Source organism: Mycoplasma sp. 10961 (assembly GCF_055523525.1).
The window spans coordinates 230,687-346,029 of sequence record NZ_JBVFVD010000001.1 but is presented as its reverse complement, the minus strand read 5'-3'; the positions used below and the strand labels follow the sequence as shown (position 1 = coordinate 346,029).

The following is a 115,343-nucleotide window of genomic DNA, read 5'->3' as shown; positions in this document are numbered from 1 at the left end:
TCACGGGCAAAAATCATAGATTAAATTAAACAAAAAGTCGACATTTAGATGTCGGATTTTTCATATCTATAATATCATGTTCAACTATGAACTAAATTAATTTATTTGTTCAATATTAAAAAAGATAGATTTTTAAAATCTATCTTTTTTACTACTTAATTAATAATGAATCCTGGTCCATTTCATTTGGTTTTCTAATACCCATATAATCTAGAACTGTCGGTGCAATATTAGCCAAAATACCATTTTTTAGTTTGATGCTTTTATCACTACAAATTAACATAACGGGGCTGCTGGTATGTTTCGTAGCTGGATTGCCCTGTTCATCTTCTGTAATTTCAGCATTACCATGATCAGCTGTAATAAAAACAGTTACATTGTTTTTATTTGCTCATTCTATGATACGAGCAAATTGAGTATCTAAAAATTCAATAGCTTTAATAGTAGCCTGTAGATCGCCAGTATGACCAACCATATCAGGGTTTGCATAGTTCATAATCGTTAAATCATAATTTAAAGCATTTTCAAGCAGTTTATCAGTAATTCCTTCTGCTGACATATGGGGAGCTTTTGCATAAGATTCAACTTTTAAAGAATCGACCATAATACGCTTTGAGTTTTTAAACTCAATATCTTTTCCCCCATCCATAAAGAAAGTTACATGTGCATATTTTTGGGTTTCTGCAATTCTTAGCTGACTTTTATTTTCTAATTCTAAAACTTTTCCAATTGGCATTGGAATATCCATTTCACTAAAAGCAATTAATGTATCTAAGCCTTCATACTTCATCATTGAAGTAAATTTATTAATTTTTACTTGCTTTGGCGCTTTAACATCATATAAGTTTGAATTAATAAATAAATGGGTTAGTTGACGTGCCCTGTCTGGTCTAAAGTTAAAGAAAATAATTGAGTCATAATCTTTAACAAAATAATCTTGGTTTAAAGTTTGGTTAATAGCTGGAATAAAGAATTCATCAGAGATCTCTTGTTTATATTGATCCTGAACATAAGTTACAGGATCAATATAACTTACTTTTGCATTTCCCAAAATAGCATCATAAGCTTGAAATACTCTATCAAACATTTTATCTCGATCCATAGCATAAAATCTACCAGAAATTGATGCTATTTTATAACCGTATTTATCACAAATTAATTGTAATTTACTTAATGATTCTTTAATTGAGCGAGGTGCTACATCCCTACCATCACCAAAGACATGAACTGAGACTTTTTTAAGTCCATAATTATATGCAGCATGTAATAACTCAAATAAATGATCTTCTAATGAGTGAACACCGCCAGGTGATAATAATCCCATTAAATGTAATGTGGTATTATTTTTCAAAACATCTTGAAAAACATCAACAAAAGCTTTAGTGTCTTTGTAAGTTCCATCAGCTAAAGCTTTTTTAATTAATGATAATCCGGTATAAACAATAGTTCCAGCACCAATATTTAAATGACCTACTTCTGAATTACCCATTTGACCTTCAGGTAACCCCACGGCATCTCCTGAAGCTTGAATAATAGAATTAGGGTAAGTTGTAAAGAGATGGTCAAATGTTGGAGTCTTAGCTAGCGCAAAGCCGTTGCCTTGGGTTTGTTTTCTAAGACCTAAACCATCAATAACAATTAAAACAATTTTTTTCAAATTTCTCCTTGATAATATAAATTTTAAATAATTTACATTATACTAAAAAAATAAAAATATGATTAAAAATAACGGACTAAATCCGTTATTTTAGAAAATTTATTAGCATATCTTATGCAGCAGCAGCAGCAGCAGCAGCTCCTTGTTGGTCTGATTTAGTTTCTGGATTATGAGTTATAACTTCGTATAGATACTCTTTGTCATCTTGGTCTTTAAAGTAAATAGTTGCAGTGAACTGAGCATTAGTAGCATTAGTAGATTGATTTCTATCTGTACCATTTTTACTTTCTAAAGGTTGACTATTAGTCTCAGTTTTTTGATTTTTATCCTCTTTTCATTTACCAAGGTCTACTTTAGTTCCAGATCTAATCTTAAGTCTTTCTACTAAATCACCGCTTTCTAACTTCGGATTTTTAATTGACCGTGTAGTCTCTTGAACGAATTCTTCATTATTTTGATTTATAACCACTTTTACTTTAACAAATTTATTTGCAAATTCTTGGATCTTTGATCCATCAGTTCCGTAATTTAAATAAAATAGAATTTCATTTTTTTCTTGATCAATTGTTGGTTTTTTAAGCATAACATCTTGAATTAGTTTATGCTCTTGACTATTTTGTTTTTCCTTAGCTTTCTCCACCTCTTTTTCAAGATCTTTCATTTCCTGATCATTTCAAGATGGTTTTTTATTAATTTCTTCAGCTTTAGTTAATAATTCTTTAGCTTCGGGTGTATCTCCTAGCTCACTAGTTATTTTTTGTTTGGTAGTTTCATAAATTGATGTTAAGTAAGGTTCAATTGAATCTTTAAGCTCATTATATTGAACCAAGGTTTTATCGTCATTAACATTTGTTTCAAACTCTTGTTTTTTCTCTTGGATTAAAATTCTAGTTTGGTAAGCACTAGTTACTTCTGCTTTTAAGGTTTCAAGTTTAGTAACTTGGGAACTTAATTTTTCTAATAATAGTTTTTCACTAGTAAGCTTTGTTTTATTATCGGCATTTAATGCTTCATAATCGCTAAGGGCTGAAGATACTAGGTCTTTGAGTTTTAAAATTAAACCTTCTTCAGTTTCTTTTAAAATAACACTATGATCTTCGCGATATTTAGATTCTTGTTCTAAAGTTGCAATTTGGGTTTTTAATTCTTGCAATCTGGTATGTTCGTTTGTTAACATACTTTTAATTGATGCTGCGAAACCATCATATCAATTAATTGCAAAATCCACTTCGTTTTTATCGCTAATTGCAATGTTTGCTTTTGTTTTAGCAAGTATTTTAGCATTAACTCTTTTGAATTCATCAGCTTCATTAGTATATGCTTGGCTCTTATTTTGTTCGGTTTCTAATTCTCTAATTTTTGCTGATAAATCATCTAACTTAGTTTTTTCAGCAGCTAATTTAGTTGTAGCATCAGAAACTTCGCCTAAGATAGAATAATAAGCTGTATATCCAGCTTCAACAAGGCTACGATCAGCAACAGTAACATTAGATTTAGTTTTAGCTAAAATTGTTTTATGAGTTGCTCTAAATGATTCTAATTTCTTTAAATCAGCCATTTGGTATTTTAATTGATCTAACTTAACTTTTTCACTAACCAAGTTAGCTTGGTTCTCTGGTGATAAAGATGCAAATGCTGATAAGGCTGCATTAAGAGCTGATTCATCATTTGTTGTTAAAGAACTTACAGTTTTACTTAAAATTAAATTGTTATTTACTGTAAATTGTTGTTCAGGTTGTGGGTTTGTTTGGGTATTAGTTTTATTTGTGCTAGTAACCGCAATAATAGTTGCAGTAGTTACTACTGCTGCACCTAAAGCAAGCCCACCACCTAATAATATTCATTGTTTTTTTGTCATTTGTACTCCTGTTTACTTTTAAATTATTTAAATTTATTAAGATTTTTCAAACTAACATATAAATTATATTAAATTTTTTTAAAACAAAAAAAAAAAAAAATAAAGCCAAAAAGCAAAAAATAGAAAAATAAACATCAAATTTAGTTATGATGTTTATTTTTTATATTATTTAGCTAATGGTTCATGGGAAGCTTGAACTATTTCATCAAAACCTGCACCAGAATTAGCTAAAACATATGCTCCAAAGGTATTTTCCACAAATGCTCCTTTAGCAACATGAATCTTTTTATCTGGTAAAAGCATTGCTATTGACTCAGCTCCCAAAGTAGCTGAACCAAGGTCAGAAAAAATAAAAATTTCCTCAAATTCTGGATTAACTTGAATTAATTCATAAATTTGCATTGGTTCTGTACCTAATTCTTGGCCATTATTTACACCACCCAATGCTTCAATTCTAACAAACTCGCTGTTAAGAGGCAACATCTTAGTTAAATATTCAGCTAGTGTTAATGCTAATTTTTGATAATGACTAATTAAAATAAATAATCTAGCTTTAACCATAGTTTAAAATTCCCTTACAAAGTTTTTTAAAATAATTGCTGTGGTGTATGCACCAGGATCAATAGATCCTGTTGAATGACCTTTTAAATAAGCAGCTCTTCCCCGCGAAGCAACCATATCTTTAGTTGCTTCAACAAGGTTTTCTAAGTATGCTAATAAATCAGTTTTTAGCTTTGAATCAAAATCATTATATTCAAATACTTTTATGCTAAAAGGTCTTCAAATATCATACATTGTTTTATCATTTAATTTTACTTTTCCTAAAGTTTCTAAAGTATTTGCAAAGCTTTTTGTAAAGTTTTTAAATGCATCTCATGAAATAAATTCTAAGTTAGCAAAAGCTTTCGAAGCATTTAAAAATGACATTCCATATAAAGGACCACTTGCGCCGCCCACCTTTGTCATTAACATTTTACCAAGGCTAGCAAAGTAGCTTTCTAAAGTTTGATTGCTTGCATCAAGTTCGATGCAAGCATCAAAACCTCTTAAAATATTAGATCCATGGTCCCCATCGCCTGTTACTAGATCTAATTGTGTAATATAATCTAATTGATCAGTCAATTCTTGATGAATTGACTTAATGATCATTTTTGCTTTAGATAAATTTATCTTCAAAATTTAACCTCTGTTCTATCATATAAGTAATAACTTTCACGTATAGACTTTATGTCTTAAAATTTAAATTTTTATAAATAAAAGACATTGATTTTTCCTCTAAACATGAATAAATTTGTGCAGGGTAAAATGCACAAATTTAATTTTATCTTATTTTTGTTAAACTGCAAGCGCAATTGCACCAATTAATATTCCACCAAGCATTGGTGCTGCAACTGGTACTCATGAGTATGATCAGTTAGCTCCAACATGTTCTTTTTTACGTGGTGCTAAGACTGTTTTTTCCATTAATAAATAAACAATTCTAGGTCCTAAGTCCCTGGCTGGGTTAATTGCATAACCTGTTGATGATCCAAGTGACATTCCAATTACCATAACTAATAATGCAACAGGTAATGGACCTTGAGCTCATCCAAAAGTAATAAGGTTCTTGCTTCCTAAAGCTAAAATAACACCAACTAATAAAAGTGTTCCAACTAATTCATATGCAAAGTTAAAGATAGCCGCTTTTTCTTTGAAATTATCGTAAGCTGGACCAGTGCAGTGAGCTCCCCGTACTGAACCAAGGTCAGTTTCTTGAATATGTTTTCAATTAATAAAGTTAAGAATGATTTGTCCAACCATTGCACCTAAAATTTGCAATGGAATATAAGCTAGTTCTTTGGCATTTTTAAAACTATTTGAAACTAGCGAAAAGATTGTCACCGCTGGGTTTAAATGAGCAGGTCCTCCCATTGCAACACCAACAGTAGCCGCAACAAGCACAGCTAAACCTCATGCAAGTGCAATAACGATTCATTTTCCTGGCTGATTAGCAAACATACGTTTTCCTGAAACGCTGTACACTACACCATTACCAAGAATAATAAGAAGCATCGTTCCAATAAATTCTGATAAATATAACATACATTTTCCTATTCTAAATCTTTAGTTCAATTTAAAGTTTTCTTAACAGATAATTCTCATCCTTTAAGGAGCTTATCTGTTTCTTGTTTAGTTAAATTAGGTTCAAAAACCCTATCTGGTTGGTTAAGTTTTTTAACTTCTTCAATACTCTTTCAATACCCCACAGCTAAACCAGCAAGGTATGAAGCACCTAGTCCTGTAGTTTCAGTATTTGAAGGTCTTTCTACTTTTACATTCGAAATAGATGCTTGGAATTGCATTAAGTAATTTGATTTTGATGCTCCACCATCTACTTTTAATTGAATGATTGGTTTACCTAAATCTTTTTGCATTGCTTGAATTAAATCATTTGATTGGTAAGCAATTGAATCAAGCGTTGCTTTAACTAAATGTTCACGTTTAGTTCCACGTTCTAAACCAAAAATAGCTCCACGTGAATTTGAATCTCAATATGGTGCACCAAGCCCTGTAAATGAAGGCACTACATAAACTCTTTGATCATCATTTACTAATGAGGCAAAGAAATCTGATTCAGCTGAATTATAAATTATTCTAATTGAATCTCTTAATCATTGAATTGCTGCTCCAGCAATAAAAACTGAACCTTCTAATGCATAAACTGTTGGCTGATTACCAAGTTTTCAAGCAATAGTTGTTAATAATTTATTTTGTGATTTAATAGCAGTAGTACCGGTATTTACTAATGTAAAACATCCTGTTCCATAAGTATTTTTTACCATTCCTACTTCCGTGCACATTTGACCAAATAAAGCTGATTGTTGATCGCCAGCTACACCGGTAATTGGTACTTCACCAAGCGCTTTATTTGACCATAAAGTTGGGGTTACAATTCCATAGTGTTCTGATGAAGATTTTACTTCTGGTAAGATTGATTTAGGAATTTCAAAAAGATCTAAAATTTCTTGATCTCAATCTAGAGTATGAATATTGTATAACATAGTTCTTGAGGCATTTGAAACATCTGTGGCATGTACTTTTCCATCAGTTAATTTTCAGATTAATCAAGTATCTATGGTACCTGCTAATAGTTTTCCTTCAGCTAATTTTTCCTTAGCTTCAGGAACATTTTGTAAAATTCATCTAATTTTTGTACCACTAAAGTAAGGGTTAATAATTAGTCCTGTTTTATCTGTGATTTTTTGAGCTCACTCAGTGTCTAATAATGTCTCACAATAATCACTTGTACGACGGTCTTGCCATACAATTGCATTGTATACTGGTAAACCTGTTTCTTTATCTCATAAAACTACAGTTTCACGTTGGTTGGTGATGCCAAGGGCAACGATGTCATGAGATTTAATTTTTGCTTTATGCTTTGCAGATTGCATAGTTGAAAGTTGCACATTCCAAATTTGAATGGGGTCATGTTCTACTCACCCAGATTTTGGAAAATGTTGATCAAATTCAACTTGGCTACTTGCCACAATTTGCCCTTGGTGATTAATTACAAGTGTACGACATGATGTCGTTCCTGAATCAAGTGTAATAACGTATTTATTGTTCATTTAAACTCCTTAAAATTGAATTTTAAATTTTGGATTATAGTTTGGGTTTTTTTCTAAGATAATTCCTGCTTCTTGAACTAATTTCACTATTTCGAGTGCAATGGCAGGAGCAGAGGCAATAGCTGGTGATTGCATTCCAGCAGCATTAATAAACTTTTTATTATCTTTCGCTGACCTAATTACAAAATCATTAGTTTCAATGTCAATTGGCCTTGAACCAGCTAATGTAAGCTCAGTTTTGTCAATTCGTAAACTTGGAATTATTTCAGTACCAATTTGACCAATATAATCAAATTTTTCTTTTGTTACAAGTCTCGTTTCATCTTTTGGTACATTTTCTTGTGCAGTAGGACCTACTAAGATTCTTCCATCTAACATAGGAGCAACAATTACACCTTTTCCATGGATAGTTGGCACTTTAAAGCAAATTGATTTAACAATACCTGCTTCACTTCGGCTTAAAATCCGGTATTCCCCGCGGCGGGTTTTTTGTTTAAAATCTCCATATCCTGCTTTTTCAGCCAATACATCAGCATAATGTCCTGCTGCATTAATCACAACATCAGATCTTAAAATTGTTCCATTTTTTAATGTTATAGTAAATTCATCATTTTGATATTGAATATTAACTACTTCAGAATTTTTGCTTAAAGTTGTTCCATTTTGCTCACTAGCTCCTAAAAAAGCATAACTAGCTCTAACTGGATCAATTGCCCAAGAACTAGTACAAAGTAAGGCTCCAACTACTTTAGGATTAACATTTGGTTCACGTCTTAATACTTCATCTCTATCAATTATTTTTAAGTATTCTTGTGGAACTTTATTAGTTAAACCTCTTTCATACAGCATATGAACGTGTTGCATTTCTTCTTCGTTAAAGGCTAAAATTAATGAATCAGCTTGTACTCTTGGAAATTCTAAGTCCTTAAAGATTTTTTCACGTCAAAGCTGGTTTCCTAAAACATTTAAACGAGCTTCAAGTTTGTGTGGTTCAGGGTCAAAGCCACCATGAATTGCTCCAGAATTACCTTTTGATGTTTCGTCCGCAAAAAGCGGATTTCTTTCTAGTAAAATGGTTTTGAGTTTATATTGTGATAGTTCATAAGCAATCACTGATCCAATAATTCCTCCACCAATAATAACTATGTCATATTTTTGTTGCATATATCTCCATATAATTTAAAATATTTAAAATAGGTGTATGTATGTTAGTTATGATTAATTGAAATTCGAATACATACAATTAAATTATATTAGGTTTATGAGAAAATTGAGCATTTTAATATATTTCCTTGATATTGTGTCCAATGACAACTATTTAGGTCCATATATAAATCCCTTGGAAAATGAACTAATTTAATTAAAATATGGTATAAATTATTTATGAGAATCAAACATAACATAGATAAGTACAAAAACTTAACAAACTACGAACTAAAAAAACAGCAATCTCTCATATTAATTGCTGCTAATATTGAAAAATCTTTATCTCAACTTAGTTTAATTACAAACCTTAGTGTATCAACTGTAAAAAGATATAAAAAAATAATAAAAAGTAATCAAGAAATTGACATCAGTCATAAAAATAAAAATCAACAAAGAAGTTGCAAAGTTACCGATTCAGAAATTGAATTAGTGTTTAAAGATTATTTAAAAACATGTGAAATTATTTTAAACAGTGTTCTAACAAATAACCAACTTTCGTTTAAAAGTTATTATTATTCAGAATATGGTTATTTTATAAGGCAAAAAATTTCTTACAAAACTTTAGTAAGAAGATTCAACCAATTAGGATTATTTAATATACATACAACCAAAAGAGGAAGAAAAATAGCAAAATTATCAAAGAAGAAAACTTCACAAGAGACAACATTGCTATTAAAAAAATATTATAAACAAATTAAACAAAATGAAAAACAAAGACAAATTTTGGGTCTAAAGAAAAATTTAGAATTTGGTGAAATTGTTGAAATCGATGCTCAGCTTGAACCATATTTAAAAAATAATAAACCATTCTATCTTTATCATGCAATTGATGTTGCCACTGGAACATTATTAGCAGCATGATTTGAAGAACAAGAAACAACATTAGGATATCAAAGACTGTTAGAAATAGTATTTAAGAAATATGGATTTCCAAAGAAAATTTATACTGATAAAAGAAGAACTTTTTGGGGAAACGAAAACACACAAACAATTTTTGAAAAAGATTTAAATAAAAAAGGAATAGAAGTACTCAGTTCATCTAATCCCAAACATAAACCTCACGTTGAGAGATCTTTTAGAACATCATTAGATCAATACCCATTATTAATTCATGAAAACGGATATAAAGATATTAATGATTTAAAGCAAAATAACGAAGTATTTCAAAATTATTACAACACGAGGAATAAAAAAATAATTTCTAAACATAATGTCTTTCAAAAAGAAGGAAAGAAAAACGGCAATTGAGCCGTTGATTTAGAGATTAATAGAAAAGTTTTAAATGGTGTTGTTAGATACCAAGGTAAAAACCTTGCAGCTTTCGATATGCATGACAAAAGGATTATATTTCCTTATAATTCTGATGTTGTGTTAGTACATTGTTCTGATGATAATTTGTATTTTAAATATAATGGAAAAAAATACTTTGCCAAAGAACCTAATGGAAAATATCTAAGCTTTACAGAAATGTGAGCTCTTGAGAAAGGTTTAGATTATTCTATCCCTGCCGTTGGAAAACTAGCATTTATCCATAAGAAAACAAACTCATTTTTTAAAACTCTTGAATTATACATCTCAAAGTTTAATAGTGTCTCTGTGAATGCACAAGGAAATAACCTTGAAGCCAATAAGATTATGGCTGAGTATTTAGAGATACTTCGAACATTACACAGAAGCATCAATGATGAAATAAAAATTGATGCATATTAATTTTAATATTTTTTAATAAAAAAGAGAATAATAAAAATAGAAAACACGGGCACGTGTTTTCTGGAAGTTTTGCTTACTTTTTCAAAAGTAAGGCTCCCTTGATTGCAATCAAGGGCGGGGGGTTTAAAAATCTTTTTGTTTCATTTTGAAATTTTATAGTTAATTTAATAATATACATAATTATATCTTAATTTTTTAGACAGTAAAAACATCAAAAAATATATAAATTTTCCAATTTAGTTGCCAAAGAAGAAAAAAATTTTTTTCTTTGTTTTTTCGTTATCTTTTTTTTGCAACAAAGGAATCCATAATATAAATCAAAAAATAAAAAAATGATTAACCCCAACAGAATGGGCAAAAAATTAAAAAAAGTAGTGCAAAAAAGTAGTTATTCTACAGAGAAAATTGAGCATTTTAATATATTTCCTTGATATTGTAAATAAAACTATTTGTATTTTAATTACAAACATTAAAATAAAAAACTAGCTTATGCTAGTTTATATTATTTAGACATTTTTTGTAAACGTCTGTTAAATTTATCAATTCTTCCGGTAGCTTTTACTTGGGTTCTATTTCCAGTAAAGACAGCATGACATCCTGAACAAACATCAACTGAAAAGTTTTTTCTAACTGATTTAAAAGTAAATTTAGTAGCACATGTTGAACAAGCAATTTGAACTTCGTGATATTCTGGGTGAAGATTTTTTTTCATTAGATTCCTTACTTAGTTATTATTTAGAATAGAACTCAACAATCAAGGCATCTTTAATTTCTTGATGAATTTCAGTTCTTTCTGGTAATCTATCTAATTTAAACACAAAGTCTTTTCTTGTTAATCAAGCAGCTGCTTGATTAGTTGCCAATGATTCTGTAATTTGCTTGTTGTTACGTGATTTTTCTTTTAACTCAATTGAATCACCAAGTGAAACTAAAATTGATGGAATGTTAGCCTTTTTTCCATTTAAAGTAAAGTGTCCATGGTTAACTAATTGACGAGCTTGTCTTCTAGTTGAAGCAAATCCTGCTCTATAAACTAAGTTATCTAAACGAACTTCTAAAAGTTGAAGTAAGTTAGTACCTGTAACACCTTTTAATTTAATAGCCTTTTGGAAGGTTTTACGTAATTGTTTTTCGCTTACACCAAATAGATGTTTAACTTTTTGTTTTTCATATAAGTGTAATCCGTAATCTGATAATTTAACTCTTTTATTCCCGTGTTGTCCAGGAGCATATGTTCTTTTCTTACCTTTAGCAAATTCTTTGCCACTTTCAAGGATAGAAAAACCTAAACGACGAGATTTTTTAAATACAGGTCCTGTATATCTTGACATATTTATTCCTCTTTTCTTATTGTGCACTATTTTAAGAGGGCTTATTTCTATCTTAAATTAATTTTAACTTAATGTGTTCAATTAAATTCAGCTTCTTTACTAACAAAATAAAAACGTTAAAATTAGGTTTACCCTTAAGCTATAATAAGCTGCTGTTATAATGCTTTGCTATTATAACATAATTTATAGTTTATATAAATATTTCTAATATGTTTTTTAGTGTGTTTTTGTACAAAAGTTATATTTCAAAATATAGTATTTAAAGCCATGATGAATATTACAATATTTTAGTCATATTAAAGCATTGCCACAATGTATAAATTTTTTATTTTTAAGATTTTCTTTCTAAATGAATCCTTGTTTTATTTTGTGAACTAAACATGGACAGCAAAATTTAACATTTTAGTTATTTATAATTCCATAGCAAATTGCTGTGGAGTTTTTCAGTTTAAGTTTGATTGAATTCGGTCATTATTGTACCAAATTACATATTCTTGTATCATATCATTAAGTTCATTAAATGTTATTTTTGAATAATCTAAATCATTTAATAATTCAGTTTTAATGATTCCAAACCAATATTCAATTTCTCGATTATCAAGAGAATTTCCGACTCTTGATAACGAAATAATACCACCAAGATTTTTAACTTCTTTAATATATTGATGATGTGTATATTGAAATCCATGATCTGAGTGAATGATAAAATTTTTGAATTTGTATTGCTTTAATGAATTTAAATTGTCTAAAACTAGTTCTAGATTATTACTTTTTGATAATTTAAAACCAATAATTTGTTTAGTTTTATGAGACAAAATTGCAGACAAATAAACGTGTGATTCTAACACATCTTTTGGCGCTTTTATATATGAAACATCAGTTGCATAAATATTTCGATTGTTTTGATCGTTATAATCACGATTTACGAAGTTATCAATTTGTGAAGATACATTTTTAATTTCTTTTCGTTTTGATTTTTGTCTAAGCTTACATTTTAGGCCTAAAAGGTTCATATATCTCCCTAATGAACGTTCGTTTATATCTATTTTGTATTTTTGAGATATGTAAACACTTAGTTTTAACCTTCCATATCTTGACTTTGTTTCTGCGAACGATTTTTCGATTACATCACTATATTTAGGGAGTTTTTGTGCAATTTTAATATTTTGAGTTTTAGAAATTGTTTGTCTAGAAATGCCAAAAACTTCTGCAAGCTTAACATAACTTATACTAAAACTTTTAGATTCAATAACTTTCTTACTTTTTGGTAATTCGTTGGTAATTTCATAATATCTTTTAGCTATTTGTAACAAATCATCACGATCAAAAATATCTCAATTTGGTTCTCTTTTCGTCTTAGGTTTGCCGCTTCCTTTTTTGCGGCTTTCACCTTTCTTTGTCTGCAATAAGTCTTCCATACCTAAATTATAATACTTAATTATTTTATTAATTCCAACTTTTACACTATTTCTTTGTAAGTTTTTTGTTTCTGGTGATATTTGGTAAATAGCTTGGAAAGCACCTGGGAAACCTGATTTTTGATATTCTTCATATATTTTTGCAAATTCTTCTTTCTTTAAATGTCTTGACATAATTTATCCTTTCAAAAAAAATTCTTCGTTGGTACCAACGAATGGTAACAGAAAAGCTAACATTTACATGTTAACTTTTCTGTCCGGCTTTAAACAATGCATTTTAAGATAAAAATGTTATGTATCTTGTTAATGTCCATTAAGTTATTATAAATATTAGTTTGTCCTTCAATATACTAGATTCAGTTAGCAAATTATTCTGAATTAAATATCAATATTTAAAAGTATTGTTGATGCTAAAAAAGAGGTAAAAAAAAAGTCAACATTGTCATGTTGACTTTTTGGAGCTTTTATTTTCTATTATTTTTCTTTTATATCTACAATATTACTTTAAAAGTTCAGCTATTAAATTATTTTCTATTTTTTTAAAATTAAGTTTAATATCATCATAAGGTAGAATATTCAGAAAATAAATATATTGCTCTTGGTTATCAAAAATTTCTTTATCATAGTTCATAGGATCGAATTTTTGTAAAAATATAAGCGAAGATTCTGTTGCAGATAAGATAAAGAATCGTATTGGCTTTTTAAAGTTAGTTATATTTCCAAAACTATCAAAACTTATTTTTTTATTATCATTATATAGAGTATTTAAGTTTTGCCACTCTTGCACCTTTTTAAGGCTAAGTTTTTCAAGCTTAGTAAAATATCAAATAGTTTTAAAGTAAAATAATAAGCCGCTAAGTGTAATACAGAAACAAAATAAATAAATAAAAATCATTAAGACATAAGGGTATGATAATTCTCTTAATATATTCACTAAATAATCAGTAAAACCAAGAAAAAAAATTGAAAGAATAAGATAAAAAGCCAAACATAAAGTAAAAGCTATAGCATATAACTTAGTTCTTAAAAAATATTTATTATAAATCCTTATGATGATTTCAAAAAAACCATCTTCTAATTTAATCTCGTTTTTTATGTAATATTCAGCTGTTTTTCCTTTTGCAATAAATAACAAATTACCATGAAAAATTTGTAGTTTATAAAACTTTTTAATAAAAAAAATAAATCATGTCTGGAAACAAAGCCATATTAATAAAACAAAAATTCATGTAATAAAAAACGTTGTGTAAAACATATTTTCCTCATCCTTATTAATAAAATACTAGTCATATTTTATTAACTAAATTTAACATATTTTACCAGCTGAATCTTCACCCTTTATAATTCAAAAAGGTTTTTGGTTTGTTTTATCTTTATAAATACTATTTCACGGCAATAATAATTTAAAATAAGATCATTCTTCTGGATTTTCAAAAATGAATTTATTATATGTTTTTCAATTCGTTTCAAATCTAATACTTTTATTATTATTATCTTTATAAATTAATTTTTTGTGTTGCTCAAGGTCTATTTTCATCATATTAAATAAATTAATTATATTACGAGATTCATTAAAATTTTTGTTTTGCTCTTTTCACTCATTTATAATGCTTTGAATATTTTGACTACCAATGATTAAAGGATTAGTATGATATTTAGCTATAATAAAAGACAAAGAAATATAAGTAAATGTAGATGGGAAAAATATTAGTAATTTAATGGTGTAAAAGTCATGCGTTACAGTTAAATTTAAAATCATCGGAATCATAGCAAAAAAGAAAATTATTACAAATAATCCTGTAGGTCTAAATCTTTCACGTCATTCTTTGGTATATGTTATTGTATTTTCATAATTTTTCACTAGCAATTCCATCTTATCAAAAAATTCATTAGTAATTTTTATTTTATTTTGTATAAAAAAATTTTTAGTTTTTCCATTTAAAATATTATGAATATAAATTAATGGTAAATTTTGTTTTTTTCGTATAGTTTGTTTTAAATAAGCATAAATGATTGTTAAAGTAAAAAGTACTACAATAATTAATATAAGATACCATAAAGGCGGGTTATTTATAAAATTAAGAAAGTCATATGAATTAAGGTTGTTAAAACCCTCTTTATGCATTTTAAATATTTTTTTTGTGAACATTATCCCCCTTTTATTTATTATAGCAAATTTAGTTATAACTATAGATAGTGTTAAAACTATACGTAAAATTTTACATATAGTTTTAAAATATAAATTAAAGCTCTTTAATAAAATTATGTGTAGTTTTTTTAAAATTGATTTTAAACACGTTATAAGGTAAGATTAAAATGAAATATAAGTATTTTTCAGGTGTATCAAAGATTTTTTTATCAGTTTTTTCATAATCTATTTTTGCATTTACATATATTAATGGTCGTTTAATGTTCGTAATTTTATACTTTTTAAAATCTTTACACTTTTTGTTATAAAGTGCCCTTAATTCCTCTTGGGTAATGTAATTATTATCTGTAAATTCCTTATTTTTTAATCTCCAATTATCAATGTTATCTCATTTAGTAAGTACTATTATTTTGTATTTTGAATAAATACCAGCAATATTTAACATAAATAAAAAAAAGAAAATCTGGCTAATCAAATAAACAGGCATCCCGTAAAAGACTGACACCCCAAGTGTTGGAAAAATATAAAAAAATACACGAGAAAATAAGGGTATCGAAACTCAAAAAATAATTGATAATCAGAAAATATGATTCCATGCCCGTGCTTTTTTTTGAAAATCTAATCCATACTTATCATGGATATCTTTCAAAGCGCTAAAAAACCAATCGTCAAGCTTTATTTTGTTTTCCAAAAAATAATTTTGAGTTTCTTCAAAACTTATAAAAACTAAATTATAAAAAACTAAACCTAACTTATTAACACGCTTTTTATAAATATTTAAAAATATATACCATAAAAATCCAAGTAAAAGCAAAATTAAATATGTAATTGTAAGTCCAATGGTTATCATTATTAACCTAGATTATCCTTTAAGGTTTTATTACTATATTTGCTACGAATATATTCATATGTATGTGTTTTGTTATTTTTAGTAACAGTGCGCTTAACTTTGATAAGGTTATACATATCTAATTTATATTTACTCATCTCAAGCATTTCTTTACGTGTGAAGATTTTACCATCAATTAAACGTTTAAAAAGTTTGTTTGTACCTCCAGTTCCACCATCTTTATACGATTTATTTTGCAAAGATTCAGAAATAACTACAATTTTATTTAATTTCTTAAATTCAGCTCATTCTTTTTTATTTTGATTTTGTAAATTTTGGATATTAGAAATATCTCTGTATATGTTAGATAATTCTTTATCGGTTTCTAATAAACTATAAATTGAATTAGATAAGGATTGCGCATCATATATAAAGCTAACTAATGATAAATATTTTGTGGTTGTTTTAGATATTTCAAGGTGTACTAAACCAATTGATTTTAAAAGATCATTACCGAATAAAACACCATTTAAGACACCTTGAGCAACATCCGGTGCATGATTCAACAAGCTTGTGTTTTTTATGGATTCAAGAGCTCCTAAAGCTTGTTTTGTACTATTATTTTTATTGATAAAATAGTCTTTCCCTAGTTTTAAACCTAATATTACTGCACTAATAGCTAAACTAAGTCCTGCAAATGGTCAAAAGAAAATTGCTGCGAAGCTTGAAATTACTGTAGCAGTTGCTAATGCTACAATTGCAATATCGATATTTTTAATAATTTCTTGAGTTTCTTTTAAGTTTTTAGTTAAATCTTCCTTATGTTTAAGTGTGTCATAAGTTTTTTGTAACATGATATGGAGCAATTTTGATGTTTGTAAATCTTTAATTTCAACATCATTATTAACATATCATTGTTTCTCAGTGTTAACCTGGGTGGGAATTTTGTACTTTGGTTTATTATCACTTACGTGCCTTTCTCGTTTTTTATTATCCAAAGTCCCGTATCTATCATCTATAAATATTGGATGAGATAAAACCTTAAGTTTTATCGCATTAATATTTATTTTTGTTTTAGACAAATCTATATTATTTATAATATTTAATATTTGTCTGTTCCTTTGTCTATCCTCATCGGTGAATTCATTTTTGGCTAAAATTTGTTTTAATTCTATAGGATTTTTTAGTGTTTGTTGCAAGGTGGTAATATCCAATTTAGATATTCTAACTTTGGAAAGTTCAATTCTTTTCGAAATATCGTCTTGCGCAGTCTTTTCATAAATATTAACTGTATTTTGGTTTGTATTGCTTATAGCCGTGGGCGCACCCATTGCTTGAATAACTTCGAAAGAATTAATAAAATGTTTTTTTAGTTTCATATTATTGGCTCCTTACTCTTCTTGTTTTTATAAAGTTTGTCAAATGGTAATATAATTAAAAAGTTAAGAAATTCTTCTTGCGATTTAAAAATTTCAGTATCGTAATTGCTTATATCCTTATATAGTTTTATCTTTTTATTTTTTATTGTGAAATCTTTTAAATATAAATTTTGTTTATTTCTACATAGGTTAATATAATGATCAGCGAATTTATTATGAAAATCATTGCTGCTAGGAAGTTCTCTATTTAATAATCACCATTCTTGAATTATTTTTTGACTCTTATAACTTGAAATGAGCCACTTATTATTATTAGTTTTATAAATAATAAATACAGAAATAATTATACATATTTGCACAGTTAAAGTGAAGATAATATGAATTATATAATAATCACTAGTTACAGCCCATCAAATATATCAATTAAAAAAGTACATAAAAAGATGATAAAGGTATAACAAAATTGATCAAATGTTTATTTTTTTCTTTCAAATACTATTCTGAAGATATTTATCATATTTTGAAACCAATAAAAGCATAAAATTAAAGTAATCTTCTTTTATTTTAAGTTTGTTAGTCGTAAAAAATTTCATAGTGGATCCATTTAACAAATTATACATATGAACAAAAGGAATCTTTTGTTTTTTCATAGTTTTGTGCCTTTCATTCATATAAAAAAATTGAATAACAAAAAGTAATAGAACCATAATTATTAATATTACGTAATAATATTTATATATTATTAATAAATTTGGGTCATTTAATGAATTATCCAAGAAATATCATTTTAAAGAATCTGGTTCAAAATTTTGCAAGTTATAGCTCCTATCCATAAATAATTTTAAAATTGTACAATATAAATACATTAATACAATTAAAGTATTTATCTAAAAATTCAGCCATTTTAATATTTGTCTATGATCTAATAATAAAATATCTATTTACTAGTTTAAAAAGTAAAATAATAATATTAATATTATATAAAATAATTTCTTTTATTTCTGCTATTATAATATTGTTGTTTTTGGAAAGTCACAAGCGAGATATTAACAAAATAATTGTCTTTTAATTTTAACATAAATTATATATAAAAAATGTATGAGAAAAACAGAAAACACACTAGCATTATAATGACCCATAAGTTGTACTAAATCAATTAGTAAAATTTAGGTGACACTATAATTTTACAAAGATAAATTATTAAACATTGATAAATGGAATAAAACAAACGTCCAAAAAAAAGATAATTAAAGAAGAAACCCATATGCATAAATATCTGCATATGGGTTTCTTTATGCTTATTTTGTTTATATAGTTAATTTATTGCTAACTTAAATATATAAACATACATTATAGAATATAAAAAAATTATGGATAAATTTTCTTGTAAACTGTATTATATCATTCTATAACCTGGCTGGTATATTCGTCCATGGATAATAAATCATTAGCCACACGTCTAATTTCTATTTTCATATGCTTTGGTATGCTAAAGACACTTCATAAGTAACTTTGAGGAGTTACTGTTGGTAAATTAAGGCGAGGGGCCCCAGAAATTTGATATAAAATTATTTTATTCTCATCATAAGCAGGTATTATCCCACCAAATCAAGTTGTTAAAATATACGGAATAATGAAAATAGTATTATTTTTTAAAAACTCATATACTTCGTTATTATTTAAATATAATCTACTGAATAAATCTTTAATTTGGGAATCTTCATTAAAATCATCAAAACTGTGAAGTTCTTTAAAACGTTTAATTATATATTCATCAAAGTCTTCTTTAGTTTCTATTTTTATAATTCCTCCAAGTTTTTTTTCAGTAGGAAAATTATCAAAATAAAAAGAATTAAAGGCAAATCGGGTTGCCTCTTTTTTTTGGACCCTTTCGGTTTTTATATGTACATCATCTTTTAATCACTGCTCAGGTACAAAAACTTTTGTTGTACGAAAGGTTTTGGCTTTTTCATTAAGTTCATCTAAAATTTCAACAAAATTCGTATTTCAAGGCAAAGAACAAGATTCATCTAAAATTTCAACAAAATTCGTATTTCGTGGCAAAGAACAAGATAATGTAGTTAGTGGTGTTGTTAATAAAGCACCAAAAGAAAATCATAGCTTTTTATTAATCTTCATTTCTTACCACATGTGTTACAGCTATTAAATCATATACAGAATTGCTAAAGTCATATTTCTCATACTTTTTAATGCGATATCTATAAGTCCCTGAAGAAGTTGCTTTATATTCTAATAATTCATCATTACTCACTGCAGACTGAATCATCTTAACAACAACCCATTTTCCATTTGATTCCTTTTTTTCTAAATATAAGTCATAATCAGAAAATCAATTGTTGTTTTGACGTTTAATTGCCTCAGATTGAGTCAAACGAATCTCAGATTTATGAGTTAAGTCTCACATTTTACCCTCGGCAATAGTTTTTTGTTTTTCTAGTTCTTGGCTTCTTTTACGTGATGGAGAAAAGAAATTTAAAAATGAATTTCACCAACTTGTATTTTCTTTATACTCTGGCCTAACTTCAGATTGATTTAAAAGACCAGCATTAAACATTCAGGAACTAGATATTTTTATCGTTTGATTCTTTTTTAAATTTATTTCTTTACTTGAAAATACAAAACCACTATCATTAGTTGGATGAATTTTTAGTGTTGAATAATTATTAGCTGCTTCTAACATTGTTTTAAAGTCTACTGTTCCAGCACCAAATTTTTGTTCATAACCACTTGACTTATAGGTTAAATTATCGTGATTTGGACTAACAGCAGATGCCGATAAAATTGCTTTTACAATTGGTATTTTATAATCGCTATTTCTAATATCTGATCTATATTTGAGTAAGTTAGAAATCAAACCAGTTACTACAGGTGCAGCATAACTAGTTCCATGCTCATATTCATTAACATTATAAATTGGATCATAAAAATATGCTGGAGCAACAACTAATGGCTTCGATATATTTTCAAATTCTTTGAAATGACGATAATTTGAATATGAAGCTATTATATTCTTTTTAATATTATACTTAGTTGCAGAATCATCAAGTGCTCCAATAATTATTGTATTAAAAGATAAGTTTTGGTTTGTTATGTAATGTGTGTTATTTTCACCATTATTAGATGCGGCTAAAATGTTAATTACTCCATATTTTCTAGTTATGTAATCTAAAAAATATGCATCTTCATCGTAACCTAAATCATATGATTGGAATCGATTACCATATTCATCATACATTGATGGTCCGTAACTGTGATTGATAATCCTAATTCCATCTGTTTTTACCATTTTCTCTATTGTTGTTGCCCACTTACTTTCATGCTTACCAAAATTATATAAATATATTTGCGAAGTTCTATCAAATCCAAATGCTCCACCAGCTATCATTGAAACCATTGTGGAGTGTGTTTTATGTCAAGGTTTGGTTTGTTCATTAAGATCATTTATTTCAATTCCATTTTTGAAGTATTTTTGATAGCTTTTATCAAATGGATATGCTCATGATTCTAAAACTCCTATTTTATTAATGTGGTTATTATTCATATAACCACTAACTTTTACAATTTCAGCATTTTTCTGAACCGATTGCTTAAATTTTTCAAAGTGTGGGTTTGTTGAATCTGGAGCATAGTTATATGACCCACCACCATAAAGTCGATCGTTTTCAGAAAGAATATGATTAAGTACATCAATTTTTGCTTGTGGTTCAGGTTTTTCATTTTTAAATAATATAATTTTGAAAATTTCTTTTCAATTTCAAATTTTATCTACAAAAGTTTTTCTTTCAAATTCATTTTCAAAATAAAATCATACAATAGGCATCATTGTAAGTTTTTCAAATGATTTATATTTTAAATTATTTTGATTAACTTTATTTATAAAATCATGATTAAATTTGCTTAAAAATTCTTCATTTTCAGTTTCAAAACCAGGGTTTAGTAATAGTTTCAGTTCAAAATTGTTGTTAACTGGGATAGCAATTGCTTCATTATTTTGATTTAATGCAATAGTGGTACCTTGGGCCCTAGTTTCAAATTTTATGTCATTAAGATTTTCATATCACATTGTATCTCGTGTAATATATTTGGCCACTGGCGTAGCAAAAAATGTTGTTAAAGCACTAGTGCTTATTAAAGTTAAAAAGCAAACTTTTAGTTCCTTTTTCATAATTATCTCCTTAATTTTATGTAAATTAAATTTTAATGTAATATTATTTTTATTAAAAAAGTATATTTTGCTATTAATAAAATTTCATTCTAATAAATAATTTTAATATTTAAAATATACCTAATAAAATTATAGCATAAAAAATTTTGATCAAGTGAAATTAATGTTTTTTGAAAATCACATGCGAGATATTAAGAAAACAATTATCTTTTAATTTTTACATAACAAAAGTAAGCAAAAACAGAAAATGCAGCAGTTTTATAGTGACCCATAAATTGCACTAAAATTAATTTAAGGATTGATCCTATATCCTAAATTTGTTAGTCCATTTAATAAAATATTTTAGTTTAACAAGCAAATTAAATTTTTAACCTTTAACAAAAAACTCCCCTCAGGGGAGTTTTTACTTATTCTCTGAAAACTGAACAGTAAAGTAATTTATTAAAATCTCATGAATACATTTAACTTTTAAACCTATCAATTTATTAGTAATGGTCAGCTGAATGTATTACTACACTTACACTTCCATCCTATCAACCTCGTAGTCTACAAGGAATTTCAAGGGAATACTTATCTTTGAGGAGGCTTCCCACTTAGATGCTTTCAGCGGTTATCCCTTCCGTACTTAGCTACCCAGCTATGCTCCTGGCGGAACAACTGGAACACCAGCGGTACGTCCACTCCGGTCCTCTCGTACTAAGAGCAGCTCTCATCAATATTCCAACGCCCACATCAGATAGGGACCGAACTGTCTCACGACGTTCTGAACCCAGCTCGCGTACCGCTTTAATTGGCGAACAGCCAAACCCTTGGAACCGACTCCAGCTCCAGGATGCGATGAGCCGACATCGAGGTGCCAAACCTTGCCGTCGATGTGATCTCTTGGGCAAGATAAGCCTGTTATCCCCAGGGTAACTTTTATCCGTTGAGCGACTGCCGTTCCATGACGTACAGCCGGATCACTAAGTCCTGCTTTCGCACCTGCTCGACTTGTAGGTCTCGCAGTCAAGCACACTTCTACCTTTGCGCTCTACATACGGTTTCTGACCGTATTGAGTGTACCTTTGAACGCCTCCGTTACCTTTTAGGAGGCGACCGCCCCAGTCAAACTACCCACCACGCACTGTCTCCCCGCCGGATAACGGCGGCAGGTTAGAAACTCAACATACCAAGGGTGGTATTTCAAGGTTGACTCCTTCAAGGCTAGCGCCTTGATCTCACTGTCTCCCACCTATCCTACACATGTTAGGCCAAGTTTCAATACGAAGTTGTAGTAAAGCTCCATGGGGTCTTTTCGTCTTGATGCGGGTACCCAGCGTTTTCACTGGGACCATAATTTCACCGAGTCCAATGTTGAGACAGTTGAGAGATCATTGCGCCTTTCGTGCAGGTCAGTATTTAGCCGACAAGGAATTTCGCTACCTTAGGACCGTTATAGTTACGGCCGCCGTTCACCCGGGCTTCATTTCAACGCTTCGCATTAAGCTAACGCATCCACTTAACCTTCGGGCACTGGGCAGGCTTCACCCCCTATACATCACCTTGCGGTTTAGCAGAGAGCTGTGTTTTTGATAAACAGTTGCCCCTCACAATTTACTGTGGCCAACGGTTTAATGTTGGCACCCCTTATCGCGAACTTACGGGGTTAATTTGCAGAGTTCCTTAACATTGGTTTTCTCGCTCGCCTTAGAATACTCATCTTGGGAACGTGTGTCCGTTCTCGGTACAGGTACCCTGTTATTTAAACGTTTAGAAGCTTTTCTTGGAAGTATGAAATCACACAATTCAGGCCAAAGCCTTATGCATCGTAGCTCCCGGTTGTAGAATACGCATTTAACTATATTCACCAGTCACTACTTACCCCTAAATCCATTAATAGGTAGTGTTATCCTTCTCCGTCACTCCATCACTATAACAAGGCAGTACAGGAATATTAACCTGTTATCCATCAGATACGCTTTTCAGCCTCTCCTTAGGTCCTGACTAACCCTGGGTGGACGAACCTTCCCCAGGAAACCTTTCCCAATAGGCGTCGTAGATTCTCACTACGAATCGTTACTCATACCGGCATTCTCACTTCTTAACGCTCCACCAGTCCTCACGGTCTGACTTCGTTGCATTAAGAACGCTCCTCTAACGTACTTTCGTACCCGTGGCTTCGGTATTATGTTTTACTCCCGTTACATTATTGGCGCAAGATCTCTTGACTAGTGAGCTATTACGCACTCTTTAAAGGGTGGCTGCTTCTAAGCCAACCTCCTAGTTGTTTATGAAATCTCACAACCTTTCTGACTTAACATAATTTTGGGACCTTAGCCGACGATCTGGGTTGTTGCCCTCGCGAGCCGGGACGTTAGCACCCCGGTTCCGACTGCATGACAATACACAATGGTATTCGGAGTTTGATTATAGTCAGTACCGCTAGGCGCGGCCATTCCATATTCAGTGCTCTACCACCAAAGTTTAACATCACACGCTAGCCCTAAAGCTATTTCGAGGAGAACCAGCTATCTCCAAGTTCGATTGGAATTTCTCCGCTATTCACAAGTCATCCGGGCACTTTTCAGCGTACTACGGTTCGGCCCTCCACTTGGTATTACCCAAGCTTCAGCCTGCTCATGAATAGATCACCTGGTTTCGGGTATATGTCAACATACTAAACGCCCTATTAAGACTCGATTTCTCTACGGCTCCGCTTTTTTCCGCTTAACCTCGCATGTTAACATAACTCGCCGGTCCATACTGCAAGATGTACGCCATCAGCCATTAACGGCCTCTGACTAATTGTAAGTAAGTGGTTTCAGAATCTATTTCACTCCCCTCCCGGGGTTCTTTTCACCTTTCCCTCACGGTACTAGTTCACTATCGGTGTCTGGTTAGTATTTAGCCTTACCGGATGGTCCCGGTAGATTCAGACAGGGTTTCACGTGCCCCGCCCTACTCAGGATGCTATCAAAAGTTTTTGCTATTTCGCATACGGGAGTATCACCCTCTATGCTAAAGTTTCCCAACTTTTTCTGCTATAACAAAAATTTGTAACTTTATGTAGATAGTCCTACAACCCCACCCTAAGGTGGTTTGGGCTCTTCCACTTTCGCTCGCCGCTACTAATGGAATCATATTTTATTTTCTTTTCCTGTTGCTACTAAGATGTTTCAGTTCACAACGTGTCTCGCAATCAAGACTATTTTATTCATCTTGAAGCAGTTAGACATTACTCTAACTAGGTTTCCCCATTCGGAAATCCCCGTATCGTAGCTCATATCCAGCTCCACGAGGCTTATCGCAGGTAATCACGTCCTTCATCGACTTCCAGACCCAAGGCATCCACCACTCACTCTTACTTATTTAAAAGTTCAATATTTACCTATTGTTGTTGATGTATTCAAAGACATTTTAATAAATTATTTATAAAATAATTACTCGGTTATCCAAAACAAATTGACTAATTTATTTTTTGATGTCGTTGTTATATTAATTTATCTTTACTATTCAGTTTTCAAAGAACAAAATGAGAGAAGTTCTCTCAAAACTAGATATACATGTTGGGTTATCTCAACCATGACATTAAATAAGAAATGATAACCATATCATAAATTGGTAATTGTTACTAAAATGAATTGTAACTTAATGTACTCCGTAGAAAGGAGGTAATCCATCCCCACGTTCTCGTAGGGATACCTTGTTACGACTTCACCCCAGTCACCGGCCCTGCCTTAGGCAGTTGTCTCCGTAGTTAACAAAACCGACTTCGGGCATTACCAGCTCCCATGGTGTGACGGGCGGTGTGTACAAGACCCGAGAACGTATTCACCGTAGCGTAGCTGATCTACGATTACTAGCGATTCCGACTTCATGTAGTCGAGTTGCAGACTACAATCCGAACTGAGAATAGTTTTTTGAGATTTGCTTGATGTCACCATTTTGCGTCTCTTTGTACTATCCATTGTAGCACGTGTGTTGCCCCACTCGTAAGAGGCATGATGATTTGACGTCGTCCCCACCTTCCTCCCAATTACTCGGGCAGTCTCCCTAGAAAATTAACTAAGGATAAGGGTTGCGCTCGTTGCAGGACTTAACCGAACATCTCACGACACGAGCTGACGACAACCATGCACCATCTGTCATTCTGTTAGCCTCCACTATATCTCTATAGCTTTGCAGAAGATGTCAAGAGTGGGTAAGGTTCTACGCGTATCTTCAAATTAAACCACATGCTCCACCGCTTGTGCGGATCCCCGTCAATTCCTTTAAGTTTCACTCTTGCGAGCATACTACTCAGGCGGATGATTTAATGCGTTAGCTGCGCCAATAGATTTTCTATCAGCTAATCATCATCGTTTACAGCGTGGACTACCAGGGTATCTAATCCTGTTTGCTCCCCACGCTTTCGTCTCTCAGTGTCAATATGTGCCCAGTTAGCTGCCTTCGCCAAATTGGTGTTCTTCCTAATATCTACGCATTTCACCGCTTCACTAGGAATTCCGCTAACCTCTACACAATTCTAGCATGCCAGTATCCAACGCAATTTGGGGTTGAGCCCCAAGTTTTCACGCCAGACTTAACATACAACCTACAGACGCTTTACGCCCAATAATTCCGGATAACGCTTGCAACCTATGTATTACCGCGGCTGCTGGCACATAGTTAGCCGTTGCTTTCTGACAAGGTACCGTCAAGACACTAGCATTTCCTCTAATGCTTTTTCTTCCCTTATAACAGCAGTTTACAACCCGAAGGCCGTCATCCTGCACGCTGTGTCGCTCCATCAGACTTTCGTCCATTGTGGAAAATTCCCTACTGCTGCCTCCCGTAGGAGTCTGGGCCGTATCTCAGTCCCAGTGTGGCGGATCAGTCTCTCAACCCCGCTAAACATCATCGCCTTGGTAAGCCATTACCTTACCAACTAGCTAATGTTCCGCACCCCAATCTCTTAGTGAAGCTTTAAGGCTCCTTTTATATATAATTCATGCGAACTATATAAGTATCCGGTATTAGCGATAATTTCTCACCGTTATCCCAATCTAAGAGGTATGTTAAGTACGTGTTACTCACCCATTCGCCGCTAAGTTCTAAAAGAACTCCGCTCGACATGCATGTATTAGGCACACAGCCAGCGTTCATCCTGAGCCAGGATCAAACTCTCGAAAAAATTGACTGTCATGTTTTGTGTGTATATCTAGTTTTCAAAGAACTTCATGCTGCTTTTTCAAAAAGCGCAAGATAATTATAGTACAAAAAAATAAAAACCAAAATATTTTTTTATTTTTTTGTTGGGTGTTTTTTGGGAAAGTCACTTGCGAGATGTTAACAAAATAATTGTCTTTTAATTTTAACACAATTTTTAGATAAAAAAATGTATGATAAAATAGAAAACACAGAGTGTTTTCTCGTTGGTTTTGCTTACTTTTGCCAAAAGTAAGGCCCCTTTGATTGCAATCAAAGGCGGGAGATTAAAAAAAATTTAGGTTATAAAGCCGGACAGAAAAGTTAACATGTAAATGTTAGCTTTTTTGTTACCATTCGTTGGTACCAACGAAAAAATTTTTTGAAAGGAAAATTATGTCAAGACATTTAAAGAAAGAAGAATTTGCAAAAATATATGAAGAATATCAAAAGTCAGGTTTCCCAGGTGCTTTTCGGGCTATTTACCAAATATCACCAGGAACAAAAAACTTACAAAGAAATAGTGTAAAAGTTAGAATTAATAAAATAATTAAGTATTATAATTTAGGTATGGAAGACTTATTGCAGACAAAGAAAGGCGAAAACCGCAAAAAAGGAAGTGGCAGTCCTAAGAAGAAAAGAGAACCAAATTGAGATATTTTTGATCGTGATGATTTGTTACAAATAGCTAAAAGATATTATGAAATTACCAATGAATTACCCAAAAGTAAGAAAGTTATTGAATTAAAAAGTTTTAGCATAAGTTATGTGAAGCTTTCAGAAGTTTTTGGCATTTCTAGGCAAACAATTTCTAAAACTCATAAGATTAAAATTTCACAAAAACTCCCTAAACATAGTGATGTAATTGAAAAATCGTTCATAGAAACAAAGTCAAGATATGGAAGGCTAAAGCTAAGTGTTTACATATCTCAAAAATACAAAATAGATATAAACGAACGTTCTTTAGGGAGATATATGAACCTTTTAGGCCTAAAATGTAAGCTTAGACAAAAATCAAAACGAAAAGAAATTAAAAATGTATCTTCACAAATTGATAACTTCGTAAATCGTGATTATAACGATCAAAACAATCGAAATATTTATGCAACTGATGTTTCATATATAAAAGCACCAAAAGACGTGTTAGAATCACACGTTTATTTGTCTGCAATTTTGTCTCATAAAACTAAACAAATTGTTGGTTTTAAATTATCAAGAAGTAATAATCTAGAACTAGTTTTAGACAATTTAAATTCATTAAAACAATACAAACCCAAAAATTTTATCATTCACTCAGATCATGGCTTTCAATATACACATCATCAATATATTAAAGAAGTTCAAAATATTGGTGGCGTTGTTTCGTTATCAAGAGTGGGAAATTCACTTGATAATCGAGAAATTGAATATTGGTTTGGGATCATTAAAACCGAATTATTAAATGATTTAGATTATTCCAAAATAACATTCAATGAACTCAATGATATGATACAAGAATATGTAGTTTGGTATAATAACGATCGAATTCAATCAAACTTAAACTGAAAAACGCCAAAGCAATTTGCAATGGCATTATAAGTTACTAAAATGTTAAATTTTGCTGTCCATGTTTAGATCAACATTAATCTTTGTATTAATTCCACAAATAAATAATTTTCGTTTTTATTGAAATATGGTAAAATAAAAACGTGTTTTTATAACACTTAAATTTTAAAATTATATTAACGGTAATATGGATTCACTTGGGTGTGCTAAAAATAATATTATAGTGCTAGGTGCTCGAAATATTGCTTAGAAAATAACAAACTAAAGAAAAGGATTTTTTACTTATGAAAACAAACGAAACCCACAAACTAGAAAAAGAATCAAGACAAAAACAAGAAAGAAAACCAATTATTTCAAGAGAAAAACTTCTTGAATCAGGTTCTTACTTTGGACATAAAACTTTTGCTTGAAATCCAAAAATGAAGGAATACTTAGTTCCTAACCGTAAACTAAAAGGTGTACATATTATTGATGTTTACAAAACACAAAATCACCTTGAATATGCATATAAGCTTGTTAACAACTTAGCTGCAAAAGGTACAGAATTTATTTTCGTTGGTACTAAAAAACAAGCTAGAGATGCAGTTAAAAAAGCTGCGGAAAGAACTAATTCATTATTCGTAACTGAAAGATGATTAGGTGGAACGTTAACAAACAATGCTACTATTATGCGTAGTGTTAATACTATGGAGCAATTAGAAGCAAAAGCTGCAAATAACTTTAAGGGTTACACCAAAAAAGAGGCTTTAGAAAAAACTAAACAATTAGAAAAATTACACAAAAACTTAAATGGTATACGTGCTATGAGTAAAATGAGACGTTTACCACATGTAATGATAGTAGCTGATCCTAACGAAGATGAAATTGCTATTAAAGAAGCAAAGAAAAAAGGATTAAAAGTTATTGCTATTTTAGACTCTAATTCCAATCCTGATACAGTTGACTTAGGAGTTCCAGGAAATGATGATTCAGCAAAATTCATCCAAGTATTCATGACGATTATTGCTGACGCTATTGTTAAAGCAAGAGGCGGACACCACTGATTCGCATACCAAGATGATACTAAAATAGTTTTTCCTGAAATGCCAGGAACTAAACAAAATGGTGAAGAATTCACTAAAGAAGCAGAAGCTAATTTAGAATAGTATTAATAAAAAGGAGTTAAAAATGAGTGCAAACAAAATGGAATTAATTAAAGAATTAAGAGCTAGAACTAATTCTTCATTAATTGATTGTAAAAAAGCTTTAGAAGCTTCTAACGATGATATTGAAGCGGCTATTAACTGATTAAGAGAAAATGGTATTGTTAAAGCCGCTAAAAAAGCAGGTAGAGTAGCAGCTGAAGGGGCAGTAGTTGCTTTAGGAAATGATAAAAGGGCAGTTTTAGTTGAAATTAATTCTGAAACTGACTTTGCTGCTAAAAACCAAAAATTTGTTGAATTATTAAACAAGGTTGCTCAAAGAGTTTTAGATAGTAATGTTACTTCTTTAGAAGATGCATACCAATTAGAATTAGAAGCAGGTGTAACAATTGAAAATTCACTAATTGAAGCAACATCTGTAATTGGAGAAAAAATTTCATTGCGCCGCGTTTCAGCTCTTGAAGCAAACGAAGCTGAAGTTTTAGGCGTTTATGTACATGCTAATTCTCAAGTTGCCGCAGTTGTTAAAGTAAAAGGGAAAGCTGTTGATGCTGCTAAAAATGTTGCAATGCATGTTTCAGCAATGAACCCTGAATTTACTTTAGTAAGCCAAATTCCAACTGATCGTTTTGAAGCTTTAAAATCTAGTTTTGAAAAACCAGCCGGATTCGAAAATAAACCAGCACAGATTCAAGAAAAGATCCAGGAAGGTTGGTTAACTAAACAACTATCAGAATTTGTTCTAGAAAAACAAGCCTTTGTTATGGAAGATTCTTTAACTGTTGAAAAATATTTAGCTAATCACAATGCTACATTAGTAGAAGTTGCAAGATTTGAAGTTGGTGAAGGAATTGAAAAAGTTCAGTCTAACTTTGCAGCTGATGTTGCAAGTATGGTTAAATAATAATAAAATAAAAACATTCAGAATATTGTGAATGTTTTTATTTTAATTAATTATTTTTAATATTATATTTAGAAAGAGATTATGCAACTTAAAAACCTTTAATGATTTTACCAGTTACTTCAACCGTGCTTTAATGGCTCTTGCTCAACAAAATTCTAAAGAAAATATTTATTTAAAAGATGTAAAAACTGAAGATATCTTTTACAAAGTTAACAGTAGGCAGCACAAGTACAAAAACTAAAGATAAATTCTATTAATTTTTATACAAATATAGGGATTATTTCGCTTGTATCAATTGATAAAAACATTAAATGGAAATGTTTATATTTAATTATAATTTATGGAATAACTTTAATAAATAATATTAAAAAGTTATAAAGGAGACAAATGAAATTAAGAAAGCAAAAATTATTTATAATATCAACTTTAACTACCGTGCCAATATTTAGTTTAATTTCCTGTGTACAAAAGAGGGTGCCTGATTTAATAAACTACAATAATGACGTTGAAATTACTCAAAATATTTATAGATTACAAAATGAATTATGAAATCCTACCAATTTTAGTAATGAAATCCGTGAAAAACCTTTTTTAGTTAAAAATTCTGAGGATTTCAAAAATGATATCATTCAAAGAACTACTAACGAAAGACTAGCAACTCAAATTAAGGATAATTGAGAACTTTTTTCAAATCAGGTTCAAAGAGTCTTTGGTAAAGATATTCAAGACAAATACTATGTTATTTACTATGCTAACTATGCCGTTAATGAACCAATGGATTCAGTTGAAATAGATGAGGATTCTGTAAAAATTCACTATATTTCATATGGTAATAATACAAAACAAATCATTTCAGGTCAATATTTTATTTTTATTGATAAAAACAATGTACCAAATATTAACTCAATTACAGTTCATGAAGTGCAAACTAGAAGTGATTTGACAGAATACAATAGAAGATTAGGAATAAAAAGAAACAAAGTGTGGTTTAGTAAGTAAAAATCAAAAACATTCAGATAAGTTTTCTGAATGTTTTTAAATTGCTTATAAATTATTTATTTCTAAATATGATTTTTTGATTGGCGCTTCTTTTAAAAATTCTAAAATATCTTGCTTTAATTCGTTAAGTTTATTTTTTGCATCATTGCTATTTGAAGCATAAAATTCATAATTAGATAAAACATTATGAATGATGGTTGCTAATTCATCTCAATGTTTAAAGCCCCTACTTGTCATTGCAGCAGTGCCAATTCTAATTCCACTTCCTAAACGTGGATTTAATTTATCAAAAGGTATAGAGTTTTTGTTTAAGGTAATATTTAATTTATGCAATAATGTCTCGGCTTGCAAACCATTAATTCCATAGGTATCAAAAACATTTATCATAAATAAATGATTATCGGTTCCACCACTGATAACTTTTGCACCAAGTTCTTGAAATTTTTGGGCCATTTGACGGGTGTTTTTAATGATATTTTGAGCATAGGTTTTAAATTGAGGTTGTAATGCTTCATAAAATGCAACTGCTTTGCCAGCAATAGCATGAAATAAAGGGCCGCCTTGATAACCTGGAAAAACTCAACGATTAACTTTTTTAGCAATTTCTGGATCATTAGTCATAATGATTCCGCCACGACCACCACGTAATGTTTTATGAGTTGTAGATGTAATAATATCTGCATATCCCACCGGAGAAGGGTGCTCTCCTGCCACAATTAAGCCTGCAATATGTGCTATATCAGCCATCAATTTAGCCCCTACTTTATCAGCAATTGCCTTAAATCTTGCAAAGTCGATGGTACGTGAATAAGCAGAATAGCCACAAATAATTAAATCCGGTTTTTCTTGGATTGCCAATTGTTCAATTGCATCATAATCTAAATATCCTTCTTGATTTAAATCATATGAAACGGATTGGTAAAAAATGCCACTAAAACTAATTTTATAACCATGAGTTAAATGACCTCCGCAATTTAAAGATAAGCCCATGATTTTTCCACCACTAGGTGCTACAGAAGCAATAGCAGCTGCATTAGCTGTTGAGCCTGAATATGGTTGTACGTTTGCGTACTCAACACCAAAAAGTTGTTTTAAACGTTCAATTGCAGTTGATTCAATAATATCAACATTTTCGCAACCACCATAATATCTTGCATTTGGATATCCTTCACCATATTTATTTGTTAAAATGCTCCCTTGCGCTTTTAATACATCTTCAGAAACAAAGTTTTCAGAAGCAATTAATTCCACATGGTCTTCTTGACGTTTTAATTCATTATTAATCGCATCTTGAATTACTTGGTCGGATAATTTAATTTTTTGATACATAATTATGATTCTCCTTTATTAAATACTTGGTTTATTTCTTTAATTACTGATTCATAGTCAGTAATTCTAATTGTTATATTATGCGATGTTTCTTTTTGATAATCATCAATTATTTTAATTTCATATGGATTATGATTTAGAATAATTGGTTTTAAGTATTCATCAATACTTTGCTTATTTAAAAGTTCAAAGGTTAAATCAATACTTTTCATTGGTTCATAATTAATTGGTTTAAATTTATGGAAAGTATTTGGTAAGTCTGGGATAATAAATTCAGCATAAAAAGCATTAGTATCATCATACATTGGATGAATTTTTCCAATTCATCCAATTAGTTTATCATTATGAAAGATTTTTGCCGATACGTTTTGGTGTACGAATTCATAATTATCAAATTTTTCAAAAGTTAATTCTAAGTTTAAAAAGTTAATTATATCTTGTTTTAATTCTTGAAAACTTTTAGTTGTTGACGCCAAACCATATACAAACTCTTCAGAAACAACCATACCGTGTTCAAAGATATTAATTTGTTCTAATTTACGCTTTTGATTATAAATTATTACTTCTTGCAATGAAGTTATGATTGATTTACGAACTGATTCGCGTTCTTTTGAAACAAAGGTTAATAAATCAATATTTTCTTTTCAGCAGAGCGGATTCAAAAAGTTTTTGTTTTTTGAAACTAAACAAAATGTTCTTGCTTCATTATAACCATTATGCAATCAATAACCTTTGTTATTGTCTCGCTTTTGTGTTTTTAAAGGAGTGATATTAACAGCTTTTGGTTGAAAATTTTGATATGAATAAAAGCGGAAAATTTCTTCAATAATATCTTCAAAATAATTAATATCATATCGATAGTCTGGAACTAAAACTAAGTTTTCTTTAAACTCAAAACCTAAAGATTCTAGTTGCTTTAATGGATCTTGAAATATATTCAAATCTTTAGAACCCGAATACATTTCTAATTTTTGTTTATCAAATAAAATTTCTTTTTTATTTAATAAACATATTGGGTTAATAACGTTCGATATTTTTAAATTGCTTGTTTTGGCTTGAATGTATTCTAAGGCTATTTTTGCACTATATCTTGTGATAGTTCGCGAACCTTGATTTGCAGCACTAGTTAATAATTTAATTTCTTTTGCCCCGTGGCGTACTAATTTTGGATCAAAAACACCAATTTCAAATAAATAATTAGTAGTATCTAGGTCAGCTTTTGACTTTTCTAATCCCATTACAGAAGCTAGGGATATAGGCCCTTGATCATCAAATATGGTTAGAACATTAGTAACCTCAATTTGTTTTTGACCTAAAATTTCTACCTTTCCGCTAAATAAATCACAATTAATATTTTTAGAAATTTTTTGAGCATCATAAACATGAACCGGAACACCAATTTCTAAAAGTGTTAAATTAGTTAAATTAACACTTCAATCAAACGAGCTTGAAATTCCATGTTTGGCTAAAAACATTTTTTCATATAAACTAGTTTGATTTTTACCATGAACTTCTAAAAATGAAAGTTCATTAGCTTTATTTTTTACAACTTTAAAGTCAGAGGTAAAACTTGGAGATGTATTATTTATGAATATTGGTTTAAACTCAGTTTTAAAATACGCTGCTAATTCTTTAGCTAAAAAATAATATGAATTTGCATCATTTCGGTTTGCCGTAACTGAAATTTCTATAATATAATCATTAATTCCTAATAATTCCATTGGATCATCTTCTAAGCTTGCAAAATGATTAGGTAAAACCAATAATTGATCTTTATTTGTTAATAATTCATATTGATACCCAATTTCTGATCATGAAGCCATCATCCCTTGTGATAGAACACCTTTTAACATAACTTCTTTAAAGGTAACTCCATCTTTGGTTGAACCAACTGGGAAACAAATTACTAGGTCGCCTTCTTTTAAGATTCGATTTGTTGTTTGGATTGTAATATTACCATTTTTAGTTGCTAAATTTACTACATCTAACCGATCTGAATTAGGATTTAATTCAACTTTTAAAACTTTAGCAAAAATTACACCTGTTACATTAGCAAAGGGTTTGATACTTTCAACTTCAAAACCAAGTTCATTTAAAGCAATTTCAACTTGGCCTGGTGTTAAAGTAAGAGATGGTAAATATTTCTTTAAATGTTTAAGAGATAAAATCATGTCACTCCTTATAAATTTCAATCAATGGGCTCTTTATTTAATGTTTCTAAACGAGCATTAATAGTTTTAAAGATTTGCGAATTTTTAAAACTATGACGGTATCCTAGCGGCGAAGGATGCGATAGTTTAAATAAATTATTTGTATCATAGTTTAATAAATATAATGAATTATCAACAATTTTATGTGCATAATTACCTAAAGCCAAGATTAAAACATCTTTATTTACCCTGACAATTTCTTGGATAATTGTACTTATGAAAAAACTTCAACCAATATTTTGGTGTGAATTAGGTTTATTTTCCTCAACTGTTAAACTTGAATTTAATAATAAGATTTTTTGTTTAGCTCATGGTACCAAAGAATTAGAATTTAAAGTTATATTTGGATAATCATTTTTAAGCTCTTTAAAGATATTTTTAAGTGTGGCAGGGGTTTTTAAATTATGTGTAGAAAAAGCAAGACCATCAGCAACACCATATTCACTATAAGGATCTTGACCTAGAATAATTAGTTTAGTTTCGTGAGTTTGAAAAAATTCAAAGGCACGAAACATTTCAGTTTGGTGTGGCCAGATTGTTTTATTTTGTTTCGCTGAAAGGGATAAATTATCTAAGATTTTAGTAAAGTAAGACTTTTTTCCTTCAGATTGTAAAATTTTTAAAAAACTATCTTTCATAATTAAATTGCTCCATGATTCTTAAATCATTTTTATATAAATCTCTAATGTCATTAAAACCAAATTTAATCATTGTAATACGTTCAATTCCTAATCCTGCAGCAAATCCATTCATACCATTAGTATAACCGGCTAATTCTAAAACTTTTGGGTGCAACATTCCAGCGCCGAGAATTTCAATTCAACGGTTATTATAAAAAATGTCAACTTCAACACTTGGTTCAGTAAATGGAAAATAACTTGGTCTTAATCTTAACTGTATCTCTGTTTCTAAAACATATGATAATAAAGATTTTAATGTTCAAATTAAGTTTGGAAAACTTAATTTACCAACAGCTACAAAATCGAGTTGAGTAAATTGGTGAGAGTGTGTTGCATCATCTTCATCATTACGGTATACTTTACCAATTGAAAAAGTACCTAATTCCATATTTTTATTTTCTTCAAGAACTTTTGCACTAATTCCAGTATTATGAGTTCGCAATAATGTTGTTGCATTTATATACAACGAATCATGCATTCCGCGTGCTGGGTGATCTTGTGGAATGTTTAATTTTTCAAAGTTGTATAAGTCAGAAACAACTTCAGAATCAAATTGTTGGTAATAACCATGTTGTATAAATCAATCTTTTAATCTTTCTTCGATGATTGTAATTGGATTTAAAGATCCTGGTTTTAAAGTCGGTAAATTAATATCCACAAATTCTGAGTTAATTTTTTGGTCAATATTTAATTTAGTAATTTTTTGCTCAGCAAGAGCAAAAAATTTTTCATATTCTTTTTTTAGTTTGTTGATTGTTTGACCAATTTCTTTTTTTTGTTCACTAGGGGCTGTTTTTAATATTTGTTGTAATTGAAATATTTGTCCTTGGTTTCCGTAAAGTTTGGCTTTAAGTTGTTTTAAATCTTCAATATTATCAATTAAGTCTAAATTTAACATTTTACTCCTTATTCTTTTTTCAATTTTCTTTTAAAGCTTCTCAATATTTTTTGACATCTTGTTCATATTTATTTTTACCAGGAGTGTAAAATTGTTCATTACGTAATTCTCTGGGTAAGTATGTTTGTGCAACTCAATTATTGGGATAATCATGAGGGTATTTATAACCAATTGCATCACCTAATTTTTGTGCTGATTGATAGTGTCCATCTCTTAGGTGTGAAGGAATGCGGTACACTTTACCTTGATTTAAAATTATGTCTTTAACTTTTTCTTTGGCTAAGTAAGTTGAATTGCTTTTTGGACTTAAAGTTAAATCACAAATTGCTAAGGCAACTGGCAATTCCCCTTCAGGAAGACCTAGACGTTCAAAAGTCTCAATTGCCGCTAAGACTCTTGGCCCAATTTGCAAATTTGCTAAACCTATGTCTTCATATGCTAATGCGAGCATGCGGCGAAACAAACCATCGTAATCGCCACTTGTTAAAATCAAAAAACCATAATATAAAGCCGCATTAACATCGCTTCCTCGCACCGATTTATGAAATGCCGATAAATTATTATAATGTTCGCTTGAATTTTTGTCACTATAAAAGTTTATATTTGGAATAATGGTTTTTAAATCTCGCTCGGTAATTTCATTTAAATCTGTTTTAATAATTCCTAATGTTTGCAAATTATTAATACTTGCTCTATAATCTCCCGCCGAGTAGTTTGCTAGCAAAGCTAGTTTTTCATCCGAAATATTTAGATGTTTAAAGTGTTCATTAACAATTTTTCTAAGCCCGAAAGTAATATCTTCAAGTGAAAGTTTATAAAATTCTAAAATTTGCAAACGACTTCTAATTGCCGGGACTACCTTAAAATATGGATTTTCCGTTGTGGTTGCATAAATAATAATTTTGTCAAATTCTAAATATGATAGCAAAATTTCTTGTTTATCTTTATTTAATCGATGAATTTCATCGATAATTAAAATTTGGTTTTTAGATAATAATTCAGTTAACTCAGTTTTTGAACCAACTGATGCATTAAAATAACCATATGGTAAATTCATTTCATTTGCTAATGCAAAAGCTGTTGAAGTTTTCCCAATTCCGCTTTCGCCAAAAAACAAAAAACTAGACCTAATTTTTTTAAGGACTATTTTATTTAATAATTCTTTTAAATGGTTTTGACCAATAATATCATCTAATTTTTGTGGTCTTAAGTAGTTAGCAAGGTTTTTATCAATCATTTTTATAAATTATATTATATAAGAAGTTTTTATATTATTAAATATAGAATTTTTAACTAAATTTTATTATTATTTAAAAAAGTTATATAATATTACTATACAGTAATATATAAACATTACAAAAAATTGAAAAGAGGTAAAAATGAAAAAACTTTACAAGAAATTCTTAATGCCAGTAGCTTTTTCTATTACACCGATATTTGCTATTGTATCATGTGCAAAACAAGAGCAAGATTCTGATCCATTTTCAAATATAAAAATTGATTTTAGAAATTCTATTGGCACAAATCCTACTCCAGCACCTTCGCCTAAACCAATAATTGAACCTAAAATTGACCCAAATAACGAAACTAAAAAAGAGACTCCAAAGGATAATAATCTTGGGGGTGAGAGACTCCAAGATCAAGATAAAGAAAACAAGCCAACAGACTCAGGAGATTCACAAGAGAAAACTCCGCAAACAAAGTATCCAAATGAAACAAATGGAGAGAAAAATATTAAAGACACAGAACCAGAGCAACCAAAACAACAAACTTCGAATAACTCTCAATTTCAAATTAATTCAATTAATTTTGATTTTAATGAAAATGACCATACTAGTTTAGGTGTAATTGTAACTTTAAATAAAATACCAACAGAAGCTGAAAAAATGGAATTTAAATTACATATTAATTATCCAGACGGTTTAGATGAAGAATATGATGGTATATTTAATCCTAACTTATGACATACTCAATATAAAGATAATAAATTATTTTTTGAATTATATGACTTAGCAGAAAACTTTGATTATCAAATTTTAAAAATTGCATATAAAGATGAGGTTATTAAACTTCCTCAAGAATCAATAACATTTAAAGCAGGCACAAAACCTGAAGATGTTCAAAAAACTGATTCTGTTGAAAATTCGAATCCTCCCGTTAAAGAAATTGAAAATAACCATGATCATGATCATGGTAATAATGGATCAAAAAACGAAAACATCCAACCAAGACAAAGTAATCTAAATTTAGAGAAAGTTCAATTTGTAGCTGACGATTCCGATGAAACAAATGTTAATGGTAATTTGACATTAACTCTTAACCAAACTATTACAAATTTTAATTCTTCTAAATTAGAAATATTATTTAATTTGGAAAGTTTTCAATATAGTGAGTTAAATTTTAGTCTTAAAAATAATGTTTTAAATGCATATATTTACGATTTACCAAAAGGCCAAACTATTACTATTACGTCATTAAAATATAATAATGAGTCTATTTCATTAACAGAATCAAATAAAACTTTTACAACAAAAGCACCAGAGACTAATACAACCTCTGAAGATTTATAAAAAACCTTCTGGTATAGTTATTTAAATATAGTGTATAATATTTAAGATAAATTATTTTTTAACTTAACTTTTAAAAAATAGGTTATAATACTTAAACAAATAAATAAATCATTTAGGAGACAAAATGACAAAAAAAGAATTTGTAACTCAAGTATCTGAAAGAGTTGAGGATACCTTAAATTTAACACCTAAACAAGTTGATCAAATTTTAGAAGAAATGTTATTTGTTCTAAAAGAACAATTATTAGCTGAAGATTCAGTACGTTTAGCTGATTTTGGTATCTTCTCAACCGTTGTTAAACCGCAACGTACAATTACTAACAGATTTACAAAAGAACAACAAGTTGTTCCGCGTAAGAGAGTTGTTAAATACAAACCATCTAAATACTTACGTGATTTGATTGATTTTAAATAGTTTATAAAATATTTAAAATACCTGGAAACTCTAAAGTTAAAACTTTAGAGTTTTTAATTAATTCTTCAATTCGGATACTTTTTTGCTTTTGGTTTAATAATTCTAAAATATATTCAATTTCTACTTTAAAAAATAAATCTTTATTGCTAAAAAATAAAATGATAAAAGCAAGGCCGCCATTTCACTTTATTAATTTTAAATAATTAATTTGATGGGTTTTTAAGTTGCTTAAATCAAAACGATCTTCGTTGCAACTTTTAGCTTCAAAACAGACGAATTTTCCTTGATACATCCCGATATAGTCTACCGTTGATTTTTTACTTATATATCCTTTATTTACTATTATTTTTTGATCATTATTTTTATTTATTTTCTTAAGGGAAATATCCAGGTTTTTCTTATGAATAAAAGCATAATTAGTTTCCCAGTAATAATTAATTGTTTGATTAATAATTTTTTCTAAAAACATGCCGCGGTTCTTTGTCATATTAATCTTAATATTATTTTTATTTAAAAAATACAAAAAATAAACATTTTTGATAAAATTTAAATAAATCATTAGTTATTTAGAAAGGGAATTAGATGAACAAATTACTTATTATTGGTAACTGAAAAATGAATAAAACATATTCAGAAACCTTAGATTTTATAAATAAATTCCAAGATTTATATAACCAAAAAAACCAAATTATTGCTAAGGATACTGCCTTTTCTGTTGCTGTTCCATATGCTAATTTAAGTGCTTTTAAGACAAATCAAGTGCAAGGTTTAAAACTAGCTGCACAAGATATGTCAAAACATGTTAAAGGAGCATATACTGGAGAAGTATCAGCAGATATGCTTCTTGATTTAGATGTTAAATATGTTATTTTAGGACATTCAGAAAGAAGAACGTATCATAATGAATGTAATAAAACAGTATATTCTAAAGCTAAATTAGCATTAGAAAAAGGGCTAACTCCAGTTATTTGTGTTGGTGAAACTTTAGAAGAATATGAACAAGGTTTAACTAAAGAAGTAGTTAAAAAACAAATTGAAGGATCAGTTAATGATTTGGATTTATCTAAAATCGTTGTGGCATATGAGCCTGTTTGAGCAATTGGGACTGGTAAAGTTGCGACAGCTGAAATTGCACAAGATGTTTGTGCATACATTCATGAACTTACTTCAAATGATTTAGTTGTCCAATATGGAGGAAGTGTATCTCCTAAAAATATTGTTGAATTAGCGACCCAACCTGATATTAACGGATTTTTAGTTGGTGGAGCTTCATTAGAACCAGAAAGCTTCATGCAACTTTTAACCTTAGGTAAATAATCTTAGAATTAATTTATTATAAAATATGCGTTTAAATAACGCATATTTTTTAAAACAATTTTTAACAATTATTTAGATTAAAAAAAATAAAATATAAAAATTTACCTTGGTTAATTTATAATAAATTAACCAAGGTAAATTTTGGGGCGGTTGACGGGATTCGAACCCGCGAATGACGGGACCACAACCCGCTGTGTTAACCACTTCACCACAACCGCCATATTTGCGATATAATTATACACTAATTTTTAAAATTCCAAATACTAAATTATTGTTTTTTATGGCTGTTTTTTGATATTAGTTATTGTAAATATCAAAGATTACAATCAATTAGTTTTAAAACACAAGACATAGTTATTTTGTATAAACCATTGATATGCTTATCTAAAATAGTTTTGTAACTAATATAAATATTGCTAAAGGTATTAATTGGAAATGTCACATGCAAGTTTTTTGCATGTGACATTGTTTTTGTCTGCCTTGTAATAAAATAGTTGTATTAATAAATTTTAAAAAAATGAAAGGAGACTTTAAAATTATATGAAAAATTTAGAAAAATATATTTGTGTTTTTGACAAATATCGAAAAGAAAATAAATATCAACATTTTAAAATTGAAGAGAATTACAATACTATCTTGAAAATGCAAGGAGCTCTTGGGACACAACGAAAATTACGATCAGATCAAATCGATCTAGAACAACTTTATAATATTTTACAAGAACTTTCTGAAGGCTTCTCAATCCAAGAAGTAGCCAAGATTTTTGATAGAGACATTCGAAGTATAAAAAGTAAAATCCAAATTATTACAAATCGCAGACCACTTAGTTTAGATAAACACAATCGCTATGTTTGTCCTAAGTGTTCAAAAAGAGTAATGCGGGTTAAAACCCTTAATTTTAGTAAACTATACGAACATTTATTAGGCTATTCATTTTCGCGACTCTTTTTTGTAAGTGATACAATTAAAGAGAAATGAAAGGCCTACAGAAAATATTGGTATAGTGAGCTTAATACATACAATAAAAATAGAAATAAAAAGAATTTGCAGCAAAAAGAAGTTAAGAAATCAGTTACCTATCTTGTGAATTATTTTAAAAAATTATCCCCTGATGAATTTGCTCCCTCACCTAGTTCAATTTATAAAATAATCAAAAAATACCCTTATTTCCTTGAATTTGACCAAATTGTTAAAAAATCTGAAGGCAAATATGGCATAAGGAAGAAAAAGCAAACCAAACCTAAAACATTAAAATATGCTACAGAAATTTCAAAACGTCCAGCTTATATTAATGATCGCTCTGAACACGGACATTTTGAATTAGACACCGTTATTGGTAAAATCAATGATACATATTGTATTGTGACGATAATTGAACGGCAAACCAGAATGTCTTATGCTATGCTCTCAAAACGCAACTCCAAAGCTATCAAACAAACTCTTCTAAAACTAATCAAGAAACATAACTTAGACATTAAAACTTTAACTGTTGATAATGGTAGTGAAAATGTCTTATTGCACCAGGTTATTCCAACTGAAAGATTATTTAAATGCCAACCATATAGTTCATGACAAAAAGGTTCAATAGAAAATATGCACCGCTTAATTAGGTATTACATTCCCAAAGGAAAAAGCTTAGATAAATACTCTCAGCAAGAAATTGATTATATGATGGAAAAAATAAATAACTATCGGCAAGTTGTACGGCAATATAAGATAACTATTAATTGGAAATGTCACATGAAAGTTTTTTGCATGTGACATTGTTTTTGTCTACCTTGTAATAAAATAGTTGTATTAATAAATTTTAAAAAAATGAAAGGAGACTTTAAAATTATATGAAAAATTTAGAAAAATATATTTGTGTTTTTGACAAATATCGAAAAGAAAATAAATATCAACATTTTAAAATTGAAGAGAATTACAATACTATCTTGAAAATGCAAGGAGCTCTTGGGACACAACGAAAATTACGATCAGATCAAATCGATCTAGAACAACTTTATAATATTTTACAAGTACTTTCTGAAGGCTTCTCAATCCAAGAAGTAGCCAAGATTTTTGATAGAGACATTCGAAGTATAAAAAGCAAAATCCAAATTATTACAAATCGCAGACCACTTAGTTTAGATAAACAAAATCGCTATGTTTGTCCTAAGTGTTCAAAAAGAGTAATGCGGGTTAAAACCCTTAATTTTACTAAACTATACGAACATTTATTAGGTTATTCATTTTCTCGACTCTTTTTTGTAAGTGATACAATTAAAGAGAAATGAAAGGCCTACAGAAAATATTGGTATAGTGAGCTTAATACATATAATAAAAATAGAAATAAAAAGAATTTGCAGCAAAAAGAAGTTAAGAAATCAGTTACCTATCTTGTGAATTCTTTTAAAAAATTATCCCCTGATGAATTTGCTCCTTCGCCTAGTACAATTTATAAAATAATTAAAAAATACCCTTATTTTAGACAGGGAAAAAATATTCGGACAAAATCCGAATATTTTTAATATAAAGAAAGAGAGGTAGTTATGAGGCATTTAAAGACTAAAGAATGAATCAAAATTTTTGACTTATACGATAAATATTTGAACCTGGGAATAACGAAGGCAGAATTTGATAATTTCTGTTTTGATATCAGAAAAGTATACTGAAATAAAGAATCAATGAGAAATATGTTAAAGAAAAGAAAACTGTATAATTTAAATATGAACATAGAATCACAAAGCGGTAAATCACCTAAGAAAGATAAAGGTGTTGGGAGAAAGAAAAAGAAAGTTCTCGATTATACATGAATTGATACTCTTAAAGATGATGAAAAAGATGCAGTTATAAAATACTACTATCGAATTTTTAATGAAAATAATATTGATGCAGATATCTCAAAGATAAAGAAAATCAAGAATCTTTCACATACTAAAAAATCTAAAATGATATGTGTTTCAAGATCTACATATTACGAGAAATTGAAAGATAACAACAAGACTAAAGAACTAAAGGTTAAACACAAAGAAATAATTTTTCAAAGTTTTGTCGAAAATAAAGAAAGGTATGGACGAAGGAGACTTGCTAAATATATTTTCCAAGAATATAATATTCAAATAAATCCTAGAACCCTAGGAAATTATATGAAAAAGCTTAATTTGAAAACATTTGTTAGACAAAAACGTAAAACCAAGGAATCTAAAAATACTAGTATTAAAATACCTGATTTAGTAAAAAGAGATTATAATTCACGTAACAATAATATATATGCAACAGACGTGACCTACATACCAGCACCAAAAGATATTGAACAAAATCATATTTATTTATCTGCAATTATTGATCATAAAACTAAGTTTGTGACCTATGAATTATCACTTAGAAATGATACTGAACTAATTTTGAATAATATCAGTAATACAAAATTCAAAAATAATTTTATTTTACATTCTGACCATGGAACTGCTTATTCGTCGGTCGAATATACTAAAAAAATAAAATCACTAAAAGGTAAAATATCAATGTCAAGAATTGGTAATAGTCTTGACAATCGTGAAATTGAGTATTTCTTTTCAATTCTTAAAAGTGAAATTTTCCCAAATTTTGATCAAACCTGTAAAAAACTTACTTTTATTGAATTATCACAAAAAATCAAAGAATTTATAAACTGATATAATTATAAAAGAATAAGATAAAAAAACCTTCCCAAAGCATTCCGTTTGGCTTAGCCAAATGGTATGGTTGGGGAAGGTTAAACCGTCCGAAAAAAATTTCCCAGTTTATTTCCTTGATTTTGACCATATTGTTAAAAAATCTGAAGGCAAATATGGCATAAGGAAGCAAAAGCAAACCAAACCTAAAACATTAAAATATGCTACAGAAATTTCAAAACGTCCAGCTTATATTAATGATCGCTCTGAACACGGCCATTTTGAATTAGACACCGTTATTGGTAAAATCAATGATACATATTGTATTGTGACCATAATTGAACGGCAAACCAGAATGTCTTATGCTATGCTCTCAAAACGCAACTCCAAAGCTATCAAACAAACTCTTGTCAAACTAATCAAGAAACACAACTTAGACATTAAAACTTTAACTGTTGATAACGGTAGTGAAAATGTCTTATTGCACCAGGTTATTCCAACTGAAAGACTATTTAAATGCCAACCATATAGTTCATGACAAAAAGGTTCAATAGAAAATATGCACCGCTTAATTAGGTATTACATTCCCAAAGGAAAAAGCTTAGATAAATACTCTCAGCAAGAAATTGATTATATGATGGATAAAATAAATAACTATCGTCAAGTTGTAAGGCAATATAAGATAACCTAAGAAATTTTTTAATCCCCCGCCTTTGATTGCAATCAAAGGGGCCTTACTTTTGACAAAAGTAAGCAAAACCAACGAGAAAACACTGCCGTGTTTTCTGTTTTCTCATACATTTTTTATTTAAAATCTATGTTAAAATTAAAAGACAATTATTTTGTTAACATCTCGCAAGTGACTTTTCCAAAAAACATTTTGCACAATTTTTAAAAAATATTTGGAAACAACATTTTTATGTGTTATAATTTTAATCTAAAGTTTAAAACTTAGTATTTGCCCGAGTGGTGGAATTGGCAGACACGCTAGACTAAGGATCTAGTGGAGCAATCCGTGCAGGTTCAAGTCCTGTCTTGGGCACCATTATTATATGTATTTTATCATATATGGAGGTTGAGGAAGCATTTCTCAACTGACCCGTAAATTATCTCACCCGTAATTATTAAAATTTATTTTAATGATTACGGGGGGGGGGTAATATTTTTAATATTCTTATATTTATAAAATATAATTAAACATATACTATAAGCAAAAAAATTAAGGAGAAAAATATGGAAATATTAAAAGATCGAATTTTAAGGTTTAAAAATGAGAAGGATATTTTTTGAGGCGAAATATCTCAAAAGTTAGGTCTTAGTATTGATAATGTATATACATTATTTAAAAGCGACTGAATACCAAATATATCAGTTTGTTTTAAACTAACTGATATATTTAAGGTTAATATAATTACTTTATTAACCGGAGAACCATATGATGAAAAAATGTATTCTTCAAATAATGATGATAAATGACTTGGAGATATTAATGATCAAACAAGCCCTTTACACTTAATTTCTAAAGATGATGCTACTTTATTTAAACAATATGGATATACAAATTTATTTAATATTTTTCATAAATTTGAATCTGGTCAAAAAGGTACAAAAGAATATTATCAATTAACTAGAAAGGTAATTGATGCACTTTACGAACATAAAGCAATTAATATTTTTAAAGAATGTCTTTTAGATAATATTGTTGATTTACCTGATGATTGATATGAAACTAATTCTCGTTCATCAGACAAATGACCATGGGTAATTTATGGAAATTCTTGAAGTTATAGTAATTCTGTATCTTTGGACATGAAACGTTTAAATAAATACATTAGTTTATGTATTGATAGTAATTATGCTGCTGGATTAAAGGCAATAGATTACAAACATAATTATAGATACTCAGATCTAACCGCAACATTTAAAAGCCTCTTTACAAAAAATGTTAAAGATGTCTTGGAATATATGTCTAAACTTGAATTTAAAAATACTAATTATAATTCAACAAATGAGATAATGCTTGAACTTTATAAAAATAAGCATTTTGAACTCTTAGACAGAATGATAGTTGACAAAGCAAGAAGATTAGAATATGCTAGAGAATCATATTATAAGTATGAAAATAGACGTTATAGACCTTATAATAATGATAAAGAATATTCTTATGAACATTTTAACCCAATTAAAGATGCTTTTAATTTAGCAAAAGAAGAAAAAGATATAGTATGGCTCAAAAAGTTTAATGATTTTAATTTAAAGTTAAAGCAAAAAGTGAATCAACTTGAAGTAACTACTGTATCAAACAAAGATATGCAAATTTTTGAATTAGAATGATTAGATTCTAAACCTTTAGAAGATATTTTAGTTGCAAAGCATACTAAACATGGTGTTTTAGACTTAAAATCTTTATTAAATGATGATTGTGGCCTAAGTAAAGAAGAGTATGGGCAAAAACTTACAGATTTAGTTGCTAAAATCAGAGGGCTTAAGCCATTTATTATAGATAAATATATTAGTTATAATGAATTAATTAAAACAAGTGTTAAAAATAATATGTGGAGAGAAGTATATCAATTCGCTATTGATTTGGGTTATAATTTTTTAGCTGATGCAGTTATTGCAAAAAACGTTGATTTAATTTATGAACTTGCTGATGAATTATTTATGCCTAATGATTATATACGTAAAGGAATCATATCACATACTGATTATTTAAGAACTAAAACAGCAATAGAACACAAATATACTCAAGAACAAATAAAAGAAGGTGAATTAAAAATACTTGAAAGTTGATCAAAGAGTATTTTTAATAAGATGAACAAGTTTGAAAATAGCTATAACTCATTTGAAGATAGCTATGACTCACCAGCAACTTTAGATATAGATACAAAACTCTATAAAGAACTATTAACTATTGAATCTCAAAATTTTCCTTTATTAGATGAGTATAATGAATTTACTGTTAAAAGCAATCTTAAAAAAGTTAAAGAAAACTTTTGAAAACAATATAAGCAAAAACTTGAGGATGTTATTGAATCAATTACTAATGAAAAAGCTATGAAGAACCATTTTGAAAAAATTAATAATGAATTTAGTTCAAAAAACCTACTTAAACTTTTAAATTCTGGAAATATAGGAATGTGCATTATCAACATTTATAGACGTTTGGAAGCTATCTTTGCATATAAATACAAATATAAAGATAAATATGGCGATAACATCCATGAATGGATAAACAAATATTTTGAGCATGAGAAAGTTAAAGTTGAGAGGGATTCTGATTATTACAATGATAGTAAAATCAAAGAATTAGAGGAAAAACAAAAACTATTGCATAAACTTAGAAAAAAACGCAACGATATAACACACGGTAGTTTTTCAAACATCGATAAACAAGACAAACAACTATCAAATGATGAATTAAAAACTTGCATAAATTTATTAGACACAATAAATGAAGGGGCAAAGGATGAATAAATATATAAAATACTTATTAAATAAAGAAGTTGTTTCATTTGTATCTTCAAAAGGTTCGGAATCTTCTTATTTGTATGAGGATAATTCAATGCTTGTTCTGCAATTAGTCCAAAACGAAAATTATCACATTGAAGGTTACAAAATCATCTTTTCAAGCCCTGCAATAGAATGTATTACTTATCAAAACAAAAAATATACTCATATAAATGATGTAATAAGCATTGATTATGAGTTTAAATCTGATAACCGAAAATTATTGATATCTTTTAAAGATAATCTTGCTGATAATTATGCATTGCCAATTAAAGTTGTTTTAGCAGACAAAGAAAAATGAGATAAGGATAATAAAAACCAAGAAACAAATGCAAAATATAAAAATGGTGCTTTAGTTGTTAATCCTGGAATTGATTTTCTCGATATTTTTTGAAAAAATGTAGAAGGTACGGACCGGAGAGAAATTAAAGTTTATTATCAGGATACCAACAAAGAAGATGGATCAATTATTGAATACAAAATTTATGATGGTAGTGGACAAAAATCAGATTTGAACTTTGACTATACTTTAGAATTCTTTGAACTCTTAAACTTAGCACCTGGAAAATATAAAATAATATTAATACAACGTCGATATGATAGTTATAGGAATACTAAGGATATTTTATCTCAAACTGAAACAATTGCTGAAATTAAACCTCTTGTTAATGAGATTGGAAAAGTTAAAGATGCAGTCGAATCAATTGAAAGTGTGTTAGGAAGATAATAAAAATTTTAAAGAAAACTATGCCAAAATTATATTTTTGGAATAGTTAAGGAGGAAGAAATGGAAATAAATCATAAAAATGCAATGGCTCTTTGGAGTTCAAGATACGGAAGACAATGTCAAAAGACTAAGGATTTTTCAGGTCGAAAAATTCAAAAAAGTGATTTTAATAATCTCAAAAGCCAATATTGTTGAAATATTGATCATATCCTCCCACTGAGCCAAAATGGTGGGAGCAATAAGGAAAATTTACAAATAACTCATTGTAAAACTAACCAAGAAAAAGGTGATAATTTTCCGACATTTAAAGCCAACAATAAGAATTTCCAAATAGTAAAACATAATGGATCTTATAAAGTTGAGGAAGTAAAAAGTACCAAAAGTAAATTCTTGGACGCTAATATTGGCTTAAACTATTTGAAAAAGCTAGAAAATAAAGATAGTAAGACAAGGTGAATTGGATCAATTTTAATAAAACTAGAAAACGTATCAAATCCTGCAGTTATCGAATTTATAGAAAAAATATTAGGTGAAGATAGCATCCCTTATTCGATTAATAAAGGTTTTAGTAGCAATATTTACATTGCTAAAAACTATAATTGTCCATTTAAAGACGATGTATCTGAACTGCTTGATATATGCATTTTGCTAAACACATATTTAGGGTATTACTTTTTAAACAAAAAGTATATGACTAAATATCAAATTTATTATCAACTAAAAAATTATACTAATGCAAAAGATATGTATCATCAAGCAAAACTTTGTGAGTTTAATATAAGTTATAATCATAACGATAATTCTTTATATATAAATAATCTAGTATATCAAAATACTGAGGCTAAAGAAAATGTACCTAATCTTAATTTCACATATGGATATGGAAAATATAACTACTCTTATACAGACTTAAGAGAAAAATTATCAAATAAGTAAATTAATCATAGAAAGAGGTAATTATGAAAATCAATAAAGAAACAGCACTCGACAAATTATGGGATGAATTTTTTGGTGGTAAAGAATATGCTAAAGATTTTGCTGGAAGATCTATAAAAAGATCAGATTATGGAAATGAAGCAAGTCAACATTGTTGAAATGTTGATCATATATTTCCAGAAGTAAAAGGCGGAACTGATGCACAAGACAATTTACAAATAACTCATTGTAAAACTAACCAAGAAAAAGGTGATAAATTCCCTGGCTTCGTAGCTAATGGAATTAATTTTACTTGCAAAAAAGTAAAAGGTAAATCAAAAGTTTATAAAGTTGTTAAAGCAAAATAAATACACAGCTAAACTACAGTATAGAGACACCCGCAAGTTGGACTAAATTAATTGGTCTAACTTGCGGGTGTTCACTATATTTTTTAATTATCGTTATTTTGTTTCTCTAAAACCTAACAACCTATCCCTATAATATTCATATTGTTTTTGTCTAAGGTTTATTTCTGCCGGTAAGCCTTTAGTTAAATCATTTGTTAAGTCAGAGAATTTATCTAGGATACTTGCTATTTTGTTTTGAATTTGAAGAGGAGGGAGAGGTATAAGAATTTCCAAAATATCAGGCATATGTGGATGCTTGATTCCTGCACCTCTGTAATAAGATTCAATTAAATCTAATTTATTATTTAATACATAATATAAATATCTTATGTTTAGTTCATTACTGTCTCTAGGTAATGCAATTACATTACCCCCAGTAATGAATTTGCCTTTATAATATTGCGCTATGGCATTGCCACCCGTTGGCAGGTAAACTACTTCTTGCTCATCAACATATTTGCTAACTTTTGATTCGTTAGCAAATATGTTGGTTTTATTAGTAGTTAAGATTTTAATTGTACCTTTATCATCTGCTAAATCTTTTAGTTCTTTAGCACTAAAATATTTTTTGTATTTATAAATATCTTGTTGTTTATGAGAAGCAACATCCTGAAACTTTTTGTTTCAAATAGTTATTTCTCATAAAGGTTTATATTTAACACCATACCCAAAACTAACTAGTTCAAACCCAAAGACATATTCAAATAATTTGGCTAATCCTGAATTATCTTCTCTCTCTCTCTCTCTCAATATCATTAATATTAAATGATAATAAGAGATCTCTATAATATTCATATTGTTTTTGTCTTAAAGATATTTCAGAAGGCAGTCCAATTTTGAGATCATGACAAATTTGCTCAAAGTTGTCTAAGACTTCTGCAATGCGGTTTTGGACCGGAAGAGGAGGAAGGGGAATTTTAATACCAGCCATAACATTACTCATAAGTTTGGCATTACCCATTCCGATATTTACGTGTTCTTTTGTACGAATGGATAATGCATAATATAGGTATTTTATATTATCATTTGTTTTAAGATCTAATAATCCACAAATATTAGTAATATTAAATTTACCATTACGATAAAATACAGTTCCAGCATGTGCTCCGTCTGTGGTCCAAGTAATATATTCTCCATCGTATTGATATTTATTAATTTTACCAAGTTCCCCATTATTTTCAGTTTGTGATGAATATACTGGATATTCTCCTGGGTTATCTCTAATATAATCTTTAGAGATAACGATTCCTCTACTTAGTTTAAATAATTGATCAATTCTTTTATACTCAATATTAACTTTTGAATCATCAAAAGTTAATAATTTATCCCGGTAATATTCATATTGTTGTATAGTGAACCCCACAAGTTGGACCAAATCAATTGGTAAAACTTAGGGGGTTTTTATTATGAAGTTAAAATTAGAAGATAAACTAAAGATTATAAAACTATATAAAACTGGTAAGAGTAGCAAACAAATTGCCGAAATTTTTAATGTTAATATGCGTACAATTCAGTTTATAAAGCGTTTGTACAACCTCCACGGATTAGAAATATTTACAGAAAGAAATAAACGACGAAACTTCAGTCCTAGTTTTAAATTACAAATTATTAAGCAAGTATTAAATGGTAAACCCATCCGCTCTTTGGAAGCAGAACTATTAATTAATACTGGAATAATTAATTCATGAGTGAAAAAATTTAAATTATTTGGGTATAATGGTCTTATAAATAAAAAGAAAGGTAAAATACCAATGACCATGCCAAAGAATAATAATCCAAAACAAGATAAAACATTATCTAGAATTAAAGAACTCGAAGAAAGAAATGCCCAGCTTGAAATGGAGGTGGACCTCTTAAAAAAATTGAGAGCCTTGGTTCAACAAAGGACAGAGCAACCAAACAAGAAAAAGCAAAAGTAATATTTGAATCAAGGCATAAATATAAATTAAGATTAATGCTAGAATTTTTCCAATTAGCAAAATCAACATACTTTTATATTGTTCAAAGTTTTTCAAAAAATGATAAAGATTTTGATTTAAAACAAGTAATAACGAATATTTTTAATGAGAATAAATCCCGTTATGGATATCGAAGAATTTGTTTAGAACTAAGAAATAGAGGTTATATTATTAACCATAAAAGGGTTAAAAGATTGATGAAATTACTTAATTTATTTGGTTTACAGCCAAAATCAAAATATAAATCATATAAAGGTGAAATTGGAAAAATTTGTAATAACTTACTCCTTACAAGGATTGTTGACAAAAAGAATCATAACACTTATTATGAGCGAAATTTCAAAACTACAAAATTGAATCAAACTTGAAGCACTGATGTTTCTGAATTCAAAATAGCAAGTGGAAAACTATATTTATCACCAATTATAGATGTACATAACCGCGAAGTTGTTTCATACACAATTTCAAAAAGTCCTAATTTTCAACAAGTGAATCAAATGCTAAATAAAGCTTTTAAAAAGTATAAAAATCTTAATGGATTAATTTTACATTCTGACCAGGGATGGCAATATCAAATGAAACAATATCGTGACAAATTAAGTAAAAGAGGTATTAAACAAAGTATGTCGCGAAAGGGAAATTGCTATGATAATTGTGTTATTGAAATATTTTTTGGAACCATGAAAAACGAAATGTTTTATGGTCATGAAAAAGAATTCAAAACTCTAGAAGACTTAGAAAAAGCAATGCGCAAGTATATAAATTATTACAACAAAAAACGAATTATTACAAAATTAAAAGGACTGACACCTTTAGGATATAGGCATCAATCCTTAAATTAATTTTAGTCCAATTTTATGGGTTCACTATATTGCTTACGGTATTTAAGTTCTGTGGTAAGTTCTGTGGTAAGTTCTGTGGTAAGTTCTGTGAAATTATCAAGAATTTTAACAATTTCATCTTGGACCGCGCGGGGCGGGAGGGGAATATTTATTTCTTCGACAACGCTTCGCTCAATTGTTGGAACTCCTCCCACTCTTCTTTTGCTTTTGAAATAATCTTCATATCGCACTAAGATATAATAAAGAAATTTATTATTTATTTGCTCATCATGTCCAAGCCAAAAACTCCCATCAGAACACCAAAAAGGTTCGTCTATATATTTAACTCCGCCAATGCTACCGGTATTAACAACTATAACTGTCCCTGCAGGAACATTGAACATATTATATTTACCAAGGATTAAATCTTTACTACCATGATATACTTCATATTGAAAAGTATCATTTAAACTACTTTTAGTAACTCTTTTTCCCCGGTTGATTTTTACTACATCACTTAGTTTTTTATATTTAACCCCATTAGGGCATAGTTCATTAATAAGTTTTTCGATTTTATTCATAATGATTCCTTAATGTATAATTAAAATAAATTTTATCATATTATATTTATTATATGTAATTGCAAATGACATCTTGTCTAAAAATTAATATTTAAAATATAATGTAAGATAATTAAGTATTATTATTGATTTACAACTTTATCTCTAATAATATTTCACTAAATAAAGTATCAAAAACAACCCAACAAAAAAATATTAAATGGAAATGTCACATGCAAGTTTTTTTGCATGTGACATTGTTTTTGTCTGCCTTGTAATAAAATAGTTGTATTAATAAATTTTAAAAAAATGAAAGGAGACTTTAAAATTATATGAAAAATTTAGAAAAATATATTTGTGTTTTTGACAAATATCGAAAAGTGTCCAATGACAACTATTTAGGTCCATATATAAATCCCTTGGAAAGTGAACTAATTTAATTAAAATATGGTATAAATTATTTATGGTATTTAAACATAACATAGATAAGTACAAAAACTTAACAAACTACGAATTAAAAAAAACAGCAATCTCTCATATTAATTGCTGCTAATATTGAAAAATCTTTATCTCAACTTAGTTTAATTACAAACCTTAGTGTATCAACTGTAAAAAGATATAAAAAAATAATAAACTGGGAAATTTTTTTCGGACGGTTTTACCTTCCCCAACCATACCATTTGGCTAAGCCAAACGGAATGCTTTGGGAAGGTTTTTTTATCTTATTCTTTTATAATTATATCAGCTTATAAATTCTTTGATTTTTTGTGATAATTCAATAAAAGTAAGTCTTTTACAGGTTTGATCAAAATTTGGGAAAATTTCACTTTTAAGAATTGAAAAGAAATACTCAATTTCACGATTATCAAGACTATTACCAATTCTTGACATTGATATTTTACCTTTTAGTGATTTTATTTTTTTAGTATATTCAAGCGAAGAATAAGCAGTTCCATGGTCAGAATGTAAAATAAAATTATTTTTGAATTTTGTATTGGTGATATTATTCAAAATTAGTTCAGTATCATTTCTAAGTGATAATTCATAGGTCACAAACTTAGTTTTATGATCAATAATTGCAGATAAATAAATATGATTCTGTTCAATATCTTTTGGTGCTGGTATATAGGTCACGTCTGTTGCATATATATTATTGTTGCTTGAATTATAATCTCTTTTTACTAAATCAGGTACTTTAACACTAGTATTTTTAGATTCTTTAGTTTTACGTTTTTGTCTAACAAATGTTTTCAAATTCAGTTTTTTCATATAATTTCCTAGGGTTCTAGGATTTATTTGAATATTATATTCTTGGAAAATATATTTAGCAAGTCTCCTTCGTCCATACCTTTCTTTATTTTCGACAAAACTTTGAAAAATTATTTCTTTGTGTTTAACCTTTAGTTCTTTAGTCTTGTTGTTATCTTTCAATTTCTCGTAATATGTAGATCTTGAAACACATATCATTTTAGATTTTTTAGTATGTGACAGATTCTTGATTTTCTTTATCTTTGAGATATCTGCATCAATATTATTTTCATTAAAAATTCGATAGTAGTATTTTATAACTGCATCTTTTTCATCATCTTTAAGAGTATCAATTCATGTATAATCGAGAACTTTCTTTTTCTTTCTCCCAACACCTTTATCTTTCTTAGGTGATTTACCGCTTTGTGATTCTATGTTCATATTTAAATTATACAGTTTTCTTTTCTTTAACATATTTCTCATTGATTCTTTATTTCAGTATACTTTTCTGATATCAAAACATAAATTTTCAAATTCTGACTTGGTTATTCCCAGGTTCAAATATTTATCGTATAAGTCAAAAATTTTGATTCATTCTTTAGTCTTTAAATGTCTCATAACTACCTCTTTTTCTTTATATTAAAAATATTCGGATTTTGTCCGAATATTTTTTCCCTGTCTAAAATTAACATCAGTCATAAAAATAAAAATCAACAAAGAAGTTGCAAAGTTACAGATTCAGAAATTGAATTAGTGTTTAAAGATTATTTAAAAACATGTGAAATTATTTTAAATAGTGTTCTAACAAATAACCAACTTTCGTTTAAAAGTTATTATTATTCAGAATATGGTTCTTTTATAAGGCAAAAAATTTCTTACAAAACTTTGGTAAGAAGATTCAACCAATTAGGATTATTTAATATACATACAACCAAAAGAGGAAGAAAAATAGCAAAATTATCAAAGAAGAAAACTTCACAAGAGACAACATTGCTATTAAAAAAATATTATAAACAAATTAAACAAAACGAAAAACAAAGACAAGTTTTGGGTATTAAGAAAAATTTAGAATTTGGTGAAATTATTGAAATCGATGCACAGCTTGAACCATATTTAAAAAATAATAAACCATTCTATCTTTATCATGCAATTGATGTTGCCACTGGAACATTATTAGCAGCATGATTTGAAGAACAAGAAACAACATTAGGATATCAAAGACTGTTAGAAATAGTATTTAAGAAATATGGATTTCCAAAGAAAATTTATACTGATAAAAGAAGAACTTTTTAAACATGGACAGCAAAATTTAACATTTTAGTAACTTATAATGCCATTGCAAATTGCTTTGGCGTTTTTCAGTTTAAGTTTGATTGAATTCGATCGTTATTATACCAAACTACATATTCTTGTATCATATCATTGAGTTCATTGAATGTTATTTTGGAATAATCTAAATCATTTAATAATTCGGTTTTAATGATCCCAAACCAATATTCAATTTCTCGATTATCAAGTGAATTTCCCACTCTTGATAACGAAACAACGCCACCAATATTTTGAACTTCTTTAATATATTGATGATGTGTATATTGAAAGCCATGATCTGAGTGAATGATAAAATTTTTGGGTTTGTATTGTTTTAATGAATTTAAATTGTCTAAAACTAGTTCTAGATTATTACTTCTTGATAATTTAAAACCAACAATTTGTTTAGTTTTATGAGACAAAATTGCAGACAAATAAACGTGTGATTCTAACACGTCTTTTGGTGCTTTTATATATGAAACATCAGTTGCATAAATATTTCGATTGTTTTGATCGTTATAATCACGATTTACGAAGTTATCAATTTGTGAAGATACATTTTTAATTTCTTTTCGTTTTGATTTTTGTCTAAGCTTACATTTTAGGCCTAAAAGGTTCATATATCTCCCTAAAGAACGTTCGTTTATATCTATTTTGTATTTTTGAGATATGTAAACACTTAGCTTTAGCCTTCCATATCTTGACTTTGTTTCTATGAACGATTTTTCAATTACATCACTATGTTTAGGGAGTTTTTGTGAAATTTTAATCTTATGAGTTTTAGAAATTGTTTGCCTAGAAATGCCAAAAACTTCTGAAAGCTTCACATAACTTATGCTAAAACTTTTTAATTCAATAACTTTCTTACTTTTGGGTAATTCATTGGTAATTTCATAATATCTTTTAGCTATTTGTAACAAATCATCACGATCAAAAATATCTCAATTTGGTTCTCTTTTCTTCTTAGGACTGCCACTTCCTTTTTTGCGGTTTTCGCCTTTCTTTGTCTGCAATAAGTCTTCCATACCTAAATTATAATACTTAATTATTTTATTAATTCTAACTTTTACACTATTTCTTTGTAAGTTTTTTGTTCCTGGTGATATTTGGTAAATAGCCCGAAAAGCACCTGGGAAACCTGACTTTTGATATTCTTCATATATTTTTGCAAATTCTTCTTTCTTTAAATGTCTTGACATAATTTTCCTTTCAAAAAATTTTTTCGTTGGTACCAACGAATGGTAACAAAAAAGCTAACATTTACATGTTAACTTTTCTGTCCGGCTTTAATCACACACATTTTTTATAATCAAAATATAAATAGATGCACAATGCATAATATAATAAAAAAAACCGCAACGGCGGTTTTATTTGAAGATTAAGTGACGGTGTGGATAAATATAATCAAAAGCTGAGTATAAACTTAACCCAAGGGCTATTAAAGTTGGAATATTAAATAATATAACCGCTCAGTAAACTTCGTTAAAAATTCAAGGTGCAGCTAAGTAACTTATTGAAACAAAAATAACTGCTAAACTAAGGACGATTGTTTTTAATTTTCCATAAAATTTGGCTGCAATGTTAATATTATGTTTATATAAAACAACTCTAGTTCCATCTACAACTAAATCTCTAACTATAAAGATGATTATAATTCAAAATGGAATGATGTTGTAAAATGATAAAAAGATTAAAACAGTTGTTGTAATAACTTTATCTGCTAGTGGATCCCATAATTTTCCAAAAGACGTTATTGCATTATATTTGCGGGCTAAAAAACCATCAATATAATCAGTAATCATTGCAATAATAAAAATCACTAAACTAAATGCAACAATACCAATATCATAAGAATGTACACCTTTATAAACCCACATAAATGGGAATAAAATTAATAAAGGTAAGATCAAGATCATACGTAAAATAGTAAGTAAATTTGGTATTTTTTCTATTTTGATATTTTTCAGCTTTGCAAAACCTCTAAAATTCTTAAATCCATGAGTAATATTATGTTTTAGTTTTGAAAACTTTAATTTAAAAGTTTTGAAATTAATTTTCTTCATTAGCGAGACTCCTGTCAAAATCTTTATTTAAATTATTTAGATATTGTGTTTTAATTTCATTTTTTAATATTTCTGGTTCTTTTAAATCATTTATTTCACTTGAAATTGCTTCTTTAGCTGCTTCTAATGCTAGAGGAAGTTGATCAATAAAAAATTGTAAAGAAGATTGCGAAAGTTTTTTATCTCATAAATTTGAATTTAAATCTTTAAGTACATTTAAGTTAGTCACAAAAACTTTATAACGTTCTGAAGTTTTTAAATAGTTTTTAAATTCATATTCATTTTGTAAATCATTGATTGTTTGAGCAGCAGCATAGTTTAAATGTGACATTTTGTATTTGCCAACACTGACAACAAAATTTTCATGCTCTTTCCGGTTTAATATAATTAATTCATTAATTTTTATAGTTATTTCATTTCAATATATTACAGAATTTTTTTCAAGCTGCAATGCTGCTTCTTTGGTTTTCTTACGGTTTATTTTTTCTTTAATATAAGAATAAATAATATAAGAGAGCAATAAGAGCAGTAAGACACCTAAAATAACTCAAATAATTATTGACGAATCAGTTCCAAAAACACTACTATTGTTATTTGGTTTTGAATTGTTATTTTCCATTCTAACTCCTAATTAATAGGTATTATATTTATTAAATTTAAAGAATAACTTTACTTTATGAAAATAAAGTTATATATATTATATTAAATTAATAAGTTTTTAAAATCTTTTAAAGTAAATATTAAAAATTTTTTAAGACTTGAATATAGCCATAAGAAATTTTTATTTAGCTTTAATACTTAGTTTCCATTTATATTCTTTAACAACTTGGCATTGTTCTTTGATTTGCTGCTCCATCTCAGGGATGCTTGGAATGATTTGACCTGAACCTTCTTGATTATAGTTAATTAAGATACTAAATAATAATTCGTTAACTAATTTTCGATCAATCACAGTTTTCGAATCAGGTTTTTGGTAAGTTACTAGTCCACCTTCTGATAAACGCTCATGAATTTCAATATCTGTATCTTTTACTAACTCTTGCATAAGCTTTTTAAGTTCTTTTGCTTCTTTGGTTAAACGCAAATAATCTTCGGCTAATAATTTTAGTTTTTCAATATCAGCTACTTTAGACACAAACCTCCTTTAAATTAAACTAATGTTATATGTATTTAATACGCTAAATGTTTGTAAATTTAATTGATTTAACGTTGAATTTGTTGCGGGTTTTTCAAATAAACCTGCCTTTCAAGCAAGATATAAAACTAAAATATTGAGACCAAAGAAAATTAATGTTGATAATGCATCGCTTAAAGTTGTTAAAATAGGTGCAGACATAACAGCTGGATCTTTTTTAAATTTAATAGCAACAAGTGGAATAATAGTTCCTAAAAACTTTGCAAAAATAACTACAAATCATAAAGATAATGAACTAGCTAAAATAATAAACGAAAGCGAAACCCAGTCAGTTTGACCATTTTCAAAAGCATCATTTGCAAAACTTGGAATTGCATAATAAATATATAAGCGAATTAAATTTATTAAAAACATAATTCCACCGATAATTGTTCCAACTAATAATTCTTTATAAATAACTTTTTTATATTGACTTGAATCAAATTCACCCAGTGCTGAAGCTCTTGTTACAGTTGTAGTCGACTGAGAACCCGCATTTCCAGCCGAACCACTAATAATTGGTATTAAAGAGACAATAACAGCAGTAGAAATAGTAATACCAAATTGATTGATGCTTTCTTCACTGATGTTTGTAAATTTTTGAATAATATATTGCGATAAGGTTGCAGAAAGCATCAAAATAATTAACCACACAACTCTTGAGCGTACAATTGTTTTAATTGTCGTTTTTAAATAATTTTCTTCTGAAATTTCAGGACTAATTCCGGCCATCTTATACATATCTTCAGTGGCTTCCTCATTGATAACATCAATAATATCATCAGATGTAATCATTCCAATAAGGCGATTTTCAATCGAAACCACTGGCAAAGATGATCGATCATTGTCGGAAAAAACTTTAGCGGCTTGCTCTTTATCATCAGTTGGATATACAGCAGCAACAGGGTTAACTCATGCTTCAAGTCGACTTGTTTCATTATTAAAGATAATTTCTTCTAAGGTAATATCACCGAGTAATTTTCCATCATTATCAACAATGTAAAAATTATGGCCCATAGTCATATTATTATGATAGTCTTTGCGAATTTTTGCTAAAGCATCTTTTAAAGTTCATGAGCTTTTCAAAATTGAAATATCAACTTGCATGATGCTGCCAACTTGGTGGTCTTTATAAAGCAAAATTTGGTTGATAATATCACGTTTTTCTTTTGGTGTATGTGATAGGATCTTGCGCATAATATTAACTGGTAATTCTTCTAAAATATCTACTAGTTCAGCAGTTTCCAATTCTTGTAAAACTTTTTTTCCTAACTCGTCGCTAAATAAGGTAACAAGTCTTGTTTTAATTTCATCTTCCAGGTAACTAAAAATTTCGGCTGATTCAGTTGTGCGCAGTACTCTTAATAAATATAAACGATCTTCATCACTTAGTAATTCATCACCCATAATTAGAGCAAAATTCGGATACGTAGTTTCTTCTTGCAATTCGCGAATTTCGCGAACTTTTTTAGTTTCAATTAATTTTTTAATTTCTTCCACAGATAATTCATGTTTGATTTGGTTCAATATCTTATCCATTACTATCCTTTCAACATCTTAATAAATTCTTGTTGAAATTGATCAATTCTAACTGATAAAATAACGTTTTTTTGAAATAAACGAATTACACCAGTTTGTTCAGAAACTAAAATAGTTATAGCATCAGTCTGATCTGAAATACCAATTGCAGCTCGGTGCCTTGAACCATATGAAGAAGGAACTGATTTATTAGTAATTTTATAAAAAGTAGAAGCATAATAAATTTTGTTTTTTCTAATTATTACAGCTCCATCATGCAATGGTGAATTTTTATTAAAAATTGAAATTAATAAACCACTTGAAATATTTGCATCTAAAATAATTCCATCAGTGCGATAATTATCAAGTAAATCATTATTTTCAACGCTAATAATTGCGCCTATTTTGTATTTTGATAAATATTCAATAGTTTCACGCAATTGGTTAATTAAACGTATTTGTGAACTTTGACCTATTTTATTATATGAATTTTTTCTAGTTCTGTTTTTAATTGATAAATTAATAATCGGTTGTAAAACAAAAAATAAAATAATAACATTAAAAACTAACAGGGTAATTAAAATAATAAAGGTAGTTTGTTCCATGGTTTATTCCTAATCAGTCTTACCGATAAAATAAGCACCAACTAATAAAACAATCACAACAATTATTATTAAAATGGTTAGAATAAGATTTCTAAATAATTCTTTTTTAGATAACGGCAATTTTTCTTGAACTTCTTTATGTTCAAGATTTGCTTGTTCATATTCTGCTTTTTTTCTTGCATATTCAATTTCTTCTTGCCGTAATTTAATAAAATCAAGTTTTGGTTTATTTTGTTTCATTTTATACCTCGTCTTCATCATCAATTTCATAATCAGAATCTATCATGCTTAATGATAATTCCTCAATTTCTTTTAGTTTTTGTTCAACTAATTTGGACTTTGTTTTTTTAACCTTTTCAATCGTATCTTTTTGTTCACCTTTAGAATTAACAAATTTAATTGGTTTAGACAATAAATCAGCATCACTATGGTCATCAGTAAATAATATTGTCGGAACTACCACAGGGTTACGACGCTTTTCTTTATGCATTAGAGCATTAAGACGTTCAATAATTAGTTTTTCAAGTTCAATAACTGTTCAATTAGGGTTATTCTTAATATGGAATAAAATTGCCCCATGACACACTCTTTTACATTCTTCAATTAAAGATTTCGAATTTTTAACAAAGAAAGTCCCCTTTGTTAAAACTTGAGGACGCCCAATAATTTGGTTAGTAGCTTTGTTAATTAAAATCACCATGCTTACAAAACCAGAATCTTTAAGTTGTGCCCTTTCTTTCATAATTTTACCCGAGAAATTTAAAACTGTATTCCCATCAATAAAAATTGGACCAAAATCAATTATTTCGTTTGTGCGTTTAATATTTTCATTCAACATTTCATAAACAACACCTTTTTGTATAATAATTACGTTTTTACGACTCACCCCATTTTCAATAGCACTTTGCCCATGTGCAACACTCATCCTGAATTCTCCATGGTATGGTAAAAAGTATTTGGGTTTAGTTAATTGGAAAATTTTATCGTGTTCACTTTTATAAGCATGCCCTGAAGTATGTAAATAACCATCTACACCATTTTCTTTAATAATCGCACCTAATTTACAAAGTCGGTTGATTAATAATTCAATTACCATGCGGTTGCCAGGGATTGGACTTGATGAAAAAATAATCATATCTCCTTTGGTAATTTTCACTGTTGCATGTTTACCATAGCTCATTCTTGATAATGCAGCAAGTTGTTCTCCTTGCGAACCAGTTGTCAAAATTACAAGCTCAGAATCCTTAGTATTTTGGGCAGTTTTTTTGTCTATTAAAACTTTATCATCAACATTTATATAACCTAGCTTTCGAGCTATTTTAACACCTTGAATCATTGAACGGCCAAAAGTAATAACTTTTTTACCGAGTTTTTGTGCTAGTTCAATAATTACCTTAATACGAGTTAAATTTGATGCAAAAGCAGTAATGATAATTTTCTTTTTTGCATCAGTCATATGCCTTTCAATATCAGTTAAAATATCGCTTTCTGATGGAGAATGCTCTAGTCGCATTGCATTAGTTGAATCGGATAATAAAGCGGTGAGTCCTTGTTTACCCATTTCATCTAGCCTTGCAAAATCAGTGTAATTTCCAATCGGTGTATAGTCAAATCTAAAATCACCAGTGCACATTATGCTTCCATTTGGGGTTATAATTCTTATCCCAAATGAATCAGGAATTGAGTGTTGCGAAGTTCAAAAATCTACTTTGCAACCATTTGGGAAATTATGCACATCATCCTTTTGAATTTCAATAAATTCAATTTTAGATTTTATATTATGTTCATCAAATTTAAGTTTTAAATATTGAATAGCAATACGTGGCGCGAAAATTTTATTTAGTTTTGTTTGTTTTGCTAAATAAACAACACCTCCAATATGGTCTTCATGACCATGGGTAATAAATAACCCTTCAATAGTTTTTTCAGTCCTGTTTAAATATTCGAAATTTGGAATAATTCCTTTGATTCCTGTATTAAAAGTATCTGCAAATTTAATACCAGAATCAATAATAAAAATATGGTTATCATGTTCAATTAGTAAAGTTGATTTACCAATTTCCTCAACTCCCCCAAGTGGAATAATTCTTGTAGGGAGATTCTTTTTCTTATTCATCTTAATCTCTCCTTTTCTTTTAAATTTATATTATGTAATGAATGGAATAAAATAATGGATTAAATAATAGTTATTTAATTTCTTATATTATAACACGATATAACCGAAATAAATTAAGTTAATGAAAAACCTTCAAAGAATTTGAAGGTAATTTGACATGAGATACCTCGATGTCGGCTCGGTAGTATTATAACATAAAATTTAGAATGTGCATCAATCATTTGAATACAAAAAAACACAAGTATGTCTACTTGTGTTTTGGAATTTAAATTATAGAAGATATCACAAAAAATATAGTAAAAAGTATGAAAAACAACAAAATATTTAAATAATATGCAAGGTTATTAATAGGCGATTTAGAAGCTTTCTCTTGATTTCGTGCAATTATTGTTTGACGATATTTATTAGCTTCATTTGCATTCATATAACGCATTTTTCTTTCTTCTTTGTATGTTCCTACATTGGTTTTTGCTTGCTTAAATGGCCTGCTCATTGATTTTCAAAAATTCTTAGTAATAATTAGGATAACAAGCAATAAAGAACTAGATACAATTGCAGATACTGAAAGCAAGTTCAAGAAGGATTTAGCATCATAAGTTTTTTTGATGGTAAAATCAATTAAAAGTATTATTAGAAAAATTAAGAATGATATACCAAATAAGATGTATAAATGTTTTTTGTGTAATTCTTCTTTAATTGAGTTTCAAAGGTTTTTAATCATTATTTGTTTCTTGGTTAGTTCATTTTATAAATTGCTCTTTAGTAGCGTAAACAAAATGGTTTTGATCAGTAGTTAGAGCATAATTTATTGGAACATTTGGATATCTTTGAGCTTTTAGATATTCTAATTCAAATTTAACATCAGTAAATTTTTCGTTAGCATTAGAAACTTTTGGAATAGCTTTAAATAAGTTAATTGTGTAAGGGTGTAGTGGGTTTTGATAAATTTCTTTTGTATCACCTGATTCAACAATTTTACCAAAGTGCATAATTTGAACACGATCGGCAATATATTCAATCATTGATAAATCATGAGCTATAAAAACCATTCCAATATTTTTTTCTAAACATAAATCTTTAAGTAAATTAACAATTTGAGCTTGGATTGAGATATCTAATGAAGCAATTGGTTCATCAGCAACAATAACTTTTGGTTCAGAAATTAAGGCTCTTGCAATAACAATTCTTTGGCGCTGTCCTCCTGAAAATTCATGTGGGTAACGATATGCAAATTGCTTTAATAACCCAACATCTTCTAAACTTTTATAAATCGTTATCTTAGTAAATAAAGATTTTAGTTTCCATAAATTAAATGGTTTCAGTATATAAGTCAAGAATTTTTGTAACTTTTTATTTTTATTTAAAAGCCATAAATCAAATTTAGAAACTCCCAGCAATACATAAGTATTATTTAAATCTTTTGTAAGGTATTTAAGTTCGATATCAAATGATTCAACACCTAATAATTTATCTCGCACATTTGTATCATAAACTTGTAAATCAATTTTAGCTTGTTTTAATTTACGAGTTAATTTTATGATGCTTTCTTGTTTGCTATTTTTTGCTTCTTTAAGTCTTTCTTGGAGTCTTAAAATACGATTAGTTTTATAAAACTCTTTAAATTTCTTATGAACTAACTTAAATAGTTCATTATTTTTCTTAGAAACAATATTGAGCTCTTTCCAAGTATTTTCTTCGCTGTTAATTTGATCTTTAAGTAAATTAATTCTAGTTTCAAAATCTAAAACATATTTTCTAACTTCTTCATTATGAATTTCTTTAGCTTCTTGATACTCTGTTTTAGCTTTGTCTAATTCTTTTGAATTATCATGAGGTTTTTTGAAAAATTCTTTAAATTCCAACTTAATATAATTTAAATACTTATTTAGCTCATTTTTAAAAGAAATTCTGTGTGCATTTTTGCGTTCAGTTGAAAGATTAGTATATTTTGTAAAATCAAATTTATATTCTTGATCAATTATTTTCACTAATTCTTGTTTATATGCTTTTAAAGAACTAAACGAATAAACATCTAAATTTAGTTTTTTTTCAAAAATTGGCAGCGAATTTTGATTAAAAGAACTAATTAACTCTTGGAGCTCATTAAAAGTTAAATATGTTAAAGATGTTTTATTTTTCTTAAATAAACTTTCGGCTTTTTTATTTAATAAGTGTAGTTTTAATTTATAAGCGTGAAATTCAATCTCATAAGCATTATATGATTCATTTCAATTAAGCCTTGATTCATTTTTTAATTCCGCGATAATATTCTTAACTGAATTACGTGAACTAGAATATTCTTCCCATCAATTTAGTGAATTAGCCTTAATGTTTTGGTATGCTTCTTTACGGCTTAATTTATATTGATAATATTCTTTGGTTTTTTTGCTTAATTTAAGTTGTTCATTATACTTTGCTAAAGCCTCCCAATAAGCAACTTCATCAATATCAATTTGATTCAAAGCAAGCTTGGTTTTTGATTCATTATATAATGAAATTAATGAATCGGTATTTGAATATAAATTATTAATAATTGTGGAATTGTTCTTATTTTTCTCTTCTAAAAATGAAAAATAAGAATTAAATTTATCATCGTATGAACCTTCATCATTTTCAAAATCATTTATATTACTCAAAATATCTCTTCATTTATCATTAAAGGGCTTTGTTAATGAATTAGTAATTTTCAGATTTTCTAATCTTAATTTTAGAACAGCTTCTAAAAATGAATAATGGAAGTTTTCTTTAACTTTGCTTCAAGTTTTATCTAAATCTTTAATTTTGTTTTTAATAATTTTATTAACGACTAATGGTTCTTTTAAAATTGTGAAAATTGTATGTTGACCATTAAGAGCAGCCATTGGATCTTGAAAGATCATTTGAATGTTTTTGCGCATGAATTTACGTGTTTAAAGCCGGACAGAAAAGTTAACATGTAAATGTTAGCTTTTCTGTTACCATTCGTTGGTACCAACGAAGAATTTTTTGAAAGGATAAATTATGTCAAGACATTTAAAGAAAGAAGAATTTGCAAAAATATATGAAGAATATCAAAAATCAGGTTTCCCAGGTGCTTTCCAAGCTATTTACCAAATATCACCAGAAACAAAAAACTTACAAAGAAATAGTGTAAAAGTTAGAATTAATAAAATAATTAAGCATTATAATTTAGGTATGGAAGACTTATTGCAGACAAAGAAAGGTGAAAGCCGTAAAAAAGGATGCGGCAAACCTAAGACGAAAAGAGAACCAAATTGAGATATTTTTGATCGTGATGATTTGTTGCAAATAGCTAAAAGATATTATGAAATTACCAACGAATTACCTAAAAGTAAGAAAGTTATTGAATCTAAAAGTTTTAGTATAAGTTATGTTAAGCTTGCAGAAGTTTTTGGCATTTCTAGACAAACAATTTCAAAAACTCAAAATATTAAAATTGCACAAAAACTCCCTAAATATAGTGATGTAATCGAAAAATCGTTCGCAGAAACAAAGTCAAGATATGGAAGGTTAAAACTAAGTGTTTACATATCTAAAAAATACAAAATAGATATAAACGAACGTTCATTAGGGAGATATATGAACCTTTTAGGCCTAAAATGTAAGCTTAGACAAAAATCAAAACGAAAAGAAATTAAAAACCTATCTACTCAGATTGATAACTTCGTAAATCGTGATTATAATGATCAAAACAATCGAAATATTTATGCAACTGATGTTTCATATATAAAAGCGCCAAAAGATGTGTTAGAATCACACGTTTATTTGTCTGCAATTTTGTCTCATAAAACTAAACAAATTATTGGTTTTAAATTATCAAAAAGTAATAATCTAGAACTAGTTTTAGACAATTTAAATTCATTAAAGCAATACAAATCCAAAAATTTTATCATTCACTCAGATCATGGCTTTCAATATACACATCATCAATATATTAAAGAAGTTAAAAATCTTGGTGGGATTATTTCGTTATCAAGAGTGGGAAATTCTCTTGATAATCGAGAAATTGAATATTGGTTTGGAATCATTAAAACTGAATTATTAAATGATTTAGATTACTCAAAAATAACATTTAATGAACTTAATGATATGATACAAGAATATGTAATTTGGTACAACAATGACCGAATTCAATCAAACTTAAACTGAAAAACTCCACAGCAATTTGCTATGGAATTATAAATAACTAAAATGTTAAATTTTGCTGTCCATGTTTAGTTTGAGATGAGATTTTTTTACCTGAAATTAATTTTCCATCTAAACGCACAAACCCATTAAAATCATCATAAAGCCTTAAAAGTGAACGACCAATTGTTGTTTTCCCAGAACCTGATTCACCAATTAAACCAACAATTTCACCCTCTTTAACATCAAAAGAAACATCATCAACAGCTTTGTTAACATGTCCTTTATTAACAAAGAATTTTTTTAAATTAAAAATTTCTAAAATAGGTCTTTTATTATTCATGATCGTTGAACACCTTTCTAAAATTCTTAAGTCTGTTTTCTAATTCTGGAGATAATGCAACTTGTGGAGCTTCTGGATGTAATAACCACGTAGCTGCTGCATGAGTTGGCGATACTTCAAAAAGCGGAGGCTCTTTAACAAAATCAATTTCAAGTGCATAATCATTTCTTGGCGCAAAGGCATCGCCCAAGGGTAAATTATTCATATCCGGAGGCGTTCCTTTGATCGAATATAACCGATCTTCTTTGTTTTCTGGAATTGCAGAAATTAAAGCTCAAGTATAAGGGTGTCTTGGGTCAGTAAAAATATCTTTTTTTGTCCCACGTTCAACAATTTTACCAGCATACATAACATAAATATAATCACAAAACTTAGCAACTACAGAAATATTATGACTAATTAGAATAATTGAAATATTCATTGTTTCACGAATTTGATCAAATAAAGCTAAAATTGAAGCTTGAACCGTTGGATCTAAAGCTGTTGTTGGTTCATCAGCAATTATTAAACTAGGTTTCAAAGCAACAACCATAGTAATTACGATTCTTTGCTTCATACCCCCACTAAGGGTATGTGGATACATGTCAAAAACTTGTTCTGGACCTCTGATACCAAATTTATCTAATAAGTCTACTAGGTATTGACGCTTTTCTTGGTAAGTTTTATTTTTTCAATCCTCATTTTTATTTAAAGCATCTAAGAGTTGCTTGCCAACTTTACGAGTTGGATTTAAGGAAGTTAAAGGATCTTGAGGGATATATCCAATTTTATGTCCCCTAATTTTTTGCCAAAAACTATCTCGTTTTGATTTTAACAAATCAATTCCATCGATATTCATTAAATCAGCAGTAATTAATGAATTTTCATTGATATTTAAAAATGATTTTGAAGTAACTGATTTTCCTGACCCTGACTCACCAACAATACCAACAATTTGACCTTTAGTAATTTCCAAATCAACACCACGGACAATATTTATATATTTATTACGTTTAACCTTAAAACTAACTTTAAGGTTCTTGACAGATAACAAAACATCTTGTGATTCTTGCATATAAATATCCTCCTATTTTGATTTAATAACTTTTGGGTCTAATGCATCATGGACACCTAAAGCAATGAAGTGTAGCGAAACCGAAATTGAAAGTAAGATTAATGATGGAAGTAACAAGGTCCAAATATTTGTGGCAGCTTCAGCAGGGGCTGAAGAAATAATTTTTCCTAAGTTTGCATTATCAGATTTAAAGAAACCTAAGAAGGCAAGTGATGAAATTGAAAGAATAATTGACGGAATTGATGCAACGTAGCTAGTTGCAACTTTACCAACAATTGAAGGCAATGCATGTTTATAAATTAAACGGACTTTTGAAGCACCAACTGATTGAGAGGCGGTAATAAATTCTGAATCCTTAACTGTAATAATAAATAATCTTGTTCTACCAACTGAACCAACTCAACCAACAAAGATTAAAGCAAAACCTAAAGTTAAGTCAGTTGTTCCAAATAAAGTAGCAAATAATAATAACCAAATTAAAGTTGGTGGAGCTGAAAAAATATCAATTAAACGCATGATAATTGTATCAGCGGGCTTTCCAACATGAAACCCTAAGTAGGATCCAATAGCAACTCCAATTAAGGTTTGTAAGGTAGCAACAACTAAAGCAAGTCTAATTGCTCTTCAAGTTCCAATTCAACTTTGAGTTCATATATCAATACCAGTACTTGTAGTTCCTAAATAAGTTCCTAATTTAATGTGTGGGTTAGCGGCTAAAATTTCTTGGTAATATTTAGCAGCCTCTTGTGCAGAAATTATTGGGCTAATGCCAGAATTAATTAAAACAATATGCACCGAGTCAATTTCATACCATTTGTAAAAATCAATATATCTAACTAAATTTCCACTTGTCAGATCTTGAGTAAAGTATTCTGGTTTGTTAAACTGATTTCATAAATACCCGCCATAATAGTCCGCTTTTTGTCAAGCTAAGGCATTTTCAGTAAAGTAATTATCACTAAAAACTAACTTAGAATTTATTTTACCAGCTCAAATTGCAGGTAAAGATTTTACAAATGATGAACCTGTATTAGTGGTTAGGCCAGCTTTCTCACCAATTAAATTAAGTTTGGTAGTTTGATCTACCGAAATATCTGCACTATAGTTTGAATAAGTTGTTACGACTATCGATGTTATAAAGACTGCTAAAAAAACAATTAAGAATAAAACTGAAGGCCAACTTTTGAAGAATCTTTTGAAGATTTCCACCATTAATTTTTTTGGCTTACCGGCAACGTTACTAAAGTTATTGGTTTGAGGAGCAAAAGCAAATGGATTAGTAATATTATCCAATTTTAGTTTATATTTTTGGTTAAATTCTTTACTAGTCATTTATTCCTCCTTGTAATTGCTTGTGTTTTACAAAATCTTTATTACGTTGCATAGTACGCATAAATATTTGTCAATAACTAAACCCTGATTGAGATGAATATTTAATTCTGGGATCTAAAATAGTATATGAGATGTCAACAACAATCGTAGTCATAACACCTAAAAATGTGAAGAAGACTGTGTTGAACATAATAATGTTAATTTCCCCTTGTGGGAAAGATTGGGCAATAATTTCTGAAGTACCAGGTATATTTCAGTATCTTTCAATAACAATTCCTCCAGTTAATAAACCAATATATGAAGGAATTAAAATTGCTGCTAAAGGAATTGAAATATTTCTTAAGACATATTTGAAGAAAATTTCAGATTGTTTTAATCCTTTTGAACGTGCGATTAATACATAATTTGATGTTAAAACCGTAATGACTTGGTTTCTTGTATAAGTAATATACCCAGATAAAGAACCGAGCACTACAATTAAAATAGGCGGTATTCAAGACAAGAAAATTTGGCTTTTAGTGTAAACTTGTGAACTTTGTGCTGAATATGGGTTAATGAAGTTTGGTGTAATATTAACCCTTAATAAAATTGAAATTAAGATTGGGGCAATAATAAATGATGGTAAGGCAATAAAGAACAGCGAAAAAACATTAATTCCTGCATCAAATATTGTTCCCCGCTTGTACCCAGCAACTGTACCAAGCACAATACCCATAATAGCACTAATAAAGAACGCCGGAAGAGTAATAATTATTGATAATTTTAAGTATTTAAAGAATAATTCCGAAATTGATGATGTTTGTGTTTGTTGGAAAATATTTTCATTAAATGGTTCTCCAAATGGGTTTTGTTTGTTTGTAAAAATATCACTAAGTCAATATCCAAAGCGGGTAAACGGACTTAAGCGATAGTTGAGTCAAACATTTTCAAATTCATCATAACGATTGGCTCAAGAAGCGGGTAAAAAATGGTATCTTACTGAATCATTAAAAAGCTTTTTTAATAATTCTTTATTTGAATTATTGTTACTACTAGATTCTGAAGTTGCTAATGCTTTTTCTACAAATGGATTAACAGAAAACTGAGCTGTTAACACATATACTACAAAAACAATAATTAGCAAAGTCAAAATAGCAAAGCCGATCCTTTGTAAAATGTATTTTAACATTAATTTTCCTTTCTATCATAAAACACAAAGCAATAAACAATCATGTTTATTGCTGTTTATGTTATTTATCTTGTTTTGGTTCTTCTAGTCTCACTAAGTAAGTTGAGTAATCACTTTCGTTAGGTGTATTAGGATAAATATAGTTAGGGTTTACTAAAACATCTGAAATTCCGTTTGTTGTTGAAGTATAGAATGGGTTAGGTAATAAACCAGAAATATTTGTTAATTCGCTTGTAAATTTAATAAGTTCATCTTTAGTTAATGCATGTGTTGTATCTGTATTCAATCACAATAAGTAGTATGCAGAAAGTTCGTATGCACTAAGATATTTAGTTGTATCCTCTTTTGGTATATCTTTTAAGACAACATTTGTATCAGTTGATTTTTCTTCGTCCACAAGTTTGTGACCTAAATAATCTGGCAATGAGTGTAAATCTTTATTTGTGAGTTTTGACCATTTTTCAACTGGAATTGATATTTTTAAAGTTTCCTTATTTAATTCTAAATAAGTTTTTAATTTCTGAGCTGCTTTGAATAAAGTTGGATATGCTAAAGCAACTTTTGTACTATATTGCTCATCATAAGCAATTGCAGCAAGAATTGGCATTGCATATTTTCATGATCTATAGTCATTTGAACCGTTAATTAATTCATAATCAGAATTTCAGCCAATTAGTTCAGCTGGTGAAGGTGAATATAAGAAGTAACTTTGTAATGATTTAGTAGCATTTTGTGGATCTAATTTTACAACAGAAACATTCATTCTTTCAGGGTATAATGAGTTAAGTACCTTTACTTGGTTTAAAAGTGATTGTTGTTCTTTTTCATTATAATTAGTAAATCTATATGAAATCACAAATCTAATTTTACTATTTCCTTTCTCTTTATCGCTATCTTCTTTGTAAGCTGGATTTTCATTGTAAAATTCATCAACTAGGGTTTTAAAACGTTCTTTTAGTGTTTGATAAGCAGCAGATTGATATTTTTGATCAGCCGCTTGTCCAACTACATTGTTTTCACTAGGTCTTAATTCAGTCCCTAAGTTACCACCAAGATCAACTCTTTGATTAGTGTTGCGATCCACAACAAAAAGTTCGTTGATTTGGTCGGCTAATTTTCTCGGTGTATCTGTGTCAGTATTTACAAATGGTGTATCTTGGGCAACACCAGTAAGTCAAGCCATACCATCAAGAGGTTGAAGTGATTCTTTAGCAGCATGATCTCAGTTAATTGCTGATGTAATAATGTTTCTAAATTCTGCCCCTCTTCCTGTTGTTGTGTAAGTTAAAGTATTTGTTGCTGTACCTTTGTTAAGTTCTTCATGAGTTGCTCCTCAAAGTAATTTTGCAAATGCATCATTAAAATATTTATCGTTAAATTCTTTGTTTTGTCCATAATTTGGGATTACTGATAAATAGTAGTAACCTAAAGTTGATTTTTTGTTTGAACTTTGAGATTTGCTTAGTCCAAAAACGTCTTTATTTTTAATGATTTTTTGTTGAGTATTTGCATCTAATTGTGTAAATGAAATTGCTGAAGTAGTTCCTGAAATAAATGCATTATAGTTTTGACTTTTATATACATTTGCATCAACAGGTGCATTAAGATAGACATGTTGTAATTCTTTTAATCTACCAGGTGTATTTACATATGCTTGATCTTTATATTCTGTATTTAATACTCAACGTTTTGTTAAATCAGTAGCATCATATCCTTTATAGTAATATCTACCAGCATATAAAGTTGTATCATTGGTAAGCCCATACCAGTATACTGCTGAGTCTTTAGTTTTACCAGTAGCTTTTGCTAGGTCACTTGCGATTGTTGCTTCTCTACCTTTTTCTTTTTGGAGTGGGACAAACTTTCTTAGTTCAGCTAGATTTTTGTTCATTTCATCAATGTATTGACTTGGTGCTGGAACATAATCATAGTTACCAAATAAAATACTTTTGTAGAATTCTACAAATTGTGCGGTAGCATTTGGATCAACTTTTTGAAATACTAAGTAATTTTTGTCACCATCTTTTTTAATAAATGAACTTTCGTCAATTATTTTGTCAAAATCAATATTGTACAGTCCGTATAAATATTTATTACTGAAGGTATTTTTCTCATCAAATGTACCAGCAGAATTTGGAATAATTGTTTTAGCTGTTTCGTCTAAGTGTTTTGATCCACCATTTTCAAGACGTGCCTTAGTATCTGAATGTAAGTAAGTTCTTAAAATTCCGTAATAGAAATCTCTAGCAACGATTTTGTAATTTGTTTTCGTACCAGTTGAATCTACCCAATTTGCAGATTCATCAACCTCAATTTCAAATTTAGATGCTTTTGATAAGTCATCAAAAAATTTAGGATTGTTGATTGATTTAGGATCATTGCTGGTTAATTCTATGAAAGATGATGCATAATATTTCCCATCAATTGTCGGAGCTCCTAAAGGCTCAGTTTTATCATTATCATAAACAACTTCTTTACCATCAACATATAGTTTAATAGATTTTGCATATTCTAAGGTTCATTTTAAGGTTGAAGGTTTAGTTACATAAGTTTTTTTGACTGCATTAATACCGTCAGCACTAATTAATTCTTCTTCAAAAAATTCAGCTTTGCCAGATCCTTCGTGTCTAAATAAGAAACCTGATGAAGCTAATCCTACACCCGCTGATGAACCACTGATTGAACCAGAATACTTAGATCCATCAAACTCGCCAGCAGATTGTTCATATTTAGAGTTAAATTGATTACGGTAAATGTATTGTTTTGCATAGTTCGCAAATGTTTCGGTGACTAAAATATTATCACCACTATTGCCACAAGCTACAGTGGCTATTGGTAAGGCAAGTGCACTTAATGTACTTGCAAATAAAAATAATTTTCTTTTTTTCATAATAATTCCTTTTATTTAATAGTAATGTTTAAAATAATTTTTTTCCAATTTTGATTCATTGGTTAATGAGGTCTTCTAAATAATCATATCCCTCATCATAAAATTTGCTGTTTGTAAGGTCTACACCAACTTTTTTTAATATCTCTAACGGATAATCGTTACCACCGGCACCTAAAAAGTTTTGAATGTAATTTTCAAGAGCCTGGGCGCCATATTTTTTATATTGTTTAAAGAAATAAACTGCAACTAATTGTCCAATTGCATATTTATAGACATAGAAACCATAATAATAATGCGGTACATAAATCGATTGAATGGTTCCTTTAGGTGTATACTTTAAAGAATCATTTAAAGTATATTTTTTAGCATTTTCAAAGTATATTTTACTAATTGAATCATAACTTGAACTAGCCCTTCCTTGCTCAATTGCTTTGTATAAATCATATTCGTAGTTAGCTCATAAAACTTGCTTATGCACAGTGCCGCTAAAACCACTAATAAGATTATTTAATAAATAGAAAGTTAATTTATCATTATTTGAGTTTGTAATTAAATAATCAAATAACATTAATTCATTAAAAATAGAAGCAATCTCAGCCAAGAAAATTGGATAACTTGCATTATTAATATCATTATGTTTATCAGAATAATACGAATGCATTGAGTGACCTAATTCGTGGGCCAAGGTTTCAACACTACGTAACATCCCATCAAAATTCATTAAAATATATTTTTTATCAATACCATATGTAGCACCAATACTATAAGCACCAGAACGCTTAGTAGTTGTGCTCATATAGTCAACTCAATTTTCATTTAGGGCTTTCCATACTTGGTTGTAGTATTCAGAGCCAAAAGGTTCAAGCGCTTTTAAAACTAAGTCGTTAGCTTCTTTGACTGAATATGACGTTTTAACTTTAACTAGTTCACGAGATCAATCATAATCGTGAAATTCTTCACCAAAACGTTTTTTATAAAATATTTTTAAATTACGAACATACTTTTTCAAAATTTGTTTTTTCTGCGCAACTTTTTGAAATAGAGTTTGCAAAATTTCGTCACTTATTTTGTCTTCATAAGTCAACATATGGACTGTTGAATCATACTTGCGTACTTTTGCTTCTGAAACTAGCATATTAAAATGTTGATACAATATTTCTGCAAAAGAATCTTTATGCTTATAATAAGCATCTCAATATTTTTGATAAGCTTGCTTGCGAACTTCTTTATCGCTTGATTTCAATAATTTATTACGTTTAATTGGGTCAAGTTTAGTTTTTTGACCATTTGGCATCTTTACATAACCATAATCAAGCTCGCTATCACTTAAAATACTAAATATAGAATGTGGGTTAGGTGCACCTAGTGAACTTTGCACTAAGTATTCTTCTACTTTATCATCTAATTTATATTTTTGTGATGCTATTAAATCTTCAATAGCTCGTTTATAACTTTTTAACCTTGGATCATCTTTCCATACTTTCATTTTGTCAATATTTTTAAAGAAACGTGGTAACTCAGATCCAAATTCTTGATTTAGTAAATAAGCTTGATATTCAAAATCTTTTTCTCATTTAATATATTGAGCATTATTTAAATCAGTACTCAAATTATTAGAAATATAGTTATAAATCTTATTAGAAATAATAGTTTGCTCTTGTTCTAATTTAATATCATCTAAATAAGCATCAATTGAATCATATTTTGAATCTTTTACTGCGATCCGTTTTTTTGTTATATTTTGATATTGATTAATTCAATATTCTAAGCTTTTACCCTGTAATAAATCTTCTAAATCTCAGCGATATTTTGCTTCAACATCCTTATGATTTTTATATTGTTTAATTTCCACAAAACCTCCATTTAAATCAAAAAATCTTGTAGAGTATAAATCTACAAGACTAATTTAATAATATAAATTAAATAAGGTTTTAAAAACCCAAATTATTATTAATAGAAATGTAAATCTATAGCTCCAAGGGCGATAAACACCCAAGAGTAGAAATCTTTTATGACTTTCTACCAGCATTTAAAATTGCCACCTTAAATGCTTCGGCTTTTATGTCCTTTCAATATTCTATGTATGCCTACTGAAATATTTACTAATCCTAAAAGCTCCTCTATAGTAATCTTCATAACAGATTTCTAAACTTATTAATCTGTTATGAATAACAACTCAACAGATTAATATTAAAACATACAAATGTTATGGAATAACATAGTATAAATAGAGTTAATATTAATCAGTGTAATGAGTCTTTTGTTTTTCATGAGCAAATTATATCATATAAATTTTAAAAACAAGAAAAATATTTTTTGTTTTTTAGTTTGTGTTTTTTGGAAAAGTCACTTGCGAGATATTAACAAAATAATTGTCTAACAATATATTTTTCTAAATTTTTGATATAATTCTATAGTCTCCTTTAATTTTTGAAAATTTATTAATACCATTATTTTATTACAAGGCAGACAAAAAAATAATGTCACATGCAAAGCGCTTGCATGTGACATTTACATTAATAGTTTATTAACTACCTAAATAATTGAAATTATTCAAACCTTCAAATTTAAATTTTTAATATATAATATAAGTTATGAAAAAAATAAGCAATATTTTTGACCTTAAATCTACTGAAATGAGAATTGCTGAAAAATCATTAAAGAAAATTAATTCACTTGAAGCAATAGTCTCAAAATTTACTGATGAAGAATTGAAATCAAAAACATCCTTTTTTAAGGATTTACTTAAACAAGGTTATACACTAGAAGATATCCGTGAGGATGTTTTTGCAATTGCTCGCGAAGCAACTAAAAGAGTTTTAGGCAAAAGACCTTTTGATGTTCAAATATTAGGAGGGTTACTCCTAGACCTTGGTTCAGTTGCTGAAATGAAAACAGGTGAAGGTAAAACAATTACTTCAATTGCTCCAGTTTATTTAAATGCTTTACTTGGTAAAGGAGCAATTGTTTCAACTGTTAATGAATATTTAACAGAACGTGATGCCATTGAAATGGGTGAAGTATTTAACTTCCTTGGTTTAACGGTTGGAATTAATAAAGCCCAATTAGACCCAAGTTCAAAACGAGCCGCCTATGCTTGTGATATCACTTACTCAGTTCATTCTGAACTAGGATTTGACTATTTAAGAGACAACATGGTTACTAATAAACACGAAAAAGTACAACGTGGTTTATATTTTTGTTTGATTGATGAAGTTGACTCAATTTTAATAGACGAAGCTAAAACACCGTTAATTATTTCTGGAGGAGAAAAAGAAGACATTAGTACATATTTCGCTGCTGATCAATTTGTAAGAACTTTATCACACCAAGATTATATTATCGATGAAGAATCGAAAGTTGTTGCCTTAACACACTCAGGAATTCAAAGGGCAAATGAATTTTTCAATACTCCAAATATTTATAATATGGAAAATAGCGAAAAAATTCATCTAATTCAAAATGCATTAAGAGCTCATAAAATTATGCGTATTGACGTTGAATATATTGTAAGAGACGGAAAAATAGAACTAGTTGATGCATTTACAGGAAGAATTATGGATGGTCGGAGCTATTCAGAAGGGTTGCAGCAAGCTATCCAGGCTAAAGAACAAATTGAAATTGAACCAGAAACCAAAACTCAAGCCACAATTACCTACCAAAACTTCTTTAGAATGTTCAAAAAACTTTGTGGAATGACAGGTACTGGTAAAACTGAAGAGCAGGAATTCATTGATATTTATAATATACGTGTAAATGTTGTGCCGACAAATAAACCAATTGCTAGAATAGATGAGCCTGATTCTATTTTTTATGATTCAGAAGATAAATGAAATGCTGTGGTGGAAAAAGTTTGAGAATTATATGAAAAAGGTCAGCCCGTTTTAGTTGGGACTTCGCAAATTGAAGATTCAGAAGTCTTGCATAAACTTCTTTTAAAACGGGGAATACCTCATACTGTTTTAAATGCTAAACAAAATGCTTCTGAAGCTGAAATTATTGCTAAAGCTGGAGAAGTTAAATCAGTTACAATTGCAACTAACATGGCAGGTAGGGGAACTGATATTAAACCTACTCCAGAAGCAATTGCTTTAGGTGGCTTATATGTTTTAGGTACCGATAAAGCCGAAGCAAGGCGTATTGATAACCAATTAAGAGGTCGTTCAGGACGTCAAGGTGATGTTGGAACGAGTAAATTCTTAGTTTCCTTAGAAGACCAACTTATCAAGCGTTTTGCTTCATATGAACAATTCCAAGAAGCTTATGCAGATAAAAAAGGCAATGAAATATCAAGTAAAACATTAAGATTACAATTTAATTATGCACAAAAGAAAATTGAAGGTTTTAACTATGATTCTCGGAAATCAGTGCTTAATTATGATGATGTAATTCGCCAACAAAGGGATTTAATTTATGCCCAACGTGATTTAATTTTAACTAGTTCAAATGTTGATTTTATTATTAAAAGAATGTTTGCATCAGCTGCTAAATCAGTTGTTCAAAACGATGAATTTAATACACATCACAATTATGATTATGATGCATTAGTTAGATTTTTAAATGAAAATATTGGTCAATTAGTTTCATTTAACTTTGATATTTCAGATATAGTTAAAGTCCATGAAACTGACTTACCTGAATATATTGCTAATATTATTCTTTCATTATATGAAGAATGAATTAAGAATGCTAAAAATAATGCTGAAGAATCAGAAATTGCTTCATTACAAAAACAAACCATTCTATCCGTTTTAGACGCGCGTTGACAACGTCAAATTAACCGCATGGATAAATTACGCTCCAACGTTAATTTAGTGCAATATTCGCAAAAAAATCCTTATCAAGTGTATACAGAAGAAGGAACTAAGTTATTTGAAGCAATGATTAATGATATTGCTTATAAAGTTATGATTCAAATTCTTAAACATCGCATGGGTAAAAAATCATTAATTACCAAAGCAATGAGAATGGATCCTTTATTCCAAACGATGATGCAAGTCTTCACCTTTGATACTTCTAAAACAATTGAAGAATTTGAAAAAGAAGTTGTGGCAAAATACCAAGAATTGCAAAAACGTACTGCTGATTTATCAAATAACCAGCAAAATAATTAAGCTAAAAAATACTAAATAAATAATGTGTAGAATAACTACTTTTTTGCACTACTTTTTTAATTTTTTGCCCAGACTGTTGGGGTTAATCATTTTTTTATTTTTTGATTTATATTATGGATTCCTTTGTCGCAAAAAAGATAACGAAAAAACAAACCAAAAAAATTTTTTTCTTCTTTGGCAACTAAATTGGAAAATTTATATATTTTTTGATGTTTTTACTGTCTAAAAAATTAAGATATGATTATGTATATTATTAAATTAACTATAAAATTTCAAAATGAAACAAAAAGATTTTAAACCCCCCCCCCGCCCTTGATTGCAATCAAGGGGGCCTTACTTTTGAAAAAGTAAGCAAAACTTCCAGAAAACACGTGGCCGTGTTTTCTATTTTATTATTTTCTTTTTTATTAAAAAATATTAAAATTAATATGCATCAATTTTTATTTCATCATTGATGCTTCTGTGTAATGTTCGAAGTATCTCTAAATACTCAGCCATAATCTTATTGGCTTCAAGGTTATTTCCTTGTGCATTCACAGAGACACTATTAAACTTTGAGATGTATAATTCAAGAGTTTTAAAAAATGAGTTTGTTTTCTTATGGATAAATGCTAGTTTTCCAACGGCAGGGATAGAATAATCTAAACCTTTCTCAAGAGCTCACATTTCTGTAAAGCTTAGATATTTTCCATTAGGTTCTTTGGCAAAGTATTTTTTTCCATTATATTTAAAATACAAATTATCATCAGAAGAATGTACTAACACAACATCAGAATTATAAGGAAATATAATCCTTTTGTCATGCATATCGAAAGCTGCAAGGTTTTTGCCTTGGTATCTAACAACACCATTTAAAACTTTTCTATTAATCTCTAAATCAACGGCTCAATTGCCGTTTTTCTTTCCTTCTTTTTGAAAGACATTATGTTTAGAAATTATTTTTTTATTCCTCGTGTTGTAATAATTTTGAAATACTTCGTTGTTTTGCTTTAAATCGTTAATATCTTTATATCCGTTTTCATGAATTAATAATGGGTATTGATCTAATGATGTTCTAAAAGATCTCTCAACGTGTGGTTTATGTTTGGGATTAGATGAACTGAGTACTTCTATTCCTTTTTTATTTAAATCTTTTTCAAAAATTGTTTGTGCGTTTTCGTTTCCCCAAAAAGTTCTTCTTTTATCAGTATAAATTTTCTTTGGAAATCCGTATTTTTTAAATAGTATTTCTAACAGCCTTTGATATCCTAATGTTGTTTCTTGTTCTTCAAATCATGCTGCTAACAACGTTCCTGTTGCCACATCAATTCATGGTAAAGATATAATGCTTTATTATTTTTTAAATATGGCTCAAGTTGTGCATCAATCTCAACAATTTCACTAAAATTTAAATTTTTCTTTAGATTCAAAACTTGTTTTTGTTTTGGTTGATTTTTTGATACTAATTTTTTAGTAGTAATATTATCTTTTTTGAAGTTTTTTTCTTTGATAATCTTGCAATTTTTCTTCCTCTTTTGGTTGTATGTATATTAAATAATCCTAATTGGTTGAATCTTCTTACCAAAGTTTTGTAAGAAATTTTTTGCCTTATAAAAGAACCATATTCTGAATAATAATAACTTTTAAACGAAAGTTGGTTATTTGTTAGAACACTGTTTAAAATAATTTCACATGTTTTTAAATAATCTTTAAACACTAATTCAATTTCTGAATCGGTAACTTTGCAACTTCTTTGTTGATTTTTATTTTTATGACTGATGTCAATTTCTTGATTACTTTTTATTATTTTTTTATATCTTTTTACAGTTGATACACTAAGGTTTGTAATTAAACTAAGTTGAGATAAAGATTTTTCAATATTAGCAGCAATTAATATGAGAGATTGCTGTTTTTTTAGTTCGTAGTTTGTTAAGTTTTTGTACTTATCTATGTTATGTTTGATTCTCATAAATAATTTATACCATATTTTAATTAAATTAGTTCATTTTCCAAGGGATTTATATATGGACCTAAATAGTTGTCATTGGACAGCAAAATAATTAAGCTAAAAAATACTAAATAAATAATGTAAGTTTGTGGTATAATAGATCTGCAAAATACACAATCTTAATTAAGGAGTTAATATGAGACAAAATAAAAGTGATTTAAGAAAATTAAGACGTCAAGATGCTAATATTAATCCTCAAGAACAGGGAATAAGATTCAAAAGATTTTTAGGAGATGATTCTAATATGGAAAATGTATACCGTCCTGTTGGCGGACAAGCTTGCGGTAAGAATTGCCAAGCTAACAAAAATGCCAATGTACTTTTAGCCTTAAAATCAAAACACTTACTTAGTTTTGAACCTTTGGCAAAAGAATTTTTAGTTTTCTTTGAAGAAATTCTAAAATAATAATTAACCTTAATAAGAACCATTAATTTATTATGGTTCTTTATTTTTGAAACGGAGGAAAAATGTTAGAAATACAAAATTTAAGTAAAATCTTTAGCGACAAAAAACTCTTCGAAGGAGTTACCTTAAAATTTACTGAGTCAAATACATATGGAATTATTGGAGCCAATGGAGCAGGTAAAAGTACTTTTTTAAAAATTATTGCTGGGCAAGTGGAACCAACTAGTGGCCAAATCATTAAAGAAAAAAATAAACGTATTTCAGTTTTAAGCCAGGACCACAATGCATATGACGCATATAATGTTACTGATGTTGTTATTATGGGTAATACTGATTTATATGCTATTATGCAAGAAAAAGATGCAATTTATGCAAACCCAGATGCAACAATAGAAGATTACACCAGAGCTGGTGAATTAGAAGAGAAATTTGGTGACTTAGGTGGTTGAACAGCTGAAAACGATGCCCAAGAACTACTAAGTAATTTAGCGGTTCCTAAAGATAAATGAATGTCACAAATGAGCGAATTAACAGCGAACCAAAAAATTAAGGTTTTGTTAGCAAAAGCCTTATTCGGTAATCCAGATATTTTAATCATGGATGAGCCAACCAACCACTTAGATCTTCGCTCAATTAAATGATTAGAAAACTTTTTAATTGATTATCCAAACGTTGTAATTGTCGTGAGTCATGATAGTGATTTTTTAGATTCAATTTGTACCCATATTGTTGATATTGATTATAATGAAGCTAAAATTTATACAGGTAATTATTCATTTTGAAAACAATCTTCAGAATTAGCTCGTGAAATGATGAAACAAAGCAATGTTAAAAAAGAGGCACAAATTGAAAAACTAAAAGAATTTATTGCTCGCTTTAGTGCTAATGCATCTAAATCTCGACAAGCTACTAGTCGTAAAAAAGCTTTAGAAAAAATTACTCTTGATGAAATTAAACCATCCAACCGTAAATATCCATATGTTCGTTGGGAAATGAACCGTGATCATGGTAAACAAATTTTAAATGTTGATAATTTAACATACCATAATGAAAATGGAGAATTATTATTTGAAAACGTCTCGTTTTCATTAAAACCAGGAGAAAAAATGGTTATTGTTGGTGATGACGATATTGCTAAAACACGTTTATTAGAATGTTTAATTGGTCTTAAAAAACCCACGGGTGGAACTATTGAGTGAGGTCAGACAATTACGCCAAGTTATTACCCAAATGATAATAATTCATATTTTGAAACTGATGAAAATATCTTAGAATGAATTTCGAAATGGCCTTTAGAAAATAAAGAAAAAATAAACCAAGAAAATGATGATGCTCGTATGCGGGGATTCCTAGGTCGCATGCTCTTTAGCAATGACACAGTCTTTAAAAAAGTCAAAGTAACTAGCGGAGGGGAAAAAGCTCGTTTAATGTTTTCAAGAATGATGCTTTTAGAATCTAACTTCTTAATCTTGGATCAGCCTCTTGATCACTTAGACACCGAAAGCATTGACTCAGTTATTGAAGGTATTAATAATTATAAAGGTGGCGCAATTTTTACAACATATAACCGTGCTTTTGTTAACCAGTGTGCTAATGTAATCTTAGAATTACAAAACCCTCAAAATAGTTTTTTATTTAGAGGAGCCTTAGAAGAATACGAAGAATTACAACAGGACTAAAATGCACCGCTTTTTTGTATTTGAAAAAGAAGATGATTATTTTATTTTACCCAAAGAAACAGTAAAACATTTAAATGTTATCCGTATTAACCAAAATCCATTTATTTGCGTTTATCAATCTAAATTTTACAAGTGTGTTTTGGAGGTTGATAAGGCTAAAATAATAAATGAATTACATCAAAATCATGAATTTGATTTTGATGTAACAGTTGCCTTATCCCTAATTAAATACGAGCGTTTTGAATGAGCTTTGCAAAAACTTGTTGAATTAGGAGTAACTAAAATTATTCCCCTAATTACTTCATATACTAATGGAGAATTATATAAATATGACAAGTTTACAAAGCGTAAAAAACGCTTTGAATCAATTATCCAAGGAGCAGCTGAACAAAGCTTCCGTAATATTTTACCTGTGCTCAGCGATCCAATGGACTTTAAGAATTTAATTCACCATGAAGCAAATTTAAAAATAATTGCACACGAAAAGCAAGATTATTCAAGATCAATGCTAAATGATATAAACCAAGATACCTTATTTGTAATTGGGCCAGAAGGCGGCTTTAGTGAACACGAAATCGAATTAGCCTTGAAACATGGATTTAAATGCGTTAGTCTTGGAAAACGTATTTTAAGAGCAGAAACAGCTGCAATTTATTTAATGAGTAAAATAAAAATCTAAAATTAGAAAAGTATTCTTTTTCTAATTTTTTTATTATAATTTATACATGAATAAAATAGACGTTAAAATTGAAATACCTAAAAATTCAAGAATTAAATATGAATATAACCGTAAAACTGGCGAAATAGAAGTAGACAGAATTCTCAGAGGAGATTTTGTCTATCCATGTAATTATGGATTTGTCCCAAATGCATTAGATTGAGATGGTGATGAACTTGATGTTTTAGTATATTCAAGTGAAACCTTTCATCCTGGGGCAAAGCTTAGTGCCCGTATTATTGGAGCTATGAAAATGGTCGATGATGGTGAAACTGATACAAAATTAATCGCCGTGCACAGTGATGATTATCGCCTGGATCATATTCAAAACTTAAAAGAACTTCCTTTACCTTTTTTAGATAGTATTAAGACATTCTTTAGCACATATAAAAATTGAAAACGTGAAGGTATTACAGTTGTTTCTGGTTTTGAAGGTCTTGAATATGCAATCCAAGAATATAATGAATGTGTAAATTTAATGAAAGAATATGGAGACTTACCTAAGCAAGAATTCATTGAAAAAATGAAACAACTTCACCCAGAAAAATATCCAAATTAAAATAAATATGATTCCCGCTTCTGAATTTTTCAGAAGTGGGTTTTTATATAGGCGGACAAAAACGAGACATAAATATATTGATTTTTTGTGAACTTTTTTGTTTTAACCAAAGGGGGAATTACATTGGGCAAAAGTAAGCAAAACCAACAAAAACACTACTGTGTTTGATCGTTTACACATACATTTTTTATATAGAAATTATGTTAAAGTTAAAAGACAATTGTTTTGTTAATATTTTGCATGTGACTTTCCAAAATACAAAATAAAAATTTAGTAAACTTATGTTATAATTTTTATGATATTTTTAGAAAATTATGGAGGTATGATATGAAAAACATTAAAAATGTTAAAACATTTTTAAAAATTTCTAGTTTAACAACTGGTTTTTTTGCATTGCCACTTGGTTTTAGTTTTTTGAACCCTACTTTGAGCAAAAAAACTGAAAATTATGAAATTCTTAGTAAAATAGAAAATGTGAATCTTACAAATTTAGTAATTTCACAAAAATCTAACGAATCGAAAACTGAGCAAATCAATTACGGAGTTAATAGATTTGATGTTTTTGGTTCGTTTTCAGTTGATTTTATAAAATCATTGAAAACACATTTAGAAAACAATCTAGGACAAGTTGTCCAAGTTAAATTTGAAGAATATATTGGTATAGTATCAATAGCCCATGTAAAAGGCATTGATAATAAACAATTATTTGATTTAATTGAAGAATTTTTTAAAGATAATCAAAAGGAATATAGAAAAATTTATAACTTTACTACTGGAATTTATTATGATGAATTCAAATATGTTAATACTGCAAATAAATCAGTAATAAATAAAAGCTCATCAGATAGTAGATATTATAATTCCTCATTTGAAACACAAAAAGAAAACGATAGTATATTCGCTTTTGTTGGGTTAGATAAGGAAACAAGGTTTAAACATTTTAATAGTTTTATTGATAGTAAATTGAATGTTGGAGTTTTAGAGGGAGGAGTTGCTGAAACACATTCAAATGCTTTTGAGTGAAATCGTAAGTATGGAAATGGAATATGGTGGAGAGACATGTGATTCTATACAGAAAAATCATCAAGGCACGCAACCCAAGTTTCAGAATTAATTGCTGGAAAAAAAGGCATTAATCCATCTCTTACAGTTGTTTCTGTACAGACTGACTTAGAATGAAATGGTCTTAGCAGCGAAATGAATTATTTGATATGATACACAAATATAGTTAATAATAGTTGAGGTTTAGGCTATGATAACAAAAAACCAATCCCTGAATGGATGTTAACTTATAATTGGGCATCAAAATATTTTGATGATTTAATTTTTAATAACCCAGAACTCATTAATGTTATAGCTGCTGGAAATGCATACAGAAAGAAAAATGATATATTTGAAATTGCATTGTCTAAAAATAGCATCATAGTTGGCGCAACAAGTGAATGAAATTGAGAAAATAAAGCAAGTTCAAGCCAAGTAGGTAATGACTTAAATTATCTTTCAGTTGTATCTCCCGGCGGATATTATTGATTTACTGATAGAACACAGTATTATGATGAGGATGGAAATTTAAGAACAGGTGGATATTATAATAAGGGGACGAGCTTCTCAGCCCCAGTAATTACAACAATGGCAGGAATGTTAAAACAAAAGTATAAAACTTATTTTGATTTAGGGTCAGATTCAATTATTTTCAAATCTGCTCTGATAACTGGATCAAGAAAGCCTAATGGTATAAATTCGCTTTATACAAATGAAACTGGATATGGGATTCCAAATTATAAAAAAATCGAAAAAGCAATCCAGTCTTTAATAATCTTACCTAAAACTGACAAAAGTAATGATTTATCAAAAAACTCTCACCAGGTATACTTGAACAAAGGGGATAAAATACGCGCTTCTTTAGCCTTCTTATACAATGGAACAAATGATAAAACTGATATTGATTTTAGAATTAAAGATATAAATGGTAATATTGTTGCTTCTTCTAACTCTTCGGACAAAAATGTTGAAGTTGTTGAATTTGTAGTTCCCAATTCAGGATTTTATAGATTTGAGGCATATAGATATTCAGAAAACTCAAATCCTGTGGAAGTAGCTATTAAATATGCAAAGGAAAATAACTAAAAATGGCTTGAAAAATGCGAAGAGGTTTAAAGTATTCTCTTATATTTTTAGGATCAGCATTGTTAGTTATACCTACATCTCTTTATACTTTGTATAGAATTCAACATAAAGAATGAACTGAGCATTCTAAAATATATTTTAACAATTACTGAAATGATAATCATACCCTTTTTACTTTAGAAGGCGCTTATCCATCAACATTTTATAAAGATAATGATAGAATTTCAAAAGATAAACAAGTAGAGCCTTCTTCAGCTTGAGAATACGGTAATAACCCTGAACGTCTTGACAAAGAAGCTAACAAAAGTGTCGATAATTGGGTTTATTCCAAGGAAAACATCCAAAACACAACTTACCTATTTAAGACTAAAAAAGAGTTTATTGATTTATTTTTAAAGCTAGAACCTGACAGGTATGTAGATGAAAATTCTATAACTAAGCAATATAAAGAATTGTTAGATAAGGTGGATTTTGCACAACAAGATCTTATTTTACTTAATAATTATGTCAATATATTCATGCCTAAGGACGGAGACAGGAGAAAACTAGGGTGAGATATTAAAGAATATAGTTATAATGATAGTAATAAGACACTCACATTAAAATGAGATGAAAATTATGAGCAAAAAAAATATTGGTGAAAGTCAAATTGCCAGTGAGGTTGCGTAGTTGATAAAGCATTAGGTTCAAATTACTGATACAGAAGCTTTTTTATAATAGTTAATAAAACAAGTTTAAACGATTATAAAGATTTAAAGATAGAAATGCAATATGAGTGATTAAAATAATTTTTAATATAAATCCGGACTGAAAAGTTAACATGAAAATATTAACTTTTCTGTCCGGCTTTAAAACGAGATATGAAAATATTAATTTTTGTGTTCTTTTTACGTTTTTAATCAAAGAGGGTTATATTCGGCAAAAGCAAGCAACACCAACAAGAAAACACTGTCGTGTTCCATTGTTTACACATATATTTTTATGCAAAATTTATATTAAAATTGAAAAACAATTATTTTGTTAATATTTTGCAAGTGACTTTTCCAAAAAACAAAATAAAAATTTAGTAAACTTATGTTATAATTTTTATGATATTTTTAGAAAATTATGGAGGTGCAAAATGAAAAATATCAAAAATCTTAACACTTTCTTAAAAGTTTCAAGTTTAACAACTGGTTTTTTTGCATTACCACTTGGTTTTAGTTTTACATCACAACAAGAAAGTAAGAAAGCAGAAAACTTTAAAAATAATAAAGTTGAACATGTAAATGTTACAAATTTATTAATATCAAATAAATCAGACGAATCAGAAACAAAAAAAATCAATTATGGTGTTAATAGATTTGATGTTTTTGGTTCGTTTTCAATTGATTTTATCAAATCATTAAAAACACATTTAGAAACTAAATTAGGCAAACAGATTCAAATGAAGTTTGAAGAACATGTAGGAGTTATATCAATCGCACATGTCCGTGGAATTAACTATAAGTATTTATTAAATTTAATAGATAAATATTTTGAGGATACTCAAAAAGAATATAGAAAAATTTATAATTTTACAACTGGGGTATACTATGATGAATTTGTCAAGAACAAATTAGCAAATCCAATAGTAGAAAATAAATCATTTCCTGATAATCGGTATAACCATAGTGATTTTGAATTAAATATGTTGAATAATTATTATTTTTCATATGTTGGATTGGATAAAGAAACAAGATCTAATCACCTTAGAAATTTTATAAATTCAAAATTAAATATAGGTGTCTTGGAATACGGAGTTGTCGAAACTCATTCAAAAGCTTTCGAGTGAAACAGAAAACACGGTAATGGGTTATGGTGAAGAAATGAATTGTTCTACTGAGAGGATTGATCAAGACATGCAACACAGGTTGCAGAATTAATTGCCGGAAAAATGGGAATCAATCCCACTCTAGGTATTGTCTCAGTTGAATTAGCCTTTAATTGAAATGGTATATCTGGTGAAATGAATTACTTGCTAAAGCACACAAATATTGTGAATAATAGTTGAGGTTTGCCAGGTTATAATGATGAAGTAATTCCTAAAGATCTATTGACATATAATTGGGCATCAAAATATTTAGATGATTTAATTTACAATAATCCTGAATTAATCAATATTGTTGCAGCGGGTAATAGATTTAATAATGGAAAAAATGATCTTTTTGAAATTTCATTATCTAAAAATAGCATTATAGTTGGTTCAACTGACTCTTCAAATTTAGAAAAAAAAGCATTTTATAGTCAAATTGGGAATGACCTAAATCATCTTTCTGTTGTAACACCAGGTGGTTATTATTGATTTACTGATAAAACTCAAGTTCGAGAAAATGGTCAGCTTGTCGAAAAAGAAAACTATGCACGAGGAACAAGTTTTTCAGCACCAGTAGTTGCTGCAATAGCTGGAATGCTGAAACAAAAATACAGATCTTATTTTGATCAAGGCTCAGACTCGATTATCTTTAAATCTGCTTTAATAACTGGTTCAAGAAAGCCAAAAGATGTAAAGGAAATTTATACTAATGAAACCGGCTTTGGAATTCCTGATTACAAGAAAATTGAAAAAGCATTGCAATCGCTTATTTTATTAAAATCTACAGATAAAAGTAAAAATTCATTTAATAACTCAAGATCAGTTTATCTTAATAAAGGCGAGAAAATTAGGTCATCATTAGCATTTTTATATAATGGTACTTTAGATAAAACTGATATAGATTTTTATGTGAAGAATTCGTCAGGATCGGTTATTGCATCTTCTATGTCTTCCAATAAAAATGTTGAAGTTTTAGAATTTACTGTTCCAGAATCAGGTTGATATACCTTTGAAGCTCAAAGATTTTCAAATAATACAAATCAAATTGAAGTTGCAATTACCTACGTAAAAGAAAACTAATGAAAAAAACATTGAAAAAAATTATTAAGTATTCAAGTATATTTTTAGCAAGTACTTTAGTAATAGTTCCTGTAAGTTTATATACATGATATAGAGTTGAATATAATCAATTCATATCACATTCTAATATTAATTCAAACACTTATTGAAATAAAGATCGTTCCCTTTTTACTCTAGAAGGATTATCACCCCAACTATTTTCAAAAGATAATGATAGATATGCAAACAGTGACCAAAATATCTTGCATTCTCATTGGGAATATGGTAATACACCTGAACGTCTTAGCGAAAATGTTGATCAAAGTGTTGACAATTGAGTTTATGCGAATAAAAATATCCAAAATACCACATATTTATTTAAAAATAAAAACGAATTTATAAATTTATTTTTAAAGATAAATCCTAATTATTATAAAGATGCAAATTTTATAAATAAAGAATTTAAAGAGCTACTTGATACTGTAGATTTTAGCCAAAAAGATATTATTTTATTAAATAATTATATTACAACAAGTATGCCAGGCAGGGGAGATCGCCGCAAACTTGGTTGAGATATAAAAAATTATAATTATAATGATTCAACTAAAACATTAAAACTAAATTGAGATAAAAATTATCAGCAAAATCATAAATATACATGAATAGGATATAATAATATTTGAGTTTCTGATAAAGCTTTGGGGTCTAATTATTGATACCGTAGTTTCTTTATCATTGTAGATAAAACTAGTTTAAATGATTATAAAGATTTAAAAATTAAAATGGAATATGAGTGGTTAAAATAATTCATTAAAGCAGAATTTGCAGTGAAATTCTGCTTTTTATTTAGTTGATAATGGACATTTTTATGCAATTTATTATAATTAAAAAAATATAAAGGAGTTAATTTGCATACAAATCTATTACATCTGCTTTGTATTATTAGTTATACACCAAAAAGCAAATGGAAAAATATTTTAGATAGTAAAGCCATACAGAAACCTTAAAATTTCTGTGTGGCTTATAATTACTTTCTTTTTTACTTCTAAGAAAAATAACTACATACTAATTATCTACTAGTAGACCTTGTACGTAGTAGATTTATAGTAATTTACTAAATGACATATTTTTTAATATATAATATATGTATGCAAAAAAAACTTAAATATTTATATTAAATAGTTGTATTTAGTTTTTTTGCAAAATACATAAACAAAAGAAAAAAGGAGAAAAATGCTTAAAACAAAAATTAAAAAACTGCTTATATGACCTATTGCAACATTAGGTAGTTTTACTAGTTTATTTGCAATATTGCCGCAGAATTATTCATCAAAAATTACCAATTGGTATGATAATCTTACAAGTGATAAATTTGAACTTAGAGCTCAAAAATCAATAACCATTACAAATTCTAGTGGAGTTGAACGCCATAAATATTTAAGTAATGATTATGAATTAAAATTATTGTTAAATCCTGGTTTTTTAGGTGATGACGAGAAAAAAATTAAAGAATTTAACGAGAAATTTATCAGTAAAATTAAAGCTCATGGGTTTAACTTTTCCGAATATAAAGTAAGCCAAATGATGCCTGTTGCATGGTTCTATTTTAAGAGTGAAAAAGATCGTGAAATTTTTACTAAATCAATTAAAAATTGAACTGAAATATATAAATTCTTAATTTATGAAAATACAAGGGCAGTTTCTGAACGACCAATACCCCTTGAAGAATGGCTTACAGATATTTATAAACCTGATAATTACGTAGAACCATATGAAAGTAATAAAGGTTATTATCATTTTAAAAATTCGATGGATAAAAATTTAGAAATTGTTAATGCTGTTGGTTATACTGCAGAAAACCTCCCTGCTACTAATATAGGTGTACTAGAAGTTTGAGCCTATCCTTTTGATAATAATTATCTAAAATATTTCAAAAAAGGAATTAAAATAGGTGGTGCATCAACGCAAGGTGTGTATCAACATGACTACAAAGAGCATTCCACAATTGTTTCAATGATAGCTGGAGGCTACTATGGAGTATCTAGAAATTCAAAAATACACCTTTCAACATTTACAAGTTCTGGAAAAAATGGTGATTGAACTAGAGTTATTGAAAATATGGTTCTTAATGAAGGAATTAGAATTATTAATCATAGTTACGGGGCACGACGTAAAGATTATGAAGGCTATAATGATGAAACATATTTTCTAGACTATGTTTCCCGTAAATATGGAGTCATAAATGTTATCTCAGCCGGCAACGACGGAAATAAACCAGATCATTTAATTACAAATAAAAAATTGTCTCTTAATTCCATAGTTGTTGGAGCGCTTTCTGAGTCAGCAACTAAAAATAATTTAAACGGAAATAAGGTTCATTTCAGATCTAATTATAAAATTCAAGATAAATTTGATACATTGGGCAAACCTCTTGTAGTTGCCCCTTCGTACTTTTATAACCCTGTGTACAATATAAATGACAACCAATGGGGAACAAGTTATGCAGCACCTATGGTAACAGGTCTTATATCAAATTTACTTAACTATAAACCCCACATACAAAATAGTGATTTTAAAGTTCCGCTTGTCAAAGCAATTTTATCTGCTTCTGCTATAACTCCAAAACATAATGATGTAATTTATAAATCAAGTGGATATGCACAAAAATATGGGGCAGGCACTGTTGATTTCAAAGCGATGTTGCAAGCAGCAGATAATGCTCAAACAATTCAAATTCACCCTACTCGTGAATATGGTGACGTATTTATTAGTAATACAATAAATTTAAAAGGAAATCAAACAATTAAAATTTCTAGTTCCTGAACTTTTAATGCTGGACAGTTAAAAAATAATGAAATTAGTCCAGGTTATTGAAATTATGCATTTCCTTTCATTAAGTCTTTTAATCAAACCTATGAGCAATCTGAATGAAATAAAGCCCACATTGATGAAGCAAGACTCAAAAAAGAAGAGTTAATAAAGCGCCAAGGAGGTAAATGGGTCAGTGATTATGATTTATATCTTGAGCGAAAGGATACAAATGGTTCATGAGTCATTGTTAAAAGTGTTGGTTCAGTATTAACTAATGATGAACTTATTGAATTTAAAGTTGATGTACCAGGTCAATATAGATATAGAATTAAAAAGTTTAGTACAAATACTTTCACAAATTCAGTTGATGATTTAATTGCAGTTACACATTTGGTGCGAGATGAAAATGATTAAGAAAATATTTTTAACTTGTTTACCATTGTCAATGCCTTTTGCACTAATTTCGTGTAATAATCAAAATTCATTTTATGAATTTGAAAAGAAATTTACCGAAGTTGATAAAGTATTTAATGATTATATACAAGCAAAGCGATTTATTCCTGGATCCTTATCAAAGGATAATATTACTAAACTTAGACTAAAATATAATATTGGTAGTTTTAATGATAATTACTTTAAAGACCAAAATCTAGTAAATAATAATTTTGTAACAATTAAAAATAAAAAGGAATTTGAAAATATTATTATTGATAGATTTCATGAACTTTACCCTAGGGAAGAAACCAAAGTAACTGATAGTGAACTAAAAGAAACTTTTGAGAAATTATATCTAGGGAATGAAGAAGTTTATCAAGTGCTGAAAAATTATGATTTATATATATATGTAAACAGTTATGGAAACGAAACACCTGCACGATGAGGATTTAAATTTATACCTTTTATCAATCAAGAAAAAGTAGTAATTAATACTTTTGGTGATAAACGTTACAGTATTGTTCCTGATCGTGCACCTTTTGCAGACTCTTGAGGAGTTTTTAAGGTTCCAAAGAATAAAAAGGTGATCTTTAATAATATTGACTACGGACCTCGTGAAACATATTATTCAAGGATGCTAAGTTGATATTATAATGAATTTAAAAAATATTATTAAATTATCGAGAAAATTAATTACCATTTATAAAAAAATACCAAGAAGTAATTCTTGGTATTTTCAATTTATTTATCTAAAAGCATCATTATTTCTTCTTTATAAATTGGTTTATTATTTAAATATGGAGTTTCTAAAATAACTGGTATATTATCAAAATCTGGATCATGTACAAATTCTTGTAATGTTTTAAGGCCTATAGTTCCTAATCCAATATTAGCATGGCGATCTTTATGACTGGCTAATTGATTTTTAGAATCATTTAAATGAATAACTTTAACATGTTTTAATAAATCATATTTAAATAATTCTTGCTTAAATTCTTGGTAATTTTGCAAATCGTAACCTGAATCCCATAAATGACAAGTATCAAGACAAACCTGGACTCTTGGATCATTAGTTCAATCTAATAAATATCTAATTTGTTCAAAATTAATTCCAATTTCTGTTCCTTTTCCACTCATTGTTTCAATGCAAATTACAACGTCCTTAGTTTGACTAATAATATATTTTAAACTATCTACTAATTGTTCTAATGCTTCTTGTACTTCATAAGTAGTATAAGCGCCAGGGTGCAAAACCAAATATTTTAAACCTAAATAATTCATCCTTTCAATTTCTTTAATTAAAAAATCATTTGAAAAATTAGCTTTTGATGGATTAGCTGGATTAATAATATATGGAGCATGTACAATAATGTCTTCTTGTGAAATTTTATCTTTATAATTCGCAAGATATTCTTCAAGTTTATAATTTTCTTTTGGTACCCTAATAGTTGTTTGTGGAGCCCCTAAATAAATCATCATGGTATTTGCACCATTATCAAGTGATTCTTGAACTGCAGCTGGTAAATAACCTGGTTTTTTAAATGAAATATGTGAACCTAATTTAATCATATTTACTCCTATTTTTTTCATCTTCAATAATCAAGGTATCTACTAAAACACCTTCTTGTTGTTGTGTTTCTAAATAATCATGTATCATTCGGATAATCATCATCCCGATCTTTGGATAATCAACAAAGATTTTTGCTTTGTAATTTTTCACTACATCAAAGATTGATTGATAACCTATATCTGTCATTTTAAATTCTTTATTACCTAAAGTATTCATAATTGACACATAGACCTCATGTGTTGAACAAACAATATTTTTAATTCCGGCAAATTTTAACTTTTTATTAAGATTTTGAATATTGATTCAATTTTTCTTTGTTTCTAAATAGTAAATTGAACAATTTAAATCATTTTTTTGGCAAGCAGCATTAAAGCCATTTTTAATTTCATTTTTTTCTGTATCAGAAAGTTTTTCATCTAAGATAAGGGCTAGTTGCTGGTTACGGTTATGTTTGAAAACTTCAACACTATTATAAAAACTTGTTTCAAAATCAGTTTTAATTCAGTTTAAGTCGTCAATATTATGTCCATAGATTACAATTGCGGTTTCTTTAGAAATATTTTTCAAATAATCAAAAACTCTTTTATGGTAATCAGGAATTAATGCAACAATTGCTAAAGGCTTTCAACTAAGGGCATATTTAATCGTTGCAATATAATCATTAGAAGCTGTTTCGCTATAAGTAGTTACTACATGTCAATCATTCTTAGCACTTTCTAATACCAGACCGCTTGTAATTAAATTAAACTTATTTTGAATGGCATTTGGCATTATTACAAAGATTGTTCGACTTTTACCCCTTACAATGCTAGCCCCGTAATTGGGGATATAACCATATTTATTAATAATGCTTTGAATTTTATTAGTAGTTTTATCAGAAATATAGCCATTATTAAAAAATCTACTAACCGTTGATATTGAAACCCCAGCTAATTTTGAAATTCCTTTATAACTAATTTTCTTTGTTTTGGCATCTTGTTCAATGTTACCTTTGCTGTTTTTCATATTGAAATATTATAAGAAAATAACCAAAAAATAAAACAATTAAAATTAAAAAAATCCCTCTAATTTAAATTATAAACTGGGAAATTTTTTTCGGACGGTTTAACCTTCCCCAACCATACCATTTGGCTAAGCCAAACGGAATGCTTTGGGAAGGTTTTTTTATCTTATTCTTTTATAATTATATCAGTTTATAAATTCTTTGATTTTTTGTGATAATTCAATAAAAGTAAGTTTTTTACAGGTTTGATCAAAATTTGGGAAAATTTCACTTTTAAGAATTGAAAAGAAATACTCAATTTCACGATTGTCAAGACTATTACCAATTCTTGACATTGATATTTTACCTTTTAGTGATTTTATTTTTTTAGTATATTCGACCGACGAATAAGCAGTTCCATGGTCAGAATGTAAAATAAAATTATTTTTGAATTTTGTATTACTGATATTATTCAAAATTAGTTCAGTATCATTTCTAAGTGATAATTCATAGGTCACAAACTTAGTTTTATGATCAATAATTGCAGATAAATAAATATGATTTTGTTCAATATCTTTTGGTGCTGGTATGTAGGTCACGTCTGTTGCATATATATTATTGTTACGTGAATTATAATCTCTTTTTACTAAATCAGGTATTTTAATACTAGTATTTTTAGATTCCTTGGTTTTACGTTTTTGTCTAACAAATGTTTTCAAATTAAGCTTTTTCATATAATTTCCTAGGGTTCTAGGATTTATTTGAATATTATATTCTTGGAAAATATATTTAGCAAGTCTCCTTCGTCCATACCTTTCTTTATTTTCGACAAAACTTTGAAAAATTATTTCTTTGTGTTTAACCTTTAGTTCTTTAGTCTTGTTGTTATCTTTCAATTTCTCGTAATATGTAGATCTTGAAACACATATCATTTTAGATTTTTTAGTATGTGAAAGATTCTTGATTTTCTTTATCTTTGAGATATCTGCATCAATATTATTTTCATTAAAAATTCGATAGTAGTATTTTATAACTGCATCTTTTTCATCATCTTTAAGAGTATCAATTCATGTATAATCGAGAACTTTCTTTTTCTTTCTCCCAACACCTTTATCTTTCTTAGGTGATTTACCGCTTTGTGATTCTATGTTCATATTTAAATTATACAGTTTTCTTTTCTTTAACATATTTCTCATTGATTCTTTATTTCAGTATACTTTTCTGATATCAAAACAGAAATTATCAAATTCTGCCTTCGTTATTCCCAGGTTCAAATATTTATCGTATAAGTCAAAAATTTTGATTCATTCTTTAGTCTTTAAATGCCTCATAACTACCTCTCTTTCTTTATATTAAAAATATTCGGATTTTGTCCGAATATTTTTTCCCTGTCTATTAGAGGGAAAGATATTATTATGGGAAAGGAGCATTTATTATAGCTCAAGAAGTATATTACTGAAATATACACTCTTACCTAGGTAAGCATTGATTTAATTATAATATAATTTATAAAATTCCAAAATGTTTTTTTTAAAAAATAATTTAATGTTTTTTGGAAAAGTCACACGCGAGATATTAACAAAATAATTGTCTTTTAATTTTAACATAATTTTTATATAAAAAAATGTATGCGAAAACAGAAAACACGGCAGTGTTTTCTCGTCGGTTTTGCTTACTTTTGCCAAAAGTAAGGCCCCTTTGATTGCAATCAAAGGCGGGGGATTAAAAAAGTTTTTAGGTTATCTTATATTGCCGGACAACTTGCCGATAGTTATTTATTTTTTCCATCATATAATCAATTTCTTGCTGAGAATATTTATCTAAGCTTTTTCCTTTGGGAATGTAATACCTAATTAAGCGGTGCATATTTTCTATTGAGCCTTTTTGTCATGAACTATATGGTTGGCATTTAAATAATCTTTCAGTTGGAATGACCTGGTGCAATAAGACATTCTCACTACCATTATCAACTGTTAAAGTTTTAATGTCTAAGTTATGTTTCTTGATTAGTTTTAGAAGAGTTTGTTTGATAGCTTTGGAATTGCGTTTTGAGAGCATAGCATAAGACATTCTGGTTTGCCGTTCAATTATGGTCACAATACAATATGTATCATTGATTTTACCAATAACGGTGTCTAATTCAAAATGACCATGTTCTGAGCGATTATTGATATAAGCTGGACGTTTCGAAATTTCTGTTGCATATTTTAATGTTTTAGGTTTGGTTTGTTTCTTCTTCCTTATGCCATATTTGCCTTCAGATTTTTTAACAATGTGGCTAAAATCAAGGAAATAAGGGTATTTTTTAATTATTTTATAAATTGTACTAGGTGAAGGAGCAAATTCATCAGGTGATAATTCTTTAAAAGAATTCACAAGATAGGTAACTGATTTCTTAACTTCTTTTTGCACTAAGTTCTTTTTATTTCTATTTTTATTGTATGTATTAAGCTCACTATGCCAATATTTTCTGTAGGCCTTTCATTTCTCTTTAATTGCATCACTTACAAAAAAGAGTCGTGAAAATGAATAGTCTAATAAATGTTCGTATAGTTTAGTAAAGTTAAGGGTTTTAACACGCATGACTCTTTTTGAACACTTAGGACAAGCATAGCGATTTTGTTTATCTAAACTAAGTGGTCTGCGATTTGTAATAATTTGGATTTTGCTTTTTATACTTCGAATGTCTCTATCAAAAATTTTGGCTACTTCTTGGATTGAGAAGCCTTCAGAAAGTTCTTGTAAAATATTATAAAGTTGTTCTAGATCAATTTGATCTGATCGTAATTTTCGTTGCGTCCCAAGAGCTCCTTGCATTTTCAAGATAGTATTGTAATTCTCTTCAATTTTAAAATGTTGATATTTATTTTCTTTTCGATATTTGTCAAAAACACAAATATATTTTTCTAAATTTTTCATATAATTTTAAGGTCTCCTTATAATTTTTAAAATTTTATTAATGCAATTATTTTATTACAAGGCAGACAAAAAACAATGTCACATGCAAAAAACTTGCATGTGACATTTCCAATTAATAAAAAATAATTTAAATTTTATAACCTAATTTTTTTGGATTTATTATTACCAACAAATATTATAAAAAGGGGTATTTTTTAAAAAATTAAATAAATAATGTTTATTTTTACTACAAATTTAAAAAATTAATATATAATTAACCAAAGATTTATACATAGGAGGTTTAATTGAGTCAAACAAAGAAAAATTCACTTTCAGAAGTTAATTTTATTTTATATGCTCTTAATTATATTGTTGGATTTGGATTTATTGCGACAATTTCAAGCTTAATAAACCAAGGTGTTTGAGGAATTTTAATTTTTATCTTAACATCAATCATTATTGTAGCTGTAATCTTTGCCTTTTCACGGGCTGGTGAAAAGTACCAAAAGGAAATTGGTGGTTCATATTTATATGCGAAAAAGACTTTTGGCAAACAAATGACTTTTTTCCAAGGTTGAAACCAAGCAAGTCAAATTATCTTATTTGCAGCTACTACACCATTATTTTTTGCAAGATTATTAGAACAATTTGATCCAAATAATAAAATAGTTTACACGATTATTTCAGTTGTAGTTTATATCTTATTTGTATTACTTGGCACTTTTGGTTATAAACTATCTAAAAATTTTATTTTTATTACAGCTATTTTTAAATGAATTACTCTTATTTTAGGATTTGGATTAATTATCTACTTAATTGCACAAAGTAATTCATATGGTTCAACTTTGCGCGAACTTGGACCCTTTAGTTTAAGCGCCTTTGCTGGTGGAGTTTTAAGCTTTATTTATGCCTATGGTGGTTTTGAATCACTAGCAACTATATCAAAAGATATCGAGACCAAGCGCTTTAAGAAAATAATGCTTTTTATTTTCTTAATTGTCTTTGTCGCATACTTTATCTTTTACTTTATTTTCTTAGGTTTATCAAGAAGTAATTTAGGTTCTGGATTTGGATTAGATATTGCTTATAAAGTAGTGTGAGGAGCAACTGGTACAACTATCTTTGCAGTTGGTTTATTCTTTAACCGTATTTCTGCAACGATGGGTGGTGTGCAACCAAAAGCAAGAATGATTGCAGCTTTAGCTAATGATGGATATTTCCCGAGTGCATGAGCAAAAACCAATAAACATAATGAATATCAAAATGCCATTATTGTTTATGCAATAGTAGGAACTTTATCATCTGTTATTTTTAGCATTATTCCAACACTTGCTGGTGTTAATAATACATTTGGCAAAATCTTAAATGCTGCAAATATTTCATACTTAATTCAATATTTATTAACTATTTTCACCGTGTGATTATGATCATTAAAAAAACAAGAAAAAATTCCAGTTTGAGAACAAATTATTTACATTATTGGAATGATTGCCATTTTATTTACATTAGTTGGATCACAAATATCCTTTATTATTGAAAATAAAACTTCATTTGAAAACTTCTTGCCACTAATCTCATACGTAGCCACAATGATCTTTGGATATTTAGTTTGATTTATCTCACATAAATATAATAAAAAATATGTAAAAGTAATTAAATAACAAAAACCCTCCTATAGGAGGGTTTTATGATAGATCTTTATTTAGGTTCTTTTCTCAGTTGTAATTTAATTCCATAAATTGCCTTTCAAAAGAAAGCAAAGACAATTGGAATTAAAATACCCATCACAAAGATTAAAAGATCTAAAAGAATAATTAATCATAATTTAGTTGTTGATATAAAGAATGGACGATAAAAATGCATAAATGAGTAAATGATTGCTCCATTTTTAAATTCATACTGGGCACCTGTTACCAAATATACTACTAGTGCGAATATAAAGTATACAAATACAATACTTGATGAAATTAATAAAACAGGTTTATTAATTTTAACTTCTTTACGAGCTCAAAATAGCACGATAAATCCCATTAATGGATTAACTCCATGAGTAATTACACTTGTAAAATTATTTAGTGAAAAATTTCAAACTTGCACTCATGAAATTAAGGCTCAATAAACAGCAAAAGTAATACTAATGCAAATCACCGAAACAAAGAATAGGTTTTTAACTATTTTACATGTTGGTTTCAGTCCGATTCAAATAATCATAACCCCTAAAAATAGGTTTGATAAATTTGTAAAATATAATAAATGATATCAAGGTCCAAAAACAGTTTTAAACTCTCAATACTTTGGATGAATTGGTATTCCATCAAATGTCGAAACTAATGCATTAAATGCAATTAAGAAAGCCGAGACAAGCAAAACAAAAATACCTAAGGCTAAAATTGCATTTTGTTTTTTATGGCTAAATACTTGATAGGTTTGTGTCATGTTTATATTATAGACTATAAGATTTAAATTAAAAATAAAAATTACTTTTATCGCATTGTTAATAAAAGCTTATTTTTATAATATAATATAAATTAATTATGGATAAATCGAAAATTAAAAATTTCTCAATCATAGCACATATCGATCATGGAAAAAGCACTTTAGCAGATCGTATTTTAGAATTAACTAAAACAGTTAGTGATCGCAATTTAACAGATCAATTTTTAGATTCAATGGACTTAGAAAAAGAGCGCGGCATTACCATTAAATTAAATGCAGTACAAATTAAGTATAAAAATTATGTTTTTCATTTAATTGATACACCAGGGCATGTCGATTTTACTTATGAAGTATCTCGTTCATTAGCAGCAAGCGAAGGTGCATTATTAATTGTTGATGCAACGCAAGGAATCGAAGCTCAAACTTTGGCAAATGTTTATCTGGCTTTGGAAAATAACTTAGAAATTATTCCAGTAATTAACAAAATTGACTTGCCTAGCGCAAATGTGGATGAAGTAAAGCAAGAAATTGAAGAAGTAATTGGGATATCAACTGAAAATGCAGTATTAGTTTCAGCTAAAACAGGTTTAGGAGTAGATAATTTGCTTGAAGCAATTGTTAAACATATTCCAAGCCCTGTTTTAGCTAATGATCATAAACCATTAAAAGCTTTGATTTTTGACAGTTATTTTGACCCTTATCGGGGAGTAGTTATGCTTGTAAGAATCTTCGAAGGAACTTTAAAAACTGGTGATAAATTTAAATTTATGTCACGCACTGATCAAAATAATTCATACCATGTAATTGAACTGGGGGTGAGAAATCCTTATGAAACTAAGAAAGATTTTTTAAGTGCAGGTGAAGTAGGGTGAGTATCAGCAGCTATCAGAGACGCAAAGGAAGTTAATGTTGGAGACACAATTACGCATATTGAAAATCCAACAAGCGAGGCATTGCCAGGATATAAAAAAATGAAACCAGTTGTCTTCACTGGGTTTTATCCAGTTGATACCAGGGACTATTCACAACTTAAAGAGAGTTTAGAAAAAATTTCTTTAAGTGATTCATCAATTACTTGAGAACAAGAGACCTCCAAAGCCTTAGGTTTTGGATTTAGAGTTGGATTCTTAGGTTTATTACACATGGAAATTTTACAAGAACGTCTTGACCGTGAATATAAAGTTGGGATCATTGCCACAAGTCCGAGTGTTGAATATAAAGTAACTATGACTAATGGACAAGTTGAAATGATTGCCAACCCTACTTTATTGCCAGATCGAACTTTTATTGATAAAATTGAAGAACCATACGTTGAAGCACATATTTTTATTCCTAATGAATATATCGGAAACGTTATGGAACTATGCCAAAATAAGCGGGGAATTTATAAATCTTTAGAAATGATTGATTCGCGCCGCAGCTCAGTTATTTATGAATTACCCCTAGCCGAAACAATCTTTGACTTCTTTGATCGCTTAAAGTCTACAACTAAGGGATATGCTAGCTTTGAATATGAATGAATCGGATACAGAGAAAGCGATTTAGTAAAAGTAGATATTTTACTTAATGGAGATAAAGTTGATGCATTTTCAATGATTACACACCGTGATAATGCATATGAAAATGCAAGGGAGTTATGTCAAAAACTAAAAAATGCAATTCCGCGTCAAAACTTTGAAGTACCAGTCCAAGCTACTATTGGTGGTAAAATTATTGCTAGAGAAACAATTAAAGCCTTTCGCAAAGACGTTACTGCTAAATTATACGGTGGTGATGTCACAAGAAGGCAAAAACTACTCAAAAAACAAAAAGAAGGTAAAAAACGAATGAAAAAACTTGGTAGCATTGATGTGCCACAAGAAGCCTTCTTGTCAATTTTAAAAACAAATATTGACTCAAAGAAATAGGAGAAATATGAAACCAAATTTAAAAGATAACTTTTTTAAACATATTAACCATGATTGGTTACAAACAACACAAATTCCAGCAGATCGTTCATCAATTGGATCCTTTGTTGAAATGGATATAAAATTAGAAGAATTATTAAAAGGACAAATTAACCAATGACACCAAGATAATTCGACTTTACCTAAAGATCCAGCAATGCATGAATATTTAAAATTTTATAGCATGATTTTAGATACAAAAAAACGTGATGAATTAGGGTGAAATCCAGTTAGAAATTATCTATCTAAAATTGAACAATTAACATCATTTCAGGATCTTTTTAATCAAGATCGCGAGTTTTGAATTTCATACCATAACTTACCTTTTGATATTGATATCTTTGAAGATTTCATTGATAATAAAAAACGTATTTTATGATTATCAAACCCTTCAAGAACCATCTTGCCTTCAAAAGAAACATATCAAAACCAAGATGAAGCAAATAAATTAATTGAAGTTTGAAAACAAATGGTTTTCAAACTCTTAGTTAGTTATGGTAAATCAGAGCAAGAAGTAACGACTTTAATTAATCAAGCTGTTGAATTTGATTTATTTTATAAAGATTATTTACTATCTTCAGTTGAACAAGCTAATTTTGTTGCTCTTTATAATTTACAAGAAAGAAGTAAAATCAAGGATTATTCAAAACAATATGATTTATTTAAAATAATTGACGCAATTTTTAAACAAGAAGTTGCAAGTGCTTCAATTATTAATCTAAAATTCTTTGAAAATTTTGACCAAATTTATAGCACTGAAAACTTTGCTAAATTTAAAGCCCATATGTTTATTTTTAATTTGCTTAGTGTCACAAATGATTTAACAGAAGAAATTAGAATACAAGCATCAAGATTCAAAAAAGCGCTATATTCAATTGATAAAGCGCGTAGCCTTGAAGATTTTGCATATGATAAAACTAATTCATTTTTTGGTATGCCACTAGGTATGTATTATGCCAATACCTTCTTTGGCAAAAAAGCTAAAGAAGATGTTGAAAAAATGGTCAACAGCATGATTAATGTATATAAGCAAAGATTATTGGAAAATACTTGACTTTCAAAAACAACTATTCAAAAAGCAATTGTGAAACTAGACGCCATTGAAGTAATGGTTGGATATCCAGAAGTTATCCAACCATACTACAGTCAATTTAAAGTTAAAACTTATCAAGAAGGCGGCAATATCTTTGAAAATGTCCAAAACTTTACAAGGTTAATAACAGAATATAAATTATCATTTTACTTAAAACAAGAAGATCGTAGATATTGAAGTATGTCGCCTGCAACAATTAATGCTTATTATAGTCCATTAAAAAATCAAATTGTCTTTCCTGCTGCTATTTTAGCATGACCTTTTTACAGCATTGATCGCTGTTCATCAGCGAACTTTGGCGGAATCGGAGCTGTTATTGCCCATGAAATCTCACATGGTTTTGATAATAATGGTTCCCAATTTGATGAAACTGGTGCTTTAAATAATTGATGAACTAAAGAAGATTTACAAGAATTTCAAGAAAGAGCAAAGTCTGCTATTGAATTATTTAATGGTCGGGAAACTCAATATGGTAAAGTTAATGGTAAATTAACAGTTTCAGAAAATATTGCTGACTTAGGCGGATTTAGTTGCGCTTTAGAATCTGCTAAATTAGAACCAGATTTTTCATTAGAAGAATTCTTTGTATCTTGAGCAACTATTTGACGCTCAATTTATAAAGAAGGTGCGGCAAAACGCCAATTAGAAACTGATGTTCACTCACCAACAGAAGTAAGGGCTAACGTTATTTTAGCTAATAGTGATGATTTTAGTAATTATTATAATATTAAGCCCAGCGATGGAATGTACGTTGAACCTTCAAAACGTGTTAAAATTTGATAATAAATTATTAACCACTTATGAAACTCATAAGTGGTTTTTATTGTGAATTTATAAAAAATATCAAATTCTATTTATATATATGATACAATTTTATTAATAAATAAAATTTATCAATATTTCTACATATTATTTATCTGAAGAATTTGACAAAATAGTTTCTGATATAAAAATAAATAAAGGTCAAATTGTAAGATGAATTAAATTATATTTAGAGCATTACAAACATATCAATATCATTGGCTATTTTTACTCAAAACAAATTTTAAACTTATTGGAGGGTTATGATCAAAATTGATAATTTAACAACTTTATTTGGTACAAAAGAACAAAGAGCATTACTTAATAATGCCAGCTTAGAAATTCCTTCAAATAAAATAACTGCTATTATTGGCCCTTCTGGAATTGGTAAAACAACGCTATTGTATAATATTGCCAAAATATTTAAACCAAATAGCGGAACAATACAATATTATGATGCAAATTTGCACGAAATCCAAAACCCAAAAATTGATCTAGTATTTCAAGATTATAATTTATTTGAAAATTTAAATGTTCTTGAAAATATACAAGTCGGAAATGGTGTTTTAGGTTTAAAGCTTAGCCAAGAAATTTTAGATAAACAAGCAAAGTTGATAAATATAACTCCAGAAACTTTAAAAAGTGATGTTAAACAACTTTCAGGAGGAGAAAAACAACGTGTTGCTCTTTTAAGAGCATTAAACCGCCAATCAGATTTTATCTTACTAGATGAACCAACTGGTAATTTAGATCCGAATAATTCAAAAATTATCTTTAAAACATTAAAAGAATTATCAAATACTAAAACGATAGTAGTAGTTAGTCATAACTATGAATTAGTGAAAGAATATGCAGATAAAATCGTAAAAATTCAAGATGCCAAATTAGTTATTGAAAAAGATGTTGATAATACTTTTAATGTTAATAATGATAGCAATAATTTAAAACATTTAGAAAAACCTTCTTTTTATAATAAATTTTGAATTGCCTCAAAATTTATTAAAAATGATTTAAAAACAAAAACTTGGCAAGTTATTTTAATTATTGCTACCTTTATTTTGGCATTATTTTCAACCTTAATTTCATATAACTTAAATATTGGTGCAACTCGGTTTTCACAATCTTTTGTTTCAGGTAATAACTTAGATTTAGCTTCTATTGCACACAAAAACTCTTCAAATTTTAATAATGATGAAATTAACGACTTAAAAAAGGATCAAAATGTAAAATATGTTTTGGGTGCAACTCCTAGTTCTGGAAACTTTGAATTAAAATATAATAATAATTCAGCAATTAGTTTTCAATATTTTGAAGTTAATAGCGATGATTTTTTCGTGCAAAGATTTAAATCTCTTAGCGAAGTAAAAGGTAGATTTATCCAAAGCAAAAATGAAATAGTCATTAATGAAAAATTTGCTAAAAAACTAGGTTTATTAAATCCCTTAAATCAAACTATTTCTTTACAACCATATTTAAATACTAATAATGAAACAATCTCCTTAAGAGATGATTTAAAAAGCATTAATTACCAAGTAAAAATAGTTGGAACTTTTACAACAGCTGAGTACCAAAACCAAGTTGATTTTTGAGTTCACCAAGACCTATTAAAAGATTCGAATTCTAAAATCTTTGATGTTTATGAAAAATATAATAAAGTATTCTCGGATATTTCCAAGCTTGAAGGCCTAGATAGTCACTTTGGTCCTTCGGCAAGTTTTCACCCAAATCAAACACTGAAAGATTTAAATGTTGATTTAATTGAAGGTAAAAAACCATCAAACTATAATGAGATTATTGTTTCCAGTGCTCTTGTAAATAGTGCCAAAGCAAACTTTGATTTTCAACTTAATGAAAAAGTTTGAGCCAGGTTTACTCCACAAGGATCAATAACTTTAAAAATTGTTGGTATATATGATTCTAATGAACTTGAATTTAGATACCATAATAATTTAATTGATGCATATTTCAAAAATAATATTTCAACTTTAAATGTCTTTTTCAAAACTGACCTAGGGTCAGATGCTTATAATATTGAATATTTAAAAAATTTATCAAATAAATATTCAATATTATCTGGACCTAGCACAACCATCTTTCAATTATTACAAAATTCTAAATTAACTCAATTAATTACTTTTGGACTCTTTTTAGTTTTTATAATATTGTTTACAAGTTTTTTAATCTCATATTTAAAATCACTATCAGATTCAAAACGAAAAAGCATTGGAATATTAAAAACATTGGGGGCAAAGTCAAAATGAATTATCTTTTATAATTCAATTCATGTCTTGTTTATTTTAGTAATGACACTAGTTATTGGCTTAATAATTGCTTTACCTTTAGCTAATATTGTTATCAACGCAATTACAGGCTTTAATGCATTAGAAGTTGATTTATTAAATAATTTTATTAACTTTAGTAGTTCATGATTATATTTATCAATTGTAGCTCTTATTATCTTTGCCATAATGTCATATTCACAATATAAAAAAGCAACCCATAAATTATTAAAATAAACTATGGTTTTAAAGAAACTTAACCTTAAAAACTTTTTTAAATCTTGAGTATTTTGATTATTTTTGATACTTACGCTATTATTAATATCCTTAATAATCTTTTTTCAATTTTATACAATCGTGAAAATAGATGGCGTATCAATGGAGCCAACATTATATAATAACCAAATTTTCTTAGCTAAAAAATCAAATCAAATTACTTATAATGATATTGTCATATTTAATTTTAAATCCCAATTATTAATAAAGAGGGTTATTGGCTTACCTGGTGATCAGATCTTAATTAATAATGATGAATTATTTTTAAATGGTAAATTTTTATTAAAATTAAATAATTCGTCGTTTCATAATTTAAATATTACAATTAACCAAAATAACTTTTTTGCATTAGGTGATAATTTAGCTAATTCATTAGATAGTCGCCATTTTGGACCTTTTTTAATTTCAGATATTAATTCAATACTTATATAGCCATTTATGCGTAATTTGCATAAATGGCTATTTCTTTTGGATTATTTAAAAGTCTGTTATAATACATGTACAAAAAAGCTCTAAAGAAATTTTTTAATAAAAAATAATAAAAATATTTTTGTTATTTAAAAATTTTATGCTATAATATTCTAGCAAACAAGCAAAGAGTGCCGATTTAGCTCAGCGGTAGAGCAGCTGGCTGTTAACCAGTTGGTCGTTGGTTCAATCCCAATAATCGGCGCCATTATATGGTCTGTTGGTGAAGCGGTTAACACACATGGTTTTCATCCATGCACGCACGGGTTCGATCCCCGTACAGACTGCCATTTATGGAAGATTAGCTCAGCTGGGAGAGCGTCGCCCTTACAAGGCGAATGTCATGGGTTCGAGTCCCTTATCTTCCACCATGCCGTCTTAGCTCAGTTGGTAGAGCAACTGACTTGTAATCAGTAGGTCGTAGGTTCGAGTCCTATAGACGGCACCAAATTTACATGTTTTACATTTTGCACGAATGGTGAAATTGGCAGACACGCTAGATTTAGGCTCTAGTACTTTCGGGTATGAGGGTTCAAGTCCCTCTTCGTGCACCACTTTTTTAATTTTTATTTTTTATATTTTTATATATCTATATCATTTTGGAAATCATTGTAGTAGAGGAAATTCCAACTTGTAACATTGAATTTGTTTAATCATAGAGCATGTTATTATAATTATTAATCATTTTTTTTATCTCGACTAAAGATTAGAATGTTTTAATTTCATGATCTCCTTTAAAGTTTTTTAATTAATTTTTTTGTTTTTATTTTTATTTTTATATCACAACACATAATAATACAAATTCAATAAATAATAATTAAACCAGCATTCATCATTATGCTGGTTTTCATTTTCTTTAAAACATAGTTAAAAACCTGGGGAAGCCCAGGTTTTTCTAATCCCTTGAACGAATTAATAATAAACGTACTACAACGTATAATAAGTGGAAGTAGTTATTTAATAATTCAGTAGTTCAAAAGATGGCATGAAATACTACTTTGTTATTAGCAAATAATTCAGCTTGGCGAATTTGTCTAAAGGCAAAGATACTATTAATTGTAAAGATCGCTCCTTGAATTAATAGAACTCAAAAGTATGCCCGGTAGACAAAAATCGAAATAACTGCCATGATTAAAAAAGCAACAAATAACATCCCCATTACGATTGATAATTTATGCACTGCAATATCGAAAAATGATAAAACTGCAGCAAGAGCCATTATTAAAACAGGTGCAAGCATAATCAAGACTAATGAACTAGGACTAAAGTTAGCTACTTCTTTAAGTAATAACAAGTGGAATAATCCGCTAAATAACATTGCTCAAAATACAATGCTTAAAGCAAGTCTGAGCCAATTCCAAACCTGCGAGCGTTTAGTTGACATAAACCATTGGACCATTGAAATCACAAAGATTCCAAGCGATCCAACAGATGTAAATAAAATTAAATGGTTTCCATTATTATTTACAATGATTTTCATAAAGAATGATAATAGTCCGCTAAAAACTAACATTCCTAATGCAAAACCAATGAAAATAATACCCCAAAATAAATTTCTGTCTCAAGTGAGACTATTTTTATATTTGTAATTTGTTATCATTATCTTATTATTATACATGATTATTCAAGAATAAGATAATGATAATTTTCTTTTAAAAAACAGTAATAATTTGGTAAAATACATACATATTTTAAAAGATAATTTTAGAGGAGCATAGCAATGTCAAATCAAAACAATACATGTATTTGTAAACCATTCTTTGGATGTGTTTGCAACCAAGAAGTTCCTGCCAAAGTAATTCAAATTGTTGAAGCTTTTGGAGGAATTCACAATATTAATGCTTTTAGTAATTCCGTTTCAGAATTAAGATATGACTTAAAGGATGTTTCACTTGTGCAAAGTGAAACATTAAAAACCTTAGGAGCAAGTAAAGTAACTATTTTTCAAGATACAAAACATGTTCAAGCCGAGTTTGGTGATGTAGTTGAAGAACTTAATTTTGAAGTTAGAAAATACGCACAAAAATTAGCAAGCCAAACAACTAATCCTAATAATTTAGTTAATGCAAATAATGAAGTAAAAAACACTCAAAAACACACTTTAAATACTTTAAATGTTTTAAGCCCAGTAGATGGACAAATCGTTGCTTTAAACGAGCTTAAAGACGGTATTTTTTCTGAAGGATTAGTTGGCCAAGGGCTAGCAATTAAATTAAGTCAAACTTCTGGTAAAATAGTTCTTAAGGCACCATTTAATGGAAGCATTACTAATTTACCAGCAAGCAAAAACCAATTCTTATTTGCTACTAAATGTGGAATTGAAGTTATTATAATCTTAGGTCAAGATAGTTATAAATTAAATGGAATTGGAATTAATTTATTAGCCCCAGTTAATACTGAGCTAAAAGCAGGTCAAGACTTATTTAAATTAAATTTAGATCAATTTAGTAAAGAACAAATTGATACACATCTCATCATTTGTGCAACGCATAGTTCTAGTTTACAAACAGTAGTTAATAAAGCGCAGGATCAAGTTAAAGTTGGTCAAAACTTATTTAATTTAGTTTAATTAAATATCATAAAAAAGAATTTTAGAGGCTTTGCCTACTAAAAATCTTTTTTATTTCACAACTTTTAAAAAATTTATATATATATTAAGGAGCATACTAATGAAAAAAAACACACATACAATTATTTTAATCAATGGAAAACGTCGCAGCGGTAAAGGTTTATTAACTAATGCTATTAAAGAACAATGCACTAAACTTTATGGGGAACATATTTATGTCTTATCTTTTGCTCAGCCAATCAAAGATATTACCCAACCGATTTTAAATGAACTTCGTTGGGACGGACAAAACAAAGAAGTGGTGCGCCCTCTTTGAATCGCAATGGGCGAAGTAGGTCGAAATATTGATAGTAATATCTGGTGTGGTAAAACATTTGAAAAAATTAAAGATACTGTTAATAATATCAAACCACAACATAAAAATAGTTTATATTTAATTGATGATCTACGTTTTCCTAATGAATTAGATTATTTTATTAAAAACGTTAAATTAATTAACGAAAACTCTGATGATAATCATAATATCAGAGTAGTCTCAATTCGTATTGAGAAATTTATGGATGCTGAGAAATTTGTTACTGGTGTTGATGATAATTCGACTGAAATTAGTTTTGATAAACTAACCTTTGCCTTTGACCATATTGTTCCCCAAGATATTTTAATTGACCGCAATTGAGCTGCTAATTTCCCAGCTGTTGAAGTAGTCGCTAAAACAGTAGTTGAAAACTTTATTAAAAACAATGGAAAACATAAAGCGTAAATATTATAATAATGTTCATTATACTATTGATTGAGATAACTCAGTAATTCATCTTAAAGATGAATTTTATAATGAACTTAAAACCTTTGATAAATGAAAGGGATTTAAGAAGATAGGTGGAAGTTCAGTAGGTGATATTTTAATTAAAGGAAATATCTTTAAAAGTGATTTTAAAGCCTATTGCCATATAGCCAGAATTAAAATGCCAGTATTAAGCAAAAAGTATATTAATGCTGGGATAATTTTAGAACCAAAAATCTTTAATGTACTACGAAATAAATATCCTAATTTAGAAATTCAAAACTTTGTTGCCCAGGAAGTAAATTACGATTATTTTGAAGGTATTGATGAAGTAATTAGCGGAGTACCAGATGGTTATATCCCAAGTTTAGAAACAATTTTAGAAATTAAAACAGCAGGCGCAAAAAAATATGATTTATGAGCCAAAGAAGGAATTGACCCTTCATACCGTAAGCAAGCTCAATTATATGCTTATTTAATGAGCAAAAAATTAAATAAGCAGATTAATAAATATGCAATTGTTGCAGCGTTTTTACAAGAAGATAAAACTAAAAATATTAATGATTATTTAACTCCAGATCTTGTTGATTTATATCAAAGACAAATTAAAGTATATTCATTTAACGTTAACCAAAACGAAGTTTTAGATGACATTAAATATGTTAAAAATTGGTATACACAATATACTAATCAACAAACTTCTCCTAAATTTAATATGTCGATTCATGCTGATGATTTAGAATACTTGGCATGCTCTAATGAGCAAGAATGAAGCAAGTTATTAGAAAAATGAAAAGCCCAAGGTAAAGCTGATCATGATGTAATGCCTTAAACCCTTCAAACCTTTTGTTTGAAGGGTTTTTATATGAAAAAAAACTAGGTTTAAAACCTAGTTTTTGTATTTATTAAGGGGTGGTAGAAGTTCCGCTTGTAGTGGGTTGAGCAGCTGAACTTCCTGAACCGCTTGAAGCTTGGGTATTAGATTTTGGTGGTGTAGAATTATTAACAATAGTTCCATCAATTGTGCCTTTTGCAGTTTGTGCAATATGCTCAATTAATTTATCAAATTTTTCTTCAGTTAATAATTTTATAAATTCATCTAATAACTCAACTGATTTAATATTAGAGTTCATTATTTCTTGGTAAATACTATTATACATAAAGTTATTATTTACTAGTCCAGAAACTGAATTAAGGTTTAAATCAAAACCATATTTTTCTTTAGCAAGTTTAATAACTTCTTGGTAGTATTTAGCTTTTTTATCTGAACCATCAGCTGCATTATTATCTAATGAATTAATCTTAGTTTTTAAAGTTGTTTCAAAGTTTTCTACTTGTGTTTTATATTCTTTGAATTTTTGTTTTACTTCTGTAATTTTATTATTTAATGTTTCTTGAGTATTTACTTCCATTAATTTTTCAGTAATATATTGATTTTTAATTACAAAAAATTCATTAATTAAAGTATTTAAATTTACTTCAGTATATGAACCTTTATCTGTAACATTAGCTACATTAAGGTTCATATGAGTTGTAGTAAGTTTAGGGGTTGAATCATTTGTTTTAGTAATTTCAAAGAATTTGGCTTTAGTGTCTTCTGAAATAGCAGCTCACCATGCTTTAAAACTTGATTCATATCTTTCTTTAAGTATTTTAAATTTCGGTTCAACTAATAGTTTTTCTAATTCTTCTATTTCTGCTTTAAAACGGCGTAAAGCACCATTTTTATCATAAATACTATTAGCAAATAAGTTATAAGCACCTAGTTCAGTATTTGCATTATTTGTATTAGTATTTGAATATTTAGATGCACTAGTTACATCAACTGCTTTAATATGCTTGGTACTTTGGGTTGTATTAGCAGCAGTATCAGTTGCAGTATCATTAAAAGTTGTATGAGTTGTTTGATCAGCGCGAGTATATGAATCATCAGAGACTAAATTAAGGAAGTGTTTTGAAACCACTTTTTTAGTAGCTGGATCATATATATTAATTACAAATGAAGCGTGGGTGATATTGTTATTTGCTGCCGTTCTTTTCAATGCTAAAGTATGAATATCATAGTATACATAAGGTTCATTAAAGTTATTTGCAGTTAGTGAGTTTTGTTGTTGAGTTCCACTATTATTATTTTGAATATTTAATTTATTAAATTCTAATTTAATTTTCTTCAAGATTTCCTTAGCATCAGTTTGTGCTAAATCATTGCCACTAACTTTATATGTTTTATAGAACTGGGCAATTGAATTATGAGTATTTAAATTAGTATAAGTTGTTTGGGTTGATGTGCTACCAGTATTAACTTGGTTTTCATTAAATGAATTATATTCATTTAATGGATGAGAAGTACTTTCTTGTGTTTGTGCTTTATTAGTTACTAATAAAGAATTAAGTAAATAATCTTTATGTGCAGCACTTAATGGTTCACCAACAATTTGGGTTTTGTAAATTTCTTGATCATTATATTTTACTGTAAAGTTATAATCTTTAGTTAAAATATTGTCTTTATGAGTTTCAATCGAACTTCATTCCATCCATTCTTTGACTTTTTTATGATTTTCATCTACGGAGTAGAGCTTAATATCTGAAAAACCAGTTAGGCGGGGTTTTTTATCTGATTTGTATTGGGACCCTTTTCAAGTTAGTTTAATATATTTTGATTTTACAGGTCTAAATGATATTGGGAGCATGAATATTGAGCCATTTGCGTGATCACGCACCGCTCCGCTACTTGAGCGAATTTGCAGTTGAGCGTTGGTTCGGAAATTGGCTACTACGTGATCACTTCTTTGTGACTGATTAATTTGGAACCAGTCCCATGGGTGCCTGTTGTTGTAATCATCTACTGCTCTCCAGTTCTGCCCGTCATCGCTATAGTATATATTATATTCTTGAGGTATGCTCGCTGCGTCTTCATTATATCTCCTGTTATAGTTATGCGTTCTAACTCGCATTTCAATTTTTCCCCATGTTTTATGTTGGTCGTCAGTTGCTTTGAAGGTAATGAAATTGTATTTTTCGTTTTGTTCTTCAATTGTTTTTTCAAATGATTTCCAGTTGTCCCACCTCGATTTCTCAAGCTCGTCTTGATCGAAAAGTTTTGGGAAGTTACTTGATTGGTATGTTGTACTCAAGGAATTTTCAGTCGTGATGTCAACTTTAGTATACACAATGGTATCACCCGTATTTGCAGCATTCTTTCCCGTCCCATTTTGGGTAGACAGGTTCAATTGTTTTCCAACAATTGAGAGATTATCATCAACAATTTGTCCACTTGAATCTTTGATACGGTAGTATCAAAGTCCTTCTTTAACTGGCAAGGCTAAAGTATTAAATTTGGCATTGTCGTCATTTTGATCATTGGTATTATCTTCTTTAAACTTCCATGTATTTTTTTGTTCTGGTGTTTGAGTTCATTCATATCAACCACCTACTGGTGGGGCAGGTAAAAGTTGTGAGAAGAACCGGTTAGTTCCTAAAGTTGCATAGTATCTGCGGCGCGTTAAAGTTGGTAAATTCTCTGTTTCAATAACACCTGTATTAGTAAATTCACGAGCTTGTTTACCAAATTCTTTTGGTTTCATTTTTGCATCATACTCTTGAATCTTTTTCTTAGATTCTTCAATTTCAGTAGTTAACTTTGCACTCGATCAATATTTAACGTTAGCATTATTGTTTCTAACATGTTTATCATACTCAGTTTTATGAGTTGTGTGGGCCTCTACCATCTTTTTAACTTCTTCATCAACTAAAGTATCATTAGTTAAATCTGCAATAATTGGATAGTGTGATTCAATATAAGTATGTAATTCAGTACGTTTTTGGCTAACATTAGTAATTTCAGTATTTAACCTTTGTTTTTCTTCTAAAAGCTTAGTTTCATTTGATAAAGCTTCTTTATTTACTTCATTGCCACTAGCTACATTATTAACATAAGCATTTTTTCAAGTAGTAGCTACTTCATTATCATTATGCATTTGGGTATTAGCAATGTTGTTAATTTCATTATAGATAGCTAATAATTTATTGTATTCAGTTTCTAAATTATTGGCGCGTGTTTCTAAGGTATTTGCAATATTTAGTTCATTTAAATTAGTTATTGGATTAGCTACTAAAATTTCATTACTTGAATGTAATTTATTAGTATATTCTTGGTGTTTAGTTTGAGCAGCAGTAATACGGTTAGTATATTGAGTAACACTAGTAATTCTTGCTTGAATTTTAGCAACGGTATTTAAATCTTCTCTTGTTACCCTTGCTGAATTAAAATCAGTTATTAAATCTTTATTTTCATTTAAGAATGTATCGTTAGTAAAAGTTGTTAAAACATTGTTTTTTAAAGCATTGTCAAGTTTAGTTACTTCGGCTTCTAAGCTAGCTCGATGATCTTTATAGAATTTAACAATACCAGTTAAACCTTTCGTATCATCACCAATATTAGCTAAATGTCATTGGGTGTCTTCTTTACTACGAGCATAAACAGCTGAATCATTATCAAATGGGAAGGTATATCCACCACTTGGTATCTTAGG

General features: G+C 28.7%; 92 protein-coding genes, 7 tRNA genes, 2 rRNA genes and 1 riboswitch (2 of these 102 running past the window's edge). Of the genes, 46 read left to right on the top strand and 55 right to left on the bottom strand.

The features are described from left to right. Positions 1-19, top strand: partial view of a hypothetical protein gene (locus AC0B4T_RS01565; RefSeq protein ID WP_465102840.1) — the 3' end only. 575 nt of this gene lie to the left of the window's left edge; 19 of the gene's 594 nt are visible here — the last part of the coding sequence; the start codon falls outside the window, past its left edge; it ends in the stop codon at positions 17-19. Positions 20-151: 132 nt separating this feature from the next. Here the strand turns inward: AC0B4T_RS01565 and gpmI are convergent, their stop codons facing one another. From gpmI to glpO, 7 genes are all read right to left on the bottom strand, one after another. After that, positions 152-1,657: a 2,3-bisphosphoglycerate-independent phosphoglycerate mutase gene (gpmI, locus tag AC0B4T_RS01560; protein ID WP_465102839.1), complete on the bottom strand. Its 1,506-nt coding sequence runs from the start codon at positions 1,655-1,657 to the stop codon at positions 152-154. A 112-nt stretch (positions 1,658-1,769) separates the two neighbouring features. Next, on the bottom strand, positions 1,770-3,515 hold the full coding sequence (locus tag AC0B4T_RS01555; RefSeq protein WP_465102838.1) for a hypothetical protein: 1,746 nt from the start codon (positions 3,513-3,515) through the stop codon (positions 1,770-1,772). A 165-nt stretch (positions 3,516-3,680) separates the two neighbouring features. After that, positions 3,681-4,076 (bottom strand): PTS sugar transporter subunit IIA domain-containing protein, encoded by a 396-nt coding sequence (locus tag AC0B4T_RS01550; RefSeq protein WP_465102837.1) that lies wholly within the window; start codon positions 4,074-4,076, stop codon positions 3,681-3,683. A gap of 3 nt (positions 4,077-4,079) precedes the next feature. Then, entirely contained in the window at positions 4,080-4,691 is a 612-nt protein-coding gene (dhaL, locus tag AC0B4T_RS01545) for a dihydroxyacetone kinase subunit DhaL (RefSeq protein WP_465102836.1), read from the bottom strand. A gap of 159 nt (positions 4,692-4,850) precedes the next feature. Continuing rightward, a complete protein-coding gene (locus AC0B4T_RS01540; protein WP_465102452.1) occupies positions 4,851-5,597 on the bottom strand; it encodes an MIP/aquaporin family protein in 747 nt (248 codons plus the stop codon). Between the two features lie 8 nt (positions 5,598-5,605). Next, positions 5,606-7,123 carry a glycerol kinase GlpK gene (gene glpK, locus AC0B4T_RS01535; RefSeq protein WP_465102835.1) on the bottom strand — a complete coding sequence of 506 codons (1,518 nt, stop codon included), beginning with the start codon at positions 7,121-7,123 and terminating at the stop codon, positions 5,606-5,608. Between the two features lie 9 nt (positions 7,124-7,132). Then, positions 7,133-8,287 carry a type 2 glycerol-3-phosphate oxidase gene (glpO, locus tag AC0B4T_RS01530; RefSeq protein WP_465102834.1) on the bottom strand — a complete coding sequence of 385 codons (1,155 nt, stop codon included), beginning with the start codon at positions 8,285-8,287 and terminating at the stop codon, positions 7,133-7,135. 219 nt (positions 8,288-8,506) lie between these two features. Here glpO and AC0B4T_RS01525 point away from each other — a divergent pair, with 219 nt between their 5' ends. Further along, on the top strand, positions 8,507-10,039 hold the full coding sequence (locus AC0B4T_RS01525) for a transposase family protein (RefSeq protein WP_465102833.1): 1,533 nt from the start codon (positions 8,507-8,509) through the stop codon (positions 10,037-10,039). Positions 10,040-10,541: 502 nt separating this feature from the next. Here AC0B4T_RS01525 and rpmE read toward each other — a convergent pair. The 11 genes from rpmE to AC0B4T_RS01470 form a co-directional block, all read right to left on the bottom strand. After that, positions 10,542-10,751, bottom strand: coding sequence for a 50S ribosomal protein L31 (gene rpmE / locus AC0B4T_RS01520; protein WP_465101644.1), 210 nt, complete (start codon positions 10,749-10,751; stop codon positions 10,542-10,544). A gap of 19 nt (positions 10,752-10,770) precedes the next feature. After that, positions 10,771-11,370 (bottom strand): 30S ribosomal protein S4, encoded by a 600-nt coding sequence (gene rpsD / locus AC0B4T_RS01515; RefSeq protein ID WP_465101645.1) that lies wholly within the window; start codon positions 11,368-11,370, stop codon positions 10,771-10,773. 410 nt (positions 11,371-11,780) lie between these two features. Then, positions 11,781-12,962 (bottom strand): IS3 family transposase, encoded by a 1,182-nt coding sequence (locus tag AC0B4T_RS01510; protein ID WP_465102832.1) that lies wholly within the window; start codon positions 12,960-12,962, stop codon positions 11,781-11,783. 325 nt (positions 12,963-13,287) lie between these two features. Beyond that, positions 13,288-13,923, bottom strand: coding sequence for a hypothetical protein (locus AC0B4T_RS01505; protein ID WP_465102831.1), 636 nt, complete (start codon positions 13,921-13,923; stop codon positions 13,288-13,290). Positions 13,924-14,094: 171 nt separating this feature from the next. Beyond that, positions 14,095-14,937 carry a hypothetical protein gene (locus AC0B4T_RS01500; RefSeq protein ID WP_465102830.1) on the bottom strand — a complete coding sequence of 281 codons (843 nt, stop codon included), beginning with the start codon at positions 14,935-14,937 and terminating at the stop codon, positions 14,095-14,097. A gap of 94 nt (positions 14,938-15,031) precedes the next feature. Next, complete coding sequence (locus AC0B4T_RS01495; protein ID WP_465102829.1) at positions 15,032-15,382, bottom strand: hypothetical protein; 351 nt, start codon at positions 15,380-15,382, stop codon at positions 15,032-15,034. A 407-nt stretch (positions 15,383-15,789) separates the two neighbouring features. After that, entirely contained in the window at positions 15,790-17,145 is a 1,356-nt protein-coding gene (locus AC0B4T_RS01490; protein ID WP_465102828.1) for an MATE family efflux transporter, read from the bottom strand. A 1,368-nt stretch (positions 17,146-18,513) separates the two neighbouring features. Continuing rightward, positions 18,514-19,284, bottom strand: coding sequence for a hypothetical protein (locus tag AC0B4T_RS01485; RefSeq protein ID WP_465102827.1), 771 nt, complete (start codon positions 19,282-19,284; stop codon positions 18,514-18,516). Further along, complete coding sequence (locus AC0B4T_RS01480; RefSeq protein ID WP_465102826.1) at positions 19,274-21,331, bottom strand: S8 family serine peptidase; 2,058 nt, start codon at positions 21,329-21,331, stop codon at positions 19,274-19,276. Before AC0B4T_RS01480 ends, AC0B4T_RS01485 begins: the two co-directional genes overlap by 11 nt. Before the next feature lie 464 nt (positions 21,332-21,795). Continuing rightward, positions 21,796-24,685 (bottom strand): 23S ribosomal RNA (locus AC0B4T_RS01475). 289 nt (positions 24,686-24,974) lie between these two features. After that, a 16S ribosomal RNA gene (locus AC0B4T_RS01470) occupies positions 24,975-26,483 on the bottom strand. Together the 16S and 23S rRNA genes form the textbook arrangement of a ribosomal RNA operon. A 410-nt stretch (positions 26,484-26,893) precedes the next feature. Between AC0B4T_RS01470 and AC0B4T_RS01465 the strand changes: the two genes are divergently transcribed. The 4 genes from AC0B4T_RS01465 to AC0B4T_RS01450 all read left to right on the top strand — a co-directional run bounded on the left by AC0B4T_RS01465 (position 26,894) and on the right by AC0B4T_RS01450 (position 31,087). Then, positions 26,894-28,075: an IS3 family transposase gene (locus AC0B4T_RS01465; RefSeq protein ID WP_465102800.1), complete on the top strand. Its 1,182-nt coding sequence runs from the start codon at positions 26,894-26,896 to the stop codon at positions 28,073-28,075. Between the two features lie 251 nt (positions 28,076-28,326). Beyond that, the gene (rpsB, locus tag AC0B4T_RS01460; RefSeq protein WP_465102825.1) at positions 28,327-29,187 is read left to right on the top strand and encodes a 30S ribosomal protein S2; all 861 of its coding nucleotides are present in this window, start codon (positions 28,327-28,329) and stop codon (positions 29,185-29,187) included. 22 nt (positions 29,188-29,209) lie between these two features. Further along, the gene (gene tsf, locus AC0B4T_RS01455; RefSeq protein ID WP_465102824.1) at positions 29,210-30,088 is read left to right on the top strand and encodes a translation elongation factor Ts; all 879 of its coding nucleotides are present in this window, start codon (positions 29,210-29,212) and stop codon (positions 30,086-30,088) included. A 387-nt stretch (positions 30,089-30,475) separates the two neighbouring features. Next, positions 30,476-31,087, top strand: coding sequence for a hypothetical protein (locus AC0B4T_RS01450; RefSeq protein WP_465102823.1), 612 nt, complete (start codon positions 30,476-30,478; stop codon positions 31,085-31,087). A 45-nt stretch (positions 31,088-31,132) separates the two neighbouring features. Here the strand turns inward: AC0B4T_RS01450 and glyA are convergent, their stop codons facing one another. The 5 genes from glyA to AC0B4T_RS01425 are packed head-to-tail and all read right to left on the bottom strand — an operon-like array spanning position 31,133 to position 37,441. Next, positions 31,133-32,416 carry a serine hydroxymethyltransferase gene (gene glyA, locus AC0B4T_RS01445; RefSeq protein ID WP_465102822.1) on the bottom strand — a complete coding sequence of 428 codons (1,284 nt, stop codon included), beginning with the start codon at positions 32,414-32,416 and terminating at the stop codon, positions 31,133-31,135. A 2-nt stretch (positions 32,417-32,418) separates the two neighbouring features. After that, a complete protein-coding gene (locus AC0B4T_RS01440; protein ID WP_465102821.1) occupies positions 32,419-34,587 on the bottom strand; it encodes a phenylalanine--tRNA ligase subunit beta in 2,169 nt (722 codons plus the stop codon). 8 nt (positions 34,588-34,595) lie between these two features. Continuing rightward, complete coding sequence (locus tag AC0B4T_RS01435) at positions 34,596-35,264, bottom strand: uracil-DNA glycosylase (RefSeq protein WP_465102820.1); 669 nt, start codon at positions 35,262-35,264, stop codon at positions 34,596-34,598. Next, positions 35,254-36,204: a phenylalanine--tRNA ligase subunit alpha gene (gene pheS, locus AC0B4T_RS01430; protein ID WP_465102819.1), complete on the bottom strand. Its 951-nt coding sequence runs from the start codon at positions 36,202-36,204 to the stop codon at positions 35,254-35,256. Before pheS ends, AC0B4T_RS01435 begins: the two co-directional genes overlap by 11 nt. Position 36,205: 1 nt before the next feature. After that, positions 36,206-37,441: a replication-associated recombination protein A gene (locus AC0B4T_RS01425; RefSeq protein WP_465102818.1), complete on the bottom strand. Its 1,236-nt coding sequence runs from the start codon at positions 37,439-37,441 to the stop codon at positions 36,206-36,208. A 142-nt stretch (positions 37,442-37,583) separates the two neighbouring features. Here AC0B4T_RS01425 and AC0B4T_RS01420 point away from each other — a divergent pair, with 142 nt between their 5' ends. Together AC0B4T_RS01420 and AC0B4T_RS01415 are read left to right on the top strand one after the other, a co-directional pair. Continuing rightward, the gene (locus tag AC0B4T_RS01420) at positions 37,584-38,774 is read left to right on the top strand and encodes a hypothetical protein (RefSeq protein WP_465102817.1); all 1,191 of its coding nucleotides are present in this window, start codon (positions 37,584-37,586) and stop codon (positions 38,772-38,774) included. 124 nt (positions 38,775-38,898) lie between these two features. Continuing rightward, the gene (locus AC0B4T_RS01415; protein ID WP_465101665.1) at positions 38,899-39,189 is read left to right on the top strand and encodes an HU family DNA-binding protein; all 291 of its coding nucleotides are present in this window, start codon (positions 38,899-38,901) and stop codon (positions 39,187-39,189) included. A 1-nt stretch (position 39,190) separates the two neighbouring features. On the opposite strand, the gene recU is transcribed toward AC0B4T_RS01415, so the two are convergent. After that, positions 39,191-39,676, bottom strand: a complete 486-nt coding sequence (recU, locus tag AC0B4T_RS01410) for a Holliday junction resolvase RecU (RefSeq protein WP_465102816.1) — start codon at positions 39,674-39,676, stop codon at positions 39,191-39,193. Between the two features lie 95 nt (positions 39,677-39,771). On the opposite strand from recU, the gene tpiA reads away from it, so the two are divergent. Next, positions 39,772-40,506 (top strand): triose-phosphate isomerase, encoded by a 735-nt coding sequence (tpiA, locus tag AC0B4T_RS01405; RefSeq protein WP_465102815.1) that lies wholly within the window; start codon positions 39,772-39,774, stop codon positions 40,504-40,506. Between the two features lie 142 nt (positions 40,507-40,648). Here the strand turns inward: tpiA and AC0B4T_RS01400 are convergent. Next, positions 40,649-40,724: transfer RNA gene (locus tag AC0B4T_RS01400), tRNA-His, on the bottom strand. An 83-nt stretch (positions 40,725-40,807) separates the two neighbouring features. Further along, entirely contained in the window at positions 40,808-40,972 is a 165-nt protein-coding gene (locus AC0B4T_RS01395; RefSeq protein WP_465102814.1) for a hypothetical protein, read from the bottom strand. A 74-nt stretch (positions 40,973-41,046) separates the two neighbouring features. Here AC0B4T_RS01395 and AC0B4T_RS01390 point away from each other — a divergent pair, with 74 nt between their 5' ends. The 9 genes from AC0B4T_RS01390 to AC0B4T_RS01350 all read left to right on the top strand — a co-directional run bounded on the left by AC0B4T_RS01390 (position 41,047) and on the right by AC0B4T_RS01350 (position 49,661). Then, entirely contained in the window at positions 41,047-42,357 is a 1,311-nt protein-coding gene (locus AC0B4T_RS01390; protein WP_465102813.1) for an IS30 family transposase, read from the top strand. Continuing rightward, a complete protein-coding gene (locus AC0B4T_RS01385; protein WP_465102812.1) occupies positions 42,345-43,016 on the top strand; it encodes a hypothetical protein in 672 nt (223 codons plus the stop codon). Before AC0B4T_RS01390 ends, AC0B4T_RS01385 begins: the two co-directional genes overlap by 13 nt. A gap of 21 nt (positions 43,017-43,037) precedes the next feature. Then, positions 43,038-44,186, top strand: a complete 1,149-nt coding sequence (locus AC0B4T_RS01380) for an IS3 family transposase (RefSeq protein WP_465102614.1) — start codon at positions 43,038-43,040, stop codon at positions 44,184-44,186. A 37-nt stretch (positions 44,187-44,223) separates the two neighbouring features. Further along, complete coding sequence (locus tag AC0B4T_RS01375; protein ID WP_465102811.1) at positions 44,224-44,832, top strand: IS30 family transposase; 609 nt, start codon at positions 44,224-44,226, stop codon at positions 44,830-44,832. Positions 44,833-45,101: 269 nt separating this feature from the next. Continuing rightward, positions 45,102-45,186, top strand: a tRNA-Leu gene (locus AC0B4T_RS01370). Positions 45,187-45,374: 188 nt separating this feature from the next. Then, a complete protein-coding gene (locus AC0B4T_RS01365) occupies positions 45,375-47,618 on the top strand; it encodes a hypothetical protein (RefSeq protein WP_465102810.1) in 2,244 nt (747 codons plus the stop codon). Next, complete coding sequence (locus tag AC0B4T_RS01360) at positions 47,611-48,378, top strand: hypothetical protein (protein WP_465102809.1); 768 nt, start codon at positions 47,611-47,613, stop codon at positions 48,376-48,378. The genes AC0B4T_RS01365 and AC0B4T_RS01360 overlap by 8 nt, the downstream gene beginning before the upstream one ends. A 60-nt stretch (positions 48,379-48,438) precedes the next feature. Continuing rightward, on the top strand, positions 48,439-49,314 hold the full coding sequence (locus tag AC0B4T_RS01355) for an HNH endonuclease domain-containing protein (RefSeq protein WP_465102808.1): 876 nt from the start codon (positions 48,439-48,441) through the stop codon (positions 49,312-49,314). A gap of 23 nt (positions 49,315-49,337) precedes the next feature. Then, positions 49,338-49,661, top strand: coding sequence for an HNH endonuclease domain-containing protein (locus tag AC0B4T_RS01350; protein ID WP_465102807.1), 324 nt, complete (start codon positions 49,338-49,340; stop codon positions 49,659-49,661). A 93-nt stretch (positions 49,662-49,754) separates the two neighbouring features. Here AC0B4T_RS01350 and AC0B4T_RS01345 read toward each other — a convergent pair whose 3' ends face one another. After that, the gene (locus AC0B4T_RS01345; RefSeq protein ID WP_465102806.1) at positions 49,755-50,456 is read right to left on the bottom strand and encodes a restriction endonuclease subunit S; all 702 of its coding nucleotides are present in this window, start codon (positions 50,454-50,456) and stop codon (positions 49,755-49,757) included. After that, positions 50,425-51,063 carry a restriction endonuclease subunit S gene (locus tag AC0B4T_RS01340; RefSeq protein ID WP_465102805.1) on the bottom strand — a complete coding sequence of 213 codons (639 nt, stop codon included), beginning with the start codon at positions 51,061-51,063 and terminating at the stop codon, positions 50,425-50,427. The genes AC0B4T_RS01345 and AC0B4T_RS01340 overlap by 32 nt, the downstream gene beginning before the upstream one ends. 43 nt (positions 51,064-51,106) lie before the next feature. Here AC0B4T_RS01340 and AC0B4T_RS01335 point away from each other — a divergent pair, with 43 nt between their 5' ends. Then, the gene (locus tag AC0B4T_RS01335; protein ID WP_465102804.1) at positions 51,107-51,619 is read left to right on the top strand and encodes a transposase; all 513 of its coding nucleotides are present in this window, start codon (positions 51,107-51,109) and stop codon (positions 51,617-51,619) included. Then, positions 51,562-52,500, top strand: coding sequence for an IS3 family transposase (locus AC0B4T_RS01330; RefSeq protein ID WP_465103275.1), 939 nt, complete (start codon positions 51,562-51,564; stop codon positions 52,498-52,500). Before AC0B4T_RS01335 ends, AC0B4T_RS01330 begins: the two co-directional genes overlap by 58 nt. 2 nt (positions 52,501-52,502) lie before the next feature. Here the strand turns inward: AC0B4T_RS01330 and AC0B4T_RS01325 are convergent, their stop codons facing one another. Together AC0B4T_RS01325 and AC0B4T_RS01320 are read right to left on the bottom strand one after the other, a co-directional pair. Next, complete coding sequence (locus AC0B4T_RS01325) at positions 52,503-53,060, bottom strand: restriction endonuclease subunit S (RefSeq protein WP_465102803.1); 558 nt, start codon at positions 53,058-53,060, stop codon at positions 52,503-52,505. Positions 53,061-53,756: 696 nt separating this feature from the next. Beyond that, positions 53,757-54,905 (bottom strand): IS3 family transposase, encoded by a 1,149-nt coding sequence (locus AC0B4T_RS01320; RefSeq protein ID WP_465102802.1) that lies wholly within the window; start codon positions 54,903-54,905, stop codon positions 53,757-53,759. Here AC0B4T_RS01320 and AC0B4T_RS01315 point away from each other — a divergent pair. Further along, entirely contained in the window at positions 54,897-55,580 is a 684-nt protein-coding gene (locus AC0B4T_RS01315) for a hypothetical protein (RefSeq protein WP_465102801.1), read from the top strand. The two genes, AC0B4T_RS01320 and AC0B4T_RS01315, sit on opposite strands and share 9 nt — an antisense overlap. Before the next feature lie 32 nt (positions 55,581-55,612). On the opposite strand, the gene AC0B4T_RS01310 is transcribed toward AC0B4T_RS01315, so the two are convergent. The 10 genes from AC0B4T_RS01310 to AC0B4T_RS01265 all read right to left on the bottom strand — a co-directional run bounded on the left by AC0B4T_RS01310 (position 55,613) and on the right by AC0B4T_RS01265 (position 65,968). Then, a complete protein-coding gene (locus AC0B4T_RS01310; RefSeq protein WP_465102800.1) occupies positions 55,613-56,794 on the bottom strand; it encodes an IS3 family transposase in 1,182 nt (393 codons plus the stop codon). Between the two features lie 168 nt (positions 56,795-56,962). Beyond that, complete coding sequence (gene pgsA / locus AC0B4T_RS01305) at positions 56,963-57,658, bottom strand: CDP-diacylglycerol--glycerol-3-phosphate 3-phosphatidyltransferase (RefSeq protein ID WP_465102799.1); 696 nt, start codon at positions 57,656-57,658, stop codon at positions 56,963-56,965. Further along, on the bottom strand, positions 57,645-58,277 hold the full coding sequence (locus AC0B4T_RS01300; protein ID WP_465102798.1) for an MHJ_0274 family protein: 633 nt from the start codon (positions 58,275-58,277) through the stop codon (positions 57,645-57,647). The genes pgsA and AC0B4T_RS01300 overlap by 14 nt, the downstream gene beginning before the upstream one ends. Before the next feature lie 162 nt (positions 58,278-58,439). Beyond that, positions 58,440-58,793 (bottom strand): hypothetical protein, encoded by a 354-nt coding sequence (locus AC0B4T_RS01295; protein WP_465102797.1) that lies wholly within the window; start codon positions 58,791-58,793, stop codon positions 58,440-58,442. Between the two features lie 9 nt (positions 58,794-58,802). After that, positions 58,803-60,371 carry a magnesium transporter gene (gene mgtE, locus AC0B4T_RS01290; protein ID WP_465102796.1) on the bottom strand — a complete coding sequence of 523 codons (1,569 nt, stop codon included), beginning with the start codon at positions 60,369-60,371 and terminating at the stop codon, positions 58,803-58,805. Positions 60,372-60,373: 2 nt separating this feature from the next. Beyond that, positions 60,374-60,955 carry a diadenylate cyclase gene (locus AC0B4T_RS01285; RefSeq protein WP_465102795.1) on the bottom strand — a complete coding sequence of 194 codons (582 nt, stop codon included), beginning with the start codon at positions 60,953-60,955 and terminating at the stop codon, positions 60,374-60,376. A 9-nt stretch (positions 60,956-60,964) separates the two neighbouring features. Then, the gene (locus AC0B4T_RS01280; RefSeq protein WP_465102488.1) at positions 60,965-61,195 is read right to left on the bottom strand and encodes a hypothetical protein; all 231 of its coding nucleotides are present in this window, start codon (positions 61,193-61,195) and stop codon (positions 60,965-60,967) included. 1 nt (position 61,196) lies between these two features. Next, complete coding sequence (locus AC0B4T_RS01275; protein ID WP_465102794.1) at positions 61,197-63,071, bottom strand: ribonuclease J; 1,875 nt, start codon at positions 63,069-63,071, stop codon at positions 61,197-61,199. A gap of 265 nt (positions 63,072-63,336) precedes the next feature. Then, the gene (locus tag AC0B4T_RS01270) at positions 63,337-63,792 is read right to left on the bottom strand and encodes a hypothetical protein (RefSeq protein ID WP_465102793.1); all 456 of its coding nucleotides are present in this window, start codon (positions 63,790-63,792) and stop codon (positions 63,337-63,339) included. Next, a complete protein-coding gene (locus AC0B4T_RS01265) occupies positions 63,785-65,968 on the bottom strand; it encodes an ATP-binding cassette domain-containing protein (protein ID WP_465102792.1) in 2,184 nt (727 codons plus the stop codon). Before AC0B4T_RS01265 ends, AC0B4T_RS01270 begins: the two co-directional genes overlap by 8 nt. A gap of 103 nt (positions 65,969-66,071) precedes the next feature. On the opposite strand from AC0B4T_RS01265, the gene AC0B4T_RS01260 reads away from it, so the two are divergent. Next, positions 66,072-67,253 carry an IS3 family transposase gene (locus AC0B4T_RS01260; RefSeq protein WP_465102648.1) on the top strand — a complete coding sequence of 394 codons (1,182 nt, stop codon included), beginning with the start codon at positions 66,072-66,074 and terminating at the stop codon, positions 67,251-67,253. Positions 67,254-67,257: 4 nt separating this feature from the next. Here AC0B4T_RS01260 and AC0B4T_RS01255 read toward each other — a convergent pair whose 3' ends face one another. From AC0B4T_RS01255 to pepF, 6 genes are all read right to left on the bottom strand, one after another. Continuing rightward, positions 67,258-67,539, bottom strand: coding sequence for an ATP-binding cassette domain-containing protein (locus AC0B4T_RS01255; RefSeq protein ID WP_465102791.1), 282 nt, complete (start codon positions 67,537-67,539; stop codon positions 67,258-67,260). Then, positions 67,532-68,593, bottom strand: a complete 1,062-nt coding sequence (locus tag AC0B4T_RS01250; RefSeq protein WP_465102790.1) for an ABC transporter ATP-binding protein — start codon at positions 68,591-68,593, stop codon at positions 67,532-67,534. The genes AC0B4T_RS01255 and AC0B4T_RS01250 overlap by 8 nt, the downstream gene beginning before the upstream one ends. Positions 68,594-68,605: 12 nt before the next feature. Beyond that, on the bottom strand, positions 68,606-69,925 hold the full coding sequence (locus tag AC0B4T_RS01245; RefSeq protein WP_465102789.1) for an ABC transporter permease subunit: 1,320 nt from the start codon (positions 69,923-69,925) through the stop codon (positions 68,606-68,608). Next, the gene (locus AC0B4T_RS01240) at positions 69,918-71,093 is read right to left on the bottom strand and encodes an ABC transporter permease (RefSeq protein ID WP_465102495.1); all 1,176 of its coding nucleotides are present in this window, start codon (positions 71,091-71,093) and stop codon (positions 69,918-69,920) included. The genes AC0B4T_RS01245 and AC0B4T_RS01240 overlap by 8 nt, the downstream gene beginning before the upstream one ends. A gap of 61 nt (positions 71,094-71,154) precedes the next feature. Then, positions 71,155-73,983 (bottom strand): OppA family ABC transporter substrate-binding lipoprotein, encoded by a 2,829-nt coding sequence (locus tag AC0B4T_RS01235; protein WP_465102788.1) that lies wholly within the window; start codon positions 73,981-73,983, stop codon positions 71,155-71,157. Between the two features lie 28 nt (positions 73,984-74,011). Then, on the bottom strand, positions 74,012-75,835 hold the full coding sequence (gene pepF, locus AC0B4T_RS01230) for an oligoendopeptidase F (protein WP_465102787.1): 1,824 nt from the start codon (positions 75,833-75,835) through the stop codon (positions 74,012-74,014). 110 nt (positions 75,836-75,945) lie between these two features. Continuing rightward, a riboswitch (Lysine riboswitch) is annotated at positions 75,946-76,114 on the bottom strand. Positions 76,115-76,577: 463 nt separating this feature from the next. On the opposite strand from pepF, the gene secA reads away from it, so the two are divergent. Further along, a complete protein-coding gene (gene secA, locus AC0B4T_RS01225; protein WP_465102786.1) occupies positions 76,578-79,097 on the top strand; it encodes a preprotein translocase subunit SecA in 2,520 nt (839 codons plus the stop codon). A 423-nt stretch (positions 79,098-79,520) separates the two neighbouring features. Here the strand turns inward: secA and AC0B4T_RS01220 are convergent, their stop codons facing one another. Further along, positions 79,521-80,399, bottom strand: a complete 879-nt coding sequence (locus tag AC0B4T_RS01220) for a transposase family protein (protein ID WP_465102785.1) — start codon at positions 80,397-80,399, stop codon at positions 79,521-79,523. A 139-nt stretch (positions 80,400-80,538) separates the two neighbouring features. Beyond that, positions 80,539-81,045, bottom strand: coding sequence for a hypothetical protein (locus tag AC0B4T_RS01215; protein ID WP_465102784.1), 507 nt, complete (start codon positions 81,043-81,045; stop codon positions 80,539-80,541). Positions 81,046-81,220: 175 nt separating this feature from the next. Between AC0B4T_RS01215 and AC0B4T_RS01210 the strand changes: the two genes are divergently transcribed. The 10 genes from AC0B4T_RS01210 (at position 81,221) to AC0B4T_RS01165 (ending at position 93,388) form a co-directional block, all read left to right on the top strand. Beyond that, positions 81,221-81,490 (top strand): hypothetical protein, encoded by a 270-nt coding sequence (locus tag AC0B4T_RS01210; RefSeq protein ID WP_465102783.1) that lies wholly within the window; start codon positions 81,221-81,223, stop codon positions 81,488-81,490. A gap of 62 nt (positions 81,491-81,552) precedes the next feature. Continuing rightward, a complete protein-coding gene (locus AC0B4T_RS01205) occupies positions 81,553-83,169 on the top strand; it encodes an ABC-F family ATP-binding cassette domain-containing protein (RefSeq protein ID WP_465102782.1) in 1,617 nt (538 codons plus the stop codon). Position 83,170: 1 nt separating this feature from the next. Further along, on the top strand, positions 83,171-83,848 hold the full coding sequence (locus AC0B4T_RS01200) for a 16S rRNA (uracil(1498)-N(3))-methyltransferase (RefSeq protein ID WP_465102781.1): 678 nt from the start codon (positions 83,171-83,173) through the stop codon (positions 83,846-83,848). A 46-nt stretch (positions 83,849-83,894) separates the two neighbouring features. Next, the gene (locus AC0B4T_RS01195) at positions 83,895-84,446 is read left to right on the top strand and encodes an inorganic diphosphatase (RefSeq protein ID WP_465102780.1); all 552 of its coding nucleotides are present in this window, start codon (positions 83,895-83,897) and stop codon (positions 84,444-84,446) included. 327 nt (positions 84,447-84,773) lie between these two features. Continuing rightward, positions 84,774-86,573, top strand: coding sequence for a S8 family serine peptidase (locus AC0B4T_RS01190; RefSeq protein WP_465102779.1), 1,800 nt, complete (start codon positions 84,774-84,776; stop codon positions 86,571-86,573). A gap of 2 nt (positions 86,574-86,575) precedes the next feature. Then, the gene (locus AC0B4T_RS01185; protein ID WP_465102778.1) at positions 86,576-87,361 is read left to right on the top strand and encodes a hypothetical protein; all 786 of its coding nucleotides are present in this window, start codon (positions 86,576-86,578) and stop codon (positions 87,359-87,361) included. A 332-nt stretch (positions 87,362-87,693) separates the two neighbouring features. Beyond that, positions 87,694-89,487: a S8 family serine peptidase gene (locus AC0B4T_RS01180; protein WP_465102777.1), complete on the top strand. Its 1,794-nt coding sequence runs from the start codon at positions 87,694-87,696 to the stop codon at positions 89,485-89,487. Next, entirely contained in the window at positions 89,487-90,272 is a 786-nt protein-coding gene (locus AC0B4T_RS01175) for a hypothetical protein (RefSeq protein WP_465102776.1), read from the top strand. Before AC0B4T_RS01180 ends, AC0B4T_RS01175 begins: the two co-directional genes overlap by 1 nt. A gap of 427 nt (positions 90,273-90,699) precedes the next feature. Beyond that, the gene (locus AC0B4T_RS01170) at positions 90,700-92,691 is read left to right on the top strand and encodes a S8 family serine peptidase (RefSeq protein WP_465102775.1); all 1,992 of its coding nucleotides are present in this window, start codon (positions 90,700-90,702) and stop codon (positions 92,689-92,691) included. Next, positions 92,678-93,388 (top strand): hypothetical protein, encoded by a 711-nt coding sequence (locus AC0B4T_RS01165; protein ID WP_465102774.1) that lies wholly within the window; start codon positions 92,678-92,680, stop codon positions 93,386-93,388. The genes AC0B4T_RS01170 and AC0B4T_RS01165 overlap by 14 nt, the downstream gene beginning before the upstream one ends. A gap of 65 nt (positions 93,389-93,453) precedes the next feature. On the opposite strand, the gene AC0B4T_RS01160 is transcribed toward AC0B4T_RS01165, so the two are convergent. The 4 genes from AC0B4T_RS01160 to AC0B4T_RS01145 all read right to left on the bottom strand — a co-directional run bounded on the left by AC0B4T_RS01160 (position 93,454) and on the right by AC0B4T_RS01145 (position 98,183). Continuing rightward, positions 93,454-94,281, bottom strand: coding sequence for a deoxyribonuclease IV (locus tag AC0B4T_RS01160; protein ID WP_465102773.1), 828 nt, complete (start codon positions 94,279-94,281; stop codon positions 93,454-93,456). Then, positions 94,274-95,287 (bottom strand): LacI family DNA-binding transcriptional regulator, encoded by a 1,014-nt coding sequence (locus AC0B4T_RS01155; protein ID WP_465102772.1) that lies wholly within the window; start codon positions 95,285-95,287, stop codon positions 94,274-94,276. Before AC0B4T_RS01155 ends, AC0B4T_RS01160 begins: the two co-directional genes overlap by 8 nt. A 159-nt stretch (positions 95,288-95,446) precedes the next feature. Continuing rightward, entirely contained in the window at positions 95,447-96,595 is a 1,149-nt protein-coding gene (locus AC0B4T_RS01150) for an IS3 family transposase (RefSeq protein WP_465102614.1), read from the bottom strand. 403 nt (positions 96,596-96,998) lie between these two features. Next, positions 96,999-98,183, bottom strand: coding sequence for an IS30 family transposase (locus tag AC0B4T_RS01145; protein ID WP_465102623.1), 1,185 nt, complete (start codon positions 98,181-98,183; stop codon positions 96,999-97,001). A gap of 284 nt (positions 98,184-98,467) precedes the next feature. On the opposite strand from AC0B4T_RS01145, the gene AC0B4T_RS01140 reads away from it, so the two are divergent. Continuing rightward, positions 98,468-99,823 (top strand): APC family permease, encoded by a 1,356-nt coding sequence (locus AC0B4T_RS01140; protein WP_465102771.1) that lies wholly within the window; start codon positions 98,468-98,470, stop codon positions 99,821-99,823. A 37-nt stretch (positions 99,824-99,860) separates the two neighbouring features. Here AC0B4T_RS01140 and AC0B4T_RS01135 read toward each other — a convergent pair whose 3' ends face one another. After that, positions 99,861-100,598, bottom strand: a complete 738-nt coding sequence (locus AC0B4T_RS01135; protein WP_465102770.1) for an MAGa3780 family membrane protein — start codon at positions 100,596-100,598, stop codon at positions 99,861-99,863. A 98-nt stretch (positions 100,599-100,696) separates the two neighbouring features. On the opposite strand from AC0B4T_RS01135, the gene lepA reads away from it, so the two are divergent. The 9 genes from lepA to AC0B4T_RS01090 all read left to right on the top strand — a co-directional run bounded on the left by lepA (position 100,697) and on the right by AC0B4T_RS01090 (position 108,015). Beyond that, positions 100,697-102,505, top strand: a complete 1,809-nt coding sequence (gene lepA / locus AC0B4T_RS01130; RefSeq protein WP_465102769.1) for a translation elongation factor 4 — start codon at positions 100,697-100,699, stop codon at positions 102,503-102,505. 7 nt (positions 102,506-102,512) lie between these two features. Beyond that, positions 102,513-104,420, top strand: coding sequence for a M13 family metallopeptidase (locus tag AC0B4T_RS01125; protein WP_465102768.1), 1,908 nt, complete (start codon positions 102,513-102,515; stop codon positions 104,418-104,420). A gap of 281 nt (positions 104,421-104,701) precedes the next feature. Further along, a complete protein-coding gene (locus tag AC0B4T_RS01120) occupies positions 104,702-106,954 on the top strand; it encodes an ATP-binding cassette domain-containing protein (RefSeq protein WP_465102767.1) in 2,253 nt (750 codons plus the stop codon). A gap of 3 nt (positions 106,955-106,957) precedes the next feature. Next, positions 106,958-107,425 carry a signal peptidase I gene (gene lepB / locus AC0B4T_RS01115; RefSeq protein WP_465102766.1) on the top strand — a complete coding sequence of 156 codons (468 nt, stop codon included), beginning with the start codon at positions 106,958-106,960 and terminating at the stop codon, positions 107,423-107,425. Positions 107,426-107,594: 169 nt separating this feature from the next. Continuing rightward, a tRNA-Asn gene (locus AC0B4T_RS01110) sits at positions 107,595-107,669 on the top strand. A 6-nt stretch (positions 107,670-107,675) separates the two neighbouring features. Continuing rightward, positions 107,676-107,751: transfer RNA gene (locus AC0B4T_RS01105), tRNA-Glu, on the top strand. 5 nt (positions 107,752-107,756) lie between these two features. Further along, a tRNA-Val gene (locus AC0B4T_RS01100) sits at positions 107,757-107,832 on the top strand. 1 nt (position 107,833) lies between these two features. Then, a tRNA-Thr gene (locus tag AC0B4T_RS01095) sits at positions 107,834-107,909 on the top strand. A gap of 21 nt (positions 107,910-107,930) precedes the next feature. Next, a tRNA-Leu gene (locus AC0B4T_RS01090) sits at positions 107,931-108,015 on the top strand. Between the two features lie 341 nt (positions 108,016-108,356). Here AC0B4T_RS01090 and AC0B4T_RS01085 read toward each other — a convergent pair. Then, positions 108,357-109,061: a hypothetical protein gene (locus AC0B4T_RS01085; RefSeq protein ID WP_465102765.1), complete on the bottom strand. Its 705-nt coding sequence runs from the start codon at positions 109,059-109,061 to the stop codon at positions 108,357-108,359. Between the two features lie 120 nt (positions 109,062-109,181). Between AC0B4T_RS01085 and AC0B4T_RS01080 the strand changes: the two genes are divergently transcribed. The 3 genes from AC0B4T_RS01080 to AC0B4T_RS01070 all read left to right on the top strand — a co-directional run bounded on the left by AC0B4T_RS01080 (position 109,182) and on the right by AC0B4T_RS01070 (position 111,643). Then, positions 109,182-110,030 carry a PTS glucose transporter subunit IIA gene (locus AC0B4T_RS01080; protein WP_465102764.1) on the top strand — a complete coding sequence of 283 codons (849 nt, stop codon included), beginning with the start codon at positions 109,182-109,184 and terminating at the stop codon, positions 110,028-110,030. A 100-nt stretch (positions 110,031-110,130) separates the two neighbouring features. Next, positions 110,131-110,790, top strand: coding sequence for a hypothetical protein (locus AC0B4T_RS01075; protein ID WP_465102763.1), 660 nt, complete (start codon positions 110,131-110,133; stop codon positions 110,788-110,790). Further along, positions 110,771-111,643: an MAGa7180 family putative nuclease gene (locus tag AC0B4T_RS01070; RefSeq protein ID WP_465102762.1), complete on the top strand. Its 873-nt coding sequence runs from the start codon at positions 110,771-110,773 to the stop codon at positions 111,641-111,643. The genes AC0B4T_RS01075 and AC0B4T_RS01070 overlap by 20 nt, the downstream gene beginning before the upstream one ends. A 73-nt stretch (positions 111,644-111,716) precedes the next feature. Here the strand turns inward: AC0B4T_RS01070 and AC0B4T_RS01065 are convergent, their stop codons facing one another. Beyond that, positions 111,717-115,343: the 3' end of a hypothetical protein gene (locus tag AC0B4T_RS01065; protein ID WP_465102761.1), read on the bottom strand. 9,264 nt of this gene lie beyond the right edge of the window; only the last 3,627 of its 12,891 coding nucleotides appear in the window; its start codon lies off the right edge, out of view; it ends in the stop codon at positions 111,717-111,719.